The following is an 87039-nucleotide window of genomic DNA, read 5'->3' on the forward strand; positions in this document are numbered from 1 at the left end:
TTTCATTCGTTCTTGTTCTAGCCACACTTTACTTATTGGTTCGTTTTTATCATAATCAGTCGTTTTTATCAGTTACCACTTCACGCAAAAAAGTAGATTGGAAACGTGTTGCCTTTTCATTTACAGTTTGGGCTTCGATTACTATTATCACCACACTTATCTCCTATTTTTTATATCCAGAAGATTTTAAATGGAACTTTAATCCGCTACCTTTTGCCTTTTTGGTAATTATTGGCGCGCTACTAATTCCTATTCAAACCAGTACTGAAGAGTATATTTTTAGAGGTTATTTAATGCAAGGCTTTGCTACTTTATCTAAAAACAAGTGGTTTCCGTTGCTTCTCACTTCCTTGATCTTTGGCGGCATGCATTGGTTTAACCCCGAAGTAACGCAAATGGGCCCGATTATTATGGTATACTACATTGGAACTGGATTATTCTTGGGTATCATTACCTTAATGGATGAGGGTATGGAACTAGCATTGGGATTTCATGCAGCCAACAACCTCATCGGAGCGCTATTAGTAACCTCCGATTGGTCGGCTTTTCAAACCAATTCCATTTTTAAAGATATTTCAAATCCGTCTGCGGGCTTTGATGTGATTTTACCCATCCTGATTATCTATCCTATTTTGTTATTTGTTTTTGGTAAAAAATATCAATGGGCTAATTGGAAAGAAAAATTAACAGGGAAAATTATAAATGCCTAACTTTGTTAGAGAACCTAAACCATCTAAAGCTATGACCGCAGCCTATCAAAAAGTACATCCTCTTTTTAAATTAAATGGATTTCATTTAGATCGAGACGATTTATGTCGAGTAGCTTACAGTTTTATCAAAGAAGGTGATCCGTATGAACAAGCTATTGGCTCCTTTATATTAGATTGGTTTGATGCGAAACCCTATTTAGAAGTCAGTACTTCTGGTACAACGGGGGCTCCCAAATTAATACAAGTTCAAAAATCAGCAATGGTGCAATCTGCTTTAGCTACCGGGGCTTATTTTGATTTAAGTCCAGGAAATAAAGCCTTACACTGCCTTCCAACACAATACATAGCTGGAAAAATGATGCTGGTACGCAGTTTTATTTTGGGGCTTGACCTGGATCTCGTAGCACCAAACAGTACTCCTCTTGCTAAAAACACCACAACCTATCATTTTGTAGCAATGGTACCATTGCAGGTACAAAATTCAATAGATAGTTTGGGAAAAGTAAAAAAACTAATTGTGGGTGGCGCCAAAATGAATCAAGAACTAGAAAGTTTAGTTGCCGAATTGCCTACGCAAATTTTTGAAACTTACGGAATGACCGAAACGGTTTCGCATATTGCTGCTAAACGTGTCGGCACTACTCCTTTCTCTATTTTACCAAATGTAACAATTAGCCAAGATCAGAGAGGTTGTTTGGTGATTAATGCTCCGCTAGTATCGTCAGAAGTTTTGATAACTAATGATTTGGTTGAAATTATAAATGAAAAAGAATTCATTTTGTTAGGGCGTGCAGATAACATCATTAACAGCGGAGGAATTAAATTAATTCCTGAACAAATTGAAACAAAGCTCGCCTCAAAAATAAAAGAACGTTTTTTTGTAGCAGGAATCTCTGATGCTACTCTAGGAGAAAAATTAGTACTTGTAATTGAAGGCGAAGCAAGAGAAATTTCTCTCAATGTTTTTGAAACTTTAAGTACTTACGAAAAACCAAAAGACTATTTCTTTGTTCCGCAATTTCTGGAAACAGAAAGCGGAAAAATAAAAAGAAAAGAAATTATAACTCAGATTCTCCACAACACGACTGCGTAAAACAAAAACATCTGAAAGGAAAACCAAATATTATTTGCTTTCTTTTCAGATGATTTTTTCTAATTCTACAACCTTAATTTACAATATATAATCCGTATTGATGAAGTTGGATTCTTTACTATTGAGTAAGGCTTGAAGAATCTCGTTATTGTAAGCATTGTCTTTTGACGCTACAAAAGTTCGTATCGAAAAAGAGCGCAAAGCATCATGAATACTTAAAGTTCCCACTGCCGAATCTTTGCGGCCAGTAAACGGAAACACATCGGGACCTCTTTGGCAAGAGCTATTTAAGTTTACGCGACAAACTAAATTTACCAATGCATCAATCAATGGTGCTATCGTTGTAATATCCTTACCAAATAAACTTACTTGCTGACCGTAGTTTGATTCGGCCATATCGTTAAGTGGTTCTTGAATTTCACTAAAAGTCATAATGGGAACTACAGGACCAAATTGTTCCTCATGATACACCCGCATTGCTTTATTTACTGGAAAAAGAACCGCTGGAAATATGGCATTTGGAGTTGTTTGTCCTCCTTTTTCATTAATAATAGAAGCACCATTTACAAGCGCATCATCAATTAATTCTTGAATATAAGCAGGTTTATCTTTTTCAGGAAGTGGTGTCAAAAACACTCCTTTTTCCCAAGGGTTTCCAAAAGCAAGTGCATCTACTTTTGCTGCAAAGCGTTTGTTAAATTCTGCGGCAATTGATTCGTGTACATAAATAATTTTGAGTGCAGTACAACGTTGTCCGTTAAATGATAAAGAACCTGCAATGCACTCTTGAATTGCCAAATCTAAGTCAGCATCAGGTAAAACAATCGCTGGATTTTTGGCTTCGAGTCCTAAAATTAGGCGCAATCTGTTTTTATTTGGATGTTGATCTTGTAAGGCAATCGCTGATTTACTATTGCCAATCAAAGCTAAAATATCAACTTTACCGGATTTCATAATTGGCGATGCTACCTCTCGGCCGCGACCGTAAACAATGTTGATAGCTCCTTTTGGAAAACTGTTTCGGAAAGCCTCTAAAAGTGGAGAAATTAATAACACACCGTGTTTTGCTGGCTTGAAAATTACAGGATTACCCATGATCAAAGCAGGAATCAATAATGAAAATGTTTCATTCAAAGGATAATTGTACGGACCGAGACACAATACTACTCCGAGAGGCCCACGACGTACCATGGCGTTGATGCCTTGTACTTTCGAGAAAAAGGCGCTACGAGTGTTAAGCTCTTTTAAACTTGTAATCGTATCGTAAATATATTCTACTGTACGATCGAATTCTTTTTCAGAATCGCCCAATGATTTACCAATTTCCCACATTAATAGTTTTACAACTTCGCTGCGGGTGGTTTTCATTTGTTCAACAAAGCGCTCCATACATTTAATTCGGTCAGCAACTTTCATAGTTGGCCAAAGTCCTTGTCCGTTGTTGTACGCTTCACTTGCAGCTTGCACTGCTTCGTTAGCTTCTGCCTCGCCCATAAAAGGAATAGACCCCAACAAAGTGGGTCCATAAGCATCAGTGGAGGAAATTGTTGAAAAAACAGGTGTGGTTTGTCCCTCCCACTTTTTTAATTCGCCATTGATCAAATAGGTATCTTGATTCAATAAGGCTGTTATCTGAAATTCTTCAGGAATTGTATTCATTTAGTTGGTGTTTTGTGGTTAGTTAATTAGCTATTGTAGTGGTTTACGGCTCTACCACTTCACCTTCCCAATCTAAGATTCCTCCTAGCAAATTATAGGCATATTCAAAACCCAGTTGATTCATAATTTCGCAAGCTTTGGCGCTACGCATTCCGGAACGGCAATACACGTAGTATTTTTTATCTTTATCCAATTCTTCAACAGCGTCAATAAAGCCTTGACCTTTGTGAATATCAATATTAATAGCGTTTGCGATAAAACCTTCGTTAAACTCATCAGCAGTTCTTACGTCAAGTATTACCGCATTTTCTTCAGCTTCAAACTGAGCTACCCAATCTTCTTGTGTTAAATTCATAATGATGTTTTTTTTGTAAAAATACGACGTTTTTAAGTAACAGTTATCGTGGCTTTTGTTAATTAGATAATAAATAGCAGAAAACGATTTCGCAACCGCATTACAATCAATACTATAGCCGAAATCGGTTTTAAAACTAAGAAAACACCCTATTTCACCGATAGGACATACAAAATTAATTACTTAAAAATAAAGTAGTTAGCTTAAAAAATATATCAAAATTACCTGCTATTCTCTATTTTATAAAGTACTTTTACCAGCATCGAAAATTAAAATAAACAACAGATGATTGTTCCTTTAAAAACAATTTTTCCGCAGTTCTCGCCTGACCTACTCGCTGCCATAGACCACGAAGCTTCCTACCAAACACAAGAGGCAGGTAGTATTTTAATGCGAACTGGTCAGTACATAAAAAATACGGTATTGGTCGTGAGCGGCACCATAAAAATTTATCGTGAAGACCAAGATGGTGGTGAATTTTTTATGTATTATTTGCATCCGGGACAAGCTTGTGCTATATCGATGATTTGTGCCACTAGAAATGAGAAAAGCCAAATAATGGCCAAAGTAGTTGATGAAGTCGAGCTAATCACCATCCCGTTAGCGGTTATGGACAAATGGATGATGCAGCATCGCTCTTGGTACGAATTTGTAATCGAAACCTATCGAAACAGATTTGAAGAAGTTTTAGAAGTAATTGATAGCATTGCATTTAGAGCGATGGATGAACGTTTGGAATTCTACTTGCAGCGCCATGCAGACTCATGTGGCTGTAATGAGCTAAAATTATCTCATCAAGAAATTGCATCCGATTTAAATACCTCAAGAGAAGTTATTTCAAGACTTTTAAAAAAAATGGAGCAAAGAGGTTTGCTGAAATTGCATCGTAATAACATCGAACTACTTTCTAAAAAATAACACTTATTGTTTCCTTATCATTATAACTTACTATGGAATATTTTGGCTATTTGGCTTCAATAATTATCGGACTTTCGTTGGGTTTAATTGGTGGCGGCGGATCAATATTAACAATTCCAATTTTAGTGTACTTATTTAAAATTGACGTTGAATTGGCTACTACCTATTCCTTATTTATCGTAGGGGTTACATCCTTATTAGGCTGTATTAGCCATTATAAGATGGGCAACTTACAACTAAAGTCGGCTTTATACTTTGCCGTACCATCCGTATTTTCTATTTTGATTATTCGAGAAGTAATTTTTCCGCAAATTGCCACTACCTTGTTCACCATAGCAACTTATCAAGTTTCTAAAAACGATTTAATCATGATTGTTTTTTCGATTCTAATGATGGCGGCAGCGATAGCAATGATTCGAAAAAGCAAACCCATTCCTGAAGGTTTAAAAACAAATTACATACAATTGGGCTTTATTGGTTTTGTTGTGGGAATTGTGACAGGTTTCTTGGGCGCAGGAGGCGGATTTTTGATTATTCCTGCCTTATTATTTTTTGCTAACCTACCAATGAAACAAGCTGTTGGAACTTCCTTACTGATTATATTTATCAACTCAAGTATCGGCTTTGTGGGCGATTTGTATATCGGGACTGCGATTGATTATCAGTTATTATTAGTAATTGCTGCGATGGCTTTTGTTGGAATGCTGATTGGAATTCAAATTTCAAAGAAAATTAATGGAGCACAACTCAAACCTATTTTTGGTTGGTTTGTTTTAATCATGGGCGTGTACATTATTACTAGAGAACTTTTTTGCTAAAAAATATACAACTGTAACAATTATCACTTTTATTACTAAAAAACAAAAGTACATTTGTACTCAAATAAAACATACTATTATGAAAATTGAACAAATATATACCGGATGTTTAGCACAAGGTGCTTATTACATTACTTCAAATGGAGTTGCAGCAATCATTGATCCACTGCGTGAAACACAACCGTACTTAGATCGTTTGCAAAGAGATGGAGTAGTATTAAAATATATTTTTGAGACTCATTTTCACGCTGATTTCGTATCGGGCCATTTGGATTTAAGCAAGCAAACAGGAGCACCTATTGTTTATGGTCCGCTAGCATTACCTGCTTTTGAAGCGATATCAGCAACTGACGGGCAATTATTTCCTCTTGGAAATGTAACTATCAAAGTATTGCATACGCCAGGACACACAATGGAGAGTACTTCGTATTTATTGTTGGATGAAAACGGTAAAGAACACGCACTTTTTTCAGGTGATACTTTGTTTATTGGCGATGTTGGCCGACCTGATTTGGCACAAAAAGCGGCGCATTTAACACAAGAACAATTAGCTGCTACATTATATCAATCGTTACGTTCAAAAATAATGACTTTGCCAGATGATGTGATTGTTTATCCGGCCCATGGTGCAGGTAGCGCTTGTGGCAAAAACATGAGTAAAGAAACAATATCAACCATTGGAAACCAAAAAGCAACAAACTACGCTTTACGTGCGAATATGACGGAAGCCGAGTTTATTCAAGAAGTCACAGATGGTTTATTGCCTCCTCCAGCCTATTTTGGTATGAACGTAGCAATGAACAAAGAAGGTTACGAAAGTTTTGAACATGTTTTAAACCTAGGTATGAGAGCACTTACACCTAAAGAGTTTGAAACTGCAGCCTCTGAAACTGGAGCATTATTGCTTGATACTCGAAAAAATGGTGAATTTGCCAAAGGTTTTATTCCGCAATCGATTAATATTGGTATTGATGGTGACTTTGCTCCGTGGGTAGGATCGATGATTGCCGATGTTAAACAACCTATTTTAATTATTTGCGAGGTGGGTCAAGAAGAGGAAACTGTTACTCGATTAAGTCGCGTAGGTTTCGATAATTTGGTAGGCCACTTGGCAGGAGGTTTTGAGTCTTGGGCAACTGCAGGAAAAGAAACCGATACTATTAATAGAATTACTGCCGAAACATTTGCAAATCAAGTAATTATTGGTGAGGACAAAGTAATTGACATTCGAAAAGCAACAGAATATGCAGCGGAGCACGTAACAGATGCTTACAGCAAACCACTCGCTTCTATTAATGATTGGATTGAAGATATTGACCCGAAACAACACTTTTTTATTCATTGTGCAGGCGGATATCGCAGTATGATAGCAGCATCAATTTTAGAAGCAAGAGGATTTAGAAATTTTACTGAAATTGAAGGTGGATTTAACGCTATTGCAAAAACTGAGGTTCCAAAAACTGATTTTGTTTGTCAGAGTAAAATACTTCAAAACTAATTCAACAAAGGTACTATTGCCATGAACCTCAACATTTATTAGTGTGATTTTCATATTTTAAATAATTTGGAAATCGCACTGCTAATTTAAATAAAGATTGAATTAATGAGTGAATCGAAAGAGATCAATTTGAATCAAACCCTAAACAAGAATTATTGGGATAATCGTTACCAAACGAACAATACCCAATGGGATATTGGTCAAGTTGCACCACCAATTCAGGAATTTATAGACACTATTGCTGATAAAAATGCTAGAATCCTTATTCCTGGTTGTGGTAATTGTTACGAAGCCATTTATTTGCTTCAACAAGGATTTACAGCTATTACCTTGATTGATATTGCACCAACATTAGTAAATAGCTTACAGGTAAAATTCAAAGATAATCCACAAATACAAGTAATTTTAGGAGATTTTTTCGAGCATCAAGATAGCTACGATTATATTCTTGAGCAAACTTTCTTTTGTGCGTTGCCTCCGCAAAACAGACCCTTGTATGTTTCAAAAATGAAAGAATTGCTCGCTCCCAAAGGTGTTTTGTTTGGACTTTTATTTGACCGTGATTTTGAATCAGGACCTCCATTTGGCGGAAATAAACTGGAGTACCACGGTTTATTTGAATCAGATTTTAATATCATTAGCCTTGAAAAAGCCAAGAATTCAATTCAGCCAAGAGCCAATGCGGAAGTTTTTATTCATTTTCTTAGAAAAAATTAAGGTTTGTGCTGTAAAAATAAGTTTAACATTCGCTGTCAAGCATCTTTTATAATTTTAACTCTTTACAGATATAAAATGACGGATAAGAACTGCAAGTAAACAGTTTTTATCCGTTTTTTAATTATTTCTTGGTTAACCACAGCTGTAACATTTTCTCTAGATCTGATTGTATAATTGGTTTAGGTAAATAATCATTAATTCCAGCTTCTAAACATTTTTCCTTATCTCCAATCATGATTCCTGCCGTAATTGCAATTATGGGAACCTCTTTGTACCCATCTATTTTTCGAATTTCGGCTGTAGCTTCGTATCCATTTTTGTTTGGCATTTGGATGTCCATCAAAATAAGATCGGGTTTGTAATTTCGAGATATTTCAATGGCTTCATTTCCATCTTTTGCTTCATATACGGTACAATCAGCAACAAGCCTTTTAACAAACGTTTTAGCCAACATCATATTGATTTTATTATCCTCAACAATAAGAATCTTTTTATCTTTTAATTCAAATTGAGGAGCAGTTATACTCCCTTCAATAGATTTTTGAATTGCTATTAATTCATTTTTTTTATGTTTGGCGTTTTTAAATTTAATTTCAAAAAAGAAATCGCTTCCTTCGCCTAAGGTACTTATCAATTGAAGCTTGCTGTTCATCAAAGCCAAAAGTTGGTTTGAAATTGCCAAACCTAGCCCGGTGCCACCAAATTTTCGGTTAGTCGAATTGTCTTCTTGTACAAAGGATTTAAATATTTTTTTGTTGTTATCAGTTTTGATTCCTACTCCGGTATCTTTTACAGAAAACTTTATAGTTGACCACTTTTGCCCCGAAGATTTTATTTTATTTATATCTAAACGAATTTCGCCAAAATGAGTAAACTTAATAGCGTTGCTCAAGAGATTGACTAAAATTTGTTTCAATCGAACGGAATCTGCCATAATGTATTGTGGCAACAGTTTATCTATATTTAATGTTAGTTGGATGTTCTTTTTGCTGGCCTGAATTTTGAATAAATTAATTACTTGAGTGGTCAACTTTACAAGATTAACCTCTTCAATGTTCAGTTCTAATTTTCCAGATTCAATTTTAGAAAAATCCAAAACGTCATTAACAATATCCATAAGTGTTGCTGCTGACTCATTTACGGTAGTCATGTATTCCGCCTGATTTTTCTTTAAATTAGACTTCATTAATAGGTGTGTAAAACCAATAATTCCGTTCAGAGGCGTTCGTATTTCGTGGCTCATATTGGCCAAGAAATCAGTTTTTGCTTTGTTGGCTGCTTCGGCTTGCTCTTTGGCTTTCAGCAATTCCATTTCAAGAGTTTTTTGTTCAGTTATATCAATAAAACTTATAATTACCTCTACTAAATTGCCGTTCATATCAAAATCAGGAAAACCATTGACCAACAACCAAGTCATAGTGCTTGAATCAGGCAATTCTAAACCAATTTTAAAGTTTTTTAGAGGTTTTTTAGAGGTTATAATTTGATTTACCGGATACCATTCGAACGTCATTTTATCGTTGTTTTCATCGTAAAACTTCCAAATTGGATTACTAGCCGTCATTCCCTTTAAGGATTCAACATCGTACGCTAATAATTCAGCTGCCTTTTGATTCCATACAATGATTGAAGTATCAGGAGCGTGAACAATGATTCCTGCATCTAAATTACTAATCAGTCCACGGTATCGTTCTTCACTTTTAAAAAGCATAAGATCGGACTGCTTTGATTGTGTAACATCACGACTCAAACAAATAAAGTGTTTCTGATCGCTTGCGCTGTCATACATTGGCGCAACCGACAATTCAAACCAATGCAAGCCTTTATCAGGTAAGTATAGTGAATATTGACGTCCCGTTGAATATCCAAATTCACTAGCCTCTTTTATTGCTGATAAAATCAAATTGGATGCGTCAGGTGGTAATATCTCTGAAAACAACTTTCCAAGAAAGTAATCGGGAGTTACAATCAATAATTCATTGGTACTTGAATGGTAATTGTATATTCTTCCGTCTTCGTCTAATTCGAAAAGCATATCAGGAATGGCGCCAAGAATAGCTTCCATTTTTTTATGCATTTTCATGAACGCATTTTCAATTTTTTTCCGTTCGCTAATATTTCTAACAATTGCCACAATCCTTCCATCAGCAATCATCTTAGCAGTAATTTCGACAACAACTAAAGAACCGTCTTTATGTTGCATACTGCGTTCTAGTAACGTTTGTTGACCATTTGCAAGTTCATTAAACATTAATGGAATTCTTTCTAGTTCTTCATTTTGAAATAAATCACTTACGTTTTTAGAGCACAATTCTTCCTTAGAATAGCCCAACATCTTACAAGCACTTTCGTTTACTTCTAATAGATTACCAGCAACATTATTAATAAAAATCGCATCAGATGCTTGCTCAATTAAACTGCGGTATTGTTCTTCACTGTTGCTAAGTTTTTCTTTGATGTTTTTTAACTCTGTTATTTCAGTTAATGCTCCGTTTAACCGAATAGCCTTTCCACTCTGGTCCCGGGTGACAACACCACGGTCGTAAAATATACCGTAAGTACCATCGGCTTTGAGAAAACGAAACTCATCTGACCAGTTGCGTTCTGCGCCAGCGTAAGTATCATCTAACTTTTTTGTAACCCGTTCGCGATCATCAGGATGCACTTTAGAACGCCATAAAGCTGCATTATTTATTCCATCAGGCTCTAAACTTCCAAAACCTAATAAATCAATAAATGTTTGATTATTCCAACTTTGGCCAGTAACCAAATCTACTTCAAAAACAGCATCATTGGTAGCCTGTGCAATAGTTTCAAATCGCGAATTTGCAGTCTTGAGTTCCTCTTCGGCTTTTTTAATTTCGGATAAGTCAAGTCCCATTCCTAACAAACATCGTTCTCCGTTATATTGAATTGGGTTCGAGTTTATGAAAAACGGAACCTTCACCTTATTTTTTGTCTGAAAAACAACTTCAATCCCAGGCAATTTATCACCTTCTTCAAAGTTTGATCCAAATGCTAGTTCTATTCGATCTCTAATTTTTGCTTTTTCATCATCGTCAAGTACATCTAATGCATTTAATTGTCTCATTTCTTCCGGCGTATAACCGGTGAGAGTTTCAAAGTTTTTATTCCATTTTACAAACTTTCCTTGTTGATTATATAAATAGAAAATTCCAGGTAGATTATTGATAATTACTTCTGAAAGCTGCTGCTCCTTTAAAATTGCAACTTCTGATTTCTTACGTTCTGTAATATCTGTTATTGTACCAACATACCCTACTACTTCATTTTTTATATTGCGTTCTGGAATTGCTTGCCCCATTACCCAAACAATAGTTCCATCGGGTTTCAAAAAACGATACTCTGTAGTAGATTTTTCCTGTGTTTTTGAATCTTCCTGCCATCTTTTTGCCAAGTATTCCTTATCATCCGGATGTACTGCATCGAGCCAACCATAACCAATAGCGTCTTCATAAGAAAAACCCGATATTCTACTCCAATACGGATTTACATAAGTCGTACAACCTGTCATATCGGTTCTAAAAATACCAACAGGAGACACTTCTGTTAAAGTGTGGTAGCGCTGTTCACTTTCAATTATTGCTTCAGATGTTTCTTTTCTTTGTGATTCGTTTTCAAGAATTTCAAGTGCAAAGGCAATATCGTTGGTTGCCTCTTGCAATAATTTTATTTCTTCTGCATCAAAAAAGTTCTTTTCACCTGCATAAAACATAATGACACCAATGACTTCCTTAAATTTCTGAATTGGTAATGCTATCATAGACTTATAATTGCGTTTTAGCGCTTCTTCTTTCCAAGGCAACATCATTGCATCCGTCTCAATATCATTACAAACTACATATCGGTTTTCAAGAAATGCCCGAGCAGCAGGACCTTGTCCCGCAGGCATGTTTGCATTTGTTGAAGGAATTACAATATTATCAAAATAGTCTTGATGGTCACCAGCCATACGAATAGGTTCTAACAACTGCTTTTGCTCATCATACAAACCAATCCATGCCATTCTGAACTTACCTTGTTCTATAGCAATTGTACAGGCCTCATAGAACAAATTTTCTTGATTAGTTGTACGAACAATCATTTGGTTCATATGACTAATGAAAGAGTATAAGCGATTGGCTTTAATAATCTTTTGTTCAGCAATCACTCGAGAAGTAACATCAGTGATAATACCATGACAAATTACCGTTCCTTCAAGCTCCAGAATAGGTAACGAATTTATGTGATGCCACATTAAGCCCTTTGTAGGATGAAAATAGCGGTATTCTATTTGCAGTGGTACCAAATTATTTTTGGTATTGGTAACGCTAGCCAATAAAGGAGCAAGATCATCTGGGTGTACAGCAGCATAAATTTGTTGTTGATTGTTTTCTATTTCTTCAAATTTAAATCCAAAAATATCGTGGATTGCGTTACTAGCATAGGTGTAACAATAACTTCCATCTAAATTATGTCGCAACGAATAAATCATTCCTGGTGAGGCTTCAGCAATTTTTAAAAATTTATCTCGTTCAAGTTCCAATTGTTTTTGAGCTGCTTTTGCCTGCGTAACGTCTCGCATATTGGTAATAATACCACGCACATCTTCATCGTGCAAAAGGTTATTAACGTATCCCTCCATCCAAATGTAGTGCCCATCACTATGCTTGACTTGAAATTGTACCGGAAATGATAAACCAGGATTTTCGAGAGCTAAAGCCATTTTTTCTTTTACATAAAGCAAATGGTCTGGATGTATAAAATCTAGGCCACATAAATCTGTAAAATCATCGTTAATCCAACCTGTGATTTTTATTGAAGACTCACTTATAAATAATATTCGATAGTTTTCGTCTAATAAAGTAATGCTATCTTGATTATTTTGAATAAAAGCCCTAAATCGTTTCTCATTTCGAACAAGTTGTTCTTGAATGTTTTTTTGTTCCGTAATGTCTTTTACAAAACCTAAAAATTTATTTTCGGACAACTTTACCGCTTCGGCAGCCCAGCATCTAACTTGCCCAGATTTTGTTTTGATAAATATTTCTTTTTTACCCACCCCATTTTCTACCAATTTTTGAAATTCCTTGATGTATTCCTGAACCTCTTCTTCAATTGATAAATCACCAAACTTCATTTTTAAAAGTTCTTCTCTTGAATATCCTGATAATGTGCATGCTGCTTGATTAACCTCTAAATAATGTCCTTTTTCACCTACTACAAAAACGCCATCGGGTGCATTTTCGATATAAGTTTTAAAGTTTGAGTTACTTTCTTCCGATAGTAATTGCAATTCGTAGTCAAGTGCCGAAACCTCACGTTCTTTTATTTCTTTTTGAAAATTTTTCTTATCTGTAATATCTTGAAATGTTCCTTTTAAACGGCGCACAGATCCATCTTCATCTACAATAGGGAAAACTATGGCATTTAAATACTTATTTTTTCCGGTTGATAAAGTCACACATTGTTCAAATATTACTTCTTCTTTATCTTGTATACAGGTAATTAATTTACTTAAAAAAAGTTCAGCCGATTCCTTGGTTTGGACCAATAGCAATTCATTATACAAATCCAACTGAGCTGCCTCTTGAACTTCCAAAATAGCAAATAGTTGTTGCGACCATTGCATTTTTTTTGTTGTAAAATCGAGTTCCCAACTGCCTATTTTTGCGATTTTTTGAATATGAGTTAAAGATGCTTCGCTATCGAGTAATTGTTTTTGTATACTTTCGAAATCAGTAAATTCCACACCAATGGCCTGAATACAGTCATTTTGTGATGACAATGTCAACACCCATTCAAAACCGAATACTCGGCCATCACTCGCTACAAATCTATTTTTTAAAGTAGTGACAGAAGTACCACTGCCTACCAACGCAAATGCTTTTAAAGTTTCATTATGATCATCAGCATGTATAAAAGATAAAAATGGTCGACTAAGAAACTCTTCTTCAGAAAATCCAAATTTAAGAGTGAAAGCAGGATTAATTTGCTTAAAAAAACCATCAAATGTCAGGATACACGCTAAATCTTTTGACTGATGTAGCACATTTTTAATTTTCTTGAGCTCAGCATTTGCTTGCTCCAACCTACTTATTTGTTGCTCTTGAGCTTTGATTTGCCGAATTAGATCATCGTAGGATGGTTCTTTTGATTGCATATTGTGAAAATATTAAAGAAAAAGCTAAATGTATAAATTTTTAAAACTTAAATCAAGTTTACTTTTTCAAATTATCATCGTGCAAGAAACAACTAATCATACCCTTACAATTATTGAAGGTCCTAAAATTCGGACAAAAGTTATGGATCGTAAAAAACACTAAAATTCAACCTCTATTTCGATCTCAAAAAATTAACAAAAATTTAATCGACATTTGTATATACAACATTAAATAAAGACTACATTTGTACCCACAAATGACATATATACAAATATGAAAATTGAAGAAATATTAAAATCTACTGTACCGATGGATAATTCAAAAAAAATTATCCTCAATATTATGTATACCCAAAATGTACTTGCAGAGCATTTTAATGAAATTTTAAAACCTTATGAAATCTCAAGTGAGCAGTACAATGTATTGCGCATTTTAAGAGGACAAAAAGGAAATCCAGCCAATATGTGCGTAATTCAAGAGCGCATGTTAGCAAAAACAAGTAACACTACTCGGTTAGTTGATAAATTATTACTTAAAAATTTTGTGACCCGAAAAGTATGTTCAGACAACCGCAGAAAAATTGAAGTTTTAATTACAGAGGAAGGACTAAAAGTACTAGAAGAGCTTGATCCAAAAGTGACCGCTCATGAAAAATCCTTCTCGCAAAAACTAAGTACATCAGAGATTGAGACTTTGAATCAATTATTAGAAAAATATAGAAATCAATAAATACCAATAACAAAATGAATACATTCGTAGATAATCAAAACTGGAGATATGCAACAAAGAAATTTGATGCCTCTAAAAAAGTAAGTACAGAAGATTTAAACATATTGAAAGAAGCAATTAGACTTTCTGCATCTTCTTACGGCTTACAGCCTTACAAAATTATTATTGTTGAAAATCCTGAATTAAGAGCTAAAATTCAGCCATCTGCATGGGGACAAACACAAATTGTTGACGCTTCTCACCTTTTAGTTTTTGCAAATGAAGTGAATTTTGGAGCTGAAGGAATTGATGCTTTTATTGCAAACATGAGTCAAACAAGAGGTATTCCGGTTGAAAATTTACAGCCATACAATGACTTAATGAAAAACAATTTGACTACACTTCCTGAAGAAGTGCGTAACACTTGGGCAGCAAAACAGACTTACTTAGCAATGGGTAATTTATTGAATGCCGCAGCGGAGCTAAAAATTGACGTTACGCCAATGGAAGGATTTATTCCTGCTGATGTAAACGAAATTTTAGGATTGAATGCATTAGGATTGAACGCATCTCTACTTGCAACCGTAGGTTACAGACATGAAGAAGATGCAACACAATTTGGTAAAAAAGTACGTAAATCAACTGAAGAATTATTTATTACATTATAATTATTAATCAACATTAAACAAAAAAACAAATGAAAAATCTAAAATCAATTGCATTAGCAGTAGTAGTAGCTTTAGCTACAGTAACAGTAAACGCTCAAACTAAAAAAGTAGATGCTACTCAAAGTTCAATTAAATGGGTTGGAAAAAAAGTAACAGGTGCTCATGAAGGTACAATCAACCTAAAAAGCGGTAACCTTGTTTTTAAAGGTAAAAAATTAGTTGGTGGAAACTTTATTGTTGACATGAACTCAATGACTGTAACTGACTTAAAGGCAGGGCAAGGAAAAGAAAAATTGGAAGGGCACTTAAAAGCTGATGACTTTTTTGGAACTGAAAAATTTGCAACTTCAACTTTAGTTTTCAAAAAAGTAACTGCAAAATCTGCAAACGCTTACGCAGTAACAGCTGATTTGACCATCAAAGGAATTACTAAACCAGTAACTTTTGACTTGACTACAACTGCAAACACTGCAAATGCTAACGTAGTAGTTGATAGAACTAAATACAAAATTGAGTACAACTCAGCTAGTATTTTCAGCGCAATTGGTGACAAAGCCATCAACGATGATTTCACATTAGCTGTAGCTTTAAAATTCTAAGAATTTATTGGTCTCACATTATAACCCCAACAAGCAATTGTTGGGGTTCTTTTTTATATACCAATTAATCTTCAGTCAGGATTTAACAAAATAGCGTGATAACTGCTTCATTTTTAACAACCGTTTTATTTGCAAGTCCGATAATCATTTCTATATTTGCACTATACAAAAAAAAACAATGAATACAATTTTAAACAATACTTGGTGGTGGAACAATTTACGTCAGTCGTCGTGAAGAGAGCTCCTATAGTATGTTTAAAACTACTTATACAAAAGGCTTGTCATGACGACAAGCCTTTTTTTTATGTATCACAAAATCAAAACTAATCAACTAAAAATACAAGATCTTGAAATCATTTGCTTTACATACTCACTACAAACAAATTCTTGCAGACACCATCACGCCTGTAAGTGTGTATTTAAAAATTAGAGATAAATTCCCTAACAGTTTACTGCTCGAAAGTAGCGATTACCACGGCAACGACAACAGCTTTTCCTATATTTGTTGCAATCCCATCGCTTCGATAAAAATAGAAAATGAAACGGTTTACAAGCAGTTTCCTGATGGAACTTTTGAAAAAACGGCAATCGAAGCTACTACAGATGTACCGTCAATTATTCAAGAATTTTCTGGACAATTCAAATCTGAAAAAAATAATTTTAAATTCATCAACAATGGCTTGTTTGGGTATATTTCGTATGATGCAGTGCGTTATTTTGAAAAAGTAACTATCGCCAAAAAAGAAAATAGCAATACTATTCCCGATATTTATTATGCGGTTTACCAAAATATAATTGCCATCAACCATTTTAAAAATGAAGCTTATATTTTTTGCCACAGCATAAACGGTCACAATAACATTTCAGAAATTGAACAATTGCTTCAATCTCGCAATATTGCTTCGTATAAATTCACCAAAGAAGGAGCTGGATTTTCTAACTTAACGGATGCCGAGTTCAAGCACAATGTAGCTTTAGCTAAAAAGCATTGTTTCCGCGGAGACGTTTTTCAATTAGTACTTTCACGCCGATTTACACAAGGCTTTAAAGGAGACGAATTCAATGTTTATCGCGCCTTACGCAGTATAAATCCTTCACCCTATTTGTTTTTCTTTGATTATGGCGACTTTAAAATATTTGGGTCGTCGCCCGAAGCGCAAATCATCGTAAAAGATCGTAAGGCTGAAATTCACCCAATCGCAGGAACTTTTAAACGAACTGGCGATGACGAAAAAGATGCTGAATTAGCCAAACAATTATCAGAAGACAAAAAAGAAAACAGCGAACACGTTATGCTTGTTGATTTGGCTAGAAACGATCTCAGTCGCCATGGTCACGCAGTAAACGTGGAGCGCTATCGTGAGGTTCAATTTTTCTCGCATGTAATTCATTTGGTTTCAAAAGTAACAGGACATTTACATGAAAATGCTACAACCATGCAAGTAGTAGCCGATACATTTCCAGCAGGAACCTTGAGTGGCGCACCAAAACATAGAGCCATGCAACTAATTGAAGAATATGAAAAAACCAATAGAAATTTTTACGGAGGTGCCATTGGTGTTATGGATTTTGAAGGCAACTTTAATCACGCGATTATGATTCGTACTTTTTTAAGTAAAAATCATCAATTGCATTGCCAAGCAGGCGCAGGGATTGTAGCAGGATCAGATGAAGAAAACGAAATGCAAGAAGTGTACAATAAATTAAGAGCATTAAATACGGCTTTGGATTTAGCGGAGACCATTTAAAAACTAATTTAAAGATTTAAAGATTTAATAATTCAAGAATTTAAAGATTGTCAAAAAATAGAATTTTTTACACGAGCCTGAACAACGAACTGGCGAAGCAATCTTTAAATCTTTCAATTTTTCAATAATAAAAATGAAAAAAATACTAGTCATAGACAATTACGATAGCTTCACTTACAATTTAGTGCACTACCTTGAAGATTTAAATTGCGAAGTTACAGTATACCGAAACGATGAATTTGAGTTAGATGAAATTGCTTCGTTTGATAAAATTTTACTCTCGCCTGGACCTGGAATTCCTGACGAAGCTGGTTTACTCAAAGCGGTTATTCAAAAATATGGACCAACAAAAAGTATTTTTGGAGTATGCTTAGGGCAACAAGCTATTGGCGAAGTATACGGCGGAACATTAACTAACCTAGACAAAGTTTATCACGGTGTAAGCTCTATGGTTCAAACCACGGTTACTGATGAAGGTTTGTTTGAAGGTTTGGATAATTCATTTGAAGTAGGACGTTACCACTCGTGGGTTGTCGAAAGCAATTTACCCGAAGTACTTGAAGCTACTTCTGTTGATGAAAATGGACAAATTATGTCTTTGCGTCATAAAAATTTTGATGTTCGCGGCGTACAATTTCATCCCGAAAGCGTTTTGACACCTAATGGCAAAAAGATATTAGAGAATTGGGTGAAAAATTAGTCCTAAGCTCGAAAGACTCTCAACTTTAAGACAGATACAAAAATGAAAAATATATTAAATCGCCTGATTAATCACGAAATACTTTCAAAGCAAGAGGCCAAAGAAGTATTGATTAATATTTCGAATGGAAGTTACAACAGCAGCCAAATTGCTTCTTTCTTGACCGTTTACATGATGCGAAGCATTACCATTGATGAGCTTGCAGGATTTCGCGAAGCCTTACTTGAGTTGTGTATTCGCGTTGACTTGTCCGCCTATAACGCCATTGATTTATGCGGAACAGGTGGCGATGGAAAAGATACTTTTAATATTTCAACATTGGCTTCATTTGTGGCTGCAGGTGCTGGTATAAAAGTAGCAAAGCACGGTAACTATGGCTTATCATCAGTTTCAGGATCGAGCAATGTCATGGAAAAAATGGGAATTAAGTTCAGTAACGACCCAGAGTTTTTAGAGCGTTCTATCGATCAAGCGGGTATTTGCGTACTGCATGCGCCACTTTTTCACCCTGCCATGAAAAATGTGGGACCAATTAGAAAAGAATTAGCTGTAAAAACCTTTTTTAATATGTTAGGACCGATGGTGAATCCGTCTTTTCCTAAAAATCAATTAGTAGGTGTTTTTAATTTAGAATTAGCGCGAATGTATGCTTATCTCTATCAAAATACCGAAGTGAATTTCACAATTTTGCACTCACTTGATGGCTATGACGAAGTATCCTTAACCGGTGCTACCAAAACCATTAGCAATACAATGGAAGGCATGTTGCACCCCGAAGATTTTGGAGCAAGCCTATTGCTACAAACTGAAATTGAAGGCGGAAAAACAATTGACGAATCGGCTCAAATGTTTACTAACATCATTTCAGGCAAAGGTACTGAGGCTCAAAATAATGTAGTTTGTGCCAATGCAGCAATGGCTATTGCAACTGTAACTAAATGCAGTCCTTTAGAAGGATTTCAAATAGCAAAAGAAAGTTTATTATCCGGAAAAGGACTTTTATCTTTGACCAAATTGCAGGAATTGAGTAAGTAAAATAGTTTAAAGTTTGAGGTTTAAAGTTGTTGATTTGGAAAACTTTAAACTTTAAACAAACAAAACGTTAAACAAATAAAAATGAATATCCTAGATAAAATCATAATCGACAAAAAACGAGAAGTCATTCTCAAAAAAAATATCATTCCTGTTTCGCAGTTAGAATCGTCAGTGTTTTTCAACAAAGAAACCATTTCATTGCGAACTAATTTATTAAACAGCAGTTCTGGAATTATTGCCGAACACAAGCGCAGATCACCATCAAAAGCAGCTATAAATTACGACTTCACTGTAGAGGAAGTAACAAAAGGTTACGAGAATGCTGGTGCTTGCGGAATCTCGGTTTTAACCGATGGGAAATATTTTGGCGGATCGCTTGACGATTTGCTTCTAGCAAGAGCAAGTGTAAATGTTCCGCTTTTGCGAAAAGAATTTATTGTTGATGAGTACCAAATTTTAGAAGCCAAAGCACATGGCGCCGATTTAATTTTGCTAATCGCTGCAGTTTTAACTCGAGACGAAATCAAATCATTATCTGAATTTGCTAAGAGTTTAAATCTAGAAGTCTTGCTCGAAGTACACAATCTTGAAGAGTTACACAAATCGATAATGCCTTCATTAGATCTTATCGGCGTAAACAATCGTAATTTAAAAACATTTGAAGTCAGCTTAGATTTCAGTAAGGATTTGGCAGCTCATATTCCGGATGATTTTGTTAAGGTTTCCGAAAGTGGGATTTCATCAGTAGCAGCCATTCAAGAGTTAAAACCTTACGGATACAAAGGTTTCCTAATTGGAGAAAACTTCATGAAAACCGATAACGCAGGCGCAGCCGCTACTGAATTCATTCAACAATTAGGTTAAATAAAAATTACAATAAACACCTTTATACACTTAATAATGAACGAACAAGAAATACCAATCACTGCAAAACAAACTGGCTATGCCATGAAAATTTGCGGAATGAAGTACTCTGAAAATATTCTCGAAGTAGCTGCACTTTTGCCAGATTACATGGGCTTTATTTTCTGGGAACCTTCGTCACGGTATTTCACAGGAACTATTCCAACCTTACCAGCATCAATAAAAAAAGTTGGGGTATTTGTTAATGCTAGCGTGCTTGAAGTACAAGCGAAAGTCAAGCAACACGATTTACAAGCCGTACAATTACACGGACACGAATCTGTTGCATTTTGCCAAGAATTAAGAGAAGTTTTGGGTGTTAACATCGAAATTTTTAAAGTCTTCTCCGTCGGGAGTGATTTTGATTTCGAAATAATTAAAGAATTTGAAGACAGTTGCGATTTCTTCTTATTCGATACCAAAGGAAAATTACCGGGAGGCAACGGAACAGTATTCGACTGGAAAATGCTAGAAAATTATCCTTCACAAAAACCATTTTTCTTAAGTGGCGGAATTGGTCTTGATGAAGTAGCACAAATAAAAGAAATAACAAAAAGCAACTTACCCGTATACGCCTTAGATTTGAATAGTAAATTTGAAATTGAGGCAGGATTAAAAAACAGTAATGCATTAAAGCAGTTTCAGGAACTACTGAAACAATAAACTTTTAAAAAAAATATCATGAGTTACAATGTAAACGAGAAAGGTTATTACGGAGAATTTGGTGGTGCATTTATCCCTGAAATGTTATATCCAAATGTAGAGGAACTACGTCAAAATTATTTAAAAATCACAGCCGAACCTTCTTTTCAAGAGGAGTTTGACAGTTTATTGCGTGAGTATGTAGGTCGCCCTACTCCACTGTACTTTGCCAAAAGATTATCAGAGCAATACAACACCAAAATTTACTTAAAGCGTGAAGATTTATGCCATACTGGTGCACATAAAGTAAACAATACAATCGGTCAAATTTTGTTAGCTAAACGCCTAGGAAAAACCCGCATCATTGCTGAAACTGGTGCAGGACAGCACGGTGTAGCCACAGCAACCGTATGTGCATTGATGGGCTTAGAGTGTATTGTGTACATGGGCGAAGTCGACATCAAACGTCAAGCTCCAAATGTGGCTCGTATGAAAATGTTAGGCGCTACCGTTCGTCCAGCAACTTCAGGATCTAAAACTTTAAAAGATGCTACTAACGAAGCGATTAGAGATTGGATTAATAATCCGTTAGACACTTATTACATCATTGGTTCAGTGGTGGGGCCGCATCCTTACCCTGATATGGTCGCCCGTTTCCAATCGGTTATTTCAAAAGAAATCAAAGCACAATTACTTGAAAAAGAAGGCCGCGAAAACCCTGATTATGTGGTAGCTTGTGTAGGTGGCGGTAGCAATGCAGCCGGAACGTATTACCACTTTCTTGACGAAAAGGACGTGAACATTATTGCTGTTGAAGCAGCAGGATTAGGCGTTGATTCTGGCGAGAGTGCCGCAACCTCAGCACTAGGTAAAGTGGGCGTTATTCACGGTAGCAAAACTTTGTTAATGCAAACCACCGATGGCCAAATTACCGAGCCTTACAGTATTTCAGCTGGTCTTGATTATCCTGGTGTAGGTCCAATGCACGCACATTTATTTGCTTCTGGACGTGCACAATTCATTTCAATTACCGATGCGCAAGCCATGGATTGGGGTATCAAATTATCAAAAACCGAAGGATTAATTCCTGCCATCGAGAGCGCACATGCCTTTGCAGTTTTAGACGAAATGAAATTCAAGCCAGAGGATATTGTAGTCATCAACCTTTCTGGCCGTGGCGACAAAGATTTAAATACATACATTGATTATTTCAACTTATAACATTAGTATATTTGGGGCGTTTCCCGCCGCGGCGGGTCGGGCTGTACGCTGTATCTTTTTCATGGCAAAAAAAGCCATGAAAAAGGATGCCGCTTCCATCCCTAACGCACACCAATAACCAGAAATCAAACTACTTATGGAATATTTATTCTCCTACGGTACCCTGCAGTCCAAAGAAATTCAGATGCAAGTTTTTAATAAACTTTTAATCGGAACCGAAGACCAGCTTACAGGATACAAACTAAAAGGTTTGCAAATTGAAGAAGAATTTGGAATGGAAGATTATTTTGTAGCCATGCCAAGCGATAATCCCGCTGATGCAATCACTGGAATTGCCTTTGCAGTCACCAGCGATGATCTCATCAAAGCAGATCAATTTGAATCAAACGCTTACAGAAGAATTCAAATTACATTAAAATCAGGCATCACTGCTTGGATTTTTATTGAAAGTTAATAGATAACAGTAATCGCATCAAACACAAAAATAAATCCTTTAGCACGATAATAACTTGCTGAAAGACACAAAAAAGTTTACAATGAACAGAATAAACCAGAAATTACAAGAATCAAAAAAAATACTTTCCATCTATTTTTCTGCTGGATACCCAAGTTTAAATGATACCGTTCAAATCATCGAAGATTTAGAAAAAAATGGTGTCGATATGATAGAAATTGGTTTGCCATTTAGTGATCCTTTGGCTGACGGACCAACCATTCAAGAAAGTTCTACGCAGGCCTTACACAATGGCATGACGACGCAAGTCTTATTTGATCAACTAAAAGACATCCGAAAAACGGTTTCTATTCCGTTAATAATTATGGGATATTTTAACCCAATGTTACAATATGGAATCGAAGAATTTTGCAAACAATGCGCCGCTATTGGTATTGACGGACTCATTATTCCTGACTTACCAGTAGACGTTTATGCTGATTCCTATCAATCTACTTTTGAAAAATACGGTTTAAAAAATATTTTCCTAATCACTCCTCAAACTTCTGAAGCACGCATTCAATTTATTGATAGTGTTTCTGACGGATTCATTTATATGGTAAGTTCGGCCAGTGTTACCGGCTCACAAACCGGATTCGGAACTTCGCAAGAAGCCTACTTTGAACGCATTGCCAACATGAATTTGAAAAACCCACAAGTGGTAGGTTTTGGTATCAATAATGCAGCTACTTTTCAGCAAGCTACACAATACGCAAAAGGAGCTATTATTGGAAGTGCTTTCATCAAACATCTCACGGAAAAAGGAACGGGAAGCATTGCCGAATTTGTAAAAACAATTCGTTAAGCATTTGCACAAACAATTTCACAAATACAAATCAGCCTCTACCAAGAGGCTTTTTTTTGTAAGATTAATAAAAAAACGAAGGAGCAAGAATGCTTTCAACCCCATACATTCAGAAGCAATTTCTTTTCACAACAGCTCATTTTTCGTCAAAAACCACAAGAAATTGTCAATCTTTTTTTGCAATTTAGCGACAAATATATTTTATACTTTAAAACACCAAAAATGAATTCATTTACCAAAGAATTATCCTTTAGATGGTCTGATCTTGATCCTAATTTTCATGTTCGCCATAGCGCTTATTATGATTTTGGTGCACAACATCGAATTGAAATTTTAGAAAGCTTGGGGTTGACTATGAGAGTCATGCAAGCGCAAGGTTTTGGACCTATTTTATTTAGAGAAGAATGCGTTTTCAGAAAAGAAATCAAACTTTCAGATCGCATTGTCATGCATACCAAAACTTCAAAAGTTAATGAAGATGGCTCCCGCTGGTCTATCATTCACGAATTCAAAAACGAGCAAGATCAAGTGTGCGCAACCATAACCGTTGATGGCGCTTGGATGGATGTAAAACTGCGTAAACTGGCCTCTCCTACTCCAGAATTGGCTATGCAAGCTTTGAGTATTTTTCCAAAAAGCGATAATTTCTCAACAAAATAATTCAAATTATAACGCTCTCTTTTAAACCTATTTTAAAGGAAACAAGGTTTGCGTACCTACAAAACTAGGAGGATTATTATAAAATTTTCCTAGTTTTTTATTGACCTCTTTTTTAACTTAATTTGCAAAAAACCTCACGGCATTTCTACTTAAAAACCTCTCAAAACTAGTTTATAATTAAAAATATTTTTATTCAAATTTTGAAGTAAAATTAATGCATCGGCGAAAATAGAAATTATACAATTTTAAACAAAAGTTTTATAAGCAATTGTAAGGCAAATTGGCGACCTTTGTAACAATTGAGTTCTCATCAGGACTGCAAAATTGCAACTAATAGTTGGTTTAAATTTAAATTGCTACGTTTGAAAAAATACTTACAAAAAAGTTTAAAAATCGCATTATGGATTTTGAGTGGTGTCATTGCTCTTTTTTTAGTGCTTTTGATTGTCATTCAAATTCCTTCTGTTCAGCTTTATGCCAAAGACAAAGCCGTAGTTTATTTGCAAGACAAAATTAAAACGAAAGTAAAAATTGAGCGCCTCTCTATTGGTTTTCCCAAAAATGTAATCTTGCAAGGTGTTTACTTTGAAGACCAAAAAAAGGACACACTTTTAGCTGGCGAAAAACTTGCGGTTGATATCAGTATGTTTCAATTGTTACGCAATAAAGTCGAAATTAACAGTATCGCACTCGAAGGAATCACAGCTAATATTGCTAGGTCAAAAAATGGCGTATTTAACTATGATTATATTACTCAAGCATTTGCATCACCTCCAAAAATAGAAGATAAAAATAGCACACCAATGACATTTTCGGTGGAGTCTATTGCGCTAGACCGTATTCAATTGCGATACAAAGATGCTGCTGCTAATAATCAACTAAATACTAAAATCAATCATTTTCAAACGACCATCAAAAAGTTTGATCTGGACAAGATGGACTTTGACGTTCCTAAAATTAAAATAAATGGGTTAACAGTTCTTTACAAACAAGGGAAATCAGCTCCTAGAAATACAAAAATTGATGATAACAATTCGAATCCAACAACACCTTTGCAATTAAAACTAGGCGTATTGGATTTTGGTAAAATTAAAGTGGCGTATGCCGACGAAAACAGCAAAATCAATACTCAATTTTACTTTAAAAAACTGCTGGCAACAATTGATAAATTTGACCTCAACAACCAATTTGCAATTCTTGAAAGCGTTGAACTAACCGGAGTTGAAGGAGAATTAGCTTTGGACAAAAACACCACGCAAAAAGTGGAAAAAGTTCAAGAAGTAGCCGCAACAACGGGTTGGGAAATAAAAATAAATAAAACAGCTTTGCAGCGTATTGATTTTAAATTTAATAACAATAACGCGGCTCCAGTTGCCAAAGGCATTGATTTCAACCACTTGCATTTGCGCAACTTTAATATGGATTTAGAATCTTTAAACTACAATCCAGAAAACATTTCAGGAGACCTTACCAAACTTACAATAAAAGACAAAAGCGGTTTGAAAATTCAAGCCTTGAAAGGAAACTTCTTTTACGGAAAAAAGAATTCATTTATCAAAAATCTCTATTTAAAAACCCCAACTACTGAACTTCGTGATGAAATTCAAGTTGGCTATCCTTCAATTGAAGCGCTATCTAAAAATCCGGGAGATTTAAGTGTCATCGCGCGACTTAAAAAGAGTCGTTTGGGTGCCCAAGATATTTTGATTTTAGCGCCAGCATTAGCCAGTAATCCACCGTTTAAAACCAATCCCAAAGCTATTATCTTGATTGATGGTGCCGTAAAAGGAAAACTTAAAAATTTAGTAATTCCCTCTCTTGAGGTAAGCGGAATTGGCAATACCAAATTAGCTGCAAGTGGTATAATAAAAGGCTTACCAGACATGGAAAAAGCAGTTTTTGACTTGAAGATTAAAGAGTTAAAAACAACAGTAAAAGATATTAATTCGTTTGCTCCAAAAGGCGTAATTCCAAACAATATACAACTCCCAGCACGTTTGAGTCTAAATGGTACTTTTAAAGGAACCATTCAGTCTTTCAAAACAATGCTCAATTTAAATAGCAGCATGGGAATTGCAAAAGTAAATGCTAGTTTGGACCAAAGAAGAAAAAACGCGGAGCAGTACCAAGCTCAAGCTACATTTGTCAATTTTGACCTAGGAAAACTACTAAAAAACGATTCTATTGGTAAAATAAGTGCTACTGCCAATGTAAAAGGAACTGGTTTTAATCCAAAAACTGCAACAGCGGCATTAAATGCCAATGTTGTAAAAGCATATTTCAATAAATACAATTACAAAAACATTGCTTTAAAAGGTTCAATCAAAAAAGGGTTATTTCAAGCAACTGCCACGGCAAAAGATCCTAATTTGAATTTCACCATGTTGAGCTCGGGAAGTTTTAGAGACAAATATCCAACTGGAAAAATCAAACTCAATATGGATATTGCCGATCTTGAAAAATTAAATCTGCATGCAGGTCCTTTAAAACTTAGAGGCTTTGTAGATGCTGATATCCAGTCGGCAAATTTAGATTTTCTGAACGGAACAATTGTGGTACAAAATATTGAAATTACAAATGCTAAAGAGCAATTTGTAATTGATTCTATTCAAGTTACAGCAAAATCTACAGCGCAAAGCAATGTTATAGAATTGAAAGCACCATTTATGAATGCTGCTGTAAATGGACGTTTTTCATTATCACAATTAGGAACTGCTTTATCCCAATCAATCGCTGCTTACTACACTACAAATAGTTCTCAAAAGAAAAAAAACACAGCACCTCAACAATTTGATTTTAAAGTAGCTGTAGTGGATCATCCTATCTTATTTCAATTGCTTCCAGATCTTAAAAGTCTAGAGCCAATTGCGTTATCAGGTCGATACAATTCGGTTAACGATACAATTATAATGCAAGGAACCGTTCCCAAAATGGTATATGCAGGTGTAACCGTTACTAATGCTGCTCTAAAAGTTGATACACAAAATCAAACTTTGTTATATGAGTTTTTGGTAGATGAAATTCAAAACAGCGCTTTAGAATTGCCTCATACAGAATTGAAAGGCATTGTGAAAAATAATACTGTCGAATACCTATTACAATTAAAAGATAAGAAAGATAAAGAACGCTACCTTTTGACAGGAGAATTAGTTGCTATAAATGGTAATCAAGAACTATTTTTTGATAGCAATCGTTTCGTTTTGAATTATGAACCTTGGGAAATTGCCAACAGTAATCGCATTCGTTTTGGTAAAAAAGGAATGTTAATTACCGATTTTAACTTGAAGAAAAACGGAAGCGGGATACAAATTCAATCCGAACCAAATACCGAAAATGCACCTTTGCAATTAGAATTCAAAGATTTTGACATCAGCACAATTACAAGTTTTGTTGAGAAAAACGACCTGCAATTGAGCGGTAAAATTAATGGTGCAGCAAAGGTTACAATTAATACTCCAAGTCCACTTTTTACTTCTGATTTGGATGTTCAGAATCTAACCTTTAAAAAAGATACCGTTGGTAACCTTAAAATTAAAATTGATAACGCAATAGCCAATCAATACAATGCCAATATTGAAATAAGTGGCCAAGAAAATCAAGCGGAATTAAAGGGAATATACAATGCCCTAAACAGTACTTTTGACTTGAATATCGATCTAAAAGCGTTACAATTAAAAAGTATTCAAGGCTTTACATTAGGTAATTTAACTGAAAGCAATGGTTTTCTATCAGGTCAATTGGATCTAAAAGGAAACACCTCAAAGCCTGAACTTTTAGGAGAAGTACAATTCAACTCTGTTGGTTTTACAGTGAAACCCTTGAACGCTAAGTTTCAAAAAATCAATGATAAAATTACTTTCACACCCAATACCGTTGTACTGAATCGCTTTACAATCAAAGATGAAAAAGAGAATGACCTTATTATTGACGGTAAAATAGACATTAGCAACCTCACTAATATGGGATTTGATTTAGCCATCGATGCTAAAAACTTTAAAGCGGTCAACTCGAAAGCCAAAGACAACGATTTGTATTACGGTGAATTGTATCTTGACAACCAATTACAAATTAGCGGAACACTAGACAGCCCGCAAATTGAAGGGACGGTTAAAATTAATAAAGACACCAAATTTAATATTGTTTTACCACAGTCAGACCCATCGATTGCCGACCGCGAAGGCATTGTTGAATTTATTGATCAGGACAAACCAAAAGCTACAACAGCAATCGCACTACAAGAATTTAGCAGCAGCACTGAGGTAAAAGGAATCAACGCATCGGTAAATATCGAGGTTGACAAAGAAGCTGAACTATCAATTATTATCGATAAAGCAAACGGTGATTTCTTAAAACTAAAAGGTGAAGCACAATTAAACGGCGGTATTGATGCATCAGGAAAAACCAGTTTAACGGGCCGCTACGAACTTTCTGAGGGAAGTTATGAAATGAATTTTAACGCCATCAAAAGAAAATTCGATATCAAATCAGGAAGTTATATTTTATGGACCGGCGAGCCAACAACAGCAGATATTAACATTACTGCAGTATACAAAACCGAAGCCGCTCCTATTGATTTGGTTAATGATCAATTGGGCGATGTAAGTGCATCAGTTCGCAACACCTACAAAGAGAAAATTCCGTTTGAAACCGAACTAAAAATGAATGGCGAATTGCTGCAACCTACTATCTCTTTCGATATTGTTTTGCCCGAAGGAAATAATAATGTGGCTACCGAAATTATCAATTCGACTCAAGCCAAATTAGAACAAATTAGAACGCAGCAGGACGAATTAAATAAGCAAGTTTTTGCACTTTTACTTTTGAATCGTTTCATTGGCGAGAATCCTTTTGCCAGCGAAAATGGCGGTACCTCAGTTTCGGCATTAGCAAGAGAAAGTGCTAGTAAACTTTTATCGCAACAATTGAACAATTTAGCAGGCGATTTAATTCAAGGTGTTGAACTGAACTTTGACTTAAATACTTCCGAAGATTTCACTACCGGCCAACGTGAAAACAAAACCGATTTAAGTGTAGGGATTTCGAAAAAATTGTTGAACGACCGTTTGAAAGTTACGGTTGGAAGTAGTTTTGGCCTCGAAGGATCCCAGCAAGCCAACCAAAACGCAAGTAATATTGCAGGTGACGTAGCTCTTGATTATCAGATATCAAAAGATGGAAGATACAAAGCGCGCGCCTACCGAGTAAACAAATACCAAGTAGCGCTGCAAGGTGAAGTTATTGAAACGGGCGTGTCATTTGTAATTACGATGGATTACAATAAATTCAGCGAATTGTTTAAAAAGAGTCAAGCGCCAAAAGAAAAATCAAAAAAAGCAACACCAAAAAAATAACAACATGAAGAGTCATTATTTACCATTGGTACTTTGCCTATTTTTGCTATCTGCTTGCAGCGGTACACAATTTTTGCCCGAAGGTGAACTTTTATACACTGGCGCTAAAGTAATGGTAAAAGATACCGCCACCTCAAAGGAAGATCAAAAATTACTAAAAAATAGTCTAGAAGATTTGGTACGTCCAAAACCAAACGCAAGTTTTTTTGGTATGCGACCAAGATTATACCTTTACGCTTTTGCGGGTAATCCAAAAAAAGATAAGGGTTTCAGGTATTGGTTGAAAAACAAAGCAGGACAAGCGCCCGTACTTTACAGCCAAGTAGATCCTGAGTACACCAAAAATGTACTTCAAAATTATAGTGAAAATTCAGGATTTTTTACAACACGAGTTACAGCCGACTCTACTGCCAAAGGCAAACTAGCTAGTATTAGGTATACCGTTAAACCGGGGAAACCGTATACGATTAAATCTGTAAAATTCCCAACCGAATCTTCTGAAATTGGTAGAGCTGTTAATGCCACGATGCGCCGTAGCCTTTTAAAAATAAATAAACCATACAGCTTAGAGGTTATAAAAGAAGAACGCATTCGTATTGACAGCCGCTTGAAAGAAAAAGGATTTTATTATTTTAATCCTGATTACATCTTAGTGCAAGTGGATAGCACCGTGGCCAAAAATCAAGTTGATTTAATTGTAAAAATCAAAGAAGCTACGCCAAAATTAGCATTAACACCATACAAGATCAATAACATAATTGTTTATCCAAATTTTTCTATTGGTCCAAATGGAATCAAACAATCAGCAGATTCTATTACGAAATATAATGATTTAACCATTATTGACTCTGAAAAATTATTCAAACCACGCATTTTCGACAGAGCACTTTACTTTAAAAAAGACGATTTATACAATCGTACTAATCATAATTTATCTTTAAATCGATTGGTGAATTTGGGTACTTTTAAATTCGTAAAAAATCAATTCACAGTATCAGATACAACCGCCAACTACCTTGACGCGTATTATTACCTCACTCCTTTGCCAAGAAAATCATTGCAGTTGGAACTTCTTGGTAAAACCAATTCTGCGAACTATACAGGTACAGAACTCAACTTAAATTGGAGTAACCGAAACACTTTTCGTGGAGCCGAATTACTAACAGTATCTGCTTTTGGAGGTGTCGAAGTTCAAGTATCGGGACAGAATAACGGTTTTAATGTGTATCGTGTGGGAACCGAAGCTAATTTGATTTGGCCACGATTGATATCACCTTTTAAATTGAAAGAGCCCACAGGATTTGTGCCAAAAACAAAAGCAACGCTTGGTTACGAGTTTCAAAATAGAACCAATTTGTATTCTTTGCAAACATTTAAAGGTTCGTTTGGTTATTTGTGGAAAGAAAACGAACGCAAAGAGCACGTTTTGCAAATTTCAGAGATTACCTATGCGAGTCCTCAAAACGTAACCGACCTTTATTTACAACAAATTGCTAGCAACCCTACTTTAGAAAAAGTTATCGAAAAACAGCTTATTTTTGGTCCTACTTATTCGTATACGTACACCAATACGATGCAAAAAAGGAAGAAAAACACTTTTTATTACAAAGGAAGTATTGACTTGGCAGGGAATATTGCAGGTTTAGCAACGGGTGCAAACATTCAAAAAGGTAATACTATTTCGATATTTAACGTCCCGTTCAGTCAGTTTATAAAGATTGAAAATGATTTTAGACATTATTATAAATTGGGTCGCGAGTCGCAACTGGCTACAAGAGTAATTGCAGGTGTAGGTTACGCTTATGGAAACTCAAGAGAAATGCCGTTTATCAAACAATTTTTTATTGGTGGCACAAACAGTTTGCGTGCTTTTAGAGCGCGCTCAATTGGCCCAGGAAGTTTTGATAGTTCAACTACAAATAGTAATGCATTTTTACCTGACCAATCCGGTGATATCAAACTTGAGTTTAACACGGAGTATCGAGCACAAATTTATGGTCCCGTAAAAGGAGCTCTTTTTGTAGATGCTGGAAATATCTGGTTGTTAAACGAAAATAGCGACAAGCCAGGAGCTAAGTTTACCAAGAATTTCATGAATGAACTCGCAGTAGGTGCAGGAGCAGGATTGCGTTTTGATTTTTCATTTCTGGTTTTGCGTACTGATTTTGCTTTTCCTCTGCGCAAGCCCAATTTACCCTCAGGAAATCGTTGGGTTTTAGATCAAATCAATTTCGGAAATGGAACTTGGCGTAAAGAAAACCTAATCTTCAATTTAGCCATTGGATATCCATTTTAAACAAGCATAAAAAAAGAGCATCATTTTGTAATGATGCTCTTTTTTAATTGAATTAGAGTTGGTTTAATTTACCAAGAACAAAGCATTGCTGAACAATAAGTTCCCGTTTTCCCAAAAACCTCTAAACAAAGGATTATCAACCATATAAATTACGGTTCCGTTTCCTTTGTAATCAACAGCAAAACTTACCGTGTTGTCTAATTTTTTGCGAATATTACTTCCAACAAAGCCATAACTTTTAAAATCTTTAGGTACGTAAGCCACATTTGTTGCTCCTTTTAACAGTGAATAATGTCTGTCATCGGTACGCAAACTGAAATATTTATCGCCCAAACCAAAAGCTAACGGATGTGTTTTGTTTAATACATTTTCAATAATTGCACCCGGAATTGATTTTGAAATCGATCTGCGTTCTGCATCTTGAAAATCTAAAAAGCGCTCTTTTAATTCGGCTTCGTCATCGGCTTTCGTTGCATTTTCTTTTTCTTCTTCAGTCGCAAAACGCGTAAGAGCAAAATTTTCTTTGCCATCAAATAATGACAATGCGTTGTTCATAGCAATGACTTTTCCTCCATTGGAAACCCACTCGGCTAATTTTTTTTGTTGCTCTTCTGACAAGGAATAATAACCATCAGCTAAAATTAAAGTGGTATAGCTGTTCCAATTTACTCTATTGAAATTAGCAGTCTCAACCACACTCACCGGATAACCAATGGTTTCTTGCATATAATACCACGCGGCACCAAACTCGGTGCTTGACACTCCTTTTCCTGATAACAAAGCTACTTTTGGCGCTCGTAACAAAACGAAATTTTCTCCACCAATATCTTTCGCATTAGATGAATAGCCCGTTTGTATAAAATTGTAATCGTTCTTAACTTTGATAATATTAGAAACGGTATTTTCAAAATCAGCCATTTTGATATTGTCAGTTTTGGTCACAATCAATCCGCCTGGCTCCACCACAACATCACCAAAAACAGCTTTTTTCATAGCTGAACGTACTTTGATATTTTTTTGATGCAACGCAGACAAAACTTGTGCTGAAACCCTGTTATTCCAAGGAATATAAAAAGCATATACCTGTTTTGGAACTACTTTTTCAGCTGCTTCAATACTCTTTTTGGTAGGAACAAGAAGGTTGTTTTTCACAGCATAACCCTGAACTCCATAAGCTAACGGAAGAGCCCACGCAGTAATATCATAGGATAAACTATCATTTAATTTTTGATTTGGTTCAAATAAAACTTGTGCAAAAACTGCTTTTTGCTGGTCTACTTTTACAATCATATCATTTGGCTCTACCGAAAAAGCCTTATCGGATTTTGTATAATAATCAAAACCTGTTGCTTTTTGAGAACCTGCTGCATAGCTGTACTCGATATTGTTTTTAGCGAGCAAATCGGCTAGTTGTACTAATTTAGGGTTTTGCTTTAAGACATAAGTTTTGTAATTCCCTTTTACCGTTTTACGAGAATTATTCATAAAGCCTCTAAAACCTTTCAATAAAACATCTGCTTGCCCTGCCGCTGATTCTACCACAGTCAACACTGCAGTGGCATGATGCGTTAAACGATCTTTGATAGTTAAAACAGTTCCATTACTCATCAATACTGCACGACCAGCGCCTATTCCTCCTTGCTCCATTGTCATTCCCACTGCACCGTTGTAGGTTGGATATGTATCACCATAGCTTGGATAAAACAAATCAAAACGCTCACTCGTATTGTACATCCAATTTTGAGCATCGAATTTCTTTGAGATATTTTGACCCAAAGTAGCGTGAAAATCTTTTTGATAGGGCTCAATGTATTCGTGCAAAGGTTCTGCTGATGGCGGGAAAAAATAAGGAGAATCATACCCCATTTCGTGTACGTCAGTATGTACTTGCGGCATCCATTGGTTGTAGAGCGCTATGCGTTGCTGCGACTCAATTTGCGTTTGCCAAGCCCAATCACGATTCAAGTCGAACATATAATGATTGTAGCGTCCGCCTGGCCAAGCTTCCATGTGTTCTCTATCTGATAATTCTGGATGCGTAAATTTTCCAGATATTTCGCGTAACCAATTTCCGTATCTTGAATATCCGTCTGGATTAATACAAGGATCAAGAATAACGATCGTGTTTTCTAACCATTTTTTAGTGGCTGCATTACTTGGATTGAGCAATTCATAAGCCACTGTCATGGCACTTTCAGTTCCCGCAAACTCGTTTCCGTGTACGTTAAAACTCAACCAAACAATCAGTTTATCACCGATAGTTTCTGTACGATTGGCTGACATACCGATGGCCGCAAGATTATTATTCCTGATAGCATCTAATTGCGATAAATTTTCTTCTGAGGAGATAAAATAAACACTCAAATCGCGTTGCTCAGCAGTTACTCCATACTTTTGATGTTTAATCAGAGGAGATTTTTCGGTCAAATGTTTGAAATAATTTTCTACTTGATGGTAGTATGAAATTTGTTTCCCATAAAGAGGTAAAAATTCCGAAGGGCTTTGAACTTGCGCCTGCATATTCCAGACAAAAGCAAGCAGTAGTCCGAAAGAAAAAATAGTTTTTTTCATATTGTTTCAATTAGTTATGCCTCAAAAATAGCCATTTAGTGTATTATCCACAAACTATTTTGAACCGAAAAAGCAGTTTTCAAGTACTCATTATACATCCGTCAAAATCAACTATTTTTTATCAAATACTGATAATACAGCGACAATCATTACTAAAAAAACAATAATATTTAATTTTTAACTAGCATCATTGCCACATTCTATTATATTTGCAAGCAACAAAATCACACTACAAATGGAAGAATGTATCTCTGTTTTTGACATGTTAAAAATTGGCGTTGGCCCATCGAGTTCCCACACTTTAGGCCCGTGGAGAGCAGCAGAGCGTTTTTTGACAGAACTTCGTGAAGCAACTATTTTTTCAGAAGTAACGCGTATCAAAATCGATTTATACGGTTCTCTTTCGCTAACTGGAAAAGGACACGCAACTGATCTTGCCGTGATGCTTGGGTTAAGCGGACAAGATCCAGAATACATTCCGATTGCCAACATCAACAGTATTATTCAAAGCATCGAAAACACGAATACATTGTTGTTGGGTGACGAAAAAAATATTCCATTTTACTTTTTACAGGACATTGTTTTCAATAAAAACTTTTTACCTTTTCATGCCAATGCACTTACTTTTACGGCCTATTTGAGCGATGAAAAAGAGTATGCTTCCACCTTTTACTCTATTGGCGGTGGATTTGTAGTAAAGGAAGAACGCGTAAATGCCAAGGAAAAAGTAAAGATAAAATGCGCCTTCCCCTATCCTATTGACAAAGCAACCGAATTATTAGCCATTTGCCGTCAGGAAAACAAATCGATCTCAGAGATTGTTTACGAGAATGAAAAATCAATGCGAAGCGAAGACACCATTGATCACGAGTTACTACGCATATGGCATACCATGTTAGAGTGTATGTATATTGGTTGCCATTCAGAAGGTATATTGCCTGGAGGTCTCAATGTGCGTCGACGTGCTTTCGACATGCACCAAAATTTAATTGGTTTATCAAATTATCACTCGCCACAAACTTGGTTGGAAGAAATCAGAAAAACCGAAGTTAAATTCAGACAAATTTTGCAATGGGTTTCTACTTTTGCCCTTGCGGTAAATGAGGTAAATGCTGCACTAGGACGTGTGGTTACGGCTCCTACTAATGGTAGCGCAGGAGTAATTCCGGCCGTATTAATGTATTATTTGGTCATTGAAAATCATCAAGCAGGTAACAACGAAATCAAGCAATTTTTGATGGTTGCCGGCGAAATTGGAAGCATTTTCAAAAAAGGATCTACAATATCAGCAGCAATGGGAGGCTGTCAAGCAGAAATTGGTGTATCATCAGCCATGGCTGCAGCCGCTTTGTGCGAAGTTATGGGCGGAACTCCAGAACAAGTTTTAATGGCTGCCGAAATAGCAATGGAACATCACTTGGGACTTACCTGCGACCCAATTGGCGGATTAGTACAAATTCCGTGTATTGAGCGCAATACTATGGGCGCCATAAAAGCGATCAATGCCGCTGAACTTGCCTTGCAAACTGATCCTAAAAATGCAAAAGTACCGTTAGACAAAGTAGTTGATACCATGTGGCAAACAGCTAAAGATATGAACAACAAATACAAGGAAACATCCGAAGGTGGTCTTGCTATTGCAGTAAATATGGCCGATTGTTAAAATAATAATCGTTTCATTTTGGTGGAACTTCGGCCAAAATGAAACGATAGACTCTATTTTTTGCGAGTATCAATCAGGTGCACAATTTGCCAAGTATCAGCATTTTTCACGAAAGTAAAAGCGTTAATACCGGTATGACTTACTTTGCCATTCACCGAAAAAACATAAGGCGTCCAAGCATGAGCAATAGCGCCATTTACTTGAATATGAAATCCTTTTAACTCCTCCTTAAAGGCCATTCCGGCTGGAATTGAAGCGATCGATTTCATAAAACTCGCCACACCATCAGCAGTTACCGTTGCAGTTGTTGACTTTTCTGCTATGGATTGCATGAGCATTTTTGGGTGACAAAATGTTTTGAGTTGTGCCGTATCTTTGGCATGAAAAGCCTCAAAAAACTGAATTATCGTAGTTTTTACTTTTTCTTTTTCTTGTTTCTGTGCATATAAACTTCCCACAAAAAAGCACAAAATCATTACGGTAACTATACGCTTCATATCTTCCATTTTTATAATTAGTACTTTTACAAACTTAGTGTTACATTTTTGATTAAAAAATATTCATTTTAGTACCTTTACCGCCTCAAATAAAAGAATTATGTCTGTAGCAAAAAAAGATTACAAACGCATCACAACAAAATCATTGATCGAGATGAAAGCCAATGGCGAAAAAATCTCGATGCTTACCGCTTATGATTACACCATGGCTAAAATTGTTGATACTGCTGGTATTGACGTTATTTTAGTTGGAGATTCAGCATCAAATGTTATGGCAGGTCACGAAACGACTTTACCAATTACGTTAGATCAAATGATTTACCACGCCTCGTCAGTAGTGAGAGCTATTGAAAGAGCCTTAGTTGTAGTTGATTTGCCTTTTGGAAGTTACCAATCAGACCCAAAAGAAGCATTACGCTCTGCTATCCGAATCATGAAGGAAAGTGGTGGTCACGCAGTTAAATTAGAAGGCGGTCACGAGATTAAAGATTCGATTAAAAAAATACTACATGCTGGAATTCCGGTGATGGGACATTTAGGTCTTACACCGCAATCTATCTATAAATTTGGTACGTATACAGTTCGTGCAAAGGAGGAAGAAGAAGCTGATAAATTAATTGAAGACGCCAAATTATTAGAGCGTTTGGGCTGTTTTGCTTTGGTTTTAGAAAAAATTCCTGCACACTTAGCTGAAAAGGTAGCTCAAAGTATATCGATTCCTGTAATTGGTATTGGTGCTGGCGGAGGTGTTGATGGACAAGTTTTGGTTATTCACGACATGTTGGGTATGAATAATGAGTTCAGTCCTCGTTTTTTACGTCGCTACATGAATCTTTATGAAGGAATGACGCAAGCCATAGGACAATATGTGGCCGATGTAAAATCATCTGATTTTCCAAACGCTAGCGAACAATATTAAGCCCTAATCCCCTACTGGGAAATCCGAATGAAAATAATATCCAATAAAAACAACCTTCAAATTCTGCACGAAGACAACCATCTTATTGTTGTTAACAAACGGGTTGGAGATCTTGTTCAGGGTGACAAAACTGGAGACAAACCCTTACCGGAGGTTGTAAAAGAATATATTAAAGAAAAGTACAATAAGCCAGGTGCTGTGTATCTAGGAGTTGTTCATCGTTTGGACCGCCCGACTACTGGCATTGTAGTTTTTGCAAAAACCAGTAAGGCATTGAGCAGAATGAACGAATTGTTTAGCAATCGTGAAACTCAAAAAACCTATTGGTGTGTGGTTAAAAACAAACCGCAAAAAAGTCATGACAAGTTGGTGCATTACTTGAAAAGAACCGAAAAAAACAACACTTCTAAAGCGCATTTAAAAGAAGTACCCGACAGTAAATTAGCCAGTTTAGATTATACAATTATAAAAGAACTCAATAATTATTGTGCACTTGAAATTAATTTGCACACCGGGAGACACCATCAAATTCGCGCCCAATTATCTGCAATTGGTTCTCCTATCAAAGGTGATTTAAAATATGGTTTTGACCGAAGTAATCCCGATGGAGGTATTCACCTGCATGCAAGAAAATTAGTTTTTGACCATCCGGTTACAAAAGAAAAACTAGAAATTATTGCGCCAACACCCGATGATGTAATTTGGAATGCTATTTAAACAGGATTCAAAAAATACATTCCTCCTAATTTTAGAGAAACAAAAACCAAATACGGCGAGCTATAACAGCTCGCTTTTTTATTAAAATCAAAATTGGCTTTGAACTAATTAAATTGTACTTTTAAAATAAAGTTTCAGTAAAAATACATCAAAGATTAATAACAGGTAAAACGGTTGTAAATAAAGACTTTACAGCCGTTTTATGATTTTTAGGTAATGAGGCAAAAAGCAGTAAAAAGCGAGGTTTGGCAAAAGTAAGGTTACTAAAACGTTACTTTTAAATATTAGAAATATCGTTTTAAAATACTGTATTTCAGTTTTCTGCATAGTTTTTCATATTGTTCCGTAGCTCACATAGGTTTAATTTTATCATTAAGAATTGTGAGTATGGAAACGACAAAAAAATCAACATTTAAGGTGTTGTTCTACCTTAAAAAGAACGCCCCAAAGAAAAACGGAAAAGTTACGGTTATGTGCAGGATTACCGTAAACGGCAAACAGTCTGCATTCAGTACCAAGCTGGATATTTCCGCAACAAATTGGGATTTGAAGTACGGCAGGGTTTTAGGTAAAAGCCGAGAAGCTCAAGACACAAACAGCAAACTTGACAAAATTCGTTCGGGTATTGAGGAATGCTATTCCAAAATTCTGAAGAACGAGGGGTTTGTAAACAGTGCTAAACTTAAAAATGCCTTTCTTGGAATGGAAAGCGGAGAACTGACCTTTTTCAAATTCTATGAACAGTTCCTGTCCGACTACGAGAAAAAGGTTAATAGCGGACTTCGGGTAAATGGCACACGCAGTAAATACAAAATACTTTTAAAACATCTTCGAAATTTTGCACTTACAAAATACGGTTATTCCGATGTGTCCTTTAACGACCTTACACCTGATTTTGTTCAGGATTTTGATTACTACCTGCGTGACGACCAAAGTTTAACACACAACACCATTTGGCTGTATATGATTGGATTTACTACGCTTTGCCGATTGGCAATGAGCAGAAAGCATCTTGCTTTTAATCCGTTCAGCGAGTATAAGAATACTAAAAAGGATAAAGACCGTGGTTATCTATTGCGTAATGAATTGGAACAGCTCGTAACGTTCAACTGCGATAAAAAGAAAGACGAATTAGTTAAAGACTTGTTTATTTTCAGTTGCTTTACAGGTCTTTCCTATTCAGATATGAAAGGACTGAAAAACAGCAATCTTCAAGATTTTTTTGACGGTAACAGGTGGATTATTGTGCGAAGAAAAAAAACAGCTACATCATCAAACGTGATGCTCTTGGATATTCCAAAAATGATTATTGAAAAATATGCAGGATTGTCAAAGGACGGAAAGGTATTTCCTGTACCATCAAATACGATTTGTAATGACAGCTTAAAGAGAATATCTCAACTGATTGACTGCCTTGTAGAAAAGAAAGTAACCTTTCATTTAGCACGTCATACGTTTGCTACGCTATTTTTAAGCGAGGGTGTTCCATTAGAAAGTTTGAGCAAAATGTTAGGGCATAAAAACATTGCTACTACTCAGATTTATGCAAAAATTCTCAACGAGAAGGTCGGAAAGGATATGCAAAAGGTCTCTAATAAATTTAAAGGATTGGAACAGTCTTTTGTATCTCAACTATAACTTTCATATTTTACTGTTAGATTTCTCATACTGTTTAAATGGTGTTTAAATACCATTTAAACAGTATGATATAACAACTTTATGAAAAATTTTCTGTAACTTTACCCTCGGTATATTTTGTGCTTTTCGAATTATAATAATAAGATAATCAATGACTTATGTAGGTTTTTTTTCTAATTTAGGTTTTGACTTCAATGTAGATTTGAAGCCAAAGGCTATTGATATTGAGAAAGAAGCTACTTTATCTAAAAAACTTAAAAGTTCAGTTTTTTTTTATAAAAGTCCTAATAACACCAATACCTCTTTTTACCTTATTACTTCTTCGTTAGAACCCACAGAACTCGAACAGTTTAGAAAATATGTTTGGAATAAGAATGATGCTGATATAATTTTCTACTATCCTAATGATGCTGATGAAGTAAGAATGTTGTATGCAAAATATTCTCCTAAAGTTTCAAATAACGATAGTGTTTTAGAGGTCTTTTCACCTACTGAAAAAGATTTAGATACGATTGAAAAAATCAGGCACTGGCAGTTTGATAGTGGAGTGTTTTGGCTAAATTATCATTCGTTTATTGATAAAGCGAAGTATAAAGGAATTGATAAAGAGTTAGTTGCTACTTTGAAGGCATTAAAAGAGCAATTAAGCAATCTTTTAACCCAATTAATTTCTGATGATGGTAAGAGAAATGAAGTAGTTCAGGCATTAATTGATAGAACACTGTACATTAAATACTTAGAGGACAATCATATTATTAACTCGTATTTTTTTAGTCATTATTTTAACGATGATAAACTTAATTACGAAAAGTTACTAGAAAACAATTCTAATACAGACATCAACAAGCTATATAAAATCATTCACGAAATATTTAACAATGCACTTTTTGACCAGCCAACGATAGATGATAAGTATTTGACGAGTGAGGTACGTACACTGATAGCAAGCTCTTTTAATCACAACGTAAATACAGGTCAGTTAAGGTTGTTTGATTTTAGGTTTGATGTTTTACCTGTTGAGTTTATAAGTTACATTTACGAAGTCTTTTTGTCTGAAAAGCAGAAAGATAACGGTATATTTTATACTCCAAAAAAATTAGCACAATTAATTGTAGATGATGTAATAAAAGAAGATAAAATAGGTTCGATTTTAGACCCTTCGAGTGGTTCGGGAATGTTCTTGATTACAGGATATCAAAGGCTTTTAGAAATAGCTCAAAAGCAGAATTTAGAGCCGAAAGATAGTATTGAAAAGATAAAGTATCGAACACAACTTTTGTCTGAAAATATATTTGGAATAGAAAAAGAATTAACAGCTCAGCGATTTACATTGTTCTCTCTTTCATTACAGATTTTTATTGGGATTAATCCTTCAGATATCAAAGAATTTATAGCAAAGGAACTAAAAGAGAGCAAAAAAATTAACCTTTTTTCAGAGTATTCGTTTTTTCAGAATATAAAACACGCTAATACGCTTAAAACCTCGGACAAACCTTTTGAAGACAAGGTATTTTCGTATATAGTTGGAAATCCGCCATTTTTTGAAATACCTAATACAGAGGAGTTTCAGAATGAAATATCTTTTCTAAATTCTTATCAGGTTGCTATTTCTGATGATACTAAAAAAGTGGCAAAGAACATCGTAGGCAAATCTCAAATATCTCAATGCTTTTTTTTGAAAATCAAAGACTGGAGCAATGAGAATACAAGATTTGGATTTGTTTCAAACAGCTCTAATTTTTACAATGATTATTCGGAGGTTTTTCAAGAGTATTTTTATTCCCACTATGGAATTGAAAAAATTTATGAGCTGTCAAGGGTAAAGAAGATATTGTTTGAAAAGGCGAAAGAGAACGTTGTAGCTATTATTTTTACAAATAATCTGGAAGATAGTATTATTGATTATTATCCTGTGGATTTGGGGCTGTTTTCAGAAAAACCCTTTGAATTACTTATAATTCAGGAAGACAAAGCAATTGAAATTGTTCAAAGCGAACTTAAAAACAAACAAATAAGACTAAGAAATTTTTTGGTAGGAAATCAATTTGATTTGGATTTTGTAAATAAAACTCATTTTCAAAATGATATTTTAGATAATCGTATTATCACTCTTGAAGGTTCTAAAAGCAAAATAAATAATGGACTTCAAATCGTAGGTAAAGAACAAATATTATCAGAGTTCAACATTTCGGATAGTGAATACAAAAAACTAACTAAAGAACAAAGAACAACCTATTCCAATAAATTCAAACAAAAATATACAAACACATCATATATTAAACAATTTCCTACTCCGTTATTAGAGCCTGGGGATCTATATAGATTTGGGTATAATAATAGCCCCAGAATGTACTTGGGAGATATTTCTAATTTTCAGAGAACAAGAAATAGTAATATTTATACCCTTCCAAAAATCCTTATCAATAGGACAGGAAAAGAATTGAAAGCTACTGTTAGTTTAAATAAAATATTCTACAATTTTGATGTATATTCCATTTTCCCAAAAGAAAATGAAAACATCTATCTATATACAGCATTAATCAATTCACATCTTATTAATTATGTGATTGACCTGTCTTTTAGAAAAAGGGTTGACGGATCTTATACGAAGATAGGATATGATGCAATATTGAATATTCCTGTACCGAGAGAACTAAATGAAGATATTGTAAAACAAATATCAGATATAAGTAAAGGTTTGTCGGAAGGACAGTGTGAATATATCAAAAAAGAACAGAAATTGAATGAGTTGATTTATGATTTATTCGAGCTGTCATATTGGGAAAAGCAGAGAATTAATGATTATTTTCTTCCAAAATCAAGAATTGGAAGAAAGAGAAATGCTTTAGACGGATATAAGAATACTTTAAAGGAAATAGTAGGATTTTATTTTGAAAGCTCAATAACCATTGAAGAAACCCCTACAGATTTCAATTTAATCGTTGTAAAAATATCCTTTAATAATAACTCTAATAGTCCTATTGCTACTACAGCAAAGAAATATTTGCTTAATGAAATTTTTGAGCAAAACCCTAATGCAAACTTTTTAGCAAGTCAGGAAAAGATTTTCGGGAAAGACTGTGTGTTCATCATTAAAGAAGATATAAACAAAAACTGGACGGAAACGAAAGCCTTTGAAGATGGGAAGGATATTTTAAAACGCTTAATACCTAATGTGAATGGAGAGGGAATACATTAGGATTAAGAAACCAGCACCATTACCATTCGATACTCGCCAACTAAAGACTTTAGATGATGAGTTTTGGAAAAACTGGGTGTTTTATTATTTGCTTGACTTCTATAAGAATTATGATAGTGTTGAATTAAAGTCTAAAATTGAAGAAGAAAAGAAAAAGCAATATCCAAGAACCGAACGGGAAATAGCAAAATTTGTACGCCTCAAATTGAAAGCGAACAGAGAATTTGGTTTTAATTTTTCTGTGAAGGGAGAAGAAACTAATGATGAGGATGTAGAAGGTAATTATGACATTACCATTCATAATACATATTGGAAAAATCAAGACTTCTATTTTGAATGCAAAAATTTAGATGGTAGTAAAGATTTGGTAGATAAGTATGTTTGCTATAATACCTATAAAAAAGACGCTAACAATGAAAACATCTTCGATGGTGGAGTTTTACGCTATTTCAATGGAAAGTATGCTCAAAATCTAACCTTTGGCGGAATGATTGGTTTTATTATAGATGGCGACAGTAATAACATAAAAACTGCAATTCTGAAAAAGTTAAGTGATAAATTTCTGATTTCTCCCGAGGGCGATTTAATTAGTACGAAGGATAAGTCAATAGAAGAAAATCCATTTACTTTTGACAGCCTGCACTTACGTCTGAATACAGAATTTACAATACACCATTTGCTTTTTGATTTACTTCCCAAAAGTAGCTAACGCTGATAGTTACCTTCCAATACTTTTACAATATCGCTTTCACGGAAAAGGATTTTCCGTTCGAGCTTGATAAAAGGTATCAGTCCGTCATCCCTGTACTGTTGCAATGTCCGTTTGCTGATGTGTAACATCTCGCAAACCTGTTCGCCTGACAGGTAGATTTCCCCTTTTAGTAATGGGTGGAAATATTCTCTGATATACAACAGTTCATTTTTGATGCCTACCACAGCTTCGAGCAGGGCAAGCATATCATCGTTTGAATTTCCAATCTGTCTCATTTCTTTTGCTTTTTTAATGGTCGCTCTCCCTGCATAAGTAACTCCACTTCGGATAATCTGAAATACGTTTTCCGATTGATTTGCGTTGCTCCAAGAATGCCTTTTGCCCTATACGTCTGCAACGTTCTTTTGCTGATATTGAGCAATTGGCAGGCTTCCTGTTGGTCGAGCCATTTCGTTGCCTGTTGCAGTGCTTTGTAGGGTGCAGTGATTTCCTTAATCAATAAAGAAACTTCCTTTACTTCCCTGTGCAATGCCTTTAAAATCTGAATGTCCAAAACTGTTATTTCCATATCTGCATCATTTAAACCTCTAAAATAAAAGGTATTTATATTAGGTATTCCAATGTTGTATCCAATGGCGGTATTTGGCGTACAGATGCCAAATACTAGGCTATAATCCTAACTTTGGTTTCTTACTTTTAGGACGAGACTGTTGCGTTCTGATTGCATTGTCCATTTTTATAGCAGGCTTTTTATTAGTATGTATAGCCTGATTTTTTTCTTCATTTTTGAAGTCCGAACGGAAAACCGTTTTTGTCGCACCTATTATGCTTTCAGGTTCGGAAGTCTGCTTTTGTTGTTCAGTACGTTTGCCCCCGAATAGCCTGTTCAAATCTATTAAGCCTTTTGCTTCCCTGAACTGGCGTTTGAAATTAGCGATGAAATTGGAAATCGGGTCGCTCTGCTTATCAACCTGTATCAAAGGACTATGCTCTTTTTTTCTGATTTGTTCTTTCTCTTCCCGCTCTTTGTCGGGTATTACTTTTTGTGCCATAGGTTCAAAATTTCCCCCCAACATAGAACACAAGGGAATGTATTGTTTTCATTTGGCATTATGTGGCAGTATTTGGCTTATATTGGCACAATATGAATGGAAAGTAATCCTCAAAACACTTTAAATTTTCCTCGTAAAGCCCTCGCACATTTAAAGAGTTTTGTACGGATAAAGGAAAGCATACCAAAAACACCCTATCCTTAGCCCTTACGTGTTTTTTGTACCCTTTCTTTGATTGGAATTGATTAAAAAAAGAATAAAAAAGGTAGCAAAGATAAGGCGGACAGCCACCGCACCACCCAACCAAAAGACTACGGCATAATGGCAGGGCAAATATGGTGGCTTCGCCGAGTTTGTTGTGTGCCCTGCCACCCTTCGGGACTTATTCCGTTTCCTTTTGGTTTTTCCGCCTGTCCACCTTGTTAAAATGGCTTTCTTTTTTTTCTGTTTTTTTCTTTTGAAAAATAATTTTAAGAGGGAGCAACACATCGCACCTGACAACACACCATAATCAAAACAACGGTTTGTGTTTCTCTTTATAGATTTCGCTAATCAATTCCCTAAACTCTTGAAAATGGTATTCGATAATGTTGTCGAGATACGCATAAATCGTCAGCTTGTCAATTCCCATAATGTTGGTAAGCCTGTTAAACGTATCGTGGTGTTCCTGTCGCACATAGACCGATTTGCCTTTACTTGCCGTAGTATTCGGGATTTTAAAGAACTGTCCGCAGTAGTCCTCTTTGTCAAGTTTCTTTGGCTTGGAGGTACTTTTTTTAGCATTGTTTGCTGGCGGTCTTGTACGCTCCGTTTCAATTTCAGCAGGTTCTTCCCCTGCCATTACCAGCATCAAAGCTTCCTCATCTACATCGGGTTTGGTAAAGTCATCCTGATGTCTTACTGCCTGTTGCTCCGTCGAAGGTTGTTTCTTTTTATCGCCAACAAAATTTTCAATAGAAAAATCCTGTACTTCGGGTTGCTGTTTTTTATCATCTTCGTTTATCATATAACTGTTTTTAATATTGTTTCAAATTAGCTGTTTGGTTAGCTGAACAATTAGTTATACATATCATTGTACAGATGTAACTATCTATGTACCTACATATTTTTCATTAGCTAAAAAGCCAATGGATTTCCAGCAATCACGCACACTGATTTGCTATCTAAATTTATGCTGTTTAGTTACTTCATTAAGGACATAACCAATCAGCCAGCTAACCATATACAAAGGAAATAAAAGCAGCCCCAATGTGCCTTAAGGTGGTATTCAGTGGCATCATTTGGCGTTCATTGTCATCGTTATAAATAGCTGTTATTCAAATAGTCTTGCCGAAATTTGTAATGGAAACTATGGTTTCCCTGCTAACTCCAATCCGTTTGCAAAACGGATTTTTCTGAACCCTTGTTCAGAGCAAGTTATCTTTTGAGGTACTCGAAATGAATTTCGGCACCTCAAAAGCACTTGCCCTTGCAGGGGGCTGGAAACGGCTCCGAAGTCGCCCGTTTGTTTAAAAATTAAAATGGATTATTATGGAAGAGAATGACAGAAAACAGATTAGGAAAACAGGGAGAAAACCAAAGATTGACCCTGCGGTACATCGGTATTCCTTTAACCTGAATGACGAGGACAATGCCAAATTCCTTGCCCTTTTTGACCAGTCGGGAATGAAAGTAACGGCACATTTCATTACGGCTTGCATCTTTCAGAAGACAGTAAAGACCGTCAAAATTAATATGGATGCAGTAGAATACCACGAAGGGCTGACCCGATTTTTTAGCCAATTCAGAGGGATAGCAACCAATTACAATCAGATTGTAAAGCTGTTGAACACAAACTTTTCGGATAAGAAAGCATCTGCATACCTCTATAAATTGGAAAAACAGACAATAGAAATGAAAGAATTGTTGCTGAAAGTTGTTGCCCTAAGCTCAGAATTTGAAAAGAAATACCTGAAAAAAGAGTAGAAAAATGATTGCAAAAATTGGAAAAGGAAGCAATATGTACGGGGCAATTCTGTACAATCAGCAGAAAGTGGAAAAGGAAAACGGAGCGGTTCTGTTGCTAAATAAGATACCTGATACGGTGGACGGCAGGTATTCTTCCCAATATTTCAACAAATGTTTTGAGCCGTATCTGTTTGCCAATATCAAAACAGAAAAGACGGTAAGGCATATATCGCTGAACCCAGATCCTGCGGATAAGGTCAGCGACCAGCAGTTTGCGGATATGGCACAGGAATATATGGAACGTATGAGGTACGGCAATCAGCCCTATATTGTTTTCAAGCATACCGATATAGACCGCACGCATATCCATATCGTTTCGACCTGCGTGGAAATTGACGGAAAGAAAATCCCCGATGATTACGACCACCCACGCTCAATGGCAATCTGTAGGGCTTTGGAAACGAAATATAACCTGAACAAAGCCACCGAACAGGAACAGAAACAAGCCGATAAGGTTTTTAAGCCTGTAAATCATAAAAATGGAGACATCAAAAGTCAGATTGCTTCGGTAGTACGGCATCTGCCAAAGTATTATAGCTATTCTACTATGGGTAGCTACAATGCGTTACTTTCCCTTTTTAATATCACAGCAGAAGAAGTCAAAGGCGAGCGAAACGGTCAAACCGTAAACGGATTGGTTTATGTGGCATTAGATGAAAATGACAACAAGACAAGCAATCCGTTCAAAGCATCACTTTTTGGAAAAGATGCAGGAGTAACACAGCTTCAAAAACATTTTGAGCAGTCCAAAGAAAAAACGAAAACCAATCCTGCAAGGTCTGTATTAAAGAATACCATTGAATTGGCTATACGTACCACAAACAGCGAAACGGAGTTTAAAAAGCAACTTGTAGAGCAGGGTATCAATACGGTTGTAAGACGTAATAATGAAGGACGAATTTACGGAATGACCTTTATTGACCACGAAAGCCGTAGTGTTTGGAACGGTTCAGCTTTGGATAGAAACCTGTCAGCAAATGTCTTTAACGAATGGTGGGACAATGGAAATAAGCCCGAGTTAAAAATGCAGAATAGCCCTTCTAGTACGAATACGATAGACAATCTGCCGACAAAAGACCTATTTGAAATTATTTCAAATGAGCATTCAGATAGTTCTGATTTAGGATTATTCAGTTTGCTACCTGATGCACAGGGAGAAGATTACGAGGAAGAAGTGTTTGCTAATCAGATTAAGAAGAAAAAATATTACCCTAGATAACAAAGTTAAGAGTCAGTCTTATTGTTGTAGCTAAAATCCTCAGCAGGGTTGTGCAATCGAAACTTCGAGCTTTGATTTCATATCCTATCCAAAGGAGAAACGACTTTAGCAATCGATGTGTCCGAAGCCCTGGCATAAATTTGTGTGGTACGGATATCGTTATGCCCCAAAAGCTTTTGGATAAAACTAATGTCTGTGCCAAATTCCAAAAGATGTGTTGCATAGCTGTGCCTCAATCCGTGAATGCCTATGTTTTTGTTTATTTTTGCCTTTTTCATTGCCTTTTTGAAAACAAGCTGTGAACTTCGTACGGTATATTGTCCACCATACTGTCCCTCAAAAAGGAAGTCTTTCGGAAGATATTCTTTATAATAATTCCGTAAATCTTCCAATACTGAATGTGGCAGGTTGACATATCTGTCCTTTTTGCCTTTGCCCCTGTGAATGAGTACTTTCATATTCCGACTGTCGATGTCTTCAATTTTCAGGTTCACGATTTCGCTTACACGCAAGCCCATTCCGTAACAGAGTTGCAGAATAAGCCGGTGTTTGATATTTTCGGTTACTGAAAAAAGCTTTTTTACATCTTCAATGTTCAGTGATTTGGGCAAAAGCAAAGGTTTTTTGGGGCGTGGAATGTCAAGAAACATTTTTTTACGATGCAAAACTTTTTCGTAGTAGAACTTTATTGCATTTATCCTGCTGTGGATTTGGTTTTCGGAAAGTTTCAGTTCTTTGAAACAGTATAAGAAATAGCTTTGCAGTCTTTCGGGTGAAAGTTCCTGTACAGGAAAATCTTTAAGCAAATATAATAATTGGGCAAACTCAATGGAATAGGTGCGAATGGTATTCGGCGATAAGCTTTTGAGAGTAAGTATGTTTTGGTATTTTTGAAACTCGGGCAAGTTGGATGCAGATATTTTGCACAGCACATCTTTTCCCACAATATCGGGCTGAATACCGCAAAGATTTCTGTTTTGCAGATTATCAACCACGTACCAAGTTTTTTCCAATTGCGACCAATGTGCTTTGGTGTGCTGTCGCAATATTTCAATTAAGCATTTGTCATAATTAAATTTTAACCAAATCACTTTCTTTCCCCGATGTGTTCCTAAAGTAATTTTAAAAAGAGAAGGATTAAATTCGGGGTTCGTATTTTGAGTATCCATATAGCTTCGCATTTTGAATATCTGCAAATATATAAAATCATAAGTTACTGACGTATTGATAGATGTTTAATTTGTGTGTTTATTAAAACTTTCGGATATTTGTGCGTTACCTACCATTTGACAAATATGAACGAACAAACTTACATTGGAATAAATAATGAATTTCTACAACTTCAAGAATTGAGAAAAGGAGATTCAATATCTTTCGACAAAGACATTTTATCTCCATTACTATTTGTTTGGGTAAGAGGCAAAAATTCCAACATTATTCACGATAGTGTAAAAGTTAAGGTTGAAAACAATACTATATTATGTGTAAGCAGATTCGATAAAATTAAATTTGACAATCTTGATAACGCTCGGATTATAAAATTCAATCGTGAATTTTATTGCGTTTTAGACCACGTTAAAGAGGTAAGTTGCAAGGGAATATTGTTTTACGGCACAAATCAACTGCCTAACTTTCAAATTCCACAAGAAGAACTTGATAAGTTTGAAACACTTTGGAAGATGTTTGAAATCGAAATGCAATCAAAAGATGAACTACAACTCGAAATGCTTCAAACAATGCTCAAGAGATTTATAATCTTGTGCACTAGAATGTTCAAATCTCAAAATCAATTATTGCAATTAGACAATATGGAGATTGATATTGTGAGAGAATTTAATTTTTTGGTCGAACAAAATTTTAAAACTATACATAGTGTTCAAGATTATGCAAGCCTTCTTAATAAATCCCCAAAAACACTTTCTAATTTATTTTCCATCGTTTCAAAAAAAACACCACTTCAAATTATTCACGAAAGGAAGTGTATCGAAGCCAAAAGATTATTAAGATACACGGATAAATCTATAAAAGAAATTGGATACGAAATAGGCTTTGAGGATATCCAAACATTCAGTAAATTTTTTAAGAAAATGGAAAATACCAGCCCTTCGGACTTCAAAAACACAACATTGGGAACTTTAACCAATTCATCGGGAACAACAGCCTAACTTTAGCCTAACTTCATATCGCATCTTTGCATCATTAAATAACAACATAAAAATTTAACGATGACAAATTTCACAGTTCCAACCCGAGGAGAAGTATCGGAAAACAATCAAGCAATTTTTGACAACCTTCAAAAAGGATTAGGTTTTGTACCAAATCTTTATGCTTATTACGCCAAAAATGAGACTGCTTTAGGTGATTATTTAGCTCTTCAAAACAGAAAAAGCACCTTAAAAGCGAAAGAAAGAGAAGTAATTAACTTGGTTACCAGCCAAATTAATGGTTGCAAATATTGCCAATCGGCACACACCGCATTAGGTAAGATGAATGGCTTTACAGAAGACCAAATCATTGAATTGCGCAAAGGTTCTGCCTCTTTTGATTCAAAATTAGATGCCTTAGTAAAATTCACAGCATCCGTAGTAGAAAACAAAGGAAACGCAACACAAGAAAGTAAAGATACTTTTTTTGAAGTAGGCTATACAGAGGCTAATTTGATTGATGTAATAATCGTTGTGGGCGATAAAGTAATTAGCAATTACATTCATAATCTAACTGGGTTTTCAATAGATTTTCCAATAGCAACAGAACTTTAATCTTTATAATCACTTAAACAATAACACAATGAAATACAGTAATTTAATAATTCGCATAGGTTTTGGTTTACTCTTTGTTTGGGGTGGCTTAGAGAAATTTTTTGAAGGCTTTTTAGGAGGCGTAGGTCTTCAAAAAGGGGCAGATATTCTAAAGAGTAGTGGTTTGAGTTTTTTAGGAGACAGCGGCACTTTTGCTTTAGTAGCACTATTAGCCTTTTTAGAATTGGCTGCAGGTATATTGGTGCTTGCTAATAAGCAACTTAAATACGCTTATGGCTTTTTAGCATTCATTATGCTTATGGCTTTGGTATTGGTTCATATTCCATCAGGAAATTGGATGAACATTATGATACACATAGCTTTATTTACAACTTTATTAGGCTTAGCTCTAGACCATTTTTCAACTTCAAAAAGCAACTAAAACAATGGCAACAGTAATCAAAATTAAAAATCTACAAGAAGGTTATCAAAGCATTATTACCAACGGTACACATAGTATCGTTGGCGATGAACCAGTTAAAAGTAAAGGAACAGATTTAGGACTTAGTCCATCAGAGTTGGTTCTAAGTGGCTTGGCTATGTGCAAAGTAGCCACGGTAAGATATATAGCACGACAAAAAGGTTGGGAAATAGGTGAAGTAAAAGCAGAACTTTCACAAGAAGTAAAACGAGATTCTGACGGCTTAAAAACGACAATTCAAGTAGCAATAAATATTGAAGGTAATATATCGCAAGTACAAAAAGATGAATTACTTAAACAAGCCAATGCCTGTTACATACATCGCCAAATTATGGGAGAATGGAATATAGAACACGCTAGTTGGTTGAATGAGGAGTAAAAACGGTAGGTAACAATGTATAAAAGCAATAGCGGCTTGGGTGCAAACTCGAGCCTTTTTGCATTTAATTAAGTATATTGCTATCCGAAAGGCAGATGCGTTTTAATCCGCTACTGCTTTTATACTAAACGATGTGAACGCAATCCCTTCGGTCTTGCGTTCACATCGAGCTCCTGCTGCGCAGGTGATGTTCACTGCCCTTCGGGACAGCGCACATCACCTGCTTGGACGCATTCCGAAAAGGAGTGAAAAACTCCTTTCGGAACGACGACCAAGCAGGAGCTCGTTACCTGCAAGCTGAAAAAAAAATCGAGATGTCAATAGAAAACATACCTGAAAGCTACTTTAAGAATAAAAAAGAGAACCCAGATTTATTTGTCTATGATTTTAAAATGACAAATGACGTTGTTAAAAGTAAAGTCAATTTAGGAATGAATATGTTCAGCTTTTTACAAGTTGGAAAAAAGCAAGTACATTTTGCTGGAACGACAGTTGCTGTAAACAAAGACCAATCTTTATTGCTAAAAAAAGGAAATTGGCTTTGGACGGAGTTATTAGATACAAAAACGATATATTATTGTAAACTATTCTTTTTTTCAGAAAAAAAGCTAAAAGAATTTTTAGAAAAACACACAGAAAACAATCAAACAGTAAAAGAAGAATCGCCTTATTTTATAATCAGAAACGACGACTATATTTCGTCATACATAAATTCATTATCAACAATTAGTCAAGCACCAATAGTTTTTGCGGAAAATTTACTTTCAGTAAAATTTGAGGAATTGATGCTCTATCTTTTACAGAAATATGGGAAAAACTTTGAAACACATCTCCATTCTTTAATAATTAAGGAAACTTCACCATTTAAAAAAATTGTAGAAAGTAAAATTCATTCTAACCTTAAATTGGAAGAAATCGCATTTTTATGCAATATGAGTTTATCTACTTTTAAACGTCATTTCATTAAAGAATACAAAGTGTCGCCTGGAAAATGGCTTCAAGACAAATGACTTCAAAAGGCAAAAGAAACTTTAGAACAAGGAAATTTAAAACCTTCAGATATTTATTTAGATTTTGGTTATAATAACCTTTCAAATTTTAGTGTAGCCTATAAAAATAAATTCGGTTTTAGCCCAAATCAGACTTCTAATTAAAATTTCATTTACAAGTTTGACCTTTTTTCATAAGTCATTAACCTGTTTTAGTAACTTAATAAGATGACTCTCGCAGTATATTTGCATCAAATAACAATACTAAAACAAAAAAAATGAATATTACATTAGCACAAGCTGAAAAAGCAATCGTAGCAGCAAAACAAAAATCTACAGCAATTGATACAAAAATGAACATTGCGGTTGTAGATGCAGGAGCAAATTTAGTGGCATTTGGTCGTATGGACGGTGCTTGGTTAGGCTCACTTGACATCTCTATCAAAAAAGCAAAAACAGCTCGTTACTTTGATATGAATACTGGAATAATTGGAGAGTTATCTCAACCAGGACAACCATTATTTAACATCGAACATTCAAATAATGGATTGATTACTTTTCCAGGTGGTGTACCAATTAAAAACGCATCAGGCGAAATTATTGGAGCTATAGGAGTAAGTGGAAGTTCAGTTGAAAATGACCACGCAGTAGCAGAAGCTGGAGCATCAGCAATTTAATAACCAGTTTATTAATGCAAAGAGGATAATTAAAACTAATTATCCTCTTTTTTTTATCAAATAATTATGAAAAAATATGTAGCCGAATTCATTGGAACGTTTGCTTTAGTTTTTTATGGAACAGGAGCAATTATTGTAAACGAGCAATCCAATGGAAGTTTAGGTTTAATCGGAATCGCTTTAACTTTTGGAATAATAGTTAGTGCTATGATTTATATTTTCGGAAATATTTCTGGAACGCACATAAATCCAGCTGTAACTATAGCATTGGTAGTAGGTAAATTAACATCACTAAAAGACGCTTCGTTTTATATTTTCGCTCAACTTTTGGGAGCTTTATTCGCAAGTATCTTATTAAAATTTACGTTCCCTGAAAACCTAACATTAGGTGCTACAATTCCTTCTAGCGAATTAATACAATCATTTATTTTAGAATTTGTGCTGACTTTCTTTTTAATGCTTACAATTTTGGGAGTAACATCAAAAAAAGAATTTTCCAATATAGCAGGACTTATAATTGGAATAGTAGTTACTGGAATTATCCTTTTTGCAGGGCCAATTTCTGGTGGTTCATTTAATCCTGCGAGAAGTTTAGCACCTGCAATTGTATCTGGAAACTTTACAGCACTTTGGATTTATATAACAGCACCAACATTAGGAGCGATAATAGCAATGTTTATTTGGAAAGGACTTAATAAAACAGAATAAAGCCTGCAGGTAACAGTTAAAGTTTCGTTGCGTGCGCAGCACGAACAATGAAACTCGTGTTGAACGGAACCGCTGGCATTCCGCAACTATGGGTTTTTCGAAAAGATTTTAAAGAGAATTTCAAGAGGCTACCAAGCCTCTTTTTTTTTGGAAGTAGTTTTTGCTTGATTTTATAGTGTTTTCCATCACTTTTGGGCATAAAATCCCTTACCCGTAAAGCTATATTTTACAGGTCTTGTGGTTTTGGCTGCCGCCAAGATACCAGGCAGGCGGACCACGCTGGTCAAAAAGGGCTATCCGGTGTAAATTTCCCGTTTTACAACACAGACATTTGGGTAAAAAAGGCCTTTTTTCTGCTTTATTTATTACTTTTTGTTGCAATTTTTGCTGTAAAAGTTTTAGTTTTTGCCGTTTCCAAGTACTGCTCAAAAAACCATAATGACGGATTTTCACAAAACGCTTTGGCAAAATATGCAATGAAAACCGACGTATAAACTCTTGATGGGTAAGGATCATCTGTTTTTTAATTCCATTTTGGCGGTAATCCTTGTAATCAAAAGTCACGTTTTGACTGTCAATGTTTTTGATTCTGCGGTTGCTGATGGCTATTTTATGGGTGTACCTGCCCAAATATTCCACCACCGATGCAGGACTTCCAAAAGGTTTTTTGGCAAATACTACCCACGGTTTTCGCCATAATTCTTGCCGAATTTGTTCGTATTTTATGGGTTCTTTGGCTTTGAGTTTCTCACAATATTTAGCCCTAAAAACTTTTGACAAGGCTTTTACAGGAAACAGAAATTTGCCGTCGCCTCGGCTGTTTTGCCATTGTCTCTCTTTAGCAATTCCACCGCCCGGAACAATGCAATGCAGGTGGGGATGCAGGCTCAATTGCTGTCCCCAAGTATGCAAGACAGCAATCATTCCAGATTGGATACCTTTGTTTTTGCCAAAGGTTTTCAAGGTTTCCCAAGCCGCTTCAAAAAGCAAACCATACACCAATCTTGGATCATGAATCGCCAACGAATTTAGACTATCCGGCAAGGTAAAAACCACATGGAAATAGGGTACTGGCAAAAGTTCCGTGCTTCTGGCAGCTATCCAGTCCTCCCGCTTGTTGCCCTGGCACTTGGGACAATGCCGGTTGCGGCAGGAGTTGTAACTGATAGTGAGACTGCCACAGCCATCGCAAGCATCAATATGGCCGCCCAATGCTGCCGTGCGGCATTTTTTGATGGCTGATAATGTGCGCAATTGCCAGGTGTTTAATCCTATATTTTCTACCTTTTTACCGAGTTTTTCTAGCACATGCGCTACTTCGAACTGCATTTTTCAAACAAAGTATCGAGCGGACTAAAGACTTTTTGGGTGTCGAGTTGAGCGATGTGCAAATACTCCATCGTGGTTTCGATATTCTGGTGTCCCAAAAGGTCTTTGAGGGTCATGATATCCATGCCGTCTTCGAGCAGATGGGTGGCATAACTGTGGCGAAGCGTGTGGGTGTGCACTTCCTTTTTTACGCCTGCTGCTTTAGCGACTTGCCGCACTGCCCATTGCACGCCCCGCTGGCTGTATTTGCTGTCAAAATCTCCTCCAGCGCGTTCAACAGGCTTTCCATTGAACAAATAATCCTGAGGTTTTTCCCCTTGCATGTATTTTTTGAGTCCTCGAATTAAATGAACCGACAGCGGGACATACCGGTCTTTTTTTCCTTTACCTTGAACTACCTTGAGCTGTTTGCGATCAAAATCCAAGTCTTGCAATCGTACGCTGCGGGCTTCCATACAGCGGAGCCCACAGCCATAAAGCAGTCCGATGAGGATTTTGTGCTTGAGCAATTTGGCACTCTGGAGCATCGCCCAGACTTCTTCTTTACTCAAGACAACGGGCAGTTTTTTCTCGTGTCTGATAGCAGGCAAACGAAGAAATTGATAAGGCAGGCCTTCTGATTTTAGCAAAAACCGAAGCCCGTAAACACAGTGTTTAAAATAAGTTTGGGAGGGAGTTTTGGACTTTTTCTGAAGGTAAAAAAGGTAGTCGTGGACTTGCTCAGGATCAAGCTCGGTAGGGATTTTGCCAAAATACAACGAAATCGAAGCCACATGGCGGGAGTAATTATGGAACGTACTTTGGCTTCTGCCCAAAACAGAAACCGTACGCTCAAAACGGACTAATAGTTCCGAAAATCCCGGAACTTCTCTTTTGGCCTGGTTGAGAATTTTATTTTCTCTTAATTGCTCAACATTCTTTTTTTTGCAGTCATATCTTACAGAATTTAATTATATTCGTAAGGTACAAAATATCGATAAGTGCTACCGAAGGTTTAGTTCAACAGCCGTTTTGCGCTATTGCGAGAAAAGTGCAAAATTGACGTTTATCTTTCGCAAGAAGTTGTATTTTAGCAGAAAATACGCAATTCCGAAGCTCGCAACAGACGCAAAGCGGCGAAACGTTGTGTGCGAGGCTAAAGACCTATTCATCCAAACTTTAGCAAACAATTTTTGAAATAAAAATTAATATGTTTGCCATACCAAAATGTTTTTTAAGACAACAATATTATGGACATTACAAATTTTCCAGAACATTTATTTGAAAATAACTACACGGAGACATCAGACCTACAAATTGCTAACTACGAAGTTTATAAACATGTTTCCAAAAATAAGATTAACCTAAACAAAAATGTATTCAGTTTTTTGTTGGACGGACAAAAGAACATTCACTTTTCAAATGACATCGTTTCGATAGATGATACACAATCCTTACTCCTTGCATCGGGAAATTTTTTAACAACAGAAATTGTAGGAGCAAATAGTTATAGTTGCCTACTCTTTTTCTTTTCTCAAAAAAACATTAATGATTTTTTATTGAAATATGGGCATTTTTTTAACCCAAATGACTTTAATAAAGCAGCTACCAGTAGTCCTTATTTCCTTATAGAAAAAGACAATTTTATTATCCATTTTATTAATTCTATTCAACAAATTTATGGCTTGAATCAAACAATCTCTCAAAAGATTCTGGAATTGAAATTTGAAGAAATTATGCTGTATCTGGCTGATAAGTATGGGCAAATTTTTTTTGTTTATCTACATTCATTGTTAATCAATGAAAGAGAATTATCTTTTAAAATGGTCATTGAAAAAAATCTGTACACGAGTTTGAATATTGATGAGGTCGCTTTTCTATGCAATATGAGCCTGTCTACTTTTAAGCGAAAATTTATACAATTATATCAAGAGTCTCCAGGAAAATGGTTTCAACTAAAACGGCTCAACAAGGCCAAAAAAATATTGCTTAATAATGAAGCGACACCATCAGAAATCTATATGGACTTTGGTTATGACAGCTTATCAAATTTTAGCACAGCCTTTAAAAATGAATTTGGTTACAGTCCAAAAAACATTATGAAAAGTTGACCTTTTTTCATAAGTTTTTGAACTATATAAAAAAGCCTCACAATCTTAAATGAGCTATATTTGTTAAAAGAAAATTGGTTTAATTTAAAATTAAAAAGACATGAAAAAATTAGGATTATTAGTTCGACTAAAAGCAAAAGCTGGAAAAGAAAAAAATGTTGAAGAGTTTATTACAAGTGCATTGCCACTTGCTAATGAAGAAGCGGGTACTATTACATGGTATGCGTTCCGTATAGACTCTTCTACATTTGGCATTTTTGACACTTTTTCAGATGAAGAAGGCAGAGAAGCACATCTTGGTGGTAAGATTGCAAAGGCGTTAATGGAAAATGCACCTGAATTGTTGGCTACTTCACCATCTATTGAGAAATTGGACGTTTTAGCGGCTAAATAAACATACCACAATTATTCTAAAATGGCAGCCTGTCAAAGTTCTGTAAATGAATTTGTACAGGCTTCCTATGTTTAAAACAGCGTGGAAATAAATTAAGCTTAGACTGACGAAGAAGCCCAGCACACAACATGGGTTTTGCAAAAGAGCGGGTAAAGTGCTAATCTCAACGTTTGTGCTTTCTATCCGCAAAAACCATTTTTTATTTGCTCAAAAAGTGTAAATTAGCAAATAAAAAAATGGTTTTGCTTACGTCTGTGCAAAGTTGAAAGTTTCTACTTTCTATTCCGCTCCTTCGCAAAGCCTGAACCGTTACTAAATTTTTACCAACTTCAATCATTTTGGTATGTAATATATTCTTTTGTATATTTGTTTTGAGCGAACGGAAACACGTTGAAAAGCAAAGTAATAAGCACCGTTACCAAATCGTTACCTGACTTCTTTGATTATCCCTATAAAAGCTTAGTATTCAACCGATACGGCTTTTTCCTGAAAACTTTAAAATAAAAACATCTGATGAAACATAAAACAGATTTACTATACCGAAAAGAATCGTTAAAAAAATTGCTCGAAGTAATTACGCAACACGAAGACGAAATTATAAAAGCTTTATATGATGATTTTAAAAAACCCGATTTTGAAGCTGTTTTAACCGAAACAAATTATGTTATCAGTGACCTTAAAGCAACTATCAAAAATTTTGACTCTTATACCAAACCTAAAAAAGTTCGTGCTTCGTTACTCAACTTTCCTTCATCTGACTATATTTACAGTGAACCATACGGACATGTTTTAATTTTGTCTCCATGGAACTATCCTTTTCAACTTGCTTTTTGTCCGCTTGTAGCCGCTGTAGCCGCGGGAAATGCTGTTACACTAAAACCCTCCGAACTCACACCCAATACCGCTGCTATAATTGCTAAAATTGTACGTCTAACTTTTCCAGTGCAACATGTCGTAGTAGTTACTGGTGATGCCAAAGTTGCAGCAGATTTACTAGAAAAACGATGGGATTACATCTTTTTTACGGGTAGCGTGGCAGTAGGTAAAATTGTAGCCAAGGCGGCCGCAAAACATCTTACACCAGTTACATTAGAATTAGGCGGAAAAAGTCCATGCATTGTTGATGAAACCGCCAATATTAAAATTAGCGCACGACGAATTATTTGGGGAAAAATTGTAAATGCTGGCCAAACTTGCGTAGCACCTGATTATGTTTTGGTACATCAATCTGTTAAACAGCAATTGATCGAGGCGCTACGTTTTGAAATCACCGCGGCATTGGGCGAAAACCCACAAGAGTCTCCAGATTATGCTCGTATCATCAACCAAAAAAATTGGGAAAGACAAATACAACTTCTCGAAAACCAATCGATACTTTTTGGAGGACAATCAGACAAAAATAGTTTTTACCTAGCACCAACCCTAGTTGACGAACCCGCGAAAGATAGTTTGTTAATGACCGAGGAAATTTTTGGACCAATACTTCCAATCATCTCCTACACTAATATTTCTGAAGTAGATCAAATCATCAACAGTTACGAAATACCGCTTGCACTTTATCTGTTTTCTGAAAACAAAAAATATGTTGATTATGTTTTGCAAAATCATTCTTTCGGAGGCGGATGCATCAACGACACAGTGGTTCATTTGGTAAACGAGAGACTCCCGTTTGGTGGCGTAGGCCATTCCGGAATGGGCGCTTATCATGGAAAACTAAGTTTTGATATCTTCTCCCACCAAAAATCGATCGTAAAAAGAGGAACTTGGCTTGACCTACCTTTGCGCTATGCTCCATATAAAGAAAAATTAAAAACCATTCGTAAACTACTAAAATGGATGTAGTTGAATAAAATTTTAAAGCAATTACAATCTTTTTACTTTAAATAATAATTGCAGAAGTAGTCGATGTTTAAAATTATTTTGATCCAAAAATGAAACTTTTTACAAAAAATGCGACTACTAAAACATAATAATTTAAAACCAAACCAATGCAAACAACCATGAACACCTACACCAAAAAACGCCTGGCCGAAATCAAAGAACAAGGATATCAACTTGATTTTGGAACCGTATTCAACAACACCATAGAAAACTATAAAAAAATTGCTTGGTATGGAGGCTTAATGATTTTTGTGTTTTTCACTCTTTTTTGCTTAGTTCTTTTCGGAATAGCTGTTGCCTTTATTGGATTTCCTGAATTAAAGGCCATTTTAAAACCAGAAAACTTACAATTAGAAAATCTATCTCTAGAGATTTTATTATACGTCTCGGTCGCAACAATAATTATTACAGCTATTACATGTCCGTTTCCGGCTGGTTTAACAAAAATGGCGCAAAGTGCTGACAAAGATGAGGAATTTGGTATTGCGACCATGTTTCAATATTATAAAGCACCTTATTTTGTAGAATTATTGGTAGCTACAACACTATTAGCTATCGTGAATACTGTTTTACAAAACACAATTACCTATTTCCAAATTCCATTTGTAGGTTCGATTTTGTCCGTAATACTTTCGTTATTTACTTTTTTATCAGTTCCATTTATCATTTTTGGTAACCTAAAAGCGATTGAGTCTATTCAGGCTAGTATTCTTGTTGTTTCCAAACAGCCACTTACTCTTTTAGGATTAATAATTGTAAGTTCAATTGCTACTTTCATTGGATTTTTAGGATGTTGCATCGGTATTGTTTTTACTATTCCTTTTTTATATTCAATGTATTATGTTGTATACAAAGAAATAATTGGTGTAGAAACTCCTGAGGATTTGCAGGATAATGGCTAGAATACAACTTTTTTAATAAGAACCAAAACAGACCGATTACTTGTTTTGGTTCTTATTAAAAAATTACTTAATTTTCAATAAAATTAGAAGTACTTTTCAAATTTTATTGAATTAAAGCCAAAACCAACCATGACCTACGCTTGTAAAACTATAGCAGCTTTACAAATAAACAATTCCTTGATGGAAGAGATATCAGTACTTGCGAGTGCTGTGCCAGTCTCATTCATTGACAAACTTGCGATGAATAATAACTTATTCCGCATTCTGAATCCATTTATTTTACTGTTATTGTTTTTGATTATTTTCAAGTTTTCAAAAATCACACAACTTCTTTTTCCTGATTTTATCAAACGCAATTCGGAAAAAGATTCAAAAAGTGAAGAATACCAGCTTTATTTTTTGTTTATTGGAATCATAGTTCCTTTTTTGGAAATAAGTTTTGAAATTTTTGGAATAAGAGATTCCAGCTTGTTAGCTACAAATTGTTTTATCGGTGTTTTTTTTCTGGGACTTTACTTTTTAAGCAAAAAAAACGATTTTATTTATCGTAATGGAGAGAAAATTTTCCGCGTTTTATTCCTAATTGCTCTGGTTTATATAGCTCGAAATATCATACTGTACTCGCCAGATATCATACCGTCTATTGCATTTGTTACGGCTTTTTTCTTCTCATATTCTATTATAAAGCCCCAAAAATGGTATTGGATTTTAGTAGCCATTGTTTTGATTTTCTTGTTTGTATTGATGATTTTCGAAATCATTCCTATAAACACCGCAATCATTTTATTCAATTATTGCATAGCAGTAGTGGTGGTAAACTATATCAGACAACTTTCTATTTTAAATCTAAAGAACAAACTTAATTTCAACAACCAAATCATTAATAAAGGGAACTCATTAATTTTAGCCACCAACATCAAAGGTGAAATTGTATTTTGTAGCGATAATGTTGAATCTATTTTAGGTTACTCTGTAGATCAAGTTATGGGCTTAGGATACTGGAAATTAACGGAGGACACAGAGTTTTATGGCGAGGAATATCACAAAAAATTTAAAGCAGATCGCGTGTTTACACGTCGCCTCAAGTGCAAGAACGGAGATTACAAAATTATTCGATGGAACGACAAAAAATTTTCGAATGACCTCATCATTGGAATTGGCCAAGATGTTACGCATGAAATGGAAATGCAAAATCAATATGAAAGCCTCATTCAAAACGCAATTGACTTAATCTACGAAGTAAATGATAAAGGGCAGTTTGTATTTGCAAATGAATTCTCCATTAAAACATTGGGTTACAAAAAAGAACAAATTATAGGTAGTTATTTTACTGATTTCATCCGTAAAGACTATGTGTCATCAATGGCAGATTATTATTTGAATAATACAGCCGATAAAACTTTTTTCCCTACCGTTGAATTCCCAATGATCAAAAGTAATGGAGATGAATTGTGGATATCACAAAAAGTAATAATTCGTCGCAACGAGCAGGGCAAAGTTATTGCTTATTCCGGTATAGCAAGAGACATAACTAAGTTCAAAGAAATTGAATTAAACGCCAAAAATCGCCAGAAAAAAGTAGATGAGTACAACAAAACCATAGCAAAACTTTCTACCACCAATTTTAGTAACTACATTAATCTTGAACTTAGTATTAGGCAAATTATTCAGACGGCTGCTAAGGTCATGAAATGCAATAGGGTAAGTTACTGGAAATATGAAAAAGATAAAATTATTTGCGAAAGTTTATTTGAATTAGATCGCAATTCCTTCAGCAAAGGAGAAGTATTGTACCAAGAAAACTTCCCTTTGTACTTCGAGAAATTAACAACTCGAAAACAAATTTGCGCATCCAATGCTTTTAAAAAGAAAAGCTTACAAGAATTTCATGCCGATTATTTTACCAAACACAATATTAAATCAATCCTAGATATTCCATTAATTTTAAATGGTGAAGTATATGCTATTTTATGTCTAGAGGGTACTAATAATAAAATAAAATGGGACAATGAAGACATCAGTTTTGCTAAATCAATTGCAGACATAATTGCTCTAACTATCATTTCGCAAAGCCGCTATGAAACAGAGGGTAAACTCGCTTACAAGAGTGAGCTCTTGTCGGCAATGGCTTTGTGTACCGAAAATTTCTTGAATTGTACTGATCTCAACGATATCTTTGCAGATGCACTAGTTATTATGGGTAAAGCTACAAAATCCCATCGATCGTATTATTACGAACAAAACCAAGAAACAGGATTAATTAGTCAAAAGCACCGTTGGTTTGTGCAAAATACTGAACTAAGCGAGACCAACCCGAGGCTACAAAACCTACCCCACTCGGAATTTGAAGAACTTTTAATTCCGTTACTAAATAACGAAATTTACGAGGCAACTATTTCGCATATCGAAAATAAATCGCTTCGCCAGAAACTAGAAGGTGTAGAGGTAAAATCGCTCATCTTGTTTCCTATTTTCATAAAAGATAAATTCCAAGGATTTTTAGGATTTGATGACACAGTAACTGAACGCTATTGGAGCGAAGACGAGGTGACCATTTTAAAAACCTTGGCTCGAAATATTGCTTCGTCAATAGAACGTATAACCAATGAAACCGCCATTTATGAAAGTGAAGAAAAATTTCGTTCGTTAGCTAACAACATACCTGGAACGGTATATTTATCAAACTACGATGAAAACAATACTAAAATTTACATCAACGACGAAGTAGAGAAATTAACTGGTTATCCTAAATCTGCTTTCTTAACCAATCAAATATCCTTTATCGATCTTATTCATCCGGAGGATAAAATAAAAACGATCAACGAGCAAAAAGAAGCAATTGAAAACAAGAAATCAATTCGCCAAACATATCGCATTATACATAAAGACAACCGCGTAGTATGGGTAGAAGAATTTGGAGATGCCATCTATAAAAATGATAAAATTGCTTTTCTAGAAGGTATTTTTATTGATATTACTGAGCGTGTTATGGCTGAAACTGCCGTTCAAGAAAAAGAGCTAGCAGAAGCTGCCAACAAAGCAAAATCAGAGTTTTTAGCTAACATGAGTCATGAAATACGGACACCTCTTAATGGCATTATTGGGTTTACAGATTTGCTAATGAAAACTACGCTAGGACCTACTCAAAGTAAGTACATGAAAACCATTAGTCAGTCCGCACACTCTTTACTTGACATTATTAATGATATTTTGGATTTTTCTAAAATTGAGGCTGGTAAACTAGAATTGTATATGGAAAAATGTAATCTTAACGAGCTTCTTCATCAAGTTATTGATTTGATTTTATTTGAATCCAATCAAAAAAAGTTAGCATTAGAATTAAATATTGCAGACGATTTACCAAAATTTTTCCTTTTGGATAGTGTCCGATTAAAGCAAATTTTGATCAATCTCTTGGCCAATGCAGTAAAATTTACTGAAAAAGGAAGTATAAAATTAGAAGTAAAAATGCTCAACCCCTTAAAGGATGGCAGCGCTACTATTCGCTTTGCTGTAAAGGATACAGGAATAGGAATATTAGACGAAAATAAAAAGAAAATCTTTCGGGCGTTTTCACAAGAAGACGGATCAACAACAAGAAAGTTTGGCGGTACCGGTCTTGGGCTAACTATTTCTAACCAACTACTTGGCCTTATGAATAGTAAGTTACAACTTGAGAGCACTGCCAAAAAAGGAAGTACTTTTTATTTTGACATAAAATTACAAACTTGCTCTGAAATAATTGTTAGCGAAAGTCTATTTGATACTGATTTTAACGCCATAAAAGACATGGTCGTAAAAAATAAAATAAGCTCAAAAATAGCAACAGTGCTGATAGTAGAGGACAATAAAGTAAATATGTTGTTATTGAAAACAATTTTAAAAAACCTTTCCTTTCCTACTACAATCCACGAAGCTACAAATGGATCGCAAGCTGTAGAGCAATTTGAAAAGTTGAAACCTGACTTTGTTTTTATGGATATCCAAATGCCTGTCATGAATGGATACGAAGCTACAGAACATATACGTAAATTAGAGTCAGGCAAGCATGTGCCCATTATTGCAATCACTGCCGGAACCGAAAAACAAGAAAGAGACAATTGCCTGAAAGCCGGAATGAACGATTATATCCCCAAACCAATCATTAAAGGCATCGTGGAGGAAACATTTTTCAAATGGCAACAAGTATAAAATAACAAAATAACAGCTAAATTAAAACTTATGAAATGGAGTGGCAGACGCGAAAGCGGAAATCTTGAGGACCGCAGAGGAATGTCTTCTGGTGGTAAAACTATTGTTGGCGGTGGAGTAATAGGTATCATAATCCTTTTACTAAACACATTTGGTGGTGACAATGCGCAAATGCTGACTCCGATATTAGAACAATTAAATCAAGGTGGTAAAAGTGCGCCAACCGAACAAAGAGAACTTACGCCTGCTGAGCTTGAGGAACGACAATTTGTAGATGCCATTTTAACCGATACCGAGGATGTATGGCATAAAATTTTTCAAGAAAACAACTTACAATACAAAGAACCAACTATGGTATTGTTTTCAGATGCTGTAGATACGGAATGTGGAAGTGCAACATCTGCGTCAGGACCTTTTTACTGCCCTACTGACCAAAAGGTTTATATGGACTTAACTTTTTTTAATGAACTAAGAACCAAATTTGGTGCTCAAGGAGGCGACTTTGCCACAGCCTACGTAATTGCACATGAAATAGGTCACCATGTACAAACCTTATTGGGCACATCAGCCAAGATGCGACAAATGCAACAAGGAAAAAGTCAAGCCGAAGCCAATAAATTATCTGTAGCTCTAGAGTTGCAAGCTGATTTTTATGCGGGTCTATGGACGCACTACAACCAAAATATGAAAAACTTTCTTGAAGAAGGCGACCTTGAAGAAGCACTTAGTGCTGCACATGCTGTGGGTGATGATGCTATTCAAGCCAAAATTCAAGGGCATATCGTTCCAGAATCGTTTACACACGGTACTTCCGCGCAGCGTAAACAATGGTTTATGAAAGGCTACAAAAGTGGTGATATCAGACAAGGTAATACTTTCGAAGAGCTGTAAACAAAAGCTAAAATAAAAAAGAAAAATAGGGATCGACCCTATTTTTTTTTACTAAAAAATAAAATTGTATTTTAATATTTACAAAAAATAAGTAATATTCGGTATAAACCAGCTTATCAAAAAATTAGCAGTACCTTCGCGCACAATAAAAAGAAGTGTTTTTTTATGTAAATGCTTCGTAAACACCATATATGTCATTCAAATCGTTAGGATTATCTGATGAGCTACTCAAAGCCATCAGCAAAAAAGGTTACACTACCCCTTCACCAATACAGCAAAAAGCAATTCCACCAATTTTAGACGGAAAAGATGTTTTAGCCTCTGCGCAAACCGGTACCGGAAAAACAGCTGGATTTACATTGCCAATTTTACATACGCTCGCTCAAGGAGTACAACTGCGCAACAGACCAATTAGAGCGCTAATACTTACGCCAACTCGCGAATTAGCAGCTCAAATTTTAGCAAACATTAAAGAGTACAGTATCTTTTTAGATCTAAAAAGTGGTGTGATTTTTGGTGGCGTCAATCAAAATCCTCAAGTAACACAATTACGCCAAGGCGTTGATATTTTGGTTGCAACTCCTGGACGATTGATCGATTTACAAAATCAAGGTTTAATAAGCTTGAACAAAATTGAAATTCTTGTACTTGATGAGGCTGACCGTATGCTTGACATGGGATTTCTAAGAGACATTGAGCGAATTTTAAAAATCATTCCTGCTAAAAGACAAAATTTATTATTCTCAGCTACGTTTTCTCCAGATATCAAAAAACTAGCAATGGGTATTTTGCATCAACCCGTTCATGTAGAGGCAACTCCTGAAAACACAACTGTTGAAGCAATTGCTCAAAAAATATATCCTGCGGCCAAAGAGAAAAAAACCGAATTAATCATCAAATTGATTTCGGAGGGTAATTGGAAACAAACACTCGTTTTTACGCGCACCAAACAAGGTGCCAATAAATTGTGCGAGAGTATGAATAAAGCTGGAATTGTAGCTGCTGCCATCCATGGAAACAAAGGACAAGGCGCACGAACAAAGGCTTTAGACGGCTTTAAAAAAGGAACTGTCGCCGTGCTTGTGGCAACCGATATTGCTGCCAGAGGACTCGATATTCCGCTATTACCACACGTAGTCAACTTCGAATTGCCAAATATTCCTGAAGATTACGTACACCGCATTGGTCGTACAGGTCGCGCGGGTGCTAGTGGCGAAGCTATTTCATTGTTTAGCCCTGACGAAACCCAGTTTTTAAGAGATATCGAAAAACTAATTGGATTGCGCTTGCCTAAAGAGCAGATTACTGGTTTTGAGGCCGATCCAAATGCATCTACCGCACCTATCAAACAAGGGCAAGGCAGACCGCAACGCAATTCCACACCAAAGCAACCTAAAGCTGATGCTAGTAAACGTACAAGCCCAAATAGCTTTGGACCACGAAAACCAAAACAAAATAACGAAAGACGTTCATCTAACTAATATTGGTTGTTTTAGGAGCAGAAAATCTATTTTCAGCTCTTAACTTGTCCCGCTTTCCGCTACAATCTCCCGAGAAAAATCGGGAGGATTTACACTTCAATCGGGGCTAAAAATCACGGTCATCTTTCAAAACTAAAATCAAAACTACTTTCATTTACGAGAGTAGTTTTTTTTTGAATTTACACTACTAATTTTCAAAGACATAATAATATTAGCCCAGCCAACCATCGCGATCCAAACTTCGGTATTGAATGGCTTCTGTAATATGCATAGCTAAAACATTCGGAGCCGCATCTAAATCGGCTATCGTTCTTGCTACTTTCAAAATCCTATCATACGCTCGAGCCGACAAGTTCAAGCGCTCCATCGCTGTTTTTAATAATTGTTTTGAATTTTCGTCCAAAACACAATATTCTCGAATATGTTTGGTATTCATTTGTGCATTGTAATGAATGTGGTCCATTTGCTCAAAACGACGCGTCTGAATTTCTCTTGCGGCAGTAACACGTTCCCGAATCGAAACACTACTTTCGGCCTTGCGATCATCTGATAATTTGTCGAAAGGAACCGGAGTTACTTCAATATGAATATCAATGCGGTCCAATAAAGGCCCAGAAATTTTACTCAAATACCGCTGCATTTCATGCGGAGAAGAAGTTTGTGGCGCGTCAGGATCATTAAAAAACCCACTCGGACTCGGGTTCATGCTCGCCACCAACATAAAAGAAGACGGATAGGTTACGGTGAATTTAGCTCGTGAAATAGTTACCTCACGATCTTCAAGTGGCTGTCGCATAACCTCTAAAACATCTCGTTTAAATTCTGGCAACTCATCCAAAAACAAAACACCATTATGCGCCATTGATATTTCACCTGGCTGCGGATAACTACCTCCACCCACCAAAGCTACGTTCGAAATCGTATGGTGCGGACTCCTAAATGGCCTTTGATTCATTAAGCCTACTTCTTTTAATTTTCCCGCTACACTATGAATTTTAGTAGTTTCAAGAGCTTCCCGCAAAGTCATCGGTGGTAAAATACTAGGTAAGCGCTTGGCTAACATTGTTTTTCCTGCTCCAGGCGGACCTATTAAAATGATATTGTGTCCACCGGCTGCAGCAATTTCCATACATCGCTTAATGCTCTCCTGCCCTTTCACATCTGAAAAATCAAACTCAGGAAAATCTAAAGTTTTATAAAACTCAGCTCTTGTATCTATTTTTGTAGGTTCCAATGTACCCTTGCCTTCAAAAAAATCAATTACCTCTTGTACGTTTTCAACACCATAGACATCTAAACCTGCAACGATAGCGGCCTCTTTTACATTTTGCTTTGGCAGAAAAAAACCTTTAAAACCCTCTTCTTTTGCTTTAATTGCAATAGGCAAAGCACCACGAATAGGTTGCAAACTGCCATCGAGTGACAGTTCGCCCATAATAATGTACTCCGACAACGCTTCGGCTTGAATTTGCCCCGAGGCCAAAAGAATACCCATCGTCAAAGTTAAATCATATGCAGAGCCCTCTTTTCGTAAATCAGCGGGAGCCATATTGATCGTGATTTTTTTACCAGGCATGGCAAATCCGTTATTTTTAAGAGCAGCGGCTATGCGGTAACTACTTTCTTTGATGGCATTATCAGGCAATCCTACCAAATGGTAGCCAATACCTTTATCCATGTTAACTTCTACGGTTATGGTTGTCGCTTCGACTCCAAAAACAGCACTCCCAAAAACTTTAACTAGCATATAATCAATATTTTATTTCTAAAAATAAATAAAAATTTCAAATTATACCAACAAATCTTACAGATGATGTTAATTATTGCAGAAAAGATAATAATGATTGCCTATTACAGTAAAATTTTATTAAAATCACTTCAAAATCCTAGAATAACTATCAAAAATAAATGTTAAAATCAGAAATAAACAAGGCAAAATATTAACATTTTTTTACTTTTAAGAACTAATTAGAAACTAAACTATGAAAAAAATTGTATTACTGCTAATTTTGAGCATCTTCATGCCAAAATCCTATGCTCAGGAATACTTTCCAAACAACGAAAGTATCCCGAACAAGACCAATCATTTTACTGCATTTACCAATGCTACCATTTATGTGACACCCACACAAATTATCCAGAAAGGAACCTTACTAATCCAGAACGGAAAAGTAGTAAATGCGGGAACTAACATTGCTATTCCAAAAAATTGTACGACAGTGGATTTAAATGGTAAATCGATTTATCCATCGTTTATCGATTTATACACTAGCTTTGGAGTAGAGAAACCAAAACCTGCAGCAACAGCGGGTCGTGGTTCATTATACGATACCAAACGAGTTGGCTATTATTGGAATGAAAACATAAAATCAGAACAAAATGCTTACCAAGCCTTCAAATACGACCAAGCCAAGGCGGAGGAATTTCTTAAAGCGGGCTTCGGCGTGGTAGGAACTCACGTTCCTGACGGAATTGCACGCGGTACAGGAACTCTAGTTGCATTAAATAATTTTGATAACAGCAAACAATTGCTAACAGATAAATTAACCAATCATTTTGCTTTTTCGAGAAGTGTAACTACAGCACAATCTTACCCAAGTTCATTGATGGGAATGATGGCTTTAATGCGCCAAATGTATCATGATTTAGATTGGTACAAAAAAGGAAATTCAAAAACGACAGATTTATCTTTGGAGGCATTGGCTAAAAATGAAAAATTAGTTCAAGTTTTTACTACCGAAGATAAATTAAACAGTTTACGTGCTGCAAAAATTGCGAAAGAATTCGGTCTAAACTACATTCTTAAAGGAAGCGGTAACGAATTTGAACGTATTGAAGAAATCAAACAAACGAATTCAAAATTTATTATTCCAATTAACTTTCCAGAAGCGTATGATGTATCCGACCCGAATCAAGCCAACCAAATGGAGTTAAAAGATTTGAGATTTTGGAATCAAGCGCCAACCAATTTAAAAGTATTATCAGATAACGGAGTTGTTTTTGCTTTGACAACTGATAAATTAAAAAAAATTGAAGATTTCAGAACTAATCTAATCAAAGCCATTCAATACGGTTTTGATAGTACTAAAGCTTTAGAGGCATTAACTACCGTTCCTGCAGCGCTTTTAGGAAAAAGTAATGAAGTAGGATCTTTAAAAAATGGAAGTTTAGCCAACTTTGTGATTACATCAGGAGCAATTTTTGACGCTAAAACAGTTATGTACGAAAACTGGGTACAAGGAAATAAATTCGTTATCAACGATTTAAACACCAAAGACATCAGAGGTAATTACGATTTAACCATCGGAAATGAAAAGTTCAAATGGAAAATCAATGGAGAAATCAACGCTCCTAAATCAGAAATTACAACAACTGATTCTAAAAAAGTGAATTCAAAATTGACATTCACAAACAATTGGGTATCTACTGTGGTAAAACCACTTGATTCAACCAAAACGAACTTTACTAGATTAATTGGTTATGTTGACAATACCGATAATTTATCTGGAAAAGCGGTTTTGTTTGACGGATCAGAATTGAAATGGGCTGCTGTAAAAACGGCTGCATTTGCAAAAGCAATAGATTCTTCAAAAGTAGAAAAAGGACCTGCAATCATGCCAGTTACTTACCCGAACAATGCTTACGGAAACACGAAAAAACTAACAGCAACTACCCTTTTATTCAAAAATGCAACTGTTTGGACGAACGAAAAAGAAGGAATTCTGGAAGAAACAGATGTACTTGTTAAGAATGGCAAAATCGCTGCCGTTGGAAAAAATCTTTCAGATGCCAGTGCCACTGTTGTGGATGCAAAAGGAAAACACCTTACTAGCGGTATTATTGACGAGCACTCACATATTGCCATTTCAAATGGAGTGAACGAAGGCGGTCACAACTCTAGCGCCGAGGTAACTATTCAAGACGTAGTAAACTCAGAGGATGTCAATATTTATAGAGAATTAGCTGGTGGTGTTACTACTTCGCAATTGCTTCACGGATCAGCAAACCCTATTGGTGGTCGCTCTGCAATTGTAAAGTGGAAATGGGGTGCTGCAGCAGATGAAATGTTATATAAAAACCAGCCAGGCTTTATCAAATTTGCACTTGGTGAAAACGTAAAACAATCGAACTGGGGTAATGTAAACCCTACTCGTTTTCCACAAAGTAGAATGGGAGTTGAACAAGTATTTACGGATTATTTTCAACGTGCAAAAGATTATGATACAGCTTGGAAAGCATACAATTCAAGCAACAAAAAAGGCAAAGCGCCTCGCGTAGATTTAGAATTACAAACCTTAGCTGAAATCTTAAACAAAGAGCGTTTTATTTCTTGTCACTCTTATGTACAGTCTGAAATCTTGATGTTAATGAAGGTGGCTGAGAAATTCAACTTTAGAGTAAATACATATACACATATTTTAGAAGGTTACAAAGTTGCCGACAAAATGAAAGAACATGGTGTTGGAGCTTCTACTTTCTCTGATTGGTGGGCCTACAAATTTGAGGTGAATGATGCTATTCCGTTCAACGGACCTATTATGCACAACGCTGGATTGGTTGTAGCGTACAACTCTGATGATGCCGAAATGTCAAGAAGATTGAACCAAGAAGCTGCAAAAGCAGTGAAGTACGGTAATGTATCTGAAGAAGATGCTTGGAAATTTGTAACCTTAAACCCTGCAAAATTATTACACATTGATGATAAAGTAGGAAGTATCAAAACTGGTAAAGATGCTGATATCGTGTTATGGAACGCCAATCCTCTATCTATTTATGCCAAAGCAGAAAAAACTTTAATTGAAGGTGTTGTGTATTATGACGTTCAAAAAGACGAAGAACAAAGAAAAGCAATCACTAAAGAGAGAAGCGAATTGATTGGTCAATTATTACAAGAGAAAAACAAAGGAATGAGCACACAACCTGCTAAAAAGAAAGAAAAAGTAGAATACCACTGTGATTCTCTTGAAGAATTGTAGTTAGTAGTACAATAGATTTCTTTAAATGCGGAGCACTGCTCGATTCAATCCTAAAATTTAAAATTATGAACTATAAAAAAATAATGCTTGCAACCTTGATGCTTGGTGCATCTACTCTTTTGCAAGCGCAACAAACTCCAGCCAATAAGCAAACCAAGTCTGTTTTGATCTTGAATGCAACGGCACACATCGGTGATGGAACTGTTATTGAAAACAGCGCCATTGGATTTAAAGATGGTAAAATAACACTAATTGCCGATGCAAGAACGATTCGCTTGGCAGCAGATGCTTATGATACAACAATAAATGCAGAAGGCAAACACGTATATCCTGGTTTTATTGCACCCAACTCGACACTAGGTTTAGTTGAAATTGATGCCGTAAAATCATCTGATGACGAAAGTGAAATTGGAAGTATGAATCCAAATGTTCGCAGTATAATTGCTTACACAGCTGATTCTAAGGTAATCGAAACCGTACGACCAAACGGAATTTTAATGGCTCAAATTACGCCAAGAGGTGGAATCATTTCAGGCTCATCTTCAATTGTACAATTGGATGCTTGGCATTGGCAAGACGCTTTGGTTAAGGAAAACGACGGTATGCACTTGAATTTTCCATCTACTTTTAGAAGAAGCGGTTGGTGGGCTGAGCCAGGAGCAATTGAGGCAAATAAGGATTATCCTAAACAAGTAAATGAATTAAATTCTTTTTTCACCAATGCAAAAGCCTATTTAGGTGATACGGCTAAGGAAAGAAACTTGGTTTTAGAGTCTACAAAAGGACTATTTGATGGTACGCAAACCTTGTACATCCATGCTAATGAAGAAAAACAAATCATTGATGCTGTCCAATTTGCCAAACAAAACGGAATTAAAAAAATGGCTATTGTTGGAGGTTATGAAGCGTACAAAGCGGCTGAATTGTTGCAGAAAAACAACGTAGGTGTATTGTTGAAGCGCGTGCATGACATGCCTGAAAACGATGATCACGATGTTGATTTACCTTATAAAAACGCAAGACTATTGACCGAAAAAGGAGTTTTAGTGGGGTTAGAAAACAGTGGTTCACACGAAAGAATGAACACCAGAAACTTACCATTCCTTGCAGGTACTTGTGCCGCTTATGGTTTAGATAAAGAAACAGCATTACAATTAATTACTTCAAATACTGCTAAAATTTTGGGTATTGATGAACAATGTGGTACCTTAACACAAGGTAAAGACGCAACTTTATTTATATCAGAAGGGGATGCTTTGGATATGAGAACAAATAAACTTACCAACGCCTTCATTCAAGGAAGAGCTATTAGTTTAGAAACACACCAAACCCGATTAAACGAGCGTTACAAAACAAAATACAATCAAAAATAATAGAAAATGGGACTATTTAATGCAATTTTAGGAAATGCCTCAGAAGTCGATATCGAAAAAATTTCAGCTGAGTTTGAGCCCATCTTGATCGATGGAGAACATATTGAAAAAGCATACAAGCTTATCAAAGATCTCTTTTTGTTTACAAACAAGCGACTTATATTGGTCGAGAAACAACTTGTAGGCACCAAGGTAGACTATCTTACCATTCCTTACTCTAGCATTAAAAAGTTCTCAAAAGAAAGTGCTGGAATCTTAGATATGGATGCAGAGCTAAAAATTTGGCTAAATCATGACAACGCTCCAATTACAAAACAATTTGGAAAAGGAGGTAACAATATTAATGAAGTATACAAAATTTTGAGCAAGCATACTTTAAAGTAGGTACTTTCAAATTCACAACAAAAGCGCTATTCGAGTCAAATCGGATAGCGCTTTTTTTTATGCTGTGTGTTTGAGAACAAATTTAGACAAACCAATCCATCGGAAAGACCTCAATTGTAATTTGTACCCACTAAAGCGTTAACCTTATTTTAACAAATTACAAAATTAATGATTCAATAATCATATACCTATAAAAAAATAGGGGTACTAATGTAAAAATGATAAAAATTTAATAGTAACTATAATTTTTTTTAGGGTATAATGATGATTTTTATACTTTTATCAAAATTTAAAACAAACAACTATGAGAAAAATTATTTTAAGTGTGATTTTAATCGCCATTTTGCTACTGACCCTTTTTTCAAATTATTTTATAATTGATAGTCCCGCTCCTACCGAACCCGTAAAATTTGATACAGGAGATACGGCTTGGATGATTGTAGCAACAGCACTTGTTTTAATAATGACTCCTGGATTAGGTTTTTTTTACGGAGGAATGGTTGGCAAAAAAAATGTAATTAGTACCATGCTGCAAAGTTTTATGGCTATGATAATCGTAACTGTCTTATGGGTTGTAATTGCCTTTGGTTTGTCATTTGGCCCAACAATTAATGGAATCATCGGTAATCCATTACCAAATTTAATGTTTCAAGGCGTAGGAACAAATACCGCTTGGAGTCTTGCTCCTACAATACCTTTCTTATTATTTGCTTTATTTCAGGCGAAGTTTGCTATAATTACACCCGCATTAATCACGGGTGCATTTGCAGAGAGAATCCGTTTTTGGGCTTACCTTTTATTCATGGTATTGTTCATTTTATTAATATACACCCCTTTAGCACACATGACTTGGCATCCTGACGGGATATTCTTTAAAATGGGAGTATTAGATTTTGCTGGTGGCACGGTAGTACACATGAGTGCAGGTTGGGCTGCCCTAGCAGGAGCAATTTTTTTAGGAAAAAGAAAAGCACAAAAACCTAATCCTGCCCGTATCACTTATGTATTATTGGGAACAGGTTTATTATGGTTTGGATGGTTTGGTTTTAATGCTGGATCTGCATTAGGTTCTAACGGATTAGCAGTTCAAGCACTAGGAACTACTACTGTTGCAGCTGCTGCTGCGGGAATGGCGTGGGTATTTCTTGACAAAATCCTTGGACAAAAATTATCAGCAATGGGCGCATGTATTGGTGTAGTTGTAGGTTTAGTAGCTATTACTCCAGCAGCTGGGTTCGTTAGTATTTCCCACGGGATTTTTATTGGTGCCTTTGCAAGTATCGTAAGTAATCTTGTTGTAAGAGCTTTCCATAAAGGTAAAATTGACGATGCTTTGGATGTATTTGCTTGTCATGGTGTAGGCGGAATGGTAGGAATGCTTCTTACAGGAGTTTTTGCATCAAAATCAATCAACTCAGTAGTTGGCGATAACCAAGGACTTATTTTTGGAGATACCACTTTATTTCTAAATCAACTAACTGCTTTGGTAATTGTATCTGTTTTTGCCTTTACTGCTTCATACGCTTTGTTTTTCATTGTAAATAAAATTACTCCACTTAGAGTTAGCGAAGAAAAAGAAGAACTTGGACTTGACATCACACAACACGGTGAGTTTTTATAAGAAGAACAAACCAATTTAAATAAAAAAAACACTCTGAAAATTCAGAGTGTTTTTTGTTTGGTATAATTTGATTTAATTAGAAATTTAAAAGCAAGCTTTTATCTACTATTTAAAAGATTATAGAATAAGTATTTCATTTATTTTAACACCGTAAATTCAATACTTGAATCATTATAAATTCGATGAGTTTGTTTTTGAAAATCTTCTGGCTTAGCGTAAAAAATGTTTTCTACAAAAGTTTGCGGATTCAAATCAATCAAAGGAAACCACGTACTTTGAACCTGAATTTGAATTTTATGTCCTTTTTTGAAAGTATGAAAAACATCTTGCAACTTAATATTTATTGGTGTTTTTTCATTCGCTACGAAAGGTTCTGGTTTAGAAAAACTATTACGGAAACGCCCACGCATTACCTCGCTACGCACCATCATGTGGTAATTACTCATTTTTAAATAAGGAGCAACTTCCTTTGTCTCTGGTTCATCAGCAGGAAAAACATCAATAACTTTTACAATCCAATCAGCATCAGTACCTGTGGTGGCAACTTGTAGTTTAGCTAAAATTTCACCTGCCAAAGTCGTGTCATCTTGTAAAACTTCCGTTTCAAAAACAACTACATCAGGACGTCTAGCAGCAAAACGCTGATCATCTGTCATGTACTTTCTAGGCGTAAGTCCTTGCTGCTTGATATCTTCTGAATACGGAACTGGTTTTTTAGGGTCGCTAATGAATTCTTCAAAAGAAATATTTCTCTTAGCCATTTTTGTCAACTGACTTCCTTGCAAATAAAAATTTTGTTTTTCTGTATTTTGTGGTGGCCATGTTTCATAGGTTTTCCATTCTTTTCTACCTGTATCAAATACATACGCTTCTGGTAACTTATTTTCTCCCTTCCCATCATTTTTTAAGAAATGACGGAAAAAATTCGCCTCAATATTTTTTTGGTAATAAGCTGAAATACTATCTCCAAAATTGATATTACCAATAACTTGCTTAGCAGAATTGCGAGCCCAATCACCGTGACTCCATGGTCCCATTACGATGGTATTGTAATTTTTGCTGTTTTTTTCAATAGTACTGTAGGTGTTCAATGGACCATACAAATCTTCCGCATCGAACCATCCACCTACTGTCATTACTGCTGGCTTGATATTTTTTAAATGTTGCAGTAACCCTCTTTTTTGCCAAAAATCATCATAGCTTGAATGGTCTTTCAATTGCTGCCAAAATTCATTGTCTTTACCATAATACTTGTCTAAATTAGATAAAGGTCCTGCATCCAAGAAAAACTGATAATCGTCATTCGTTCCTACATTACTAAATTTGTACCACGGTTCAGTAGTGCGCTTTGTTTTTTGCGGTCCAAACAATGGTGTTACCTTCCAATAACTCAATAAATATGCACCATTGTGATGAAAATCATCAAAAAAGAAATCAGCAATACACGCCTGCGGAGAAACCGCTTTTAAAGCTGGGTGATTACTAAGCAGCGAATAACTCGCATAAAATCCAGGATATGAAATACCCCAAGTACCTACATTTCCGTTATTATTAGGCACATTTTTAACCAACCAATCAATCGTATCGTATGTATCAGAAGCTTCATCAACGGCTATTTTTCCTTTTTTGTTTGGTATGTATGCTCGCATATTGTCATACAAACCATCGCTCATAAAACGCCCACGTACATCCTGATAAACAACAATATAACCTTCCTTCATCATAGTCTCACTAGGCCCAACAGCACGCTTGAACTGCCCTTCACCGTAAGGTCCAGAATTATAAGGAGTACGCTGCATGATGATGGGATATTTTTTAGAAACATCCTTTGGAGAATAAATAGAAGTGAATAAGGATTGCCCATCGCGCATTTTTATATGTACCTCTTTTTTAGTATAGTTTTCGGCTACATAATTGGGCACTTTTTCTTGTGCTAAGAGAATCGTACTGACAAAAAGCAGTACAACACTGAATAGTTTTTTCATAAGTTTTTTAATTAAAAAATAGTGTTTAAAGATATAAAAACTACTCGGAATTAAGAGCCAATAGCCCGCATTTTTAGAAAGAAAACAAGTATCTAAATCAAAAAATAAATGCAAATTTAATCGCTAATTCAACCAATATGAATTAGCTTGAAAACAAAAAAGCACTAAAAACACTTTTATTCTAGTGCTTTTGGTGCTTTTTTGTTAAGTAAAAAAATGTATTTACTTTTTATTAAAAGCATCTATACCTTGGCGTAACCAAGCTTGATACTCTGTAGCATCTGAATTATAACTTTCTGGTTTTTTGGATAAAGAATTACCCTCGTGATCTAATATCATATAATAGGGTTGTGCATTGGATTTAAACTTTGTAATTTGAAAATCACTCCATTTATTCCCCACGGTAACAATTTCTTTTCCAGTTTCTTTTGAAGCGTATTGCTCACTTTTTGGTAACTCTTTTTTAGAATCCACATACAATGAAATTAGAATAACTTCCTTTTGTAAAATAGATAAAATCTTAGGCTGAGACCAAACATAATCCTCCATCTTACGGCAATTTACGCAGGCATAACCAGTAAAATCAAGTAAAACAGGTTTGTTAACCGATTTCGCGTAAGCCATACCTTTTTCATAATCTTCAAAAGCAATTAAATCATGTGGCCCAAGGTGTGCACCATCTGGCAAAGATTGACTTGAACTTGCTGCAGTTCCCTTTGAATTCCCTACACCATAAGGGCTTTCACTATAAGTCATTGGTGGTGGAAAACCAGAAATAATCTTAAGTGGCGCTCCCCAAAGTCCTGGAATTAAATAAACAGTAAAGGCCAATACAACTAATCCGAGTGATAATCTACCAACAGAAATACTGCTCAACGGGCTATCATGCGGTAACGTAATTTTTCCTAATAAGTACAATGCAAGAGCACCAAAAATTGCAATCCAGATAGCCAAGAATACTTCACGCTCTAACAAATGCAACTGCAATACTAGATCTGCATTTGATAAAAATTTGAATGCCAATGCTAATTCTAAAAATCCTAAAACCACCTTAACAGTATTTAACCATCCTCCTGATTTTGGTAAAGAATTCAACCAACCTGGGAACATTGCAAACAACATAAACGGTAAGGCTAAAGCCAAAGAAAAACCAAACATTCCCACAACAGGAGCAATTCCGCCTTTAGATGCTGCTTCAACTAATAACGTTCCTACAATTGGTCCCGTACAAGAAAAAGATACAATCGCTAAAGCCAAAGCCATGAATAAAATACCAACCAAACCACCTCTGTCAGCTTGCGAATCTACTTTGTTTGCCCACGAATTAGGCAACATAATCTCAAATGCTCCTAAAAATGAAGCCGCAAACACAACTAATAGAATAAAAAAGATAATATTGAACCAAACATTTGTGGATAATGCATTTAAAGCATCGGCGCCAAAAATAGCAGTGACTAGTAATCCTAAAACTACATAGATAAAAATAATTGCAACCCCGTATATAATTGCGTTTCGAATACCAGCCGCTTTGGTTTTACTTTGTTTTGTAAAAAAGCTCACCGTCATAGGTATCATGGGAAACACACATGGTGTCAACAATGCGGCAAAGCCTGATAAAAATGCAATGAAAAAGATAGCTAGCAAGCCTTTCTTCTCCGTTGTATCTTCCACTTTTGGAACATCAGATGATTGAACTGATGCTTTAGTTTGTTCTTGAACAGAATCCGCTGTTGGCGCTACTAATGAATCAGTTGCTTTTTTAATGGTATCAATTGCTACATCTGATGGTACATTAGCCTCAATTGCAGTCGCTACAGGAACTTTTAAAATAAAATTTTTCTCCTGATTGATGCAAACATCTTTGCACACTTGATAATTAAAGTCGACTTTAACTTCATTTAACTTAGGATTTGTAATCTTTATTTCTTGTTGGATTTGTGCTTTCTTTTCGAAAAAAGTTTCATTCACCTCAAAAATATCATTGTAAGCAGTTCTGGTTTTACTCTCTTTTGCCTTACCAACCAAAGTATAGTTGCCTTTTTGATTTTTAAAAATAATTTCTAATGCAAGAGGACCGCCATCTGGTGTGAATTGAGAGTATAAGTGCCAATCATTTTCAATAACAGCATTAAAAGTTAATAAATAAGTAGAGCCCCCTTTATTTTCAATTTTGGTAGTCCACTTAGCAGGATCTAAAACTTGTGCACTTAAATTAGCGTAGACCAAAAAAGCACATAAAAGAAAGAATAATTTTTTCATTAGCGTAGTTCTATTTTTAAAATATTTTTAGTTGTTTCGGTCACTTTAAACCGTTCGTCTGCTCTTAATCCAACAATCCAAACAATTTTTTCATCGGAATATAGCAACCAAGTTTGCTCTTTTTCATTTAAAGACAATTTTTCATCTTTAAAAAATTTGCTGACTTTTTTTGACTTCCCTTGCATACCAAAAGGATGAAAAACAGCTCCCTCACGCCACTTTTGCAATCGTAATGGGTACTGTAACAAATCTGCGTCTACAAAGATAGAAGTATTTGTGGCGATACTAATGTCGGTCACTTTGCAAAACGTTAGATTTAAGGGAATATTAACTTCTTTTTGATTTTCAAGAATAAAATATTCCTCACTAGCATCTACGAAATTTATTGGACTTAGGATTAAAGAATTTCTGTCTTTTAATAATCGATAAGTTGGCGAATACACAAACTTACCCGTTTGACTTTCGACCAAATTGTAAATATCATCCCAAGCCGTAAAGTCAAATTCTTTCAACCATTGGTACAAGTAAGATTTATAATTTGGCAATTTTATTAATTTATTCAAATCAAAAGAAATAATATCATTCTCCTGCCTTGCTACCTGTTGATACACCATAATTGCTGCATCTTCAACCATTACTTGTGCTTCTTGCAAATAGCTTTGCGTTTTTTGAAAGGAAACCAAAAAATTCGGATTCAAATCTTTTAAAAAAGGAACTAAATGATGGCGAATTTTATTTCGAAGATATTTATCAGATGCATTGCTGCTGTCTTCACGCCATTCAATACCGTAGTTAGCCGCATATAATTCAATTTCCTCTTGGGTAAATGTAAGCAGCGGGCGAATTATTTTATCGTTTTGTTCCAGAATGCCAGTCAAACCTTCTAAACCTGTACCACGGCTTAAATTGATCAAAAAAGTCTCTAAATTATCATCTGCATGATGTGCGGTAAGTATGTAATCAAAGTCCTCGGTTTCTAACAATTCATAAAACCAGTTGTAACGTAATTCACGTGCGGCAACTTGTGTTGACACCTTGTAATCTTCGGCAAAAGCTTTTGTATCAAACTGTGTTATAAACGCCTTAATATTATTTGATAGCGCATAATCATTGACAAAATTTTGATCTTCAAAACTCTCTAAACCGCGTAATTGAAAATTACAATGTGCAATTGCAAAATCGAAATTTAAATTCTGAAACAAATGCAGCAGAACCATACTATCCTTTCCGCCGCTAACAGCCAATAACAGTCGCTTGTTACCAAGAAATGAAAAACGTTCTGAAAGAATTTGTTTTAAAGTATCAATCATTAGGATAATTTTATTGATTAGAATTTACTATTGCAAAACTGCATACATCGCCTTAGCTTTTAATAAACATTCTTCGTATTCTTTTTCAGGAATTGAGTTAGCTGTAATTGCACTTCCTACTGAAAATGACAGATATTTTTTTTCTTCGTCATACAAAATACTCCGAATAACAACATTAAAATCAAAATCGCCATTTGGAGTAAAATACCCAACAGCGCCGCTATATACACCGCGCTTCGTCTCTTCCAGGCGATCTACAATATTCATAGCTGAAATTTTTGGAGCTCCCGTCATGCTTCCCATTGGGAAAGTAGATTTTAAGACATCAACAGCCGTATAAGGTTCTGCCAAACGTGCTGTAATTGTCGAAATCATTTGATGTACTTGTAAAAAAGAGTAAATTTTACAAAGTTCAGTTACTTGAACGCTTCCTTTCTGAGCGGTTCTTGAAATGTCATTTCGAACTAAATCAGTAATCATAATATTTTCAGAGCGCTCTTTCGGATCTGCGAGCAAGGTATTTTTTGACGCCTCGTCTTGTTCCACATCCAAAAAGCGCTTAGCCGTACCTTTTATTGGTTGCGAAATTATCAAATCTCCTTCTTTACGCAAGTAGCGTTCTGGCGAAGCTGATAAAATAAAATGCTTGTTGTTCTTAAAAAAAACAGCAAATGGAGGTTTTGAAATTTCGTTCAACTTCAAAAATTTTCCCAACGGATTAATCTCCGCTTTTTCTGCGAAAAACTCCATACAAAAGTTGACTTCGTAAATATCTCCTCGATGAATATGGCTTAAAATATCATTGACCTTGGTTACATAATCCTTTTTCGAAATTCTTTCTTCAATATTTACTGTTTGCAAACTATCAAATTGCAGTTCTTCGGTTTCTTGAATGGACTCAAAATCGTACTCAATTTCATCATCACATAAAAACAAATATTGAATTTGTAATTCTTGCCCCTTCAAGATAAATATCTTTTTAGGTTGAAAAAAAAACAAGTCAGGAAAACCTAGACCATCTAGATTGGAGGAGGTAACGCTTTCAATATCATTCTTTAAATCATAGGACAAATACCCAAATAACCAATCCTTGGTACTTTCTTGATATTGTTTCAAGTCCTCAAAAGCGTTCACATAGTCAGTTTGAATGGCTGTGAATGCATCAACAGCGAGTATACAATCGGCACTAGAGTATTGTTGTGGATAAGAATTACTGTCTAAAAATACAACTTCGCGAAATTGTTGCGCCCATATTACAAGTTGCTGCTTGATTTGCAATGGATTCTCGACATTTTTTATGATGGATGTTCTCAATGAATTGAAATGTTTTTGATAGCTCAAAATTACAACAATTTTACGTGAAATAAGCAACCGTGCACTATTCTCAAAGGCAATAATCTTCAAAGTTTTTAATTATAATGAATACCCATTTGCACCAACCTAAATTTATCGGCATGAAATTTGAATTGCGTGAATTGTATCTTTTTACTTAAGTTATAAAGCATTTTAAAAGAAGAAAAAAACTAATTATCAACCCAAAAAACAAAAAAATTATGCTTAAAAAACACCATGCTCTACTACCTTTACTGCTAATCATTTTGTCCATTTCTTGCAAAAAAGCCGATAATTTGGAAGAAACAACCTCAGAAACAACAACTTCTTCAATTGATAGTAGCACTACACTTTCTTCAGCTGCTGCAGTGGAACCAAAAAATAGCGATAGAAAATTTGTTCGAACTGCCGATATTAAATTCAAAGTAAAAAATGTTGCCAACTCCACTTACATCATTGAAAACGCGACCACTAAATTTGGAGGTTTTGTAACTAATACCAATTTACAAAGCACAATTTCTGAAAAAAATGAAGTTAAAATTAGCCAAGACAGCACTTTAGAAATCACTAAATATATAGTAGAAAATAACATTACCATTCGCGTTCCTAACACCCAAATGGATACAGTAATCAAAACAATCGCCAAACAAATTGATTTCCTGGAATACCGAGTAATCAAAGCCGATGATGTTTCATTACAGCTGCTATCAAATCAATTAAAAGAAAAAAGAGAAGCAAATCAGGAAAAGCGCCTCACAAAAGCGATTGACAGCAAAGGCAAGAAACTAAATGAAGTAGTGCAAGCTGAAAACGATTTGAATCAAAAGTCTGAACAAAAAGACAATAGCAAACTCGAAAATATCTCACTAGCTGACCAAGTAAATTTTAGCACTTTAACGTTACAAATTTATCAGCGTGAAACTATTAAGAAAGAAATGATAGCCAATGAAAAACAATACCGTCAAGGTTTTAGTTCGAAAATAATTGATGGTCTAGAAAATGGTTGGTATCTTATTGAAGGAATAGTTGCAGTAATCGCACAATTATGGTCGATTATTTTGATAGGTATTTTAGGTTTTCTCGGATACAAAAAATATTTTCAAAAAGGCAATTAAATAAAAAACCCGTTCAAAATTGAACGGGTTTTTGTTAAAATATAATGTGCTTATACGTGTAAAGCTCTATTGTCAGTAGCTGCTAGAGCTGCCTCTTTAATTGCTTCCGCAAAAGTTGGATGCGCATGAGACATTCTAGAAATATCCTCTGCCGATGCTTTAAACTCCATAGCAGTAACTGCTTCGGCAATTAAATCAGCACAACGAGCACCAATCATGTGAACTCCCAGAACTTCATCTGTCTTTGCATCTGCCAAGATTTTCACAAAACCATCCGTATCTCCACCTGCTCTTGCACGACCTAACGCTTTAAAAGGAAAACTTCCAGCTTTGTAGGCTACGCCGTTTGCTTTTAATTGCTCTTCCGTTTGCCCAACCGCTGCTACCTCTGGCCAAGTATAAACCACGCCCGGAATTAAATTGTAATCGATATGTGGTTTTTGACCTGCTAAAATTTCAGCAACCATAACTCCTTCTTCCTCTGCTTTGTGCGCTAACATTGCTCCACGAACAACATCACCAATTGCATAAATATTAGGAATATTGGTTTGTAAATGATCGTTTACTTCAACCATTCCTCTTTCGGTTACTTTAACGCCAGCTTTATCTGCATTCAATCCATCAGTGTACGGACGACGACCTACAGAAACTAATGCGTAATCTCCTTCAAGTGTTATTGTTTCTCCTTTTGCATTCTCAGCTTGCACAACAACAGCATCTCCATTTCTATCAACCGATTGAACTTTGTGCGAAACATAGAATTTCATACCTTGTTTCTTCAATACTTTTGTTAATTCTTTAGATAAAGACGCATCCATTCCCGGAATAATTCTGTCTAAATATTCAACAACTGAAACTTGAGCTCCTAATCTCAAGTATACTTGACCAAGCTCAATACCAATAACTCCACCACCAATAATTACCAAATGTTTTGGCACTTCTTTAAGCTTCAATGCTTCTGTTGAAGTGATAATTCTTTCCTTGTCAATTTTGATAAAAGGTAAAGAAGATGGCTTTGAACCAGTTGCTATGATAATATTTTTTGCTTCGATCGTTTCAGAAGTACCGTCTCCTTTTGCTACTGCTACGTGCGTTTCATCAACAAATGAACCTAAACCTTCTAAAACAGTAATATTGTTTTTATCCATTAAAAATTTAACTCCACCAGAAGTCTGATCCACAACAGCTTGTTTGCGAGCAATCATTTTTTCTAGATTTACTTTTACTTCTCCTGAAAGTTCAATACCATGATCAGCAAAATGAGCAATTTCACTGTAATGATGAGAAGAAGCTAATAATGCCTTAGATGGAATACACCCCACATTCAAGCATGTTCCGCCAAGGGTTGAATATTTTTCAATAATAGCAGTTTTGAAACCTAATTGTGCACAACGAATTGCTGACACATATCCGCCTGGTCCTGAACCTATAATGACTACGTCAAATGAACTCATAGTAAATTTTTTAAATGGTTTTATAAAAGTGATACAAAATTAAGGAATTAAGTTTTGTTAAAAGTTGAATTATGAAGGTTTTTGTATGCTTTTTAAAGGTATTAACATTTACTTATCATTTAAATCCTTCGACCGAATATTTCGATCTACAATACAATTTGTGTGGTATTTTTTATTTCATCAATCATAAAAGTACTGTGTGTACTACCAATATGACTCAATGAAGTAAGTTTGTTTATCAAAAATTGCCTGTACGCCTCCATATCTTTTACAACTATTTTTAAGATGTAATCATAATCTCCGCTCACATGATAACACTCGACAACTTCAGAAAGTTGCGCTACCTCTTTTTCAAATATTTGAATGTATTCTCTTGAATGCTGTATTAACTTAAGGTGGCAAAAAACTAAAAACCCTTTTTCAACTTTCGATTTATTGACTATTGCTACGTATTTTTCAATAATTCCCTCCCGTTCTAATTTTCTTACACGCTCATAAACGGCAGTAACGGATAAATTAAGCTTTATCGACAACTCTTTCGTTGTTTTTTTACTGTCGTTTTGAACTAACTCGAGTATTTTTTTATCAATCGCGTCTAAAACCATAATGTAGCAAAATATATAAAATATCTATAATTCAACTTAAAAAGCCTTTCCGATAATTATTTAAACTACCAAATTACACAATAATAGATAATAAAACTAAAATAAAGACTAAGTATTGACAAAACACCTATAAAGAGCGAATTTAGACCTAAAAAAGCAGAAAGCATTATTGAATAGTAACAAGAACAAATTTTAATTTAAAAATAAAAATCATTACTAAATAATCAACAAATGAAAAATTTTAATCCAGCCAACAACATTCAAGACCTTCAATATTTTGGCGAATTTGGAGGAGTAAATCCTTCAATTTCAGACTCATCAACCTACACTTTCCTTTCAGCTAAAACGATGTTTGATACTTTTGAGGGTAATATTGAAGGATGTTACTTATATTCTAGACATTCCTCACCTAGTAATTTATATTTGGATAAAGCATTAGCCGCTATGGAAGGTACAGAATCAGCAAATGTTTCGGCTTCTGGAATGGGTGCCATTACGCCTACTCTATTACAATTATGCGGAACTGGAGACCACATAGTTTCGAGTAGAACAATTTATGGAGGAACATATGCTTTTTTAAAGAATTTCACTCCAAGATTAGGTATCAAAACTACCTTTGTAGATATTACAAAATTAGATGTTGTAGAAGCTGCTATTACTCCAGATACTAAAGTACTATACTGTGAAACGGTTAGCAATCCGTTGCTAGAAGTTGCTGATATAAAAGGACTTTCTTTACTTGCGAAAAAATACAATTTGACACTTGTTGTTGACAATACATTTTCACCACTATCGGTTTCCCCAACTAAATTAGGCGCTGACATTGTAATTCATAGTTTAACCAAATACATAAACGGTAGCAGTGATACTGTGGGTGGTGTAACGTGTGCTTCACAAGACTTTATAAATAGTTTAAAAAATGTAAATAGTGGCGCCAGTATGTTATTAGGTCCTACAATGGATAGTTTAAGATCTGCAAGCGTAATGAAAAATCTACGAACACTGCATATTAGAATTAAACAGCATAGCAACAATGCTTTTTTCCTAGCGGAACGTTTTGAAAAAGATGGATTAAAGACGGTATATCCAGGATTAGAAAGTCATCCAAGCCATAATCTCTATAAAAATATGATCAATCCTGAATACGGTTTTGGCGGAATGATGACCATAGATGTAGGAACACTTGAAAAAGCAAATGAACTTATGGAATTAATGCAAGAAAGAAATTTAGGCTATTTAGCAGTAAGTTTAGGGTTTTATAAAACTTTATTTAGTGCTCCAGGAACATCAACCTCAAGTGAAATTCCTTTAGAAGAACAAAAGGAAATGGGATTAACTGATGGATTAATTAGATTTTCAATTGGATTAGATAATGACATTGAAAGAACATACCACTCCATGAAACAATGTATGATTGACCTTAGTATCTTGTAGTAAAATATAAAGTCTTAAAGTCGAAAATCTAAGACTTTCTAGTTACACACCACCATCTAAAAACAATAAACTCCCTACTTCATAGGGAGTTTATTTTGTTGATTT

At 35.4% G+C, this 87039-nt stretch carries 66 protein-coding genes and 1 pseudogene; 48 read left to right on the forward strand and 19 right to left on the reverse strand.

Annotation, left to right across the window (positions count from 1 at the left end):
- Together KBJ98_RS13115 and KBJ98_RS13120 are read left to right on the forward strand one after the other, a co-directional pair.
- Positions 1–710, forward strand: a 710-nt coding sequence (locus KBJ98_RS13115; RefSeq protein ID WP_210791297.1) for a CPBP family intramembrane glutamic endopeptidase, incomplete at its 5' end; no start/stop codon positions are given.
- Positions 703–1803: an AMP-binding protein gene (locus tag KBJ98_RS13120; RefSeq protein WP_225899138.1), complete on the forward strand. Its 1101-nt coding sequence runs from the start codon at positions 703–705 to the stop codon at positions 1801–1803. The genes KBJ98_RS13115 and KBJ98_RS13120, both read left to right, overlap by 8 nt.
- A gap of 78 nt (positions 1804–1881) precedes the next feature.
- On the opposite strand, the gene KBJ98_RS13125 is transcribed toward KBJ98_RS13120, so the two are convergent.
- Both KBJ98_RS13125 and KBJ98_RS13130 read right to left on the reverse strand, forming a co-directional pair.
- Positions 1882–3462, reverse strand: a complete 1581-nt coding sequence (locus KBJ98_RS13125; RefSeq protein ID WP_210791299.1) for an NADP-dependent glyceraldehyde-3-phosphate dehydrogenase — start codon at positions 3460–3462, stop codon at positions 1882–1884.
- Between the two features lie 43 nt (positions 3463–3505).
- The gene (locus tag KBJ98_RS13130) at positions 3506–3817 is read right to left on the reverse strand and encodes a rhodanese-like domain-containing protein (RefSeq protein WP_210791300.1); all 312 of its coding nucleotides are present in this window, start codon (positions 3815–3817) and stop codon (positions 3506–3508) included.
- A 285-nt stretch (positions 3818–4102) separates the two neighbouring features.
- Between KBJ98_RS13130 and KBJ98_RS13135 the strand changes: the two genes are divergently transcribed.
- From KBJ98_RS13135 to KBJ98_RS13150, 4 genes are all read left to right on the forward strand, one after another.
- Positions 4103–4735 carry a Crp/Fnr family transcriptional regulator gene (locus tag KBJ98_RS13135; RefSeq protein ID WP_210791302.1) on the forward strand — a complete coding sequence of 211 codons (633 nt, stop codon included), beginning with the start codon at positions 4103–4105 and terminating at the stop codon, positions 4733–4735.
- 32 nt (positions 4736–4767) lie between these two features.
- Positions 4768–5553 (forward strand): sulfite exporter TauE/SafE family protein, encoded by a 786-nt coding sequence (locus KBJ98_RS13140; RefSeq protein WP_210791304.1) that lies wholly within the window; start codon positions 4768–4770, stop codon positions 5551–5553.
- A 79-nt stretch (positions 5554–5632) separates the two neighbouring features.
- The gene (locus tag KBJ98_RS13145; RefSeq protein ID WP_210791306.1) at positions 5633–7051 is read left to right on the forward strand and encodes an MBL fold metallo-hydrolase; all 1419 of its coding nucleotides are present in this window, start codon (positions 5633–5635) and stop codon (positions 7049–7051) included.
- A 105-nt stretch (positions 7052–7156) separates the two neighbouring features.
- Positions 7157–7768 (forward strand): methyltransferase domain-containing protein, encoded by a 612-nt coding sequence (locus KBJ98_RS13150; RefSeq protein ID WP_210791308.1) that lies wholly within the window; start codon positions 7157–7159, stop codon positions 7766–7768.
- Positions 7769–7889: 121 nt separating this feature from the next.
- Here the strand turns inward: KBJ98_RS13150 and KBJ98_RS13155 are convergent, their stop codons facing one another.
- The gene (locus tag KBJ98_RS13155) at positions 7890–13931 is read right to left on the reverse strand and encodes a PAS domain S-box protein (RefSeq protein WP_210791311.1); all 6042 of its coding nucleotides are present in this window, start codon (positions 13929–13931) and stop codon (positions 7890–7892) included.
- A gap of 274 nt (positions 13932–14205) precedes the next feature.
- Here KBJ98_RS13155 and KBJ98_RS13160 point away from each other — a divergent pair, with 274 nt between their 5' ends.
- The 14 genes from KBJ98_RS13160 to tamL all read left to right on the forward strand — a co-directional run bounded on the left by KBJ98_RS13160 (position 14206) and on the right by tamL (position 31761).
- Positions 14206–14661 (forward strand): MarR family winged helix-turn-helix transcriptional regulator, encoded by a 456-nt coding sequence (locus KBJ98_RS13160; RefSeq protein WP_210791313.1) that lies wholly within the window; start codon positions 14206–14208, stop codon positions 14659–14661.
- A gap of 14 nt (positions 14662–14675) precedes the next feature.
- The gene (locus KBJ98_RS13165) at positions 14676–15308 is read left to right on the forward strand and encodes an NAD(P)H-dependent oxidoreductase (protein WP_210791315.1); all 633 of its coding nucleotides are present in this window, start codon (positions 14676–14678) and stop codon (positions 15306–15308) included.
- Positions 15309–15337: 29 nt separating this feature from the next.
- Positions 15338–15907, forward strand: a complete 570-nt coding sequence (locus KBJ98_RS13170) for a YceI family protein (protein WP_210791317.1) — start codon at positions 15338–15340, stop codon at positions 15905–15907.
- Positions 15908–16254: 347 nt separating this feature from the next.
- Positions 16255–17655 (forward strand): anthranilate synthase component I family protein, encoded by a 1401-nt coding sequence (locus tag KBJ98_RS13175; RefSeq protein WP_166133648.1) that lies wholly within the window; start codon positions 16255–16257, stop codon positions 17653–17655.
- A gap of 133 nt (positions 17656–17788) precedes the next feature.
- Complete coding sequence (locus KBJ98_RS13180) at positions 17789–18355, forward strand: anthranilate synthase component II (protein WP_210791319.1); 567 nt, start codon at positions 17789–17791, stop codon at positions 18353–18355.
- 42 nt (positions 18356–18397) lie between these two features.
- Positions 18398–19390, forward strand: a complete 993-nt coding sequence (gene trpD, locus KBJ98_RS13185) for an anthranilate phosphoribosyltransferase (RefSeq protein WP_210791320.1) — start codon at positions 18398–18400, stop codon at positions 19388–19390.
- Between the two features lie 81 nt (positions 19391–19471).
- On the forward strand, positions 19472–20254 hold the full coding sequence (trpC, locus tag KBJ98_RS13190; protein WP_210791322.1) for an indole-3-glycerol phosphate synthase TrpC: 783 nt from the start codon (positions 19472–19474) through the stop codon (positions 20252–20254).
- 36 nt (positions 20255–20290) lie between these two features.
- Complete coding sequence (locus KBJ98_RS13195) at positions 20291–20956, forward strand: phosphoribosylanthranilate isomerase (protein ID WP_225899139.1); 666 nt, start codon at positions 20291–20293, stop codon at positions 20954–20956.
- Positions 20957–20974: 18 nt separating this feature from the next.
- Positions 20975–22156, forward strand: a complete 1182-nt coding sequence (gene trpB / locus KBJ98_RS13200) for a tryptophan synthase subunit beta (protein WP_210791324.1) — start codon at positions 20975–20977, stop codon at positions 22154–22156.
- Positions 22157–22292: 136 nt separating this feature from the next.
- Complete coding sequence (locus KBJ98_RS13205; RefSeq protein WP_210791326.1) at positions 22293–22610, forward strand: gamma-glutamylcyclotransferase family protein; 318 nt, start codon at positions 22293–22295, stop codon at positions 22608–22610.
- Positions 22611–22692: 82 nt separating this feature from the next.
- Positions 22693–23454, forward strand: a complete 762-nt coding sequence (trpA, locus tag KBJ98_RS13210) for a tryptophan synthase subunit alpha (RefSeq protein WP_210791328.1) — start codon at positions 22693–22695, stop codon at positions 23452–23454.
- A gap of 222 nt (positions 23455–23676) precedes the next feature.
- Complete coding sequence (locus tag KBJ98_RS13215; RefSeq protein WP_166133634.1) at positions 23677–24114, forward strand: acyl-CoA thioesterase; 438 nt, start codon at positions 23677–23679, stop codon at positions 24112–24114.
- A gap of 362 nt (positions 24115–24476) precedes the next feature.
- Positions 24477–29465, forward strand: coding sequence for a translocation/assembly module TamB domain-containing protein (locus KBJ98_RS13220; protein WP_210791330.1), 4989 nt, complete (start codon positions 24477–24479; stop codon positions 29463–29465).
- A 4-nt stretch (positions 29466–29469) separates the two neighbouring features.
- The gene (gene tamL, locus KBJ98_RS13225; RefSeq protein ID WP_210791332.1) at positions 29470–31761 is read left to right on the forward strand and encodes a translocation and assembly module lipoprotein TamL; all 2292 of its coding nucleotides are present in this window, start codon (positions 29470–29472) and stop codon (positions 31759–31761) included.
- A gap of 63 nt (positions 31762–31824) precedes the next feature.
- On the opposite strand, the gene KBJ98_RS13230 is transcribed toward tamL, so the two are convergent.
- Positions 31825–34332 carry a DUF4350 domain-containing protein gene (locus KBJ98_RS13230; protein ID WP_210791334.1) on the reverse strand — a complete coding sequence of 836 codons (2508 nt, stop codon included), beginning with the start codon at positions 34330–34332 and terminating at the stop codon, positions 31825–31827.
- Between the two features lie 235 nt (positions 34333–34567).
- On the opposite strand from KBJ98_RS13230, the gene KBJ98_RS13235 reads away from it, so the two are divergent.
- Positions 34568–35995, forward strand: a complete 1428-nt coding sequence (locus tag KBJ98_RS13235; RefSeq protein WP_210791336.1) for an L-serine ammonia-lyase — start codon at positions 34568–34570, stop codon at positions 35993–35995.
- Between the two features lie 53 nt (positions 35996–36048).
- On the opposite strand, the gene KBJ98_RS13240 is transcribed toward KBJ98_RS13235, so the two are convergent.
- Positions 36049–36492, reverse strand: a complete 444-nt coding sequence (locus KBJ98_RS13240; protein WP_210791338.1) for a nuclear transport factor 2 family protein — start codon at positions 36490–36492, stop codon at positions 36049–36051.
- A gap of 100 nt (positions 36493–36592) precedes the next feature.
- On the opposite strand from KBJ98_RS13240, the gene panB reads away from it, so the two are divergent.
- The 5 genes from panB (at position 36593) to KBJ98_RS13265 (ending at position 43674) form a co-directional block, all read left to right on the forward strand.
- The gene (gene panB, locus KBJ98_RS13245; RefSeq protein ID WP_210791340.1) at positions 36593–37411 is read left to right on the forward strand and encodes a 3-methyl-2-oxobutanoate hydroxymethyltransferase; all 819 of its coding nucleotides are present in this window, start codon (positions 36593–36595) and stop codon (positions 37409–37411) included.
- 27 nt (positions 37412–37438) lie between these two features.
- The gene (locus tag KBJ98_RS13250) at positions 37439–38128 is read left to right on the forward strand and encodes an RluA family pseudouridine synthase (RefSeq protein WP_210791342.1); all 690 of its coding nucleotides are present in this window, start codon (positions 37439–37441) and stop codon (positions 38126–38128) included.
- Between the two features lie 387 nt (positions 38129–38515).
- Positions 38516–39766 carry a site-specific integrase gene (locus KBJ98_RS13255; RefSeq protein ID WP_094772796.1) on the forward strand — a complete coding sequence of 417 codons (1251 nt, stop codon included), beginning with the start codon at positions 38516–38518 and terminating at the stop codon, positions 39764–39766.
- 151 nt (positions 39767–39917) lie between these two features.
- Positions 39918–42965, forward strand: coding sequence for an N-6 DNA methylase (locus tag KBJ98_RS13260; protein ID WP_191181024.1), 3048 nt, complete (start codon positions 39918–39920; stop codon positions 42963–42965).
- Entirely contained in the window at positions 42946–43674 is a 729-nt protein-coding gene (locus KBJ98_RS13265) for a hypothetical protein (protein WP_191181023.1), read from the forward strand. Before KBJ98_RS13260 ends, KBJ98_RS13265 begins: the two co-directional genes overlap by 20 nt.
- Here KBJ98_RS13265 and KBJ98_RS13270 read toward each other — a convergent pair.
- The 4 genes from KBJ98_RS13270 to KBJ98_RS13285 all read right to left on the reverse strand — a co-directional run bounded on the left by KBJ98_RS13270 (position 43671) and on the right by KBJ98_RS13285 (position 45735).
- Positions 43671–43952, reverse strand: coding sequence for a helix-turn-helix domain-containing protein (locus tag KBJ98_RS13270; RefSeq protein WP_094772799.1), 282 nt, complete (start codon positions 43950–43952; stop codon positions 43671–43673). The two genes, KBJ98_RS13265 and KBJ98_RS13270, sit on opposite strands and share 4 nt — an antisense overlap.
- Positions 43949–44245 (reverse strand): helix-turn-helix domain-containing protein, encoded by a 297-nt coding sequence (locus KBJ98_RS13275; RefSeq protein WP_094772800.1) that lies wholly within the window; start codon positions 44243–44245, stop codon positions 43949–43951. Before KBJ98_RS13275 ends, KBJ98_RS13270 begins: the two co-directional genes overlap by 4 nt.
- Before the next feature lie 100 nt (positions 44246–44345).
- A complete protein-coding gene (locus KBJ98_RS13280; RefSeq protein ID WP_225899140.1) occupies positions 44346–44729 on the reverse strand; it encodes a hypothetical protein in 384 nt (127 codons plus the stop codon).
- A 511-nt stretch (positions 44730–45240) separates the two neighbouring features.
- Positions 45241–45735 (reverse strand): DUF3408 domain-containing protein, encoded by a 495-nt coding sequence (locus tag KBJ98_RS13285; protein ID WP_191181022.1) that lies wholly within the window; start codon positions 45733–45735, stop codon positions 45241–45243.
- Between the two features lie 524 nt (positions 45736–46259).
- Between KBJ98_RS13285 and mobA the strand changes: the two genes are divergently transcribed.
- Together mobA and mobB are read left to right on the forward strand one after the other, a co-directional pair.
- A complete protein-coding gene (mobA, locus tag KBJ98_RS13290) occupies positions 46260–46694 on the forward strand; it encodes a conjugal transfer protein MobA (RefSeq protein WP_184164619.1) in 435 nt (144 codons plus the stop codon).
- A gap of 4 nt (positions 46695–46698) precedes the next feature.
- On the forward strand, positions 46699–47955 hold the full coding sequence (gene mobB / locus KBJ98_RS13295) for a conjugal transfer protein MobB (RefSeq protein ID WP_184164622.1): 1257 nt from the start codon (positions 46699–46701) through the stop codon (positions 47953–47955).
- Positions 47956–48032: 77 nt separating this feature from the next.
- On the opposite strand, the gene KBJ98_RS13300 is transcribed toward mobB, so the two are convergent.
- Positions 48033–49124, reverse strand: a complete 1092-nt coding sequence (locus KBJ98_RS13300) for a tyrosine-type recombinase/integrase (RefSeq protein ID WP_191181021.1) — start codon at positions 49122–49124, stop codon at positions 48033–48035.
- A gap of 126 nt (positions 49125–49250) precedes the next feature.
- Between KBJ98_RS13300 and KBJ98_RS13305 the strand changes: the two genes are divergently transcribed.
- The 7 genes and pseudogenes from KBJ98_RS13305 to KBJ98_RS13335 all read left to right on the forward strand — a co-directional run bounded on the left by KBJ98_RS13305 (position 49251) and on the right by KBJ98_RS13335 (position 53927).
- Positions 49251–50120 carry a helix-turn-helix domain-containing protein gene (locus KBJ98_RS13305; RefSeq protein ID WP_099171163.1) on the forward strand — a complete coding sequence of 290 codons (870 nt, stop codon included), beginning with the start codon at positions 49251–49253 and terminating at the stop codon, positions 50118–50120.
- A 60-nt stretch (positions 50121–50180) separates the two neighbouring features.
- Positions 50181–50714, forward strand: a complete 534-nt coding sequence (locus KBJ98_RS13310; RefSeq protein WP_099171165.1) for a carboxymuconolactone decarboxylase family protein — start codon at positions 50181–50183, stop codon at positions 50712–50714.
- 28 nt (positions 50715–50742) lie between these two features.
- Positions 50743–51135 (forward strand): DoxX family membrane protein, encoded by a 393-nt coding sequence (locus tag KBJ98_RS13315; protein WP_099171167.1) that lies wholly within the window; start codon positions 50743–50745, stop codon positions 51133–51135.
- 4 nt (positions 51136–51139) lie between these two features.
- Positions 51140–51553 carry an OsmC family protein gene (locus tag KBJ98_RS13320; RefSeq protein ID WP_191181020.1) on the forward strand — a complete coding sequence of 138 codons (414 nt, stop codon included), beginning with the start codon at positions 51140–51142 and terminating at the stop codon, positions 51551–51553.
- 314 nt (positions 51554–51867) lie between these two features.
- Positions 51868–52707 (forward strand): annotated as a pseudogene (locus tag KBJ98_RS13325) (helix-turn-helix domain-containing protein).
- Between the two features lie 113 nt (positions 52708–52820).
- On the forward strand, positions 52821–53219 hold the full coding sequence (locus tag KBJ98_RS13330) for a GlcG/HbpS family heme-binding protein (RefSeq protein WP_184164639.1): 399 nt from the start codon (positions 52821–52823) through the stop codon (positions 53217–53219).
- A 66-nt stretch (positions 53220–53285) separates the two neighbouring features.
- A complete protein-coding gene (locus KBJ98_RS13335; RefSeq protein ID WP_184164642.1) occupies positions 53286–53927 on the forward strand; it encodes an MIP/aquaporin family protein in 642 nt (213 codons plus the stop codon).
- A 219-nt stretch (positions 53928–54146) separates the two neighbouring features.
- On the opposite strand, the gene KBJ98_RS13340 is transcribed toward KBJ98_RS13335, so the two are convergent.
- Together KBJ98_RS13340 and KBJ98_RS13345 are read right to left on the reverse strand one after the other, a co-directional pair.
- The gene (locus KBJ98_RS13340; RefSeq protein ID WP_184164645.1) at positions 54147–55256 is read right to left on the reverse strand and encodes an IS91 family transposase; all 1110 of its coding nucleotides are present in this window, start codon (positions 55254–55256) and stop codon (positions 54147–54149) included.
- Positions 55241–56029 carry a tyrosine-type recombinase/integrase gene (locus tag KBJ98_RS13345; RefSeq protein ID WP_184164648.1) on the reverse strand — a complete coding sequence of 263 codons (789 nt, stop codon included), beginning with the start codon at positions 56027–56029 and terminating at the stop codon, positions 55241–55243. The genes KBJ98_RS13340 and KBJ98_RS13345 overlap by 16 nt, the downstream gene beginning before the upstream one ends.
- A gap of 456 nt (positions 56030–56485) precedes the next feature.
- Between KBJ98_RS13345 and KBJ98_RS13350 the strand changes: the two genes are divergently transcribed.
- The 7 genes from KBJ98_RS13350 to KBJ98_RS13380 all read left to right on the forward strand — a co-directional run bounded on the left by KBJ98_RS13350 (position 56486) and on the right by KBJ98_RS13380 (position 67086).
- Positions 56486–57346 carry a helix-turn-helix domain-containing protein gene (locus tag KBJ98_RS13350; RefSeq protein ID WP_210791344.1) on the forward strand — a complete coding sequence of 287 codons (861 nt, stop codon included), beginning with the start codon at positions 56486–56488 and terminating at the stop codon, positions 57344–57346.
- A 100-nt stretch (positions 57347–57446) separates the two neighbouring features.
- Complete coding sequence (locus KBJ98_RS13355; protein WP_210791346.1) at positions 57447–57740, forward strand: putative quinol monooxygenase; 294 nt, start codon at positions 57447–57449, stop codon at positions 57738–57740.
- Positions 57741–58253: 513 nt separating this feature from the next.
- Positions 58254–59582 (forward strand): aldehyde dehydrogenase, encoded by a 1329-nt coding sequence (locus tag KBJ98_RS13360; protein WP_210791348.1) that lies wholly within the window; start codon positions 58254–58256, stop codon positions 59580–59582.
- Between the two features lie 146 nt (positions 59583–59728).
- On the forward strand, positions 59729–60523 hold the full coding sequence (locus tag KBJ98_RS13365) for a hypothetical protein (RefSeq protein ID WP_210791350.1): 795 nt from the start codon (positions 59729–59731) through the stop codon (positions 60521–60523).
- A gap of 180 nt (positions 60524–60703) precedes the next feature.
- The gene (locus tag KBJ98_RS13370; protein WP_225899141.1) at positions 60704–64714 is read left to right on the forward strand and encodes a PAS domain S-box protein; all 4011 of its coding nucleotides are present in this window, start codon (positions 60704–60706) and stop codon (positions 64712–64714) included.
- A gap of 30 nt (positions 64715–64744) precedes the next feature.
- Positions 64745–65605: a KPN_02809 family neutral zinc metallopeptidase gene (gene ypfJ / locus KBJ98_RS13375; RefSeq protein WP_210791354.1), complete on the forward strand. Its 861-nt coding sequence runs from the start codon at positions 64745–64747 to the stop codon at positions 65603–65605.
- A 191-nt stretch (positions 65606–65796) separates the two neighbouring features.
- Positions 65797–67086 (forward strand): DEAD/DEAH box helicase, encoded by a 1290-nt coding sequence (locus KBJ98_RS13380; protein ID WP_210791356.1) that lies wholly within the window; start codon positions 65797–65799, stop codon positions 67084–67086.
- Positions 67087–67297: 211 nt separating this feature from the next.
- On the opposite strand, the gene KBJ98_RS13385 is transcribed toward KBJ98_RS13380, so the two are convergent.
- Complete coding sequence (locus tag KBJ98_RS13385) at positions 67298–68833, reverse strand: YifB family Mg chelatase-like AAA ATPase (protein WP_210791357.1); 1536 nt, start codon at positions 68831–68833, stop codon at positions 67298–67300.
- A gap of 235 nt (positions 68834–69068) precedes the next feature.
- Between KBJ98_RS13385 and KBJ98_RS13390 the strand changes: the two genes are divergently transcribed.
- The 4 genes from KBJ98_RS13390 (at position 69069) to KBJ98_RS13405 (ending at position 75440) form a co-directional block, all read left to right on the forward strand.
- A complete protein-coding gene (locus KBJ98_RS13390) occupies positions 69069–72062 on the forward strand; it encodes an amidohydrolase family protein (protein WP_210791359.1) in 2994 nt (997 codons plus the stop codon).
- 65 nt (positions 72063–72127) lie between these two features.
- Entirely contained in the window at positions 72128–73435 is a 1308-nt protein-coding gene (locus tag KBJ98_RS13395; protein ID WP_225899142.1) for an amidohydrolase family protein, read from the forward strand.
- Between the two features lie 6 nt (positions 73436–73441).
- Positions 73442–73819, forward strand: a complete 378-nt coding sequence (locus KBJ98_RS13400) for a PH domain-containing protein (protein ID WP_166133604.1) — start codon at positions 73442–73444, stop codon at positions 73817–73819.
- 304 nt (positions 73820–74123) lie between these two features.
- A complete protein-coding gene (locus tag KBJ98_RS13405) occupies positions 74124–75440 on the forward strand; it encodes an ammonium transporter (protein ID WP_210791361.1) in 1317 nt (438 codons plus the stop codon).
- A gap of 137 nt (positions 75441–75577) precedes the next feature.
- Here KBJ98_RS13405 and KBJ98_RS13410 read toward each other — a convergent pair whose 3' ends face one another.
- From KBJ98_RS13410 to KBJ98_RS13425, 4 genes are all read right to left on the reverse strand, one after another.
- Complete coding sequence (locus KBJ98_RS13410; protein WP_210791364.1) at positions 75578–77425, reverse strand: CocE/NonD family hydrolase; 1848 nt, start codon at positions 77423–77425, stop codon at positions 75578–75580.
- Between the two features lie 222 nt (positions 77426–77647).
- Positions 77648–79684: a protein-disulfide reductase DsbD family protein gene (locus KBJ98_RS13415; RefSeq protein WP_210791366.1), complete on the reverse strand. Its 2037-nt coding sequence runs from the start codon at positions 79682–79684 to the stop codon at positions 77648–77650.
- A complete protein-coding gene (gene tilS / locus KBJ98_RS13420; RefSeq protein ID WP_210791368.1) occupies positions 79684–80994 on the reverse strand; it encodes a tRNA lysidine(34) synthetase TilS in 1311 nt (436 codons plus the stop codon). The genes KBJ98_RS13415 and tilS overlap by 1 nt, the downstream gene beginning before the upstream one ends.
- A gap of 27 nt (positions 80995–81021) precedes the next feature.
- Complete coding sequence (locus KBJ98_RS13425) at positions 81022–82308, reverse strand: anthranilate synthase component I family protein (RefSeq protein ID WP_210791370.1); 1287 nt, start codon at positions 82306–82308, stop codon at positions 81022–81024.
- Between the two features lie 239 nt (positions 82309–82547).
- Between KBJ98_RS13425 and KBJ98_RS13430 the strand changes: the two genes are divergently transcribed.
- The gene (locus KBJ98_RS13430; RefSeq protein ID WP_210791372.1) at positions 82548–83441 is read left to right on the forward strand and encodes a DUF4349 domain-containing protein; all 894 of its coding nucleotides are present in this window, start codon (positions 82548–82550) and stop codon (positions 83439–83441) included.
- 50 nt (positions 83442–83491) lie between these two features.
- Here KBJ98_RS13430 and lpdA read toward each other — a convergent pair whose 3' ends face one another.
- Both lpdA and KBJ98_RS13440 read right to left on the reverse strand, forming a co-directional pair.
- The gene (lpdA, locus tag KBJ98_RS13435; RefSeq protein WP_210791374.1) at positions 83492–84895 is read right to left on the reverse strand and encodes a dihydrolipoyl dehydrogenase; all 1404 of its coding nucleotides are present in this window, start codon (positions 84893–84895) and stop codon (positions 83492–83494) included.
- A gap of 146 nt (positions 84896–85041) precedes the next feature.
- Positions 85042–85500 (reverse strand): Lrp/AsnC family transcriptional regulator, encoded by a 459-nt coding sequence (locus KBJ98_RS13440; RefSeq protein ID WP_210791377.1) that lies wholly within the window; start codon positions 85498–85500, stop codon positions 85042–85044.
- A 231-nt stretch (positions 85501–85731) separates the two neighbouring features.
- Between KBJ98_RS13440 and KBJ98_RS13445 the strand changes: the two genes are divergently transcribed.
- Positions 85732–86934, forward strand: a complete 1203-nt coding sequence (locus tag KBJ98_RS13445) for an aminotransferase class V-fold PLP-dependent enzyme (protein ID WP_210791379.1) — start codon at positions 85732–85734, stop codon at positions 86932–86934.
- Positions 86935–87039: the final 105 nt, after the last annotated feature.

This window comes from Flavobacterium erciyesense (assembly GCF_018069925.1).
In the GTDB taxonomy this organism is placed as follows: Bacteria; Bacteroidota; Bacteroidia; order Flavobacteriales; family Flavobacteriaceae; genus Flavobacterium; species Flavobacterium erciyesense.

Bases quoted from the DNA above. Each gene is read 5' to 3' on its own strand.
- KBJ98_RS13270 (WP_094772799.1), bottom strand. From the start codon at position 43,952: ATGAGACAGATTGGAAATTCAAACGATGATATGCTTGCCCTGCTCGAA.
- KBJ98_RS13140 (WP_210791304.1), top strand. From the start codon at position 4,768: ATGGAATATTTTGGCTATTTGGCTTCAATAATTATCGGACTTTCGTTG.
- KBJ98_RS13370 (WP_225899141.1), top strand. From the start codon at position 60,704: ATGGAAGAGATATCAGTACTTGCGAGTGCTGTGCCAGTCTCATTCATT.
- KBJ98_RS13410 (WP_210791364.1), bottom strand. From the start codon at position 77,425: ATGAAAAAACTATTCAGTGTTGTACTGCTTTTTGTCAGTACGATTCTC.
- KBJ98_RS13280 (WP_225899140.1), bottom strand. From the start codon at position 44,729: ATGGCACAAAAAGTAATACCCGACAAAGAGCGGGAAGAGAAAGAACAA.
- KBJ98_RS13360 (WP_210791348.1), top strand. From the start codon at position 58,254: ATGAAACATAAAACAGATTTACTATACCGAAAAGAATCGTTAAAAAAA.
- KBJ98_RS13215 (WP_166133634.1), top strand. From the start codon at position 23,677: ATGAATTCATTTACCAAAGAATTATCCTTTAGATGGTCTGATCTTGAT.
- KBJ98_RS13335 (WP_184164642.1), top strand. From the start codon at position 53,286: ATGAAAAAATATGTAGCCGAATTCATTGGAACGTTTGCTTTAGTTTTT.
- KBJ98_RS13310 (WP_099171165.1), top strand. From the start codon at position 50,181: ATGACAAATTTCACAGTTCCAACCCGAGGAGAAGTATCGGAAAACAAT.
- KBJ98_RS13440 (WP_210791377.1), bottom strand. From the start codon at position 85,500: ATGGTTTTAGACGCGATTGATAAAAAAATACTCGAGTTAGTTCAAAAC.
- KBJ98_RS13405 (WP_210791361.1), top strand. From the start codon at position 74,124: ATGAGAAAAATTATTTTAAGTGTGATTTTAATCGCCATTTTGCTACTG.
- ypfJ (WP_210791354.1), top strand. From the start codon at position 64,745: ATGAAATGGAGTGGCAGACGCGAAAGCGGAAATCTTGAGGACCGCAGA.
- trpC (WP_210791322.1), top strand. From the start codon at position 19,472: ATGAATATCCTAGATAAAATCATAATCGACAAAAAACGAGAAGTCATT.
- KBJ98_RS13160 (WP_210791313.1), top strand. From the start codon at position 14,206: ATGAAAATTGAAGAAATATTAAAATCTACTGTACCGATGGATAATTCA.
- trpA (WP_210791328.1), top strand. From the start codon at position 22,693: ATGAACAGAATAAACCAGAAATTACAAGAATCAAAAAAAATACTTTCC.
- trpB (WP_210791324.1), top strand. From the start codon at position 20,975: ATGAGTTACAATGTAAACGAGAAAGGTTATTACGGAGAATTTGGTGGT.
- KBJ98_RS13255 (WP_094772796.1), top strand. From the start codon at position 38,516: ATGGAAACGACAAAAAAATCAACATTTAAGGTGTTGTTCTACCTTAAA.
- KBJ98_RS13380 (WP_210791356.1), top strand. From the start codon at position 65,797: ATGTCATTCAAATCGTTAGGATTATCTGATGAGCTACTCAAAGCCATC.
- KBJ98_RS13275 (WP_094772800.1), bottom strand. From the start codon at position 44,245: ATGGAAATAACAGTTTTGGACATTCAGATTTTAAAGGCATTGCACAGG.
- KBJ98_RS13330 (WP_184164639.1), top strand. From the start codon at position 52,821: ATGAATATTACATTAGCACAAGCTGAAAAAGCAATCGTAGCAGCAAAA.
- tilS (WP_210791368.1), bottom strand. From the start codon at position 80,994: ATGATTGATACTTTAAAACAAATTCTTTCAGAACGTTTTTCATTTCTT.
- lpdA (WP_210791374.1), bottom strand. From the start codon at position 84,895: ATGAGTTCATTTGACGTAGTCATTATAGGTTCAGGACCAGGCGGATAT.
- KBJ98_RS13240 (WP_210791338.1), bottom strand. From the start codon at position 36,492: ATGAAGCGTATAGTTACCGTAATGATTTTGTGCTTTTTTGTGGGAAGT.
- KBJ98_RS13130 (WP_210791300.1), bottom strand. From the start codon at position 3,817: ATGAATTTAACACAAGAAGATTGGGTAGCTCAGTTTGAAGCTGAAGAA.
- KBJ98_RS13355 (WP_210791346.1), top strand. From the start codon at position 57,447: ATGAAAAAATTAGGATTATTAGTTCGACTAAAAGCAAAAGCTGGAAAA.
- trpD (WP_210791320.1), top strand. From the start codon at position 18,398: ATGAAAAATATATTAAATCGCCTGATTAATCACGAAATACTTTCAAAG.
- KBJ98_RS13340 (WP_184164645.1), bottom strand. From the start codon at position 55,256: ATGCAGTTCGAAGTAGCGCATGTGCTAGAAAAACTCGGTAAAAAGGTA.
- KBJ98_RS13260 (WP_191181024.1), top strand. From the start codon at position 39,918: ATGACTTATGTAGGTTTTTTTTCTAATTTAGGTTTTGACTTCAATGTA.
- KBJ98_RS13265 (WP_191181023.1), top strand. From the start codon at position 42,946: ATGGAGAGGGAATACATTAGGATTAAGAAACCAGCACCATTACCATTC.
- KBJ98_RS13315 (WP_099171167.1), top strand. From the start codon at position 50,743: ATGAAATACAGTAATTTAATAATTCGCATAGGTTTTGGTTTACTCTTT.
- KBJ98_RS13400 (WP_166133604.1), top strand. From the start codon at position 73,442: ATGGGACTATTTAATGCAATTTTAGGAAATGCCTCAGAAGTCGATATC.
- KBJ98_RS13300 (WP_191181021.1), bottom strand. From the start codon at position 49,124: ATGGATACTCAAAATACGAACCCCGAATTTAATCCTTCTCTTTTTAAA.
- KBJ98_RS13235 (WP_210791336.1), top strand. From the start codon at position 34,568: ATGGAAGAATGTATCTCTGTTTTTGACATGTTAAAAATTGGCGTTGGC.
- KBJ98_RS13390 (WP_210791359.1), top strand. From the start codon at position 69,069: ATGAAAAAAATTGTATTACTGCTAATTTTGAGCATCTTCATGCCAAAA.
- mobA (WP_184164619.1), top strand. From the start codon at position 46,260: ATGGAAGAGAATGACAGAAAACAGATTAGGAAAACAGGGAGAAAACCA.
- KBJ98_RS13395 (WP_225899142.1), top strand. From the start codon at position 72,128: ATGAACTATAAAAAAATAATGCTTGCAACCTTGATGCTTGGTGCATCT.
- tamL (WP_210791332.1), top strand. From the start codon at position 29,470: ATGAAGAGTCATTATTTACCATTGGTACTTTGCCTATTTTTGCTATCT.
- KBJ98_RS13135 (WP_210791302.1), top strand. From the start codon at position 4,103: ATGATTGTTCCTTTAAAAACAATTTTTCCGCAGTTCTCGCCTGACCTA.
- KBJ98_RS13145 (WP_210791306.1), top strand. From the start codon at position 5,633: ATGAAAATTGAACAAATATATACCGGATGTTTAGCACAAGGTGCTTAT.
- KBJ98_RS13305 (WP_099171163.1), top strand. From the start codon at position 49,251: ATGAACGAACAAACTTACATTGGAATAAATAATGAATTTCTACAACTT.
- KBJ98_RS13250 (WP_210791342.1), top strand. From the start codon at position 37,439: ATGAAAATAATATCCAATAAAAACAACCTTCAAATTCTGCACGAAGAC.
- KBJ98_RS13205 (WP_210791326.1), top strand. From the start codon at position 22,293: ATGGAATATTTATTCTCCTACGGTACCCTGCAGTCCAAAGAAATTCAG.
- KBJ98_RS13195 (WP_225899139.1), top strand. From the start codon at position 20,291: ATGAACGAACAAGAAATACCAATCACTGCAAAACAAACTGGCTATGCC.
- panB (WP_210791340.1), top strand. From the start codon at position 36,593: ATGTCTGTAGCAAAAAAAGATTACAAACGCATCACAACAAAATCATTG.
- KBJ98_RS13385 (WP_210791357.1), bottom strand. From the start codon at position 68,833: ATGCTAGTTAAAGTTTTTGGGAGTGCTGTTTTTGGAGTCGAAGCGACA.
- KBJ98_RS13180 (WP_210791319.1), top strand. From the start codon at position 17,789: ATGAAAAAAATACTAGTCATAGACAATTACGATAGCTTCACTTACAAT.
- KBJ98_RS13350 (WP_210791344.1), top strand. From the start codon at position 56,486: ATGGACATTACAAATTTTCCAGAACATTTATTTGAAAATAACTACACG.
- KBJ98_RS13150 (WP_210791308.1), top strand. From the start codon at position 7,157: ATGAGTGAATCGAAAGAGATCAATTTGAATCAAACCCTAAACAAGAAT.
- KBJ98_RS13155 (WP_210791311.1), bottom strand. From the start codon at position 13,931: ATGCAATCAAAAGAACCATCCTACGATGATCTAATTCGGCAAATCAAA.
- mobB (WP_184164622.1), top strand. From the start codon at position 46,699: ATGATTGCAAAAATTGGAAAAGGAAGCAATATGTACGGGGCAATTCTG.
- KBJ98_RS13365 (WP_210791350.1), top strand. From the start codon at position 59,729: ATGCAAACAACCATGAACACCTACACCAAAAAACGCCTGGCCGAAATC.
- KBJ98_RS13120 (WP_225899138.1), top strand. From the start codon at position 703: ATGCCTAACTTTGTTAGAGAACCTAAACCATCTAAAGCTATGACCGCA.
- KBJ98_RS13285 (WP_191181022.1), bottom strand. From the start codon at position 45,735: ATGATAAACGAAGATGATAAAAAACAGCAACCCGAAGTACAGGATTTT.
- KBJ98_RS13320 (WP_191181020.1), top strand. From the start codon at position 51,140: ATGGCAACAGTAATCAAAATTAAAAATCTACAAGAAGGTTATCAAAGC.
- KBJ98_RS13125 (WP_210791299.1), bottom strand. From the start codon at position 3,462: ATGAATACAATTCCTGAAGAATTTCAGATAACAGCCTTATTGAATCAA.
- KBJ98_RS13415 (WP_210791366.1), bottom strand. From the start codon at position 79,684: ATGAAAAAATTATTCTTTCTTTTATGTGCTTTTTTGGTCTACGCTAAT.
- KBJ98_RS13445 (WP_210791379.1), top strand. From the start codon at position 85,732: ATGAAAAATTTTAATCCAGCCAACAACATTCAAGACCTTCAATATTTT.
- KBJ98_RS13230 (WP_210791334.1), bottom strand. From the start codon at position 34,332: ATGAAAAAAACTATTTTTTCTTTCGGACTACTGCTTGCTTTTGTCTGG.
- KBJ98_RS13165 (WP_210791315.1), top strand. From the start codon at position 14,676: ATGAATACATTCGTAGATAATCAAAACTGGAGATATGCAACAAAGAAA.
- KBJ98_RS13170 (WP_210791317.1), top strand. From the start codon at position 15,338: ATGAAAAATCTAAAATCAATTGCATTAGCAGTAGTAGTAGCTTTAGCT.
- KBJ98_RS13430 (WP_210791372.1), top strand. From the start codon at position 82,548: ATGCTTAAAAAACACCATGCTCTACTACCTTTACTGCTAATCATTTTG.